The 111,242-nt window shown below is 72.9% G+C and carries 107 protein-coding genes (2 of these 107 running past the window's edge); 31 read left to right on the forward strand and 76 right to left on the reverse strand.

The window, feature by feature from the left end; translation table 11 throughout:
- The 7 genes in view from ACLJPY_RS00225 to ACLJPY_RS00255 are tightly spaced (at most 24 nt apart) and all read right to left on the reverse strand, a layout consistent with a single transcriptional unit that may run on beyond the window.
- On the reverse strand, positions 1 to 358 hold the 5' portion of the coding sequence (locus ACLJPY_RS00225; protein WP_410585894.1) for a nuclear transport factor 2 family protein. The gene continues 92 nt to the left of window position 1, outside the view; only the first 358 of its 450 coding nucleotides appear in the window; it begins with the start codon at positions 356 to 358; its stop codon lies off the left edge, out of view.
- Complete coding sequence (locus ACLJPY_RS00230; protein ID WP_410585895.1) at positions 355 to 801, reverse strand: nuclear transport factor 2 family protein; 447 nt, start codon at positions 799 to 801, stop codon at positions 355 to 357. Before ACLJPY_RS00230 ends, ACLJPY_RS00225 begins: the two co-directional genes overlap by 4 nt.
- Positions 802 to 825: 24 nt before the next feature.
- Complete coding sequence (locus ACLJPY_RS00235; RefSeq protein ID WP_410585896.1) at positions 826 to 1,764, reverse strand: aromatase/cyclase; 939 nt, start codon at positions 1,762 to 1,764, stop codon at positions 826 to 828.
- Positions 1,765 to 1,788: 24 nt separating this feature from the next.
- Entirely contained in the window at positions 1,789 to 2,571 is a 783-nt protein-coding gene (locus ACLJPY_RS00240) for an SDR family NAD(P)-dependent oxidoreductase (RefSeq protein WP_410585897.1), read from the reverse strand.
- A gap of 17 nt (positions 2,572 to 2,588) precedes the next feature.
- The gene (locus ACLJPY_RS00245; protein ID WP_410585898.1) at positions 2,589 to 2,843 is read right to left on the reverse strand and encodes an acyl carrier protein; all 255 of its coding nucleotides are present in this window, start codon (positions 2,841 to 2,843) and stop codon (positions 2,589 to 2,591) included.
- Positions 2,830 to 4,074, reverse strand: a complete 1,245-nt coding sequence (locus ACLJPY_RS00250; protein WP_410585899.1) for a ketosynthase chain-length factor — start codon at positions 4,072 to 4,074, stop codon at positions 2,830 to 2,832. The genes ACLJPY_RS00245 and ACLJPY_RS00250 overlap by 14 nt, the downstream gene beginning before the upstream one ends.
- Positions 4,071 to 5,336, reverse strand: coding sequence for a beta-ketoacyl-[acyl-carrier-protein] synthase family protein (locus tag ACLJPY_RS00255; protein WP_410585900.1), 1,266 nt, complete (start codon positions 5,334 to 5,336; stop codon positions 4,071 to 4,073). Before ACLJPY_RS00255 ends, ACLJPY_RS00250 begins: the two co-directional genes overlap by 4 nt.
- A gap of 187 nt (positions 5,337 to 5,523) precedes the next feature.
- On the opposite strand from ACLJPY_RS00255, the gene ACLJPY_RS00260 reads away from it, so the two are divergent.
- The 3 genes from ACLJPY_RS00260 (at position 5,524) to ACLJPY_RS00270 (ending at position 10,677) form a co-directional block, all read left to right on the forward strand.
- Positions 5,524 to 6,249, forward strand: a complete 726-nt coding sequence (locus ACLJPY_RS00260; RefSeq protein ID WP_410585901.1) for an SDR family NAD(P)-dependent oxidoreductase — start codon at positions 5,524 to 5,526, stop codon at positions 6,247 to 6,249.
- Positions 6,250 to 6,382: 133 nt separating this feature from the next.
- A complete protein-coding gene (locus ACLJPY_RS00265; protein WP_410585902.1) occupies positions 6,383 to 9,571 on the forward strand; it encodes an AfsR/SARP family transcriptional regulator in 3,189 nt (1,062 codons plus the stop codon).
- A gap of 290 nt (positions 9,572 to 9,861) precedes the next feature.
- On the forward strand, positions 9,862 to 10,677 hold the full coding sequence (locus tag ACLJPY_RS00270) for an AfsR/SARP family transcriptional regulator (RefSeq protein WP_410585903.1): 816 nt from the start codon (positions 9,862 to 9,864) through the stop codon (positions 10,675 to 10,677).
- Between the two features lie 41 nt (positions 10,678 to 10,718).
- On the opposite strand, the gene ACLJPY_RS00275 is transcribed toward ACLJPY_RS00270, so the two are convergent.
- From ACLJPY_RS00275 to ACLJPY_RS00300, 6 genes are read right to left on the reverse strand one after another with little or no spacing between them, the layout of a single operon-like run.
- On the reverse strand, positions 10,719 to 12,323 hold the full coding sequence (locus ACLJPY_RS00275; RefSeq protein ID WP_410585904.1) for a dipeptide ABC transporter ATP-binding protein: 1,605 nt from the start codon (positions 12,321 to 12,323) through the stop codon (positions 10,719 to 10,721).
- Complete coding sequence (locus ACLJPY_RS00280) at positions 12,320 to 13,150, reverse strand: ABC transporter permease (RefSeq protein WP_410585905.1); 831 nt, start codon at positions 13,148 to 13,150, stop codon at positions 12,320 to 12,322. The genes ACLJPY_RS00275 and ACLJPY_RS00280 overlap by 4 nt, the downstream gene beginning before the upstream one ends.
- On the reverse strand, positions 13,147 to 14,121 hold the full coding sequence (locus ACLJPY_RS00285) for an ABC transporter permease (protein ID WP_410585906.1): 975 nt from the start codon (positions 14,119 to 14,121) through the stop codon (positions 13,147 to 13,149). Before ACLJPY_RS00285 ends, ACLJPY_RS00280 begins: the two co-directional genes overlap by 4 nt.
- Positions 14,118 to 14,369, reverse strand: coding sequence for a hypothetical protein (locus ACLJPY_RS00290; protein ID WP_410585907.1), 252 nt, complete (start codon positions 14,367 to 14,369; stop codon positions 14,118 to 14,120). The genes ACLJPY_RS00285 and ACLJPY_RS00290 overlap by 4 nt, the downstream gene beginning before the upstream one ends.
- Positions 14,366 to 16,021: an ABC transporter substrate-binding protein gene (locus tag ACLJPY_RS00295; RefSeq protein ID WP_410585908.1), complete on the reverse strand. Its 1,656-nt coding sequence runs from the start codon at positions 16,019 to 16,021 to the stop codon at positions 14,366 to 14,368. The genes ACLJPY_RS00290 and ACLJPY_RS00295 overlap by 4 nt, the downstream gene beginning before the upstream one ends.
- Before the next feature lie 52 nt (positions 16,022 to 16,073).
- A complete protein-coding gene (locus tag ACLJPY_RS00300; protein WP_410585909.1) occupies positions 16,074 to 16,949 on the reverse strand; it encodes an SDR family oxidoreductase in 876 nt (291 codons plus the stop codon).
- Between the two features lie 85 nt (positions 16,950 to 17,034).
- Here ACLJPY_RS00300 and ACLJPY_RS00305 point away from each other — a divergent pair, with 85 nt between their 5' ends.
- Entirely contained in the window at positions 17,035 to 17,880 is an 846-nt protein-coding gene (locus ACLJPY_RS00305) for an alpha/beta fold hydrolase (protein ID WP_410585910.1), read from the forward strand.
- A gap of 55 nt (positions 17,881 to 17,935) precedes the next feature.
- On the opposite strand, the gene ACLJPY_RS00310 is transcribed toward ACLJPY_RS00305, so the two are convergent.
- The 7 genes from ACLJPY_RS00310 to ACLJPY_RS00340 form a co-directional block, all read right to left on the reverse strand.
- Positions 17,936 to 18,232: a muconolactone Delta-isomerase family protein gene (locus ACLJPY_RS00310; RefSeq protein ID WP_410585911.1), complete on the reverse strand. Its 297-nt coding sequence runs from the start codon at positions 18,230 to 18,232 to the stop codon at positions 17,936 to 17,938.
- 29 nt (positions 18,233 to 18,261) lie between these two features.
- Complete coding sequence (locus tag ACLJPY_RS00315; protein ID WP_410585912.1) at positions 18,262 to 19,320, reverse strand: LLM class flavin-dependent oxidoreductase; 1,059 nt, start codon at positions 19,318 to 19,320, stop codon at positions 18,262 to 18,264.
- A gap of 18 nt (positions 19,321 to 19,338) precedes the next feature.
- Positions 19,339 to 19,851, reverse strand: a complete 513-nt coding sequence (locus ACLJPY_RS00320; protein WP_410585913.1) for a flavin reductase family protein — start codon at positions 19,849 to 19,851, stop codon at positions 19,339 to 19,341.
- 126 nt (positions 19,852 to 19,977) lie between these two features.
- Positions 19,978 to 20,991 (reverse strand): LLM class flavin-dependent oxidoreductase, encoded by a 1,014-nt coding sequence (locus ACLJPY_RS00325; protein ID WP_410585914.1) that lies wholly within the window; start codon positions 20,989 to 20,991, stop codon positions 19,978 to 19,980.
- An 11-nt stretch (positions 20,992 to 21,002) separates the two neighbouring features.
- Positions 21,003 to 22,058 carry a phosphotransferase family protein gene (locus tag ACLJPY_RS00330; protein ID WP_410585915.1) on the reverse strand — a complete coding sequence of 352 codons (1,056 nt, stop codon included), beginning with the start codon at positions 22,056 to 22,058 and terminating at the stop codon, positions 21,003 to 21,005.
- Between the two features lie 18 nt (positions 22,059 to 22,076).
- A complete protein-coding gene (locus tag ACLJPY_RS00335; protein ID WP_410585916.1) occupies positions 22,077 to 23,102 on the reverse strand; it encodes a methyltransferase in 1,026 nt (341 codons plus the stop codon).
- Positions 23,103 to 23,224: 122 nt separating this feature from the next.
- The gene (locus ACLJPY_RS00340; RefSeq protein ID WP_410585917.1) at positions 23,225 to 24,658 is read right to left on the reverse strand and encodes an MFS transporter; all 1,434 of its coding nucleotides are present in this window, start codon (positions 24,656 to 24,658) and stop codon (positions 23,225 to 23,227) included.
- Positions 24,659 to 24,816: 158 nt separating this feature from the next.
- Here ACLJPY_RS00340 and ACLJPY_RS00345 point away from each other — a divergent pair, with 158 nt between their 5' ends.
- The 3 genes from ACLJPY_RS00345 to ACLJPY_RS00355 are packed head-to-tail and all read left to right on the forward strand — an operon-like array spanning position 24,817 to position 26,736.
- Positions 24,817 to 25,503 (forward strand): TetR/AcrR family transcriptional regulator, encoded by a 687-nt coding sequence (locus ACLJPY_RS00345; protein WP_410585918.1) that lies wholly within the window; start codon positions 24,817 to 24,819, stop codon positions 25,501 to 25,503.
- A 40-nt stretch (positions 25,504 to 25,543) separates the two neighbouring features.
- Positions 25,544 to 25,834: an antibiotic biosynthesis monooxygenase family protein gene (locus ACLJPY_RS00350; RefSeq protein ID WP_410585919.1), complete on the forward strand. Its 291-nt coding sequence runs from the start codon at positions 25,544 to 25,546 to the stop codon at positions 25,832 to 25,834.
- Entirely contained in the window at positions 25,831 to 26,736 is a 906-nt protein-coding gene (locus ACLJPY_RS00355) for an MBL fold metallo-hydrolase (RefSeq protein WP_410585920.1), read from the forward strand. Before ACLJPY_RS00350 ends, ACLJPY_RS00355 begins: the two co-directional genes overlap by 4 nt.
- 119 nt (positions 26,737 to 26,855) lie before the next feature.
- On the opposite strand, the gene ACLJPY_RS00360 is transcribed toward ACLJPY_RS00355, so the two are convergent.
- The 17 genes from ACLJPY_RS00360 to ACLJPY_RS00440 form a co-directional block, all read right to left on the reverse strand.
- A complete protein-coding gene (locus ACLJPY_RS00360; RefSeq protein WP_410585921.1) occupies positions 26,856 to 28,586 on the reverse strand; it encodes an ABC transporter ATP-binding protein in 1,731 nt (576 codons plus the stop codon).
- Positions 28,583 to 30,262, reverse strand: a complete 1,680-nt coding sequence (locus tag ACLJPY_RS00365) for an ABC transporter substrate-binding protein (RefSeq protein ID WP_410585922.1) — start codon at positions 30,260 to 30,262, stop codon at positions 28,583 to 28,585. The genes ACLJPY_RS00360 and ACLJPY_RS00365 overlap by 4 nt, the downstream gene beginning before the upstream one ends.
- Positions 30,263 to 30,272: 10 nt before the next feature.
- Positions 30,273 to 31,268: an ABC transporter permease gene (locus ACLJPY_RS00370; protein WP_410585923.1), complete on the reverse strand. Its 996-nt coding sequence runs from the start codon at positions 31,266 to 31,268 to the stop codon at positions 30,273 to 30,275.
- The gene (locus tag ACLJPY_RS00375) at positions 31,268 to 32,206 is read right to left on the reverse strand and encodes an ABC transporter permease (protein WP_410585924.1); all 939 of its coding nucleotides are present in this window, start codon (positions 32,204 to 32,206) and stop codon (positions 31,268 to 31,270) included. Before ACLJPY_RS00375 ends, ACLJPY_RS00370 begins: the two co-directional genes overlap by 1 nt.
- Positions 32,207 to 32,609: 403 nt before the next feature.
- A complete protein-coding gene (locus ACLJPY_RS00380; protein WP_410585925.1) occupies positions 32,610 to 33,638 on the reverse strand; it encodes a P1 family peptidase in 1,029 nt (342 codons plus the stop codon).
- Positions 33,638 to 34,864 (reverse strand): LLM class flavin-dependent oxidoreductase, encoded by a 1,227-nt coding sequence (locus tag ACLJPY_RS00385; RefSeq protein ID WP_410585926.1) that lies wholly within the window; start codon positions 34,862 to 34,864, stop codon positions 33,638 to 33,640. The genes ACLJPY_RS00380 and ACLJPY_RS00385 overlap by 1 nt, the downstream gene beginning before the upstream one ends.
- Positions 34,861 to 35,754, reverse strand: a complete 894-nt coding sequence (locus tag ACLJPY_RS00390; protein ID WP_410585927.1) for an LLM class flavin-dependent oxidoreductase — start codon at positions 35,752 to 35,754, stop codon at positions 34,861 to 34,863. The genes ACLJPY_RS00385 and ACLJPY_RS00390 overlap by 4 nt, the downstream gene beginning before the upstream one ends.
- Entirely contained in the window at positions 35,751 to 36,683 is a 933-nt protein-coding gene (locus ACLJPY_RS00395; protein ID WP_410585928.1) for an LLM class flavin-dependent oxidoreductase, read from the reverse strand. Before ACLJPY_RS00395 ends, ACLJPY_RS00390 begins: the two co-directional genes overlap by 4 nt.
- Positions 36,680 to 37,630 carry an LLM class flavin-dependent oxidoreductase gene (locus tag ACLJPY_RS00400; protein WP_410585929.1) on the reverse strand — a complete coding sequence of 317 codons (951 nt, stop codon included), beginning with the start codon at positions 37,628 to 37,630 and terminating at the stop codon, positions 36,680 to 36,682. Before ACLJPY_RS00400 ends, ACLJPY_RS00395 begins: the two co-directional genes overlap by 4 nt.
- On the reverse strand, positions 37,627 to 38,409 hold the full coding sequence (locus ACLJPY_RS00405) for an ATP-binding cassette domain-containing protein (RefSeq protein ID WP_410585930.1): 783 nt from the start codon (positions 38,407 to 38,409) through the stop codon (positions 37,627 to 37,629). The genes ACLJPY_RS00400 and ACLJPY_RS00405 overlap by 4 nt, the downstream gene beginning before the upstream one ends.
- Positions 38,406 to 39,203, reverse strand: coding sequence for an ABC transporter ATP-binding protein (locus ACLJPY_RS00410; protein ID WP_410585931.1), 798 nt, complete (start codon positions 39,201 to 39,203; stop codon positions 38,406 to 38,408). Before ACLJPY_RS00410 ends, ACLJPY_RS00405 begins: the two co-directional genes overlap by 4 nt.
- The gene (locus ACLJPY_RS00415; protein ID WP_410585932.1) at positions 39,200 to 40,042 is read right to left on the reverse strand and encodes an ABC transporter permease; all 843 of its coding nucleotides are present in this window, start codon (positions 40,040 to 40,042) and stop codon (positions 39,200 to 39,202) included. Before ACLJPY_RS00415 ends, ACLJPY_RS00410 begins: the two co-directional genes overlap by 4 nt.
- Positions 40,039 to 40,989, reverse strand: coding sequence for an ABC transporter permease (locus ACLJPY_RS00420; RefSeq protein WP_410585933.1), 951 nt, complete (start codon positions 40,987 to 40,989; stop codon positions 40,039 to 40,041). The genes ACLJPY_RS00415 and ACLJPY_RS00420 overlap by 4 nt, the downstream gene beginning before the upstream one ends.
- Before the next feature lie 92 nt (positions 40,990 to 41,081).
- Complete coding sequence (locus ACLJPY_RS00425; RefSeq protein WP_410585934.1) at positions 41,082 to 42,629, reverse strand: ABC transporter substrate-binding protein; 1,548 nt, start codon at positions 42,627 to 42,629, stop codon at positions 41,082 to 41,084.
- 28 nt (positions 42,630 to 42,657) lie between these two features.
- Positions 42,658 to 43,461 carry an alpha/beta fold hydrolase gene (locus ACLJPY_RS00430; protein ID WP_410585935.1) on the reverse strand — a complete coding sequence of 268 codons (804 nt, stop codon included), beginning with the start codon at positions 43,459 to 43,461 and terminating at the stop codon, positions 42,658 to 42,660.
- Complete coding sequence (locus ACLJPY_RS00435) at positions 43,454 to 44,740, reverse strand: bifunctional o-acetylhomoserine/o-acetylserine sulfhydrylase (RefSeq protein WP_410585936.1); 1,287 nt, start codon at positions 44,738 to 44,740, stop codon at positions 43,454 to 43,456. Before ACLJPY_RS00435 ends, ACLJPY_RS00430 begins: the two co-directional genes overlap by 8 nt.
- Positions 44,737 to 45,768, reverse strand: a complete 1,032-nt coding sequence (locus tag ACLJPY_RS00440) for an isopenicillin N synthase family dioxygenase (protein ID WP_410585937.1) — start codon at positions 45,766 to 45,768, stop codon at positions 44,737 to 44,739. The genes ACLJPY_RS00435 and ACLJPY_RS00440 overlap by 4 nt, the downstream gene beginning before the upstream one ends.
- Positions 45,769 to 45,991: 223 nt before the next feature.
- Between ACLJPY_RS00440 and ACLJPY_RS00445 the strand changes: the two genes are divergently transcribed.
- Complete coding sequence (locus tag ACLJPY_RS00445; RefSeq protein WP_410585938.1) at positions 45,992 to 47,161, forward strand: S8 family peptidase; 1,170 nt, start codon at positions 45,992 to 45,994, stop codon at positions 47,159 to 47,161.
- Positions 47,162 to 47,486: 325 nt separating this feature from the next.
- On the opposite strand, the gene ACLJPY_RS00450 is transcribed toward ACLJPY_RS00445, so the two are convergent.
- Together ACLJPY_RS00450 and ACLJPY_RS00455 are read right to left on the reverse strand one after the other, a co-directional pair.
- A complete protein-coding gene (locus ACLJPY_RS00450; protein WP_410585939.1) occupies positions 47,487 to 48,296 on the reverse strand; it encodes a hypothetical protein in 810 nt (269 codons plus the stop codon).
- A gap of 173 nt (positions 48,297 to 48,469) precedes the next feature.
- Complete coding sequence (locus ACLJPY_RS00455) at positions 48,470 to 48,856, reverse strand: Dabb family protein (RefSeq protein WP_410585940.1); 387 nt, start codon at positions 48,854 to 48,856, stop codon at positions 48,470 to 48,472.
- A gap of 68 nt (positions 48,857 to 48,924) precedes the next feature.
- Between ACLJPY_RS00455 and ACLJPY_RS00460 the strand changes: the two genes are divergently transcribed.
- Entirely contained in the window at positions 48,925 to 49,539 is a 615-nt protein-coding gene (locus ACLJPY_RS00460; protein ID WP_410585941.1) for a TetR/AcrR family transcriptional regulator, read from the forward strand.
- A 38-nt stretch (positions 49,540 to 49,577) separates the two neighbouring features.
- On the opposite strand, the gene ACLJPY_RS00465 is transcribed toward ACLJPY_RS00460, so the two are convergent.
- Positions 49,578 to 50,201 (reverse strand): TetR/AcrR family transcriptional regulator, encoded by a 624-nt coding sequence (locus tag ACLJPY_RS00465; RefSeq protein ID WP_410585942.1) that lies wholly within the window; start codon positions 50,199 to 50,201, stop codon positions 49,578 to 49,580.
- 28 nt (positions 50,202 to 50,229) lie between these two features.
- Between ACLJPY_RS00465 and ACLJPY_RS00470 the strand changes: the two genes are divergently transcribed.
- The 3 genes from ACLJPY_RS00470 (at position 50,230) to ACLJPY_RS00480 (ending at position 52,067) form a co-directional block, all read left to right on the forward strand.
- The gene (locus tag ACLJPY_RS00470; protein WP_410585943.1) at positions 50,230 to 50,853 is read left to right on the forward strand and encodes a nitroreductase family protein; all 624 of its coding nucleotides are present in this window, start codon (positions 50,230 to 50,232) and stop codon (positions 50,851 to 50,853) included.
- A 96-nt stretch (positions 50,854 to 50,949) separates the two neighbouring features.
- Entirely contained in the window at positions 50,950 to 51,423 is a 474-nt protein-coding gene (locus tag ACLJPY_RS00475; protein WP_410585944.1) for a nuclear transport factor 2 family protein, read from the forward strand.
- A 26-nt stretch (positions 51,424 to 51,449) separates the two neighbouring features.
- Positions 51,450 to 52,067 carry a TetR/AcrR family transcriptional regulator gene (locus tag ACLJPY_RS00480; RefSeq protein WP_410585945.1) on the forward strand — a complete coding sequence of 206 codons (618 nt, stop codon included), beginning with the start codon at positions 51,450 to 51,452 and terminating at the stop codon, positions 52,065 to 52,067.
- Positions 52,068 to 52,139: 72 nt separating this feature from the next.
- Here the strand turns inward: ACLJPY_RS00480 and ACLJPY_RS00485 are convergent, their stop codons facing one another.
- Positions 52,140 to 53,012 (reverse strand): alpha/beta hydrolase, encoded by an 873-nt coding sequence (locus tag ACLJPY_RS00485; protein WP_410585946.1) that lies wholly within the window; start codon positions 53,010 to 53,012, stop codon positions 52,140 to 52,142.
- Positions 53,013 to 53,122: 110 nt separating this feature from the next.
- Between ACLJPY_RS00485 and ACLJPY_RS00490 the strand changes: the two genes are divergently transcribed.
- The 4 genes from ACLJPY_RS00490 to ACLJPY_RS00505 all read left to right on the forward strand — a co-directional run bounded on the left by ACLJPY_RS00490 (position 53,123) and on the right by ACLJPY_RS00505 (position 58,890).
- Positions 53,123 to 55,036 (forward strand): BTAD domain-containing putative transcriptional regulator, encoded by a 1,914-nt coding sequence (locus ACLJPY_RS00490; RefSeq protein WP_410585947.1) that lies wholly within the window; start codon positions 53,123 to 53,125, stop codon positions 55,034 to 55,036.
- Between the two features lie 367 nt (positions 55,037 to 55,403).
- Positions 55,404 to 55,913, forward strand: coding sequence for a hypothetical protein (locus ACLJPY_RS00495; protein ID WP_410585948.1), 510 nt, complete (start codon positions 55,404 to 55,406; stop codon positions 55,911 to 55,913).
- A 44-nt stretch (positions 55,914 to 55,957) separates the two neighbouring features.
- Complete coding sequence (locus ACLJPY_RS00500; protein ID WP_410585949.1) at positions 55,958 to 57,088, forward strand: glucose-6-phosphate dehydrogenase; 1,131 nt, start codon at positions 55,958 to 55,960, stop codon at positions 57,086 to 57,088.
- A complete protein-coding gene (locus tag ACLJPY_RS00505; RefSeq protein ID WP_410585950.1) occupies positions 57,085 to 58,890 on the forward strand; it encodes a glycoside hydrolase family 15 protein in 1,806 nt (601 codons plus the stop codon). Before ACLJPY_RS00500 ends, ACLJPY_RS00505 begins: the two co-directional genes overlap by 4 nt.
- 30 nt (positions 58,891 to 58,920) lie before the next feature.
- On the opposite strand, the gene yidD is transcribed toward ACLJPY_RS00505, so the two are convergent.
- Positions 58,921 to 59,205 carry a membrane protein insertion efficiency factor YidD gene (yidD, locus tag ACLJPY_RS00510; protein ID WP_410586432.1) on the reverse strand — a complete coding sequence of 95 codons (285 nt, stop codon included), beginning with the start codon at positions 59,203 to 59,205 and terminating at the stop codon, positions 58,921 to 58,923.
- A gap of 700 nt (positions 59,206 to 59,905) precedes the next feature.
- Here yidD and ACLJPY_RS00515 point away from each other — a divergent pair.
- Positions 59,906 to 60,244 carry a MerR family transcriptional regulator gene (locus tag ACLJPY_RS00515; protein WP_410585951.1) on the forward strand — a complete coding sequence of 113 codons (339 nt, stop codon included), beginning with the start codon at positions 59,906 to 59,908 and terminating at the stop codon, positions 60,242 to 60,244.
- Between the two features lie 132 nt (positions 60,245 to 60,376).
- On the opposite strand, the gene ACLJPY_RS00520 is transcribed toward ACLJPY_RS00515, so the two are convergent.
- Positions 60,377 to 61,342, reverse strand: coding sequence for an Lrp/AsnC family transcriptional regulator (locus ACLJPY_RS00520; RefSeq protein WP_410585952.1), 966 nt, complete (start codon positions 61,340 to 61,342; stop codon positions 60,377 to 60,379).
- Between the two features lie 116 nt (positions 61,343 to 61,458).
- On the opposite strand from ACLJPY_RS00520, the gene ACLJPY_RS00525 reads away from it, so the two are divergent.
- Positions 61,459 to 62,898 (forward strand): FAD-dependent monooxygenase, encoded by a 1,440-nt coding sequence (locus ACLJPY_RS00525; RefSeq protein WP_410585953.1) that lies wholly within the window; start codon positions 61,459 to 61,461, stop codon positions 62,896 to 62,898.
- Positions 62,899 to 63,271: 373 nt separating this feature from the next.
- On the opposite strand, the gene ACLJPY_RS00530 is transcribed toward ACLJPY_RS00525, so the two are convergent.
- From ACLJPY_RS00530 to ACLJPY_RS00575, 10 genes are read right to left on the reverse strand one after another with little or no spacing between them, the layout of a single operon-like run.
- Positions 63,272 to 63,859 (reverse strand): carbonic anhydrase, encoded by a 588-nt coding sequence (locus ACLJPY_RS00530; RefSeq protein WP_410585954.1) that lies wholly within the window; start codon positions 63,857 to 63,859, stop codon positions 63,272 to 63,274.
- A gap of 20 nt (positions 63,860 to 63,879) precedes the next feature.
- A complete protein-coding gene (locus tag ACLJPY_RS00535; RefSeq protein WP_410585955.1) occupies positions 63,880 to 64,845 on the reverse strand; it encodes a GlxA family transcriptional regulator in 966 nt (321 codons plus the stop codon).
- 45 nt (positions 64,846 to 64,890) lie between these two features.
- A complete protein-coding gene (locus tag ACLJPY_RS00540) occupies positions 64,891 to 65,940 on the reverse strand; it encodes an MSMEG_0565 family glycosyltransferase (protein ID WP_410585956.1) in 1,050 nt (349 codons plus the stop codon).
- On the reverse strand, positions 65,940 to 66,770 hold the full coding sequence (locus tag ACLJPY_RS00545) for a carbon-nitrogen hydrolase family protein (RefSeq protein ID WP_410585957.1): 831 nt from the start codon (positions 66,768 to 66,770) through the stop codon (positions 65,940 to 65,942). Before ACLJPY_RS00545 ends, ACLJPY_RS00540 begins: the two co-directional genes overlap by 1 nt.
- Positions 66,771 to 67,601: a carbon-nitrogen hydrolase family protein gene (locus ACLJPY_RS00550; RefSeq protein ID WP_410585958.1), complete on the reverse strand. Its 831-nt coding sequence runs from the start codon at positions 67,599 to 67,601 to the stop codon at positions 66,771 to 66,773.
- Positions 67,598 to 68,968, reverse strand: coding sequence for an MSMEG_0567/sll0787 family protein (locus tag ACLJPY_RS00555; RefSeq protein ID WP_410585959.1), 1,371 nt, complete (start codon positions 68,966 to 68,968; stop codon positions 67,598 to 67,600). Before ACLJPY_RS00555 ends, ACLJPY_RS00550 begins: the two co-directional genes overlap by 4 nt.
- 1 nt (position 68,969) lies before the next feature.
- Positions 68,970 to 70,040, reverse strand: a complete 1,071-nt coding sequence (locus tag ACLJPY_RS00560; RefSeq protein ID WP_410585960.1) for an MSMEG_0568 family radical SAM protein — start codon at positions 70,038 to 70,040, stop codon at positions 68,970 to 68,972.
- A gap of 10 nt (positions 70,041 to 70,050) precedes the next feature.
- The gene (locus tag ACLJPY_RS00565) at positions 70,051 to 70,563 is read right to left on the reverse strand and encodes an MSMEG_0572/Sll0783 family nitrogen starvation response protein (RefSeq protein WP_003073383.1); all 513 of its coding nucleotides are present in this window, start codon (positions 70,561 to 70,563) and stop codon (positions 70,051 to 70,053) included.
- Positions 70,564 to 70,567: 4 nt separating this feature from the next.
- On the reverse strand, positions 70,568 to 71,404 hold the full coding sequence (locus tag ACLJPY_RS00570; RefSeq protein WP_410585961.1) for an amidohydrolase family protein: 837 nt from the start codon (positions 71,402 to 71,404) through the stop codon (positions 70,568 to 70,570).
- Entirely contained in the window at positions 71,404 to 72,723 is a 1,320-nt protein-coding gene (locus tag ACLJPY_RS00575) for an MSMEG_0569 family flavin-dependent oxidoreductase (RefSeq protein WP_410585962.1), read from the reverse strand. Before ACLJPY_RS00575 ends, ACLJPY_RS00570 begins: the two co-directional genes overlap by 1 nt.
- Before the next feature lie 255 nt (positions 72,724 to 72,978).
- Here ACLJPY_RS00575 and ACLJPY_RS00580 point away from each other — a divergent pair, with 255 nt between their 5' ends.
- Together ACLJPY_RS00580 and ACLJPY_RS00585 are read left to right on the forward strand one after the other, a co-directional pair.
- On the forward strand, positions 72,979 to 73,521 hold the full coding sequence (locus ACLJPY_RS00580) for an SRPBCC family protein (RefSeq protein ID WP_410585963.1): 543 nt from the start codon (positions 72,979 to 72,981) through the stop codon (positions 73,519 to 73,521).
- Positions 73,518 to 74,693 (forward strand): zinc-dependent alcohol dehydrogenase, encoded by a 1,176-nt coding sequence (locus tag ACLJPY_RS00585; protein WP_410585964.1) that lies wholly within the window; start codon positions 73,518 to 73,520, stop codon positions 74,691 to 74,693. Before ACLJPY_RS00580 ends, ACLJPY_RS00585 begins: the two co-directional genes overlap by 4 nt.
- 65 nt (positions 74,694 to 74,758) lie before the next feature.
- Here ACLJPY_RS00585 and ACLJPY_RS00590 read toward each other — a convergent pair whose 3' ends face one another.
- The 3 genes from ACLJPY_RS00590 to ACLJPY_RS00600 form a co-directional block, all read right to left on the reverse strand.
- Positions 74,759 to 75,307: a type 1 glutamine amidotransferase domain-containing protein gene (locus tag ACLJPY_RS00590; RefSeq protein WP_410585965.1), complete on the reverse strand. Its 549-nt coding sequence runs from the start codon at positions 75,305 to 75,307 to the stop codon at positions 74,759 to 74,761.
- Between the two features lies 1 nt (position 75,308).
- Complete coding sequence (locus ACLJPY_RS00595) at positions 75,309 to 76,463, reverse strand: glutathione-independent formaldehyde dehydrogenase (protein ID WP_410585966.1); 1,155 nt, start codon at positions 76,461 to 76,463, stop codon at positions 75,309 to 75,311.
- 254 nt (positions 76,464 to 76,717) lie between these two features.
- On the reverse strand, positions 76,718 to 77,143 hold the full coding sequence (locus tag ACLJPY_RS00600; protein WP_410585967.1) for a hypothetical protein: 426 nt from the start codon (positions 77,141 to 77,143) through the stop codon (positions 76,718 to 76,720).
- A 267-nt stretch (positions 77,144 to 77,410) separates the two neighbouring features.
- Between ACLJPY_RS00600 and ACLJPY_RS00605 the strand changes: the two genes are divergently transcribed.
- The 3 genes from ACLJPY_RS00605 to ACLJPY_RS00615 all read left to right on the forward strand — a co-directional run bounded on the left by ACLJPY_RS00605 (position 77,411) and on the right by ACLJPY_RS00615 (position 81,039).
- Positions 77,411 to 77,692 (forward strand): hypothetical protein, encoded by a 282-nt coding sequence (locus tag ACLJPY_RS00605; protein ID WP_410585968.1) that lies wholly within the window; start codon positions 77,411 to 77,413, stop codon positions 77,690 to 77,692.
- Between the two features lie 177 nt (positions 77,693 to 77,869).
- The gene (locus ACLJPY_RS00610; RefSeq protein WP_410585969.1) at positions 77,870 to 79,237 is read left to right on the forward strand and encodes a PP2C family protein-serine/threonine phosphatase; all 1,368 of its coding nucleotides are present in this window, start codon (positions 77,870 to 77,872) and stop codon (positions 79,235 to 79,237) included.
- A gap of 194 nt (positions 79,238 to 79,431) precedes the next feature.
- Entirely contained in the window at positions 79,432 to 81,039 is a 1,608-nt protein-coding gene (locus tag ACLJPY_RS00615; protein WP_410585970.1) for a purple acid phosphatase family protein, read from the forward strand.
- 55 nt (positions 81,040 to 81,094) lie between these two features.
- Here the strand turns inward: ACLJPY_RS00615 and ACLJPY_RS00620 are convergent, their stop codons facing one another.
- A complete protein-coding gene (locus ACLJPY_RS00620) occupies positions 81,095 to 83,371 on the reverse strand; it encodes an ATP-binding protein (RefSeq protein ID WP_410585971.1) in 2,277 nt (758 codons plus the stop codon).
- 185 nt (positions 83,372 to 83,556) lie between these two features.
- Between ACLJPY_RS00620 and ACLJPY_RS00625 the strand changes: the two genes are divergently transcribed.
- Complete coding sequence (locus ACLJPY_RS00625; RefSeq protein WP_410585972.1) at positions 83,557 to 84,633, forward strand: helix-turn-helix domain-containing protein; 1,077 nt, start codon at positions 83,557 to 83,559, stop codon at positions 84,631 to 84,633.
- Between the two features lie 295 nt (positions 84,634 to 84,928).
- Here ACLJPY_RS00625 and ACLJPY_RS00630 read toward each other — a convergent pair whose 3' ends face one another.
- Both ACLJPY_RS00630 and ACLJPY_RS00635 read right to left on the reverse strand, forming a co-directional pair.
- Positions 84,929 to 85,369, reverse strand: a complete 441-nt coding sequence (locus tag ACLJPY_RS00630) for a YybH family protein (protein WP_410585973.1) — start codon at positions 85,367 to 85,369, stop codon at positions 84,929 to 84,931.
- 76 nt (positions 85,370 to 85,445) lie between these two features.
- Complete coding sequence (locus ACLJPY_RS00635; RefSeq protein WP_410585974.1) at positions 85,446 to 86,030, reverse strand: TetR family transcriptional regulator; 585 nt, start codon at positions 86,028 to 86,030, stop codon at positions 85,446 to 85,448.
- A gap of 103 nt (positions 86,031 to 86,133) precedes the next feature.
- Here ACLJPY_RS00635 and ACLJPY_RS00640 point away from each other — a divergent pair, with 103 nt between their 5' ends.
- Entirely contained in the window at positions 86,134 to 87,174 is a 1,041-nt protein-coding gene (locus tag ACLJPY_RS00640) for an NAD(P)-dependent alcohol dehydrogenase (protein WP_410585975.1), read from the forward strand.
- A 12-nt stretch (positions 87,175 to 87,186) separates the two neighbouring features.
- On the opposite strand, the gene ACLJPY_RS00645 is transcribed toward ACLJPY_RS00640, so the two are convergent.
- The 3 genes from ACLJPY_RS00645 to ACLJPY_RS00655 all read right to left on the reverse strand — a co-directional run bounded on the left by ACLJPY_RS00645 (position 87,187) and on the right by ACLJPY_RS00655 (position 94,055).
- Positions 87,187 to 88,155: a hypothetical protein gene (locus ACLJPY_RS00645; protein WP_410585976.1), complete on the reverse strand. Its 969-nt coding sequence runs from the start codon at positions 88,153 to 88,155 to the stop codon at positions 87,187 to 87,189.
- A gap of 20 nt (positions 88,156 to 88,175) precedes the next feature.
- On the reverse strand, positions 88,176 to 89,006 hold the full coding sequence (locus ACLJPY_RS00650) for a helix-turn-helix transcriptional regulator (protein ID WP_410585977.1): 831 nt from the start codon (positions 89,004 to 89,006) through the stop codon (positions 88,176 to 88,178).
- 78 nt (positions 89,007 to 89,084) lie between these two features.
- Entirely contained in the window at positions 89,085 to 94,055 is a 4,971-nt protein-coding gene (locus tag ACLJPY_RS00655; RefSeq protein WP_410585978.1) for an RHS repeat-associated core domain-containing protein, read from the reverse strand.
- A 322-nt stretch (positions 94,056 to 94,377) separates the two neighbouring features.
- On the opposite strand from ACLJPY_RS00655, the gene ACLJPY_RS00660 reads away from it, so the two are divergent.
- Positions 94,378 to 95,283, forward strand: a complete 906-nt coding sequence (locus ACLJPY_RS00660) for a M4 family metallopeptidase (protein WP_410585979.1) — start codon at positions 94,378 to 94,380, stop codon at positions 95,281 to 95,283.
- Here ACLJPY_RS00660 and ACLJPY_RS00665 read toward each other — a convergent pair.
- Positions 95,276 to 95,497 (reverse strand): hypothetical protein, encoded by a 222-nt coding sequence (locus tag ACLJPY_RS00665; protein WP_410585980.1) that lies wholly within the window; start codon positions 95,495 to 95,497, stop codon positions 95,276 to 95,278. The genes ACLJPY_RS00660 and ACLJPY_RS00665 overlap by 8 nt on opposite strands.
- A gap of 77 nt (positions 95,498 to 95,574) precedes the next feature.
- On the opposite strand from ACLJPY_RS00665, the gene ACLJPY_RS00670 reads away from it, so the two are divergent.
- Positions 95,575 to 95,853: a protealysin inhibitor emfourin gene (locus ACLJPY_RS00670; protein ID WP_410585981.1), complete on the forward strand. Its 279-nt coding sequence runs from the start codon at positions 95,575 to 95,577 to the stop codon at positions 95,851 to 95,853.
- 49 nt (positions 95,854 to 95,902) lie between these two features.
- On the opposite strand, the gene ACLJPY_RS00675 is transcribed toward ACLJPY_RS00670, so the two are convergent.
- A complete protein-coding gene (locus ACLJPY_RS00675; RefSeq protein ID WP_410585982.1) occupies positions 95,903 to 97,042 on the reverse strand; it encodes a hypothetical protein in 1,140 nt (379 codons plus the stop codon).
- A gap of 241 nt (positions 97,043 to 97,283) precedes the next feature.
- On the opposite strand from ACLJPY_RS00675, the gene ACLJPY_RS00680 reads away from it, so the two are divergent.
- Both ACLJPY_RS00680 and ACLJPY_RS00685 read left to right on the forward strand, forming a co-directional pair.
- A complete protein-coding gene (locus tag ACLJPY_RS00680; RefSeq protein ID WP_410585983.1) occupies positions 97,284 to 97,529 on the forward strand; it encodes a hypothetical protein in 246 nt (81 codons plus the stop codon).
- A 397-nt stretch (positions 97,530 to 97,926) separates the two neighbouring features.
- Positions 97,927 to 98,739, forward strand: coding sequence for a glycoside hydrolase family protein (locus ACLJPY_RS00685; protein ID WP_410585984.1), 813 nt, complete (start codon positions 97,927 to 97,929; stop codon positions 98,737 to 98,739).
- A 78-nt stretch (positions 98,740 to 98,817) separates the two neighbouring features.
- Here ACLJPY_RS00685 and ACLJPY_RS00690 read toward each other — a convergent pair whose 3' ends face one another.
- The 3 genes from ACLJPY_RS00690 to ACLJPY_RS00700 all read right to left on the reverse strand — a co-directional run bounded on the left by ACLJPY_RS00690 (position 98,818) and on the right by ACLJPY_RS00700 (position 99,685).
- The gene (locus ACLJPY_RS00690; RefSeq protein WP_410585985.1) at positions 98,818 to 99,264 is read right to left on the reverse strand and encodes a hypothetical protein; all 447 of its coding nucleotides are present in this window, start codon (positions 99,262 to 99,264) and stop codon (positions 98,818 to 98,820) included.
- 72 nt (positions 99,265 to 99,336) lie between these two features.
- On the reverse strand, positions 99,337 to 99,558 hold the full coding sequence (locus ACLJPY_RS00695; RefSeq protein WP_410585986.1) for a DUF5988 family protein: 222 nt from the start codon (positions 99,556 to 99,558) through the stop codon (positions 99,337 to 99,339).
- A complete protein-coding gene (locus ACLJPY_RS00700; protein ID WP_410585987.1) occupies positions 99,545 to 99,685 on the reverse strand; it encodes a hypothetical protein in 141 nt (46 codons plus the stop codon). The genes ACLJPY_RS00695 and ACLJPY_RS00700 overlap by 14 nt, the downstream gene beginning before the upstream one ends.
- 102 nt (positions 99,686 to 99,787) lie before the next feature.
- On the opposite strand from ACLJPY_RS00700, the gene ACLJPY_RS00705 reads away from it, so the two are divergent.
- On the forward strand, positions 99,788 to 100,204 hold the full coding sequence (locus tag ACLJPY_RS00705; RefSeq protein WP_410585988.1) for a hypothetical protein: 417 nt from the start codon (positions 99,788 to 99,790) through the stop codon (positions 100,202 to 100,204).
- A gap of 31 nt (positions 100,205 to 100,235) precedes the next feature.
- Here the strand turns inward: ACLJPY_RS00705 and rfbA are convergent, their stop codons facing one another.
- The 5 genes from rfbA to ACLJPY_RS00730 all read right to left on the reverse strand — a co-directional run bounded on the left by rfbA (position 100,236) and on the right by ACLJPY_RS00730 (position 106,644).
- Positions 100,236 to 101,117, reverse strand: a complete 882-nt coding sequence (gene rfbA / locus ACLJPY_RS00710; protein ID WP_410585989.1) for a glucose-1-phosphate thymidylyltransferase RfbA — start codon at positions 101,115 to 101,117, stop codon at positions 100,236 to 100,238.
- 67 nt (positions 101,118 to 101,184) lie between these two features.
- Positions 101,185 to 102,873, reverse strand: a complete 1,689-nt coding sequence (locus ACLJPY_RS00715; protein WP_410585990.1) for a non-ribosomal peptide synthetase — start codon at positions 102,871 to 102,873, stop codon at positions 101,185 to 101,187.
- The gene (locus tag ACLJPY_RS00720; protein ID WP_410585991.1) at positions 102,858 to 103,589 is read right to left on the reverse strand and encodes a thioesterase II family protein; all 732 of its coding nucleotides are present in this window, start codon (positions 103,587 to 103,589) and stop codon (positions 102,858 to 102,860) included. The genes ACLJPY_RS00715 and ACLJPY_RS00720 overlap by 16 nt, the downstream gene beginning before the upstream one ends.
- A 36-nt stretch (positions 103,590 to 103,625) precedes the next feature.
- Entirely contained in the window at positions 103,626 to 105,092 is a 1,467-nt protein-coding gene (locus ACLJPY_RS00725; RefSeq protein ID WP_410585992.1) for a condensation domain-containing protein, read from the reverse strand.
- 391 nt (positions 105,093 to 105,483) lie between these two features.
- Entirely contained in the window at positions 105,484 to 106,644 is a 1,161-nt protein-coding gene (locus tag ACLJPY_RS00730) for a nucleotide disphospho-sugar-binding domain-containing protein (protein ID WP_410585993.1), read from the reverse strand.
- 174 nt (positions 106,645 to 106,818) lie between these two features.
- On the opposite strand from ACLJPY_RS00730, the gene ACLJPY_RS00735 reads away from it, so the two are divergent.
- Complete coding sequence (locus ACLJPY_RS00735; protein ID WP_410567085.1) at positions 106,819 to 107,034, forward strand: hypothetical protein; 216 nt, start codon at positions 106,819 to 106,821, stop codon at positions 107,032 to 107,034.
- 42 nt (positions 107,035 to 107,076) lie between these two features.
- On the opposite strand, the gene ACLJPY_RS00740 is transcribed toward ACLJPY_RS00735, so the two are convergent.
- The 4 genes from ACLJPY_RS00740 to ACLJPY_RS00755 all read right to left on the reverse strand — a co-directional run.
- Positions 107,077 to 108,129: a hypothetical protein gene (locus ACLJPY_RS00740; protein ID WP_410585994.1), complete on the reverse strand. Its 1,053-nt coding sequence runs from the start codon at positions 108,127 to 108,129 to the stop codon at positions 107,077 to 107,079.
- The gene (locus ACLJPY_RS00745; protein WP_410585995.1) at positions 108,126 to 109,109 is read right to left on the reverse strand and encodes a methyltransferase; all 984 of its coding nucleotides are present in this window, start codon (positions 109,107 to 109,109) and stop codon (positions 108,126 to 108,128) included. Before ACLJPY_RS00745 ends, ACLJPY_RS00740 begins: the two co-directional genes overlap by 4 nt.
- An 80-nt stretch (positions 109,110 to 109,189) precedes the next feature.
- Entirely contained in the window at positions 109,190 to 110,611 is a 1,422-nt protein-coding gene (locus tag ACLJPY_RS00750; RefSeq protein WP_410585996.1) for an NDP-hexose 2,3-dehydratase family protein, read from the reverse strand.
- A gap of 98 nt (positions 110,612 to 110,709) precedes the next feature.
- Positions 110,710 to 111,242 carry the 3' portion of a response regulator gene (locus ACLJPY_RS00755; RefSeq protein WP_410567092.1) on the reverse strand. The gene runs 109 nt beyond the window's last position, so the window shows 533 of its 642 coding nt (coding positions 110-642); its start codon lies beyond the right edge, outside the window — the gene reads right to left on this strand; it ends in the stop codon at positions 110,710 to 110,712.

The following is a 111,242-nucleotide window of genomic DNA, read 5'->3' on the forward strand; positions in this document are numbered from 1 at the left end:
CCGTGCTGTTGTGCACCGTGGTCGGGCCGCCCTCCGGCGTCTCCACGTTCAGCGCGTAGAACCTCGTCCGCAGCCCGCCGTCCGCCGGGGTCGCTACGACCACGTCGATCCAGTACCGGCGGGTCACCCTCGTGTCGGCCCGCTTGCGGATCGCGCCGCGCAGCGCGTCCGCGATCGCCGTCCGGCCGGTGCGCTCGGCGGTCGCGTTCTGGGCGAACCGGCGGCCCGGTACCGCCTGCTGGACGAACACCGCGTCCTGGGCGAAGGTCGCGGCCCAGTCGTCGACGCGGCCGTCGTCCAGGGCGTGGATCTGCTCGGCGTAGAACTGCAGGACCTCCGCGTACGACCGCGCCGTCATGCGCGGCCGTCGTGGGTGATCCAGCGGCTGCGCACCAGCCAGCGGTCGCCTTCGCGGACCAGCACGTCGTCGCACGCGGTGCTCAGGTGCACCGCCGCCTGGCCGCCGCGCGGGGTTTCCAGGACCAGGGCGTAGTACCGCGTGTGGACGGTGCCGTCCGGCTGCGGGTGGACGGCGAGCATGCCGATCCAGTGCCGGCGGGTCACGCCCGACTCGCGCTGCCGCTCGACGGCGGCCCGCATCCGGGTGCCGATCAGCACCCGGCCGACCCTGGGCTCCGGCCGGATGTCCTGGCCGAACTCGCCGTCCTCGGTGAAGGTCGCGGCCCACAGCTCGGCTTCGCCGTCGTCGAGCAGCTGCATCTGCCGGGCGTAGAACTGCTGCAGCTCCGAATACAACGCTCCGACGGCGGGACTGTCGGTCAGGATTCCGGTCTGGGTCATGTCTTCTCCTTCGTCGTCGGCCGGTCAGGACGGGCGCCGCTGCTCGGCGTAGTCCTTCGCGAGTTCGAGCGTGGCCAGGCTGTTGCCGCTGAGGGCTCGCTGCACGAACGCCCGCGCGTCCTCGACCGTTGCGTCCGCGCCGAGCACCTCGGGAATCGCCGAGGCCTTGAGCACCACGGTGTGCTGCGAGGAGACGTCCACCCCGTCCGGGGTCGGCTCGATCGTCCACAGTCCGTTGTGGACTTCCAGCAGCGCCGGCAGCTTCAGCTGCTTGTAGACGATCCGCTCGCCGGTGAACCCCACCCGGACCGACTTCGTCGTGTGCAGGGACCCGTCCTTGGTGCGGGTGTCCATCTCCAGCGTCTGCACGCCTTCGGTGTCCTCGGTCAGCGCGACCCGCGCCACGTGCGGCAAGCGTTCCTCCCAGTGCTGCGCCTGGTACAGGAAGTCGTAGACGTCCTTCGGCTCGCCGAGGACCCGGACGATGTCCTCGAACTCCAGGAACAGCTCGCCCTGGCCCTGCTCGGCCGTGCGGCGCAGCGCGTCGAGTTCGGCGTGGCTGTTGCGGTCGATCGCCTGCTCGATCCACGCGACGTTCTCCGCGCTGTCGCCGACGGCGGTGAAGTCGTGGCGCAGCACGACCCGGCTGCGGCCCTCGCCGTCCTCGAGGACTTCCCACTCCCCGCCCATCGACGCGACCGGTGGCTGCGACACCACCTGCCGGAACGCCACCCGGTGCGCCGCGGGGTCGAGCGTCCGCCGCGACGTCCAGCTCTTCACCTCGCCGTTCGCGGTCGCCCAGATGCGGATGAGCTCCTCGGTGTGCCCGCGTTCGACGTGCTCGACGTGCACGGTGGGCGGGAAGACCCGCGGCCAGTTCGTGACGTCGGCGATGAGGCCGTAGACGGCGGCGGGCGGTGCGGCGACGGCGATCTCGTGGCTGGTCTGCCTCGGTCCGGGCATGGCCTGCGCTCCTTCCGTGGTGGGTCAGTAGTTGCCGAGACCGCCGCAGACGTTGATCGCCTGTGCGGTGATGGACGCGGCGGTGTCGGACACCAGGTAGCCCACGAACCCGGCCACCTCCTGCGGCGTCGAGTAGCGGCCGAGCGGGATCTTGGCGTTGAACCGGTCGAGGACGTCGTCCTCCGTGGTCTCCCAGACGGTCGCGTAACCCTGCCGCACCCGCTGGGCCATCGGGGTTTCGACGTAACCGGGGCAGACGGCGTTGACCGTGATGCCGGTCTTGGCCAGCTCGAGCCCGAGCGCCTTGGTGAACCCGACGACCCCGTGCTTGGACGCCGAATAGGGCGCACCCAGCACGACCCCCTGCTTGCCGCCGGTCGAGGCGATGTTGATCACCCGGCCGTGGCCGCGCGCCAGCATGCCGCCCGCGGACAGCACCTGCTTCGTCACGCGGAACACGCTGGTGAGGTTGGTTTCGATGACGTCGGTCCACAGGTCGTCGGCGATCTGCGCGGTCGGCCCGCCGCCGCTGCGGCCGGCGTTGTTGACCAGGATGTCGAGCGGTCCGAAGCGGTCGACCGCGGCCGCGACGAGCGACTCGACGTCCGGCACCGAGGTGACGTCGGCCGCGGTCCCGGCCACGTCGTACCCCTGCGCCCGCAGTTCCTTGACGGTCTGCTCGACGTTGTGGCCGTTGCGGGCGCACAGGAACACCTGCGCACCGAGCTCGGCGAGGGTGCGGGCGATCTCCAGCCCGATTCCGCTGGTCGCCCCGGTGACCAGGGCGGCGCGCCGTTCCTCCGGCATGGTGGTGCTCCTCTCCTTCAGACCAGTTCGGCGAAACGGCTGTTGACCAGGTCGAGGAACGCCCGCGGGTGGTCCGCCTCGGCGACCAGGTCGTCGGGGAGCGCGACACCGTACTCGCGCTGGATCCGGCCGGCCGCTTCCATCAGCGCGAGCGAGTCGTAGCCGAGCTCGTCGAAGGCGGTGTCGAGGAACTCGCCGTCGCCTTCGGCGGCACCGGCGACTTCCTCCAGCAGGGACCGCAGGGCTGCGGCGGTCAGTTCACGGTCGCTCATCGATTTCCTCCTCGGGCAGCGGGACTTCCGGGCCGGTGACGACCATCGCCGAGGCGAAGCCGCCTTCCCCGCGCGCGAGCACGAGAGCGGTCCGGAGGGACAGGGGGCGCGGATCGCCGAGGACCAGGTCGAGCTCGTGGTCCGGGTGCACGGCGGCGACGCCGGTGGTGGGCGGGACGACGCCGTCGCGCAACGCCAGCAGCGCCGTGACGACGTCCAGCGAGCCCGCGCCGGAGTACAGCCGGCCGGTCATCGACTTCGGCGCGGTGACCGGCACGCCGTGCGGCCCGAACAGCTCGCGCAGGACCGCCGCCTCGGCGCGGTCCAGGTCCGGGACGCCGTACGCGTCGGCGAAGACGACGTCGACATCGGCGGGTTCGAGGCCGGCGTCCGCCAGCGCGAGCCGGGCCGCGCGGTGCAGGGCCGCGCCCGTTCCCGGCTCCGGGTCGAACGCCGCGGCGTGGCCCGCGATGGTTCCGTAGCCCGGGCCGAGACCGCGCTCCCGGGCGTGGGCGGCGTCCTCGACGATGAGGATCGCGCCGCCTTCGCCGGGGACGAAGCCGTCGGCGCCGGCCCCGAAGGGCTGGTAGGCGGAGCCGGGGTCGGTGCCGCGGCTGAGCCGTCCGCCGGCGATCTGGGCGACCCAGCCCCAGGGGCACAGCGCGCTGTCCACCCCGCCGGCCACCACCAGCGGGGTGCCGCGGCGGATGTGCCGACGGGCCTGGGCGAGCGCGTCGAGGCCGCCGGCCTGGTCGCTCACCAGCACGCCGCTCGGCCCGCGCATCCCGTTGCGGATCGAGATCTGCCCCGTGTTGACCGCGTAGAACCAGGCGAACGACTGGTAGGCGCTGACGTGCTGCGGTCCCTTGCTCCACAGCTTTTCCAGTTCCCGCTGCCCGAATTCGAAGCCGCCGGACGCGCTCGCGGTGACCACGCCCATCCCGAACTCGGGCAGCGCGGCCGGCTCGACGCCGGCGTCGGCCAAGGCCCAGTCGGAGGCGGTCAGCGCGAGCCGGGTCATGTGGTCGGTCTGCGGCAGCAGCTTGCCGGGCAGGTGCTCCTCGGGCGCGTAGCCCGAGATCTCCCCGGCCAGCCGGGCGGGGTACTGCGCCGGGTCGAAGCGGGTGATCCGGCCGATGCCGCTTTCCCCGCGCAGGGTCGCGGCCCAGTAGTCCTCGACGCCCAGGCCGTTCGGGGCGAGCACCCCGGCCCCGGTCACGACGGCGGTCACGACGCCCGTCCCGGCGCGACGAGCACGACGGCGGTCTGGAAGCCGCCGAACCCGCTGCCCACGGTCAGCACGGTGTCGAGCCGCCGTTCGCGGGCTTCGAGCGGGACGTAGTCGAGGTCGCATTCCGGATCGGGCTCGTGGAGGTTGGCCGTCGGGGGCACGACGCCGTGCTCGATCGCCAGCGCGCAGGCGGCGATCTCGATGGAGCCGATCGCGCCGAGCGAGTGCCCGATCATCGACTTGATCGAGCTCACCGGCGTCCGGTAGGCGTGCTCGCCGAGGCTGCGTTTGAACGCCGCCGTCTCGTGCCGGTCGTTCTGCTTGGTGCCCGAGCCGTGCGCGTTGACGTAGTCGACGTCGGACGGCGCGACGCGCGCCTCGTCGAGGGCCACCCGGATGGCCTCGGCCATCTCCCGGCCGTCGGGCCGGAGCCCGGTCATGTGGAAGGCGTTGCACCGCGAAGCGTGCGCGGCGATCTCGGCGTAGATGTGCGCGCCACGGCGCCGGGCGCGGCCGAGCTCTTCGAGGACGAACACCGCGGCGCCTTCACCGAGCACGAAACCGTTGCGGCTGCGGTCGAACGGCCGCGAAGCGTGCTCCGGGTCGTCGTTGCGCGGGGTCGTCGCCTTGATGGCGTCGAAGCAGCCGAGGGTGATCGGCGAGATCGGGGCGTCGGTGGCCCCGGTGACCATCACGTCGGCCGAGCCTTCCCGGATCAGCTCGGCGGCGTAGCCGACCGAGTCCAGCCCCGACGTGCAGCCGGCGGACACGACGCCGGCCGGGCCGCGCGCGCCGGAGGCCACCGCGACCTCCGCGGCGATCGAGCTGGGCACCAGGTACCCGTAGAGGTGCGGGACGCCGTAGGTGTGGTCGACCAGCCACGCGCGGCCGGCGTCGCTCACCACCGCGTACTCCTCCTCCAGGCCCATCGTGCAGCCGACCGCGCTGCCGATGGCCACGCCGGTCCGCTCGGGCACGTCCGTTCCCGTGCCGAGCCCGCTGTCCTCGAGCGCCTCCCGGGTGGCCGCGACGGCCAGCTGGGCCGCGCGGTCCATCCGGCGGACCTCGCGCGGCCCGAGGCCGTGCGCGGCCGGGTCGAAGTCGCACTCCCCGGCGACCTGCGAGCGGAACGGCGCCGGGTCGAAGAAGCTGATGGTCCTGGTCGCCGTCCGTCCGGTCGTCAGCAGGTCCCAGAACTGCTTCACCCCGTTTCCCCCCGGTGCCAGCACACCGATTCCCGTGATCACCACGCGCCTGCTCATCGCGTTCCTCCCGGCTTGCGAACTCCTCAGCGAGCCTGGCAAAGGGGAACGGAGATCCGGCCCGCCGCACGCTAAAGCCGCGGTGAACCGCCGCCGGGCGGCCCTTCGCCCGCGCTTTAGCCGTGGCCGACCGGTGTCGGCGACGATCACCGGGTGAGGCAACCGACGAGTCCACAGTGGAGGGACGATGACCGGGTCGGGACGGGTGGCCGTGATCACGGGCGGGGCGCGCGGGCTCGGCCGCGAGCTGAGCGAAGCCTTCGCCGCGGCCGGTTACCGGGTGGCCGCGGCCGGCCGTGACGAGAGCGCGGCCGAGGGGCTCGACCGGAGCCGGATCGGCTTCCACAAGGCGGACGTCACGGACGCCGGCTCGGTGCGCGCGCTGTTCGACGAGGTGGCCGAGCTGCACGGGCGGGTGGACGTGCTGGTGGCCAACGCGGGGATCAGCGTACCGGGCCCGGTGGCCACCGCCCCGGCCGGAGACTGGGCCGCCGTCGTGCACACCAACGTGGTGGGCACCTTCCACAGCGTCCAAGCCGCGGTACCGCACCTCGAGCGGACCGGCGGGCGGATCCTCACCCTGTCCTCCGCGCTGGCCACCCGCGTCACGCCGTTCGCTTCGGCGTACTCGGCGTCCAAGGCCGCGATCGAGACGCTGACCCGCACGGCCGCCGTCGAACTCGCTCCGCGCGGGATCACCGTGAACTGCCTCGCGCCGGGGATCATCGACGCCGGCATGGGCCGGTCGCTCGCCGCGAACGAAGCGGTGTGGCCGCGGTACGCGAAACGCCTGGCCATGGGGCGGCCCGGCCGCGGAGCCGAGGTCGCCGCCGCGGCGCTGTTCCTCGCCGGCCCCGACGCCGGGTACGTCAACGGCCACGTGCTGGAGGTCAACGGCGGCCTCGACTGGTGAGGTTCCACGATGTGAATTCCCGGAAACGCCGTTGACGGCCACGTCGCAGCATCCTTAGCTTGGTCGGGTCGGCCGGGGCCCGGCGGCGGTTTCCGCGGAGATCGGTGCGCCGCGCGGGGGAGGTGATGACGCGATGGCTGTCGTGGAATTCCGGCTGCTCGGCCCGTTCGAGGTCGTCGTCGACGGCGTTGCGGTCCCGGTCCGGTCCGGGAAGCTGCGGGTCCTGCTGGCGTCCCTGCTGCTGCGCGCCGACGACGTCGTTCCCACCGGCACCCTGATCGAGCGGATGTGGGACGGCGCCCCGGTTTCCGACAGCCGGGCGACCCTGCACGTCCACATGACGCGGTTGCGGCAGTTCCTCGCCCGCACCGGTTCCGGCGCCACCGTGCGCACGGTTCCCGGTGGGTACGTCCTCGACGTCCCGCCCGGGAGCGTCGACCTGGCCAGGTTCGCCGAGGCCGCGAAGGCCGCGGCCGCCGCGCACGACGAAGGCGACGTCGGCACCGAAGCGGCATTGCTCGCCGGCGCGCTCGCCCTCTGGCGCGGACCGGCGCTGGCCGACGTACCCAGCGACGCGCTGCACCGCGACGAGGTCCCGCCGCTGGACGAGCAGCACCTGCGGCTCGCCGAACGCTGGTTCGACATCGAACTGCAGCGCGGCCGGCACGCGGAGGTCGTGACGGACCTGCAGGCCTTCACCGCCCGCTACCCACTCCGGGAGCGGCTGTGGGGCCAGCTGATGCTGGCGCTGCACCGCGGCCGACGGCACGCGGAAGCGCTCGCGGTGTACCGGTCGCTGCGGCAGGTGCTGGCGGAGCAGCTCGGGATCAGCCCCGGCCCGCAGGTCTCGCGGCTCTACCAGGAGATCCTCGAAGGCTCACCCGGTGCCGGCGGCGAAGGTGCGCGGGACGCGAACGCCGGCTGGCGCTTCCTGTGCCAGCTGCCCGCCGACTCCGCCACGTTCGTCGGCCGGGCGGACGTGATCGACGAGGTCAGCGAGCTGCTGGCGCCCGAAGGACCGGTCTCCGGCGTGCCGGTGGTCCGGCTGTCGGGCTCTCCGGGCGTCGGCAAGACCGCGCTGGCGGTGCGCATCGCCCACCGGCTGCGGTCGGCGTTCCCGGACGGCCAGTGGTACGTGCGCCTCAACGGGGCGCAGAAGAACCGCCGCCGGCCCGGTGACGTGCTTTCGGAGCTGTTGCGGGCCTCGGGCCTGGACGCCTCCGCGATCCCCGACGACGTCGACGACCGGTCGGCGGTGTACCGCGCCCGGCTGGCCGACCGGCGCGTCCTGATCGTGCTGGACGACGCCGGTGACTTCGAACAGGTCGCCGCGCTGCTGCCGGGCACGCCGGGGTGCGCGGTCCTGGTGACCGCGCGGACCCAGCTGTCGGACCTGGTCGCGCTGTCCGGCGCGCGCCCGGTGACGCTCGGCGTGCTGTCGGAAAGCGAAGCGGTGACCGTCATCGGCCGGCTGGTCGGCCCGGACCGGGTCGCCGTCGACCCGGGCGCGGTCGCCGAGCTGGCCAAGCTCTGCGCCTACCTGCCCCTCGCCCTGCGCATCGCCGCCGCGAACCTGGCCGGCCGGCCGCACACCACCGTCGCGGCGTACGTGGCCGAACTCCGCCACGGTGACCTCCTCGCGGAGCTGGCCGCGGGCGGCGGGTCCCGCACGGCCGTCCGGGCGGCCTTCGAGCTGTCCTACCGGGCCCTCAGCCCGGCGGCCCGCCGGCTGTTCCGCCTGCTGGGCCTGGCACCGGGGCCGGACCTGACCGCCCCGGTGGCCGCCCGGCTGGCGGGGATCCCGGTGGAACAGGCCTACCCCATGCTGCACCAGCTGGCCGAGGCCCAGCTGGTCGAACCCTCGACGGCGGGGCGGTTCCGCTTCCACGACCTCCTCCGGCTCTACGCCGCCGAGCGCGCCCACGACGAGGACACCGGCGAAGCCCGTGCCGAAGCGCTGGACCGGCTCTACAACTGGTACCTGCACAGCGCCGACGCCGCCATCGGCCGCTGCTACGAGAACCTGGTCCACATCGGACTGCCGACCGTCCGGCCCGACACCTGCGTACCGAGTTTCGCCGACAGCGGGGAAGCGCTTGCCTGGCTGGACGAGGAACGGGCGAACCTGCTTGCGATCGCCGGGCAGGCCGCGACCAACGGGCTCGCGCCGTACAGCTGGGCACTGGCCGACACGCTGCGCGGGTACCTCTGGCTCGAGCGGCACCACGAAGAGTGGCTGACCGCGGTCCTGGCCGGGCTCGGCGCCGCGCGGAAGGAGGGCGACGCCGACGCCGCGAACGTCATGCGCTTCGGGCTGGGGCTGGTGCAGCGCTGCCTCGGTGACCCCGTCGAATCGAACGCCCAGCTGTCGCTGGCCCTGGCCCACTTCCGCCGGCAGGGCATGGAGGCGTTCGAGGCGGCGACCCTGAACGCCATCGGCATCCTGCACCTGCACAAGGACCTCGGCAGCCTCGACGACGCGATCACCGTCCTCGACCGGGCATTGGAGATCTCCCGGCGGCTGCGGATCCCCCACGTCGAAGCGAGGACGTTGCGCAACCTCGGCGCGGTCCGCCACGCGCGCGGCGACCTGGTGCCCGCCGCCGAGCACTTCGCGGAGTCGCTGGAGGTCTACCGGCGGGTCGGCGCCGGGCATTCCGAGCCGGACATCCTGTCCCGGCTGGGCCTGGTGTTCGCCGACCGCGGCCGGTTCCCCGAGGCGGCGGGCTACCTGGAACGCGCTCTGGAACTCGGGATCCGCGTCCGCGCGGTCAACCACCAGGCGATCGCGCACTACGGCCTGGCCGTGGTGCTGGCCCACACCTGCCGGGTGCAGGAGGCGGCCGAGCACGCCCGCCAAGGGCTGCGGCTGGCCGGTGAAGCGAGCTACCGGGCCGTGGAGGCCAACTGCCTCAACGCGATGGCCTCGACCGCCCGGTGCGAGGACCGGCCCGAACGGGCCCGCGCCTACCACCTCCGGGCCTTGGCGCTGGCCCGGGAGATCGGGCAGGAGCAGGCGGAGATCGAGGCGCTCGTCGGCCTCGCGGCGGACGCGGGGTACGAGTTCGACACCGCGGCCGGTTTCGGCCGCCAAGCCTGGGAAATCGCCCGCCGTGGCGGCTTCCTCCTGCACGAAGGGCGCGCGCTGACCACCCTCGCCGCGACGCACCTCGCCGTCGGCCGGATCGACGAGGCGGCGGAGTTCGCCGCCCGCGCCCGCCAGCGGTACGAACGAACCGGGTACGGGCTCGGCAAGGCGACGCTCGACGAGCTCGTCACCCGGATCGGCGCGGCCCGGCTGGGTGCCACGAGGCCGCGCTGAACCGCTGTGCACCGCCCGTCGCGCGCCGTACCAGCCAGTGAGACGGCGCGTCCTTGCCCTTTCGAGCACGCTGCGTCAACCTTCAGCAACGGCCCGCCGCGACATTCGGCGGTTTCGTCCCTTTCATCCCCCGGTTCTTCACCGAGGGTGCCCGTCCGGCCGCCGCTCGAAGTTCGCTCGAAGTTCGCTTTAAGGGGCCTGAAAGCGGCGGCTGGAACCGTCAGGGGCAAGGAAGGCCGCGCCGCCGAGGACGCCGGACGGCCGTGGGGAACCTTGAATCGGAGGCTTCGATGCAACTCGGCGTACTCGGCTCGCTCCTCGTCTCGGCCGACGGGCGATCCTGCGTCCCACGCCCGCCCAAGCAACAGCAGCTGCTGGCCCTGCTGATCACCCACGCGAACACCGTGGTCTCCGTCGACCAGTGCATCGAAGAGCTGTGGGAGTTCGAAGCACCCAACACCGCCGTGCAGACCGTGCAGACCTACATCATGCAGCTGCGCAAGATCCTGCCGGCCCACGAACGGCGACGCCGGCTGGTCACCAAGGACCGCGGGTACGTCTTCCTCGTCGAGCCGGGCGAGCTCGACGCCGACGTGTTCGCCGGGCTGACGTCGGAAGCGCACCGCGCGGCCGCGGAGGGCCACGACGAACTCGCCGCACAGCGGCTGACCGCCGCGCTCGACCTCTGGCGCGGTCCCGCGCTGGCGGGCGTCCAGGCCGGCCCGCTGCTGCGTGCCCACCTGGTGGGGCTGGCCGAAAGCCGGCTCTCGGCGTGGGAACAGCGCATCGAGGCGGACCTGCGCCTGGGCCGCCACCACGAGCTGCTCAGCGAACTGGCGGTGCTGATCGAGCGGTACCCGATGCACGAGAACCTCTACGCGCAGTTCATCCTCGCGCTGTACCGGTCGGGCCGGCAGGCGCGGGCGCTGGAGGTCTACCACCGGCTGCGGAAGGTGCTGGCCGACGAGCTGGGCCTGTCGCCGTCGCCGCGGATGCGGCACCTGCACGAGGCGGTGCTGGCCGCGGACCCGCTGCTGGACCCGCCGGTGCGGGCGCACGGCGGCCTGTCGCTCGACCTGGCGTTCTCCCGCCGGACCGCGAGCTGAGCGGGGGTGGGTGCCCGGGCCGGGCCCGGGCACCCACCGCCCTACCCGATCCGCGGCATCGCCGCGAGCAGCTGCCGGGTGTAGGCGTGCGCCGGGCGCTCGAACACGGTGTCCACCGGCCCCTCTTCGACGACCCGGCCACCGGAGAGCACCACCACGCGGTCGGACACCTGCCGGATCACGCCGAGGTCGTGCGAGATGAACAGCATCGCCAGCCCGAGTTCGCGCCGCAGCCGGGCCAGCAGGCCGAGCACCTGGGCCTGCACCGAGACGTCCAGTGCCGACACGGGTTCGTCGCACACCAGCAGGTCCGGCCCGGTCGACAGGGCCCGCGCGATCGCGACGCGCTGGCGCTGGCCGCCGGACAGTTCCCGGGGCCGTCTGTCCAAAACGGACTCGTCCAGGCCGACCTGCGCGAGGAGCTCCGCCGCCCGCGCCCGCCGCACCGCGCGGCCGCGGCCGCCGATCGCCTCGCCCAGCACCGCCGCGACGGTGTGGCGGGGGTCGAACGAACTGAGCGGGTCCTGCGGCACCAGCTGCACGGTCCGGCGCAGCGCGCGCCGGTCGCGTTCCCGGCGGCCGCTCCACCGGCGGCCGGCCAGCCGGACCTCCCCGGAATCGGGTTCTTCGAGACCGAGCGCGATCCGCGCGGTCGTCGTCTTCCCGGAGCCCGATTCGCCGACCAGCCCGACGACCTCGCCGCGGCGCACGATGAGGCTGACGTCGTCGACCACCGTCCTGGCCGCGCCGCCCGGGTCGCGGAACCGCTTGCCGACCCCGGCCACCTCGAGCAGGGGCTCGCCGGTCACGGGCGCGCGCGCGGCCGGCCGTCCGGTGGGCACGGCGGCCAGCAGCTCGCGGGTCACCGCGTGCGCCGGCTCGGTCAGCACCCGGTGCGCCGGACCCTGCTCGACGATCTCGCCGTCGCTCAGCACCGCGATGCGGTCGGCGATCCGGGCGACCACCGCGAGGTCGTGGCTCACCAGCAGCAGCGCCGTGCCGCGCGACTTCAGCTCGGCCAGCAGGTCGAGCACCCGCGCCTGCACCGTGACGTCGAGCGCGGTGGTCGGCTCGTCGGCGACCAGCAGCTCGGGACCGGCCGCGATCGCCGACGCGGTGAGCGCGCGCTGGCGCTGCCCGCCGGACAGCCGGAACGGCCGCTGCCGCGCCACCCGGTCGGGATCGGCGATGCCGACGTCGGTGAGCAGCGTCCGGACCCGCTCGGCGACCCCACTGCGGCTGACGAGCCGATGCGTGCGCAGCGGCTCGGCGATCTCGGCACCCGCGGTGCGGAGCGGGTCCAGCGAGACCAGCGCGTCCTGGTGCACCAGCCCGATGCGCCGGCCGCGGATCCGCCGCCACTGCCGTTCGCCCAGCCCGCGCAGGTCGGTCCCGGCGAACGCCAGCCGCTCCGCGCTCACCCGCGCACCCCGCCCGGCGAGGCCGACGAGGGAACGCGCGGTGACGCTCTTCCCGCTGCCCGACTCCCCCACCAGCGCCAGGCATTCCCCGGCCGCCAGGGCGAAGGACAGCCCGCGGACCGCCGCGACCTCGCCGAAGGCGACCCGGAGCCCGGTCACTTCGACCAGCGGGCCGTCGGGCCGCACCGACGGCGGGGCATCGTGCAGCTGGGGCTCGGTGGTCACGCGGGCGCTCCTGCGGATCGGTCCCGGGCGCGCCGGCCCAGGACGGTGATGGTGACGACGGTGGCCGCGATCGCCGCGCCGGGGAACACCGCGGGCCACCAGGCCAGCGCGGCGAAGTCGCGGCCGTCGGCGAGCATGGCTCCCCACTCCGGCGCCGGCGGCTGGGCGCCGAGCCCGAGGAAGCTGAGCGACGAGCCGATCATGATCGCGGTGCCCGTGCCCAGCGTGGCCAGGACGAGCACCGGCCCGGCGATGTTGGGCAGCACGTGGCGCAGCAGGACGGCCAGGCGCGGCCGGCCCAGCGCCACCGCGGCCTCGACGTACCCGGCGTGCGCCGCGACCAGCGCCTGCCCGCGGACCAGCCGGGTGTAGTGCGGGATCGAAGCCAGGCCGATCGCCGGGACGGCGGTGACCGGCCCCGGCCCCAGCACGGCGATGACGAGCAGCGCCAGCAACAGGCCGGGGAACGCGAGCAGGACGTCGACGACCCGGGAGACGACCTGGTCCGCGGCCCGGCCGCCGAACGCGGCCAGCAGCCCGAAGACGCAGCCACCGGTCACCGCGAGCAGCGTCGCGGAAAGGCCCGTGCCCAGCGAGTACCCGGCGCCGTGCACCACCCGGGCGAGGACGTCCCGGCCGAGCTGGTCGGTGCCGAACGGGTGCGCGGCGCTCGGGGCCCGGAGGATCGCCTGCGGGTCGACGTCGGCCGGCCCGGCACCGGTGAGCCAGGACGGCCGGAGGGCGGCGACGGCGAGGAGGACCGCGAGCGCTGCGGCCAGGAGGGTGCCCGGGCGCGGCAGCGCCGTGGGACGCGACAAGGTCGTCACCGGGCCTCCAGCCGCGGGTCGATCACCCGGTACAGCAGGTCGACGGCGGTGTTGAGCACGACGAACACGACCGCGGACAGCAGCACGACCGCGGTCACGACCGGGAAGTCGCGGCCGGTGACGGCGGCCAGCGTGACACGGCCGAGCCCCGGGCGGGCGAACACCGTCTCCACGACCACCGCTCCGCCCAGCAGGCTGCCCAGCGTCCAGCCGGTCATGGTGACCAGCGGCACGAGCGCGTGGCGCAGCACGTGCCGCAGCCGCACGACTCCTTCGCGCACCCCGCGGGCCCGTGCGGTGAGCACGAACGGCTGGGTCAGCGCCTCCTCGGTGGACCGGCGCAGGACCTGCGTCAGTTCGCCGGCGATGGGCAGCGCCAGGGTGACCGCGGGCAGCACGAGCCCCGCCGTCCCGGTCCCGCCGGCCACCGGGAACCAGTGCAGCCCGAAGGAGAACACCGTCAGCAGCACCAGCCCCAGCCAGAACGTCGGGGTCGAGACGGCCACCAGTTCCAGGCCCTGCGAGAGGATCCGCAGGACGGGCCACCGGCCCGCGGTCGCGGTGGCGACGAGCACCGCGGCCGCGACGGCGAGCACGCCGGCGGCCAGCGCCAGCTGCGCGGTCGGGGCGAGCTGCTCGCCGATGATGCGGCCCACCGGCTGCTGGAGCTGGTAGGACTGCCCGAGGTCGCCGTGCAGCAACCGGCCGAGGTAGGCGAAGTAGCGCTCCGGCAGCGACCGGTCCAGGCCGAGATCGGCGCGGATGGCGGCGAGCACCTCCGGGGTGGCGGGCGCGCTGCCGACGACGGCCCGCGCCGGGTCGCCGGGGATCAGCTCCAGCGAGGCGAACGCGAGCGTCGCGGCGCCGAAGAGGACCAGCAGCGCACCCGCCAGGCGCCGCACGAGCCAGCGCGGCAGCCCGCCCGCCGGGCGAGCCAGGCGTCCCGCGGACCACCGCGGCAGCCCGCTCACCGGACACCCCACGAGTACGGCGGCAGGCTGCTCACCGGCACGGTCACCCGCGCACGCACCGCCGCGAACCGTTCACCGGGCGAGCCACCCGCGTGCACCAGCCGCTCACCGGAACCGGCCGCCCGCACAAACCATCGCGAGAGCCCACCCACCGGCAGAACCACCTGCGCGCCGTCCGCCGCGGACCGCTCACCGGACGAACCACCGGGGCCGGGCACCGCCGCCGACCACCGCCGCGGGCCGGTCACCGGGCGAGCCAGGCGTCGCGGAACTGCGGGAAACCGGCCGGGTCGGCGGTCAGGCCCTGCACCTTCTTCTTCGCGCCCACCAGTGACGACGGGACGAACAGCGGCACCACCACCGCCTGCTTCAGCGCCCACTGCTGGGCCTGGGCGTAGGCGGTCCGGCGGGTTCCGTCGTCCAGGGTGGCGGCGGCGCCGTTGAGCCAGGAGTCCACCTGCTGGTCGGTGACGCGGGAGTAGTTCTCGCCGTGGATCGGGAAGTTGTCGGAGGTGAGGAACCCGCGCAGGATGTCCGGGTCGGCCCGGGTCCAGCTCGTGTCGGCCAGCTCGTAGTCGCCCTTCTCGACGAGGGCGAACAGCTGCCCGGTCTGCACGCTCGGGCGCTGGATCTCCAGCCCGACCTTCCGGGCGTCGGCCTGGATCGCCTGCGCGAGCGTGCCGCGCTGCTGGGCCAGCGCCTGCGCCTGGGTGTAGGGCCAGCGCACGGAGAGCCGCTGCCCGTTCTTCGTGCGGTAGCCCTCGGCGTCGCGGGCGGTCCAGCCCGCCTCGTCCAGCAGGCGGTTCGCCGCGGCCGGGTCGTGGCCCCAGCTGTGCTCGGTGGCCGGGTCGTAGCCCGGCGTGGACGGCGAAAGGATGCTCCACGACCGTTCGTACTGTCCGAAGTAGACACCGCGGACGGCGGCGTCGACGTCGATCGCCTGCTGCAGCGCGGTGCGCACCTTCACGTCGTCGAACGGCGCCCGCGCGGTGTTGAGGTAGAGGCTTTCGGTGGCGCCCTGGGAGGGGTTGCGCACCAGCTGCAGCGCCGGATCGGCTTCGACCGTCTTGACGTTCGCCGGCGGCACCGCGGTCACGGCGTCGATCTGGCCGCTGGTGAGCAGCCCGATCCGGGTCGCGCTCTCCGGCACGATCCGGAAGACGACCTGGTCGAGCCGCGCCGGGCCGGGGTGCGTGGCGGTTTCCGGCGCCCAGGCGTAGGCGGGGTTCCTGGCGATCGTGACGGTCTGCTGGTGCACGTGCCCGGCGAAGGTGAACGGCCCGGACCCCACGAGGTGATCGCACAGCGAGGTCGCGAACTGCCTGAGCGCCTGCGGCGACTCGATGCCGAGGTAGGTCGTGCTCGCCGCCTGCAGGAACGGCGAGAACGGCCGCTTGAAGTCGACGCGCACGGTGTCGGGCGCGAGCACCGTGCTCCCGGCGTACGGCCCGAGCAGGGTGACCGCGTAGAGCGACTTCGTCGCCGGGGCCGCGATGTGGTCGAAGTTCGCCTTGACCGCGTTCGCGTCGAACGGCGTGCCGTCGTGGAACTTGACGCCGGTGCGCAGGGTGAAGGTGTAGCTCTTGAAGTCCGGCGACGCCGTCCAAGACTTCGCCAGCCACGGGTGCAGCCCGCCCTTGCCGTCCTGCGCGATCAGCGAGTCGAAGACGCCGCGGCCGATCAGCGCGGTCAGGTCGGCCGGGCTGACGTGCGGGTCGAGGCAGCTCGGCTCGCTGTCGACGGCGTAGGTGAGGGTCCCGCCGTCGACGGGGGCGCCGGCGGCGGCCGTGTCCTCGCCGGCGCCGCAGCCGGCCAGCGCGGCGGCCAGGGCCGTCGCGGCGAGCGCGGCCGCTCCTCGGACCAGTGGCCGGCGGCCGGATCTCCACGCGGACAGCAACATCGGTTCTCCAGGGGTGGTTCGGTCGGACGGGGTTGCAGTTTGGGCAGCGCGCCTATCGGGGCGGCAAAGCGGCGGTAGAGGCGTCCACGGGCCGGAACGCCTCGACGTGGTCGGCCGCCCACTGCCGGAAGGTCCGCGGACGGCGGCCGGTGACCCGGGCGACGGTGGGCCGGGGTACCGCGCGGACCGCGGTCGCCTGCTGCCGGGCCGCCAGCACCGCGTCCACCACGACCGCCGGGGTCCGCCGCAGCATCTGCTCGCGGGCGACGGCGACCGGGATCTCCTCGAACCGCAGCGGACGGCCGAGCACTTCGCCGAGCAGCCGCGTCTGGTCGCGGGCGGTCAGCGCCTCCGGCCCGGTCACCGCGTACACCCGTCCTTCGTGCCCGGTGCCCAGCAGGGCGGTGGCCACGACGGCGGCGATGTCGCGCGGGTCCACCGGCGCGGAGACGACCTCGCCGAGCGGAGCGCGGACGACGTCCTCGTCCTGGATCGAGCGGGCCCACGACAGGGCGTTCGTCATGAACCCGCCGGGCCGGACGACGGTGACCGGGATGCCGGCGGCCGCGGCGGCCCGTTCGCCGTCGAGGTGCCAGCGGCCGAGGAGGTTACCGGGGTTCTCCTCGGCCGCCAGCGAGGAGAGCTGCACCAGGTGCGCCGCCCCGGCCCGGGCCGCCGCGACGGCGAGGTTGCGGTCGTGCACGGACTTGTGCTCGGCCGCGGACAACGCGAAGACTTTGTCCACTCCGGACAGAGCGGCCGGCAGCGAGTCCGGTTCGCCGAGGTCGGCGGCGACGACTTCGACGGCTTCCGGCAGTCCGGCGGCGGCGGGGTTGCGCGACACGGCGCGGACGGGCACACCCGCGGCGAGCAGTTCGCCCACCACGGCCCGGCCCACGACGCCGGTCGCTCCGGTGACTAGGATCATGCCGCCGAAGCTAGGCTCTCCCACCGGGGCGCGCGGTATAGCCGCACTAGGGCGAAACCTCACCCGGCGCGCCTAGTTTCCCGGCATGGCCACCTTTTCTTCCTACGACGGAACTGAAATCAGCTACCGCACCCTCGGGTCCGGCCCGCCGCTGCTGGTCGTGCCCGGCGGTCCTCGCGCGTCGGCGTACCTCGAAGACCTCGGCGGGCTCGACCGCCACCGCACGCTCGTGCTGTTCGACGCCCGCGGCACGGGTGCGTCGCCGGCACCGGCCGAACCCGCGACCTACGCCTACCCCCGGCTGGCCGAAGACGTCGAGGCCCTGCGCGCGCACCTCGGGCACGAGCAGCTCGACGTCCTGGGCCACTCGGCGGGCGCGGTCGTCGCACAGGCGTACGCCGCCGCCCACGCCGGCCGGATCCGCCGGCTGGTGCTGGTGGCCCCCGGTTACCAGCTGTACGGGCTGGAATCGCCCGACACGGCGCAGATCCTGGCGGGCCGCACGGACCAGCCGTGGTACCCGCAGGCGACCGCCGCCCTGCGCAAGCTGTCCGGCCTGTCCCCCGACGCGTCGCCCTCGGAGGTCATCGCGATCCTGGAGGAGTACGCGCCGGCCGCCTACGGGCACTGGGGCGAGCGGCAGCAAGCGCACCTGGCCCAGCAGCCCGCCCAGTTCTCGGTGACCGCGTGGGCGGGGTTCTGGCGGTCCGATGTGGACGTTTCCGCGCTGGTGGACCGGCTGGCGAAGGTCACCGCGCCGGTGGCGGTCCTGACCGGCAGCCGGGACGCGCTCACCGGCGTCGCGGTGGGTGACTTCGTCGCCAACCTCTTCCCCGCCGGACGGCACGTGACGATCGACGGCGCCGGGCACTACCCCTGGGTCGACGAACCCGCGGCGTTCGCCACCGCGGTCGAAGAGTTCCTGTCCTGACGCACGGGAAAGGCGGGCACCGGAACCGGTGCCCGCCTTTTTCGTGCCGGGAGGACTACTCGCCCGGCACCGCGTCCGGGTCGAACCCGGACACCTCGGCCAGCGGCCAGACTTCGAACTTCAGGTGCGGGCTGAGCGGGTTGTCGTAAAGCGCCGACATCAGCTCGTCGTGCGACGAGACGTCGTAGATGTTCAGCCCGCCGGACTCGCCGACCCGGATCCAGCTGTGCGTGACGATGCCCTTCTCGACCAGTGCCTGCATGTAGCCGAAGCCTTCGCCGAGGCGGCGCCGGAATTCGTCGGCGCTGATGCCCGTCGGGGCCTGCGTGGTGGTGACGGCGAACAGCGCCATCGGTTCCTCCTCTTCGGTCGGGTGGAAACTCAGGGGGTGAACACCGGCAGGACGTGCTCGGCGAACAGGCGCAGCGTGCGGGCGGACTCCTCGTAGGGCATGTTCCCGGAGATCACCTGCAGGCTGATGGTGATGTCGCCGAACCACGACCGGATCAGCCGGAGCCGGTCGGCGACCTCCTGCGGCGCGCCGACGAGCACCTTGTTGTCGCGCAGCTGCTTGCCGAAGTCGCTCGACCGCACGCGCTCGACGATCCGGCCGTAGCCCTCGTAGTCGCTGCTCTTCGTCCGGGTCCACGGCTCCACGGCGGCGGCCAGCGCCCGGTTCGTGTGTTCCGAATAGGTCCGGCCCCGCTCGTGCGCGCGCCCGGCTTCCTCGGCGAGGTAGCAGTTGTAGCTCATGTGGACGTCCTGGGCCGCCGGGTCGTGCCCGGCGGCCACCCAGGCTTCCCGGTACAGCGCCAGCATCTCCTGCACCTTCTCGACCTTGTTGATCGAGGGCACCATCATCAGGCCGTACCCGGCCCGCCCGGCGGCGACGCACGACTCCGGCGTGATCGCCGTGGCCACCAGGATCGGCGGGTGCGGCCGCTGGTACGGCCGCGGGAGCAGCGTGACCGGGCCGAAGCGGTGGAAGGCCCCCTTCCACTCGACGTCCTCTTCGGACCACAGCAGCCGGCAGGCCTCGACGCCGTCGGTGAACCGCTGGCGGCTTTCGTCCATGGGGATCTCGAAGGCCTCGAACTCGTCGGGCAGGAACGCCCGGCCGAAGCCGACCGACAGCCGCCCGTGCGAGATGTTGTCCAGCATCGCCAGCTTGCCCGCCAGCTGTGCGGGGTGCGTGAACGCCGGGATGACCGCGCCGGTGACCAGCCGGATCCGGGACGTCCTCGCCGCGGCCGCGGCGAGGAACGTGACCGGGTCCGGGCTGTAGCCGCCGTAGGGGGTGAAGTAGTGCTCGACCGTCTTGACGTGGTCGAACCCGAGCTCCTCGGCCAGTTCGGCCAGCCGCAGGGCCTCGTCGAAGTGCTGCACCGCGGACTTCTCGTCCGGGCTCACCGTCGGGAACAGGTTGATGCCGAATTTCATCGAGCGCTCCTCGTGTGGCTAGCCGACCGGGGCCGGTGTGGCGGCCCAGGCGGAGTACGTCCGGCGGAAGTACATGAGCGTGTCCCTTTCGTGCACGGACCCGGCTTCGACGCGGCCGAGCACGATCCAGTGGTCGCCGGCCGGCACGACGTCCGTCGTGACGCACTCGGCGACCGCGACGGCGTCGCCGGTCAGCACGGGTGCGCCGCCCGCGGCCCGCGACGGCGTGGTGGCGACGCCGTCGAACTTGTCCTCGCCCTTGCCGGCGAACCGCCGGGAGGTGCCCGCGGCGTCCGCGGCGAGGAAGTTGACGACGAAGGCGCCCGCGGTGCGCAGCGCGGCCGACGTCACCGACGTCCGGTCGACGCAGACGAGCAGCAGGGGCGGGTCCGCGGAGACGGCGGTCACCGCGTTGCAGGTGAACCCGCGCGGGGTGCCGTCGCGGTCCAGGGCCGTCACGACGGCCACCGCGGTGGGCAACGTCGCGAAGATGGCGCGGAACAAGGTGTTGTCGGCTGCCACAGCGGTCACTCCTCGCCTCGTCTGCCTCCACTCTGGCAACGGCCCCTATAGGCCGGGCAAGGAACCGCTGCACCGCCGGGCCCACACGCGAAAGGACGCCGGACGAAAGCCGTCCGGCGTCCTTTGTGGACTTCGTCAGCGCGGGGTCAGCTCGAAGGCTTCCGCCAGCAGTTCGTAGGACCGCACACGGGCCTTGTGGTCGTAGATCGTCGCCAGCACGACGATCTCGTCCACGCCGAGCGCCGAAGTGATCTCGGTGATCCGCTCCCGGACCTGCTCCGGCGTGCCGACGACGTACCGCGGCCACTCGAACCGCTCTTCGGCCAGCGGGTCGCCGCCGGTCTTCAGTTCCTCCAGTGCCTGCTCGGGGCTCGGGACCGGGCCGATGATGTTGCGGGTCAGCCGGCGCCGGAACAGCCGTTGGCTGGCGTAGACGTACTGGGCCTCTTCCTCGGTGTCACCGCAGTAGACGCCGATGCCGAGGATGACCCGCGGCTCCGGCGTGTGGCGGCTCGGCTCGAAGTGCTCGAGGTAGGCGCGCACGGCGTCGCGCGTGCCCGCCGGGTTGATGAAGTGCGCGTACGAGTACGGAAGGCCGTTGGCCGCGGTGAAGGCGGCGCTCGACGGGCTGGACCCCAGCAGCCACACCGGCGGGGCTTCGGGCACGCGCGGGGTGAGGTCGATCGTCGCGAACGGGTGCCCGGGCGGGAAGTCCCCGTGCAGGAAGGCGAGCAGCTCGGCGAGCTTCTCCGGGAAGTCCTCGACCGTCGGCGAGCCCGAGCGCTGCGAAGACAGCGCGATCGCTTCGAGGCTGCCGGCCCCGAACGACCGGCCGATGCCCAGGTCGATGCGGCCGGGGTAGAGCCCTTCGAGGATGCTGAAGGTTTCGGCGACCTTGAACGCGCTGTGGTTCGACAGCAGGACCCCGCCCGACCCGACCCGGATCCCGGTCGTCTCGGCCGCGACGCGCGCGACCAGGATCTCCGGCGCCGAGCTCGCGTGCGAGGCCATCGAATGGTGCTCGGCGATCCAGTACCGGTGGTAGCCGAGGCGGTCGGCGTGCCGGGCCAGGTCGACGGTGTTGTGCAGCGCGTCGGCGGGCGCCATGTCGACGGTGATCGGCGACTGGTCCAGGATCGAGATTCTCACGAGGCTCCTCCTCAGGGAACGGCGGGCTGTGCGGCCGTCTCGGCCAGGACGCGGTCGAGCAGGGCGACCGCGTTGCGGTGCAACGGGAAGTCCGCGGGCACGACCTGCTGCCGGCGCAGCAGGGCCGTGACCCGCGCGGTGATCAGGGCGAACCGGAACGCCGCGAGCACGGCGTGGTACCCGAGGTCGCGCAGTGCGGGACCGCCGGCCGCCGCGTAGCGCGCGAGCGTCTCCTCGCGGCCCGGCAGCCCCGCCAGCCTCGGTGCGCCGACGCCTTCGCTGAGGTGGCGGTCGAGGTGCAGGAACCAGGCCACGTCGGCCTCCGGCGGGCCGAGCTCGGCCATCTCCCAGTCCAGGACACCGGCGACTTCGGTGCCGTCGAAGACGAGGTTGCCGAGCCGGGCGTCGCCCCACAGCAGCACCGGCCGCGCCGGGGGCGCGGGCCGGTAGACGCGCAACCAGGCCAGCGCGCGCTCGACGACCGCACCGCCGGCTCCGAAGAACGCGAGGTTGGCCGCGTAGTGCTCGAGGAGCGGGTCGCGGCCGGGCCGCGCCAGGAACCGCAGGCCGAGGCGCTGCGGGTCGAGGCGGTGGACAGCGGCCAGGACGTCCACCGCCCGCTCCCAGACCTCCCGGCGGCCGGCGGGGTCGAGGTCGGCGACCCAGCCGGCCCGGTGGTAGGACGGCAGGTCCGCCGGGACCCGGCCGTCGACGTGCGCCATCACGAAGAACGGCGCCCCGAGGACGCCGGGGTCCGGCTCGAACCCGAGCACCGGCGGCACCGGCACGTCCGGGTGCCCGGCCAGCACCGCCAGCAGCCGGTACTGCTCGGCGAACCGGACGTCCGGGTAGACCTGGTAGCCGGCGCCGGCGATCCGCGCCACGAGCCGCTGCCCGCCGCCGGGCCAGGCGGCGTCGAACAGCACGGTTTCGTTGCCGAAGCCGGCGCCGGCCGGCACGGTCAGGTCGCCGACCTCGACGAGGCCGCCACCGGCGACGCGGGCCGAGAGCCACCCGGCCAGCGCCGCCCGCGTCCGCTCCGGGTCACGCTGCACGGGTACCGGCACGACGTCCCCCCTTCCCGGTCACGGCTTGCGGGCGAGGACGAGGCTGCTGGCCGCACCCAGCGGGCGGACCTCGGTTTCACCGAAGCCGGCTTCGCCGAGCCAGGACCGCAGGTCGGCGACGCTGTACTCGGCGCCACCGGCCGACCAGACGAGCATGTTGAGGCTGGCCAGGACGTTGCCCAGCTGCGGCGCGTCGTCGTCGATCATCGGGTCGTAGACGAGCACCGCCCCACCCGGCCGGACGGCCCGGAAAGCTTTCTGCAGCAACAGGATCCGGCTCTCGACCGGCCAGTTGTGCAGGACGTGCCCGAAGACGAGCACGTCGGCCTCGGGCAGCTCGTCGGCGAAGAAGTCACCGGCGCGGAAGCGGAGCCGGCCGTCCAGACCGAGCGACCGGATGTGGGTGTCGAAGGCGGGAGCGACCCCGGGCAGGTCGAACACGGTCCCGCTCAGGTGCGGGTGCGCCCGGGCGATCGCGGCCGAGAGGTTGCCGCGAGCGCCGCCGATGTCGGCGAACGTCCGGAAGCCGGCCCAGTCGAGTGCGGCGACCTCTTCGCCGATCGGCGCGTTGAGCGTGTCCATCGCCGCGAGGAACCCGTCACGGTCACCGCTGGCCTGGTACATCGGGCCGTAGGGATCGCCGTCGGCACCGGCGCCGTTGCGGGCTTCGCCGGTGCGGAGGCTGGTGACCAGCCCGTCCCAGGCCGGGTGCAGCACCCCGTCGAGGAACCCGAGGAATCCGCCGAGGAAGTCGGGCCGGCCGCGCACCAGGTACTGCCGCGCGGCGGCGGCGTTGCGGTACCGGCCGTCTTCGCGCTCGACGAGCCCGAGACCGAGCAGGGCGTACAGGAAGTCGCGGGCCCCGTTCGGGTGCAGCCCCGCGCGCGTGGTGAATTCCGCCTCGGTCAGCGGGCCGCTCTCGTCGAGGATCGTGAAGACGTCGAGTTCGTAGGCGGCGAAGAGGACCTTGGCCTGCCGGTAACCCGAAGCGATCTGCAGGATGGGTCCCGGGGCGACGGAACGTTCTGCTGCGGTGACGGTCATGTGCGGGATTTCCCTTCGCGCGGGCCGGTTTTCGTTCCGAAGCTAGATCCGGCCGCTATAGGTGCCGTAAAGGCCGGGCGAGCCGGTGGCCGCGGGGAGCCTTCGCCGCGGCCACCGGCGTCTCAGGCGGGCTGCTTCGGCTTCGGCAGGGCGAGCGAAGTCAGCGCCGCAGCGAGGGCGAACACCGCGCCCACGAGGAAAGCGGCCCGGTACCCCGACACCACGGCCGCGTCCGCGCCGGTCCCGGCGAGCGCCTGCGCCCGGTCGGCGGCGACGGTCGCCAGCACCGCCAGGCCGATCGAGCCGCCGACCTGCCGCGTGGTGTTGATCAGGCCGGACGCGAGCCCGGCCTCTTCGCGGGCGACCCCGGACGTCGCGGCCATGCCCAGCGGCATCATCGCGACCCCCGCGCCCAGCGTCACGAGCGCCATCGGCACGAGCAGGTGCGCGGGGTACGAACCGTGCACCGGGATGAACGACAGCCACACCAGGCCGACGGTGGTGATCAGCGGCCCGGCGACCAGCAGCGGCCGTGGCCCGAACCGCTTGAGCAGCACCGGTCCGCTGTAGGCGCCGATGGTCATCGTCGCCGCGCCGGGCAGGAACGCCAGCCCGGCCGCGAGCGGACCGAAGCCCAGCACGTTCTGCATGTACAGCGACAGGAAGAAGAAGTGCGCGATCACGGCGACGCCGACGCAGAACATCACCAGGTTGGCGACGGTGATCGAGCGGACCTTGAACAGCCGCAGCGGGACCACCGGTGCCTGGGCGATCTTCGCCTCGTGCAGCACGAACCACGCCAGCAGGACGAGCCCGGCGAGGAAGGGCACCAGCGTCTGGGGGGCGCCCCAGCCGTACGGGGCGCTGTTGATCGTGCCGTAGACGAGCGCGACCAGGCCGGCGGTGACCAGGACCGAGCCGGTGACGTCGAGCTTGCGGGTCTTCAGGTTGCCGTGGCTCTCCTGCAGCAGCAGGTACGCCGCGATCAGGCCGATGACCCCGAGCGGGATGTTGACCAGCAGGATCCAGCGCCAGTTGATCAGGTCGGTGAGCACGCCGCCGAGCACCGAGCCGATCGCGGCGCCGCCGCCCGCGACGGCGCTCCACGCCCCCATCGCCTTGGCCCGCTGCGGTCCTTCGGGGAACGTGGTGGTCAGGATGGTCAACGTCGCCGGCGACAGGATCGCGCCGCCGATGCCCTGCACGATCCGGGCCACGACCAGCGTCGTCTGGTCCTGGGCCAGTGCGCCGACCAGGCTGGCCGCGGTGAAGACGACGAGCCCGATCACGAACAGCCGCCGCCTGCCGAACAGGTCGGCCGCGCGGCCGCCGAAGAGCAGGAAGCCGGAATAGGCGAGCGTGTAGCCGTTCACCACCCAGGCCAGCCCGGCTTCGCTGAAGCCCAGGTCCTGCCGGATCGCGGGCAACGCGACGTTCACGATCGACACGTCCAGCACGACCATCAACTGGCCGAGGCACAACAGGGTCAGCACGGCCCAGTACGGCGCGTGCCGGACCCGTCCTTCCGCCGGTGCCGGCACTTCGACAGCTGACATCCCAGATTCTCCCCGCTAGTAGTTGGACTCACGCGTCCACATGGACTGACAAGTCCAAGAGGTTAGGATGATGCGTCTAAGCTGTCAAACAGGTGGTTCCAGACTGAGACGGGAAGGAGTCCAGAGTGGGGCACGGAGCCTGCGGTAGCCTGGGATCGATGGCATCTCCCACGATCCGAGACCGCACCCCGGTGGCCCCGCCCGAGGAGTGCCGTGGCCTGCTGGCCAAGCGGCGGGCGATCCTCGACGCGGCCATCGTCGTGTTCGTCCGCGAGGGCTACACGCGCGCGGGCGTCGACGTCATCGCCTCCGAAGCGGGCCTGTCGAAGCAGACGATCTACAACCACTTCGGCGACAAGGAACGCCTGTTCCTGGCGACCGTCGAGGAGACGCTCAAGCCGCTGTCGGCCGAGGTCGACGCGATCGTCAACGCCACGCTCCGGCAGAACGCCGACATCGAGACCGACCTGCTGGCCTTCGGCAGGCAGTGGCTGCCGACCATCACCCGCCCGGACGTGTCCGCGCTCTACCGGCTGATCATCGCCGAGAGCCCGCACTTCCCCGCGCTGCGCAGCTCCTGGCGCGAGGCGGCCGCCGACCCGGCCGCCCACCACCTCGGCTACTACCTCGCCTGCCACTCCAACAACGGCAAGCTGGCCATCCCCGACCCGGCCCGGGCGGGGCGGCAGCTGCTGGCTCTGATGAGCAGCGAGGCCCACGAGCACTCGGTGTTCGGCACGGTCGAGCTCGACGCCGGGCAACTCGAGGAGATCGTGGTCGCCGCGGTGGACATGTTCCTGCGCGCCTACTCCCCCAGTCACGCTTCAGCGGCGCCTCAGCGCTAGCCCGAACCGCCCTTCAGCGGCCGGGGCGACGATCGGCCGCATGGTCGTCTTCGTCAACAAGCTCACCCTCACCGGCGCTCCCGACGAGCTCGAACGGATCTACCGCGGCGTCGCGGACTTCTTCCGCACGCAACCGGGCCTGGTCCGGTTCCAGCTGGTCCGCTCGACCAGCGACCCCGGCGTCTACATCAACATCGCCGAGTGGGAGGACGAGGCCGCGTTCCGGCGCGCCGTGAGCCGGGACGAGTTCCGGAAGGCCGTGCGCGTCGGGCGGGTCTCCGACGGCGATCCGCACCTGTGCGAGGTCGTCTTCACCGGATCGCCGGCGTGACCGGCGCGCGGGTCGAGGAACTGGCCAAGGGTGTCCACGCCTACGTCCAGCCGGACGGCGGCTGGTGCGTGAGCAACTCGGGCATCATCACCGGCCGCGACTCGGTCACCGTGATCGACACCGCGGCCACCGAAGCCAGGGCCCGGTCGCTCGCCGCGGCCGCCGCGGAGGTCGGCGGCCGGGCGCCGCGCACGCTCGTCAACACCCACCACCACGGCGACCACACGTTCGGCAATTTCGTCTTCGCGCCCGCGGCCACCGTCGTCGCCCACGAGCGCGCCCGCGCGGAGATGGCCGAGAAGGGCCTGGGCCTGAAACACGTCTGGCCGGACACCGACTGGGGCGCGATCGAGGTCGTGCTGCCTTCGGTGACCTTCAGCGAAGAACTCACCCTGCACGTCGACGACCTGGTGGTCGAACTGGTCCACGTGGGGCCGGCCCACACCACCAACGACGTCGTCGCCTGGCTGCCCGCCGAGCGCATCCTGTTCGCCGGTGACGTCGTGCTGTCGGGGTGCACGCCGTTCGCGCTGATGGGCTCCGTCCGCGGGTCCCTGCGCGCGCTCGACACGCTGGAAGCCTGGGAACCGGAGACGGTCGTGTGCGGGCACGGCCCGGTGTGCGGACCCGAGGTCTTCGCCGCGACCCGGGCCTACTTCCACTGGCTGGGGGACGTGGCCGCCGAGGGGTTCGCGGCCGGCACCCCACCGCTCGAACAGGCCCGCCGCACCGACCTCGGCGGGTTCGCCGGCCTCCTCGACCGCGAGCGGCTGGTGGCGAACCTGCACCGCGCCTACGCCGAACTGGCCGGCGCCGCGGACGGCGACCACATCCCGAGCGGCCCGGTGTTCGCCGAGATGGTCGCCTACAACGGCGGCCGGCCGCTGTCCTGTTCGGCCTGACGCACCACGGACCGGATTCGGCCAAGCCGGTGAGCAGCGGCCTCGGACATCCGGTCCCCCATCCGGGGCGGCGACCGCCACCCCGGCGTCGCACTCCCCCGCGGCCGCGGGGAGGTGCGTCAACCCGGGTCGGTGACGCTTTCCCGCAGCAGCCGCCAGGCTTCGCGGCGCAAGCGCTGGGCCTCCGGGTCGGCTACCGGTGCCGCCGACAGCAGGCGCTGGGTGTACGGGTGCGCGGGGGCGGTCAGGACCTCCTTGGCCGGGCCCTGCTCGACGACGTGGCCGCGGTGCATCACCGCCACCCGGTCGGCCAGCTGCTCGATCACCGCGAGGTCGTGGCTGATGAACAGGCACGCGAACCCGAACTCGTGCCGCAGCTCGCGCAGCAGGTCGAGGATCCGGGCCTGGATCGTGACGTCGAGCGCGCTCGTCGGCTCGTCGGCCACCAGCAGGTCCGGGCGCAGCGCCAGGGCCCGCGCGATGCAGGCGCGCTGCCGCTGACCGCCCGACAGCTCGTGCGGGTAGCGGGCGGCCAGCGCCGGCGACAGCTGCACCGCGTCGAGCAGTTCCGCGACCCGCCTGTCCACTTCGGACGAACGAGCCGCGCGGTGCAGCCGCAGCGGCGTGGCCACGCTTTCCCCGATCGTCGTGCGCGGGTTCAGCGAGGACAGCGGGTCCTGGAACACCATGCCGATCCGGCGCCGCAGCGCCTTCGCCGCCCGGCCGCGCACCCGGGTGAGGTCCGCGTCCCCGACGCGCACCGACCCCGCCGTGGGCGCGAGCAGCCCGGTGACCGCCCGGGCCACCGTGCTCTTCCCCGAGCCGGACTCCCCCACCAGGCCGAGGACCTCGCCCGGCTCGACGTGCAGGCTCACCCCCGAGGCGGCGTGCACGGCCACCGCGCGGAACCGGCCGCGGTAGGTGACCGACAGGTTTTCCACACGCAGCAGGGGTGCCTCGGCGGGAACGTCGGGGACCGACGCCGTCGCCGGGTGGTCCGCCGCGGCCACGTGGCCCGGCCCCGCCGAAATGCCGGTGATGACCGCACGTTCGAGCCCGGCCGTGGCCGCGGTGCTGAGCGAGACGACCGAGCCGAGGAGCTGCCGCGTGTAGTCCTCGGCCGGCGCGGCGAAGATCGCGCCCACCTCGCCCTCCTCGACCACGCGGCCGTCGCGCAGCACGACGACCCGGTCGGCGAGGTCGGCGACCACGCCCATGTCGTGCGTGATCAGCAGGATCGCCGTGCCGAGGCGTTCCCGGAGATCCCGCAGCAGCTCGAGGATCTCCGCCTGCACGGTGACGTCCAGTGCGGTGGTCGGCTCGTCGGCGATCAGCAGCTTCGGCTCGTTCGCCACGGCCATCGCGATCACGACGCGCTGCAGCTGGCCGCCGGACAGCTCGTGCGGGTAGGACCGGAGCCGCTCGCGCGGCGCGGGCAGCCCGACCAGGCCGAGCAGCTCGGCCGCGCGTTCCCGGGCCGCCGCGGCGGTGCCGTCCCGGTGCGCCCGGATGGCCTCGGCGAGCTGGTCGCCGACCGTGAACACCGGGTTCAACGCGCTCATCGGCTCCTGGAACACCATGCCGACATCGCCGCCGCGCACCGCCCGCAGTTCCCCCGGGGTCATCGCGTAGAGGTCCCGCCCGGCCAGCTCCGCGCGGCCGGTTACGCGAGCCGTGGGCGGGAGCAGGCCGAGCAGGGACATCGCGGTGACCGTCTTGCCGGAGCCGGACTCCCCGACCACCGCGACGACTTCGCCCGCGCGGACCTCGTAGCCGACCCCGCGGACGGCTTCGACGTCCCCGAACGAGACCGCGACGTCGCGCAGCCGCAGGAGCCCGGCTCCGCTCACTGGACGATCCCGAACTTGCGGTAGTCGACGTAGGCCGGGAAGCGCCCGATCTCGACGCCACCCACCTGCGAACCGTGCAGGAACGAGTTGCGGGTGTAGATCAGCGGCACCACCGGCGAGTCGGCGAGGATCTTCTTGTCCAGCGCCGCCCACTTCTTGCCCGCCTCCGCCGGGTCGACGGTGGCCTGCGCCTCGCCGATCAGCTTGTCGACCTCGGGGTTGCTGTAGCGGGACTCGTTGTACCCGCCGTTGCCGATCTCGGTGGACTGGAACAGCGGCTGGATGTTCGCGTTGGCCGACGGGATGTCCGGCTGCCACGAGGTCAGCGTCAGGTCGTAGTCCGACAGGCCCTTGGTGTCCACTTCGGACGTGTAGGTGTCCTCGTCGAGCGGCTTGATGGTGACCTTGATGTTCGCCCGCGCCAGCGATGCTTGAATCGCCGCGGCCTTCTCCGGGAAGCCCCGTTCGTTGTGGGTGGCCAGGACCAGGCCGTCGAGGCCGTTCGGGAAGCCCGCCTCGGCGAGCAGCTGCTTGGCCTTCGCGACGTCGCCGGACGGCGGCGCCGGGTACAGGTCGTACTGCTCGCGGCCCTGCAGGCCCGGCGTGATCAGCGTGGTGGCCACGTCGCCGGCCAGCTGGGCGCTGCCCGCGCTCGCGACCTGGTAGGCGGCCTTGTCGACGGCGTACTGGAACGCCTGGCGCACCTTGGGGTTCTTCAGGTTGCCGCGCTGGGTGTTCAGCGAAAGGTAGGCCAGCGCCCCCGATTCCGACGTCACCAGCCGCGCCTTCGCCGAGGCGTTGCCCTGGATCTGGGCCAGCTGGGCGGGTGAAGCGAACGACATGCCGAAGGCGGCGCGGTCCTTGCCGGTGTCGTCGACCAGCCGCTTGGAGATGACCCCGGTGTCCTGGCCGAGTTCGAACTCGATGGTGTCCGGGTTGGCCAGGCGCGTCTTGTCCTCGTCGCGGTTCCAGTTCGGGTTGCGCGTCAGCTTCGCCGACTTGCCGCGCTCGTAGCTCGCCAGCTGGTACGGACCCGACGCGACCGGGTGGTCACCGTAGTTCGCCTCGGCCCCCTTGCCCTTGGGCACCGGCGAGAACGCGGGCGTGCTGGCGACCCAGTTGAAGTCGCCGTACGGGCGGGCGAGGTGGAAGACGATCGTCTTCGCGTCCGGCGTCTGGATCGTGTCGAGGTCCTTGCCTTCGAACGGTCCCTTGTACGCCAGGCCCGGGGACAGCAGGTCCTTGTGGTAGGCCAGGCCGCCGGAGAAGGCGGGCGCGAACGAGCGCTCGAGGCCCCACTTGACGTCCTCGGCCTTGATCGGCGTGCCGTCGGCGTACTTGAGCCCGTCCTTGAGGGTGAACGTCCACGTCTTGCCGCCGTCACTGGGCCGTCCGGTGTCGGTGGCGAGGTCCGGCACGATCGCGGTGTCCTTGCCCGGCGCGACGTCCCACGACGTCAGCCGCCGGTGGATCAGCCCGAGCGTGGTGACCACCAGGTTCGAGCTCTTCGCCGGGTCCCACGTGATGGAGGGTGCGTCGTTGAGCAGGACGAGGTTCCCGCCCGGTTTGACGGTGCCACCTTGTCCCGACGGCGTGTCATTGGCCCCGCACGCCGTCAGCAGCGTGACGGCGGCCGTCACCCCCGCAGCGAGCGAAAGCCGGAATCCCCGTTTCATCGTGTCCCTTTCAGACGAGACGTGCTCGCGGATCGAGCGCGCCGTAGCAGAGGTCGACCAGGAAGTTCAGGACCGTGACGAGCAGGGCCGAGAACAGCGTCACCCCGAGCAGCACGGGCAGGTTGAGCGACGCGATCGCGTCGACCAGCAGCCGCCCGACCCCGGCCATGCCGAAGATCCGTTCGGTGATCACCGTCCCGGCCAGCAGGGCGCCGAGGTCGACGCCGAACACGGTGATCACCGGCAGCAGGACGTTGCGCAGCGCGTGCCGGCCGATGACCTTGCGTTCGGTCAGGCCCTTGGCGCGCGCGGTGCGGATGTAGTCCTCGCCGAGGGTTTCCAGCATCTGGCCGCGGGTCAGCCGGGCGTAGATGGCGGCGTGCAGGAACGCGAGCACGAACCACGGCAGCACGAGGTGCCACGCCCACTGCGCGGGGTTCTCGGCCAGCGGCACGTACCCGGACTTCGGCACGACGTCGAGGGCGAAGGCGAAGATCGTGATACCGATCATCCCGGCCAGGTAGGCGGGCATGGAGACCCCGGCCATGGCCGCGGCCATGGTGATCCGGTCGACGGCCGTGCCGCGCCGCAACGCCGACAGCAGGCCGAGGCCGACACCGGCGACGATCCAGATCGCGGCCGCGCCGAGCGCGACGGAGAAGCTGACCTCGATCCGGCCGCCGATTTCGCTGAGCACGTCGACGTTGTTCTGGAAGTCCCAGCCGAAACACGGTGCCGTGCAGTGGATCGCCGCGGCGCCGGTGCCGAACGTGCGGCCGCCGACGATCCCGCCGAGGAACTCGAAGAACTGCCCATACCACGGGACGTCGTAGCCCATGAACTCCCGCGCGAGCTGCAGGCCTTCCGGTGAGCACGGGCGGCCGCAGGCCATCCGGGCCGGGTCGGCGGGCAGGACGTAGAACACCACGAACGTCACGAAGGCGACGATGAGCAGGACCAGCAGCATCCCGGCGAACCGGGTCGCGGCGAAGCGCGCGGTACGCATCAGGCCGCACCCCCGGAGCGCGGGTCGAGGGCGTCGCGGATCGCGTCGCCGACGACGTTGAACGCCAGGGTGATCAGGAACAGCAGCAGCCCGGGGAAGACCAGGTACATCGGGTCGGTCTCGAAGAAGTCGATGGCGGTGCTGATGGTGTGGCCCCAGCTCGGCGTCGGCGGCAGCACGCCGACGCCGAGGAAGGACAGCGCGGCCTCGCTGCCGATCATCGACGGGATGGCCAGGCTGGCGACGACGATGACCGGCGCCCAGAGGTTGGGCAGCAGTTCCTTGGTGAACACGTGCCACGGCCCGCCGCCGACGACCCGGGCCGCGGCGACGAAGTCGCGCTTGGCGAGCGTCAGCGCCTGGGCCCGGACGATCCGGGCCACGCGCGGCCACCCGAACAGCCCGAGCACGACGATCAGCGTGACCTGGCGCGGGAAGTCGACCGGCAGGACCGCGCCCAGCGCGATCATGAAGATCAGGTACGGGAAGCCGAGGATGACGTCGGCGGTCCAGGTCACCAGCCGGTCCCACCAGCCGCCGAGGTAACCGGCGCTCACCCCGAGCAGGACGCCGAGCGCGGTGCCCAGCACCGTCGCACCGAGGCCGACGAGCAACGAGGTGCGCGCGCCGTGGGCGACGAGCGCGAAGAGGTCGACGCCGGTCAGCGGCTCGACGCCGAACCAGTGCTTCCCCCTCACCCCGCCCAGCGCCCCGGCGGGCAGCCCGGTCGGGCCGAGCGTGGTGATGTCCGGGTTCAGGCTCTGCCCTTCGAGGAGGACGAACAGGTCGGCCCCGGCGGCGAGCAAGCCGATGACGACGATCAGCAGCGCGCAGACGGACGTCCACCGCCCGGAGCGGACGGCACGCCACACCGCGGCCGGCAAGGAACGTGCCGCGAGGGCCGGGACACCGGTGGGTGTCGGCGGAGGGTTGACCACAGCACCTTCAAGGTTCAGCCGATCGAGTGATGTTCAGGACCTTAAGGAAGTTCCCCTCGCGAACCCAGTGATCGATCCACCGTCCCACAGTATGGACGGCAAGTCGCCGACCGCGGCGGACATTCGTGCCCGTATGCCCGGTTTCCGCCCACTGGGCGGACATCGGAGGCGCAACGCTGCCCCGCCACCGCGGCCTGGATCGCCACTCCGGCACGACCAGGCGACCGCGGTCCCCCGCTAGACCGCGTTCCGCCACGTCGGCCATTCCGGGATGCCGCCCTTCCGCGCGGGCGCGGTGCCTGCTCGAATTCCGCGCGGCCGATCCGCAATCAGGCCGCGCCCGACGCCCGAGCCCGGCGGGCCGTCGTGGACTCGCCCGGGACCGGCACGAGGCGGCCGGGCGTCACCCGGCCTCGGGGTACAGCTCGCGGTAGGCCGCGATGTGACCCCAGTCCGTCGTCACCGACTCCGCCGCCAGCACGGCGTGGACGATCGCGCGGGCGAAGGCGTTCGACGCGGCCGCGAACAGCTCCGGGGTCGCGCCGGTGGCGCTCGTGCCGGTGGCGACCCCGAACACCGTGTCGCCGTCGGCGATGCCGTGGGCCGGGCGGACCGCCACCGCGAGCCCGTCCTGGCCCGCGCCCGCCAGGCGGTACGCCGCGCCCGCGTCGAGGGACGCGCTGGTCGCGACCACGCCGATCACCGTGTTCAGCGGGGTCCGGGCGTGCCGGTCGCGCGTGGACGCCGCCAGCCGCTCCCGCACCGCCGCGCGGGCGGCTTCGTCCGGCGCGTTCAGCGGGAACTCCCGCCAGGCCGTGCCCCGGCGGGAAGTCGCGCCCAGCGCGTACCCGTAGGGCAGCCCGGACGCCGGGTCCACCGCGGGGTGGTGGGAGTTCAGGACGGCCAGTGCGGCGACGACCGTGCCGTCCGGCAGGACCGCGCTCGCGGTCCCCACGCCGCCTTTCATCTCCGCGCTGACCGCGCCGGTCCCGGCGCCGACGTTGCCCTGGGCCACCGGACCGCCGTCGGCCGCGCGGACGGCTTCGGCGCCGAGCTCGCCGTGCGGGCGGGCGTGGAAGTCCCCGCCGCGGCCGAGGTCGAACAGCGCCGCGGCGGGGACGACGGACGTCGTCTCGGGCCGGTGCTCGGCCAGCCAGTCGAGGACGCCGCCGGCCGCCGCGAGACCGAACGCGCTGCCGCCGGTGAGCGTGATCGCGCCGACGGCCGGGGCCGGGTGGCGGGGGTCGAGGGCGGCGGTGTCGCGGGTGGCCGGTCCGCCGCCGCGCACGTCGACGGAGACCACCGCGGCCGGCGGCAGCACCACCACGGTGGTGCCGGTCAGCGCGCCGCCGCCGATGCGGGTGGCGTGGCCGACGCGCAGGCCCGGGACGTCGGTCAGGGCGTTGTGCTCGCCCGCGGTGTCAGGTGCCATCAGGAAGGTCCGTACCTCGAGGTCGGTCGGCGCAGGCCGAGGTGATCACGCAGCGTCGTCCCGTCGTACCCCGCCCGGAACAGGCCACGACGGCGCAGGATGGGCAGCACCAGCTGGACGAAGTCGTCGAGCGTACCGGGCAGGTACGGGAAGACGAGGGTGAACCCGTCGGCGGCGGGGGCGCCGAACCAGCGTTCGATGTGGTCGGCGATCTCCTCCGGCGGACCGACGACCGTGCCCGAGTCGTCGCTGATCTCGGCGGCGAGCTGCCGGATCGTGCGTCCCCGCTGCCGGGCCCGGAGGTAGACGTCGAGCTGCGTGCTCTTCGACTGGTTGGACTCGGGCAGCTCCGGCAGCGGCCCGTCGAGCGGGTGGCCGGTGAGGTCGAAGCCGCCGAGCAGGTAGGCCAGGTGCGCCAGCGCCACCTGCGGTGGCATCAGCGCGCGCAGGGTGTCGCGCTTGGCTTCGGCGGCGGCGCGGGTTTCCGCGGTGATGACCGAAAGCGCCGGGAACACCTTGAGCTCGTCCGGGCTCCGGCCGAAGGACGCGGCGCGGTCCTTGATCTCGGCGTAGAACTCCGTGGCGCGCGCCAGGTCCCGCTGTCCGGAGAACACGACTTCGGCCACGCGGGCGGCGAACTGCTTGCCCGCTTCCGAAGCACCGGCCTGCACGATCACCGGCCGCCCCTGCGGGGGCCGGGCGATGCTCCGCGGGCCCGCGGTGTCCCAGAGGCCGGTGACGACGTCGAAGAACTCCTCCGCCCGTGCGTACCGGTCGGCGTGGCCGACGTGGGCGTCCCGGCCGAAGTTGAGCGCCTCGCCGTCGTTGAGCGACGTGACGACGTTCCAGCCCGCGCGGCCGCCGGAGATGTGGTCGATCGAGGCGAACGTCCGCACCAGGTGGTACGGCTCGTTGTAGGTGGTGGAGGCGGTCGCGATCAGGCCGATGCGGCTGGTCACCGCGGCGAGCGCGGCCAGCAGCGTGGTCGGCTCGAACGAATCGTTCACCACCGACACGCGCGACAGCACGTCCTGGCTCTCCAGCGGGACACCCACGAGGTCGGCGAAGAAGACCGCGTCGAACTTCGCTGCTTCCGCCGTACGGGCGAAGGACAGCACGGTGTCGAAGTCGACGCCGGCGTCGGCCCGGGTGTCCGGGTGCCGCCAGGCCGCGAGGTACTCCCCCGGCGGCTTGAGGAACGCCGTCAAGTGCAGCCGCCGGGTCATCGCGACACCTCCGGGCGGGCGAGGCCGAGGTTCTCCCGCAGCGTCTTCCCGTGGTAGCCGTCGGGGACCAGGCCGCGACGGCGCAGGATCGGCACCACCTGCTGGACGAAGTCGATGGCCGGGCCGGGGAGGTGGGGGAACGACACGGTGAACCCGTCGGCGGCGCCCTCGGTGAACCACTGCTGCATCCGGTCGGCGAGCTGCTCCGGTGGGCCCGCTTCGAGCGGGGACAGCGGTGCCCACACGCGGATCTGCGCGGGGTTGCGGCCTGCCGCCTCGACCGCGGCCCGGATGGCAGTGGCGGTGGCGGCGTCCGGCCGGGCAACGAGGAACACGTCGCCGTGCCGGGCGGCGAACCCCGGGTCGGTCCCGGTCACGAACACGACCGGATGTCCCTGCGGTGGCCGGGAGATGGTGAGCGGGCCCCGGACGCGGAAGTGCTCCCCGTGGTGCTCGGGGGTTCGCAACTGGTCCGGGTCGTAGTAGCGGGCGCCGGCGACGTCGCGGATCATGGCCTGGTCCGAGAAGCTGTCCCACAGCTGCCGGACGACGTCGACGAACTCGTCCGCACGGCGGTGGTCCTCCCCGGGGCCGGGGTTCCACCCGGCCCGGCCGTGGGACAGGTGGTCGAGCGACGCGAACTTCCGGGCGATGTGGAACGGCTCGTGATCGGTCGTCGCCGCGGTGCCGACCAGTCCGATGTGGCTGGTCACCGTGGACAGTGCGGACAGCAGGGACAACGGCTCGAACTGCTCGGCTCGGTCGTCGGCGGCGAAGAACGCGTCGAACCGGCCGCGTTCGAGCAGCCGGGCCAGCTCGGCGTGGAAGGCGAAGTCGAGCCGGCCGCCGGAGCCGTCCACGAGCGCGCCCAGCGCGAGGAACCGGGTCACGGCCGCCACCCCAGCTCCGGGGCGATCTTCGTGGCGATGGTCTCCAGCCGGTCCAGTGCCTGGCCGAGCGTGGAGCTTTCGGCCTGGACGGCCACGATCAGGTGGGTACCGGGCCCGGCGAAGACGGGGTCGGCGCGCAGCGATTCGACGATGTCCTCGTGCGTGCCGTGCTGGACGTTCATCAGACGCAGCAGCTCGGTCAGGCCGATGTCCTCGTGCGGCGCCCAGCCCGCGCGGACGTGCAAGGACCGGTACCGGGCCACGTCGGCTTCCAGCTGCGCGGCGGCGGCCGCCCGGCTGGGGCCGGGGAAGACCCCGCGGACCGCGGCGATGCGCGGGGTGTCGGGCCCGGCGGCGAGGTAGGCCGCCGCCAGTCCGGCCTGGACCCGGTCGGCCGGTCCGACGCCGAGCAGCAGACCGCGGCCCGAGACGGCGGCGTCGGTGAGCACCTGCGGCCGCAGGCCGGACTCCCACAGCCGTTCGCTGAGCTGGTAGCCGGTGAGCGCCTCGGCGAGGGTGCGGAGGTTGCGGTCGTAGTCGCCGTGGCGGTTTCCGGCGTCACGGCCGAAGACGGCGAAGTCGTCGGGAGCCGGTGTCCCGCTGCCGAGCCCGAGTTCCAGGCGGCCGCCGGAGAGGGCGTCCAGGACGACCGCGTCCTCGGCCAGCCGCACCGGGTCCTCCAGCGGGAGCACGGTCACGGCGGTGCCGAGGTGGATCCGCCGGGTCCGCTCGGCCGCCGCCGCGAGCAGCACCAGCGGCGACGGCAGCCGGCCGTGCTCGGCCTGGAAGTGGTGCTGGGCCACCCAGCCGGACTGGTAGCCGAGTTCTTCGGCGGCGACGAACAGCTCGACCAGGTCGCGGTAGAGCTGCCCGGCGGGCACCCCGCCTTCGCCGTGGACGTGGGTCAGGAAGCCCAGGTGGAAGGTCATCGCCGCCACCCGAGAGCCGGGGCGATCTCGGTGGCGATCACCCGCAGGCGTTCGACGTCGGCGTCCACATCGGACAACTCGTGCTGCACCACGGGCAGGAACCAGCTGTCCGGGTTCAGGAACTCGAGCAGCGCCGGATCCGCGTGCAGGCTCTCGACGACCTCTTCCGGGCGGCCGTGGTGGACGTTGGTCCGGGCCAGGTGCTCCTCGGTGCTCAGCCCGGTCAGCTCGGCGAAGTTCCGGCGGTGGACGTCCAGCGCCGGGGCGAGGTCGTCCTGGGCGGCTCGGCGGTCCTTCGCCGGGAACACCGCGCGCACGATGCCGAAGCGGGGCCGGACCGACGCCGCCGCGTACGCCTCGGCGAGCGGACGCTGCACCTTGCGGGGGTCGTGGACGGCGGTGCCGAGCAGCAGGCCGTCGCCGTGGCGGCCGATCGCCGCCGCCCGGGTGACGTCCGAGGTGGCCTGCCAGAGCCGGTCGCCCAGCGTCGGCGCGGGCGGCTGGAGGACCGAACCGCCGAGGGCCAGCCGGAGTGTGCCGAGGTTGTCGTCGTGGAGCCGGTGGCGGTGGGCGGGGTCGTGGCCGAACCGGGCGAACGCCTCGGTGTTGGCCCCGCCGGTGCCGAGGCCGAGTTCGAGCCCGCCGCCGGTCAGCGCGTCGAGGACGGCCGCGTCCTCGGCGAGCCGGATCGGGTCTTCCAGTGGCAGCACGGTCACCGCGGTGCCCAGCCGCAGCCTCGGCGCCCGGGCCGCCACCGCGCCGAAGAACACCAGCGGCGAGGGCAGCCGGCCGTAGTCGGTGCGGAAGTGGTGCTGGGCGACCCAGCCGCCGTCGAACCCGAGTTCCTCGGCCGCGGCGAACACGGTGAGCAGGTCGCGCAGGACCGTGCGCAGGTCCTGACCGGGCCCGTGGACGTGGGTGAGGAACCCGAGCTTGAACGCGCTCATCCGACCTCCTCCGGAAGCTGGGGCACGGCGTCGAGCAGGGCCCGGGTGTAGGGGTGCTCCGGCGCGGCGAGGACGTCGGCGGTAGGGCCCTGCTCGACGGCGACGCCGTCCTTGAGCACCAGCAGCCGGTCGCAGAGCTGCTGGACCACGCCGATGTCGTGGGACACCAGGACCAGCGACAGGCCCATCGTGTCCGCCAGCCCGGCGACGAGGTCGATGACCTGCGCGCGGACGGCGGCGTCGAGGGCCGAGAACGGCTCGTCGCCGACCAGGACCTTCGGCCGCGGCGCGAGCGCGCGGGCGAGCGCGATCCGCTGCCGCTGGCCGCCGGAGAACTCGTGGGGGTAGCGCCACGCGGCGTCCGGCTCCAGGCCGACCGCGGTGAGGATCCCTGCGACGCGTTCGTCGTGGTTTTCCTTGATCCGCAAGCATTCCAGGGGCTCGGCGACGATGTCCCGCACGAGCGTGCGGGGGTTCAGCGAGCTGTACGGGTCCTGCAGCACCACCTGCACCTCGCGGCGGAACCACGTCAGGTCGCGCCCGGCGACCGCCCGCCCGCGGTAGCGCACCGACCCGGCGTCGGCCCGCTCGAGGGCGAGCAGCAGCCGCAGCAGCGTCGACTTGCCGGAGCCGGACTCGCCGACGATCCCGAGCCGGCCGCCGTCTTCGAGCGTCAGGCCGACGTCCCGGACGGCGTGCCGGTGCCGGGCCGGTTCGAACAGCCGGCCGCGGGGCAGGCGGTAGGACCGGTGCAGGCCGGTGGCCTCGAGCAACGTCACGGGGTCACCTCCCGGGAACGGCGGAACGCGCCCGCCCGGGCGACGTCGAGCAGCGCGCGGGTGCCGGGGTGCCGGGGTGCCCGCAGGACGTCGGCGAGCGTGCCGTCCTCGAGCAGCCGGCCGCCGCCGAGCACCAGCACGCGCCGGGCGACCTGGGCGAGCACCGCGAGGTCGTGCGTGATGAACACCAAGGCCGTGCCTTCCTCGGCGACCAGAGCGTCCAGCAGCCGGAGGATCTCCGCCTGGACGGTCACGTCGAGCGCGGTCGTCGGCTCGTCCGCGAGCAGCACCGACGGGCGGCAGGCGAGCGCGATCGCGATGCCGACGCGCTGCCGCTGTCCGCCGGAGAGCTGGTGCGGGAACGCCCGGACGGCGTGCCCGGGATCGGGCAGTCCGACCTTCCCGGCGAGGGCGACGGCTTCGGCCGCGGCCGCTTTGCGGGTCAGGCCGCGGTGCGCGCGCAGGGGTTCGGCGATCTGCCTCCCGACGCGCATCAGCGGGTTCAGCGCGGTGCGCGGGTCCTGGAACACCATGGCGATCCGCTCGCCGCGCACGGCCGACAACGCCCGGTCCGGGCGGCCGAGCAGTTCCGTGCCGTCGAGCCGGACGCTGCCGCGGACGGTCATCCCGTCGGGCAGCAGGCCGAGCACGGCCAGCGCGGTGAGCGACTTGCCGGAGCCGGACGCGCCGATCAGGCCGACCCGCTCCCCCGCGTCCACGGTGAACGAAATGTCTTCGAGAAGCGTCCGCGTTCCGATGTGGACGGTCAGGTCCTCGACCTCCAGCAGGCTCATCGCGTCGTCACCAGCCTCGGGTCGGTCGCGTCGCGCAGGGCGTCGCCGAGGAGGTTGAAGCCGAGCACGGTCAGCGCGACGGCGAGGCCGGGCCAGATCACCAGCAGCGGCCGGGCGGCGAGGTAGGCCTGTTGTTCGTGGAGCATGCCGCCCCAGGACGGCGACGACGGCGAGCTGCCGTAGCCGAGGTACGTCAACGCCGCCTCGGCCAGCACCGCCAGGGCCATGACCAGGGACAGCTGGACGATCAGGGTGGGCGCCAGCGTCGGCAGGAGGTGCCGCCGGACGATCCGGCCGGTCCGCGCGCCACCGGCCCGGGCGGCGAGGACGTAGTCGCTGCCGAGTGCGGCGGTCAGCTCGGCGCGGGCGACCCGGGCCACCGCGACGCCGAACCCGATGCCGATCGCGGCGACGACCGTGGTCAGCGAACTGCCGTAGACGGCCGCCAGCACCATCGCGAGCAGCAGCACCGGGAACGCCACGAGCAGGTCGATCAGCTGGACCACCCCGGCGCCGACCCAGCGCGGGGTGAGCACGGCCAGCAGGGCCAGCACCAGCCCGACCACGGTCGCGACGGCCGCCGACGCCACCGCGGCGACCAGCGTCTCGCGGGCACCGGCCAGCAGCTGGCTGAACTGGTCGTGGCCGATCCGGTCGGTGCCGAGCAGGTGCCCGCCCCGCAACGGCAGCAGCCACGCCTGGCCCGGGTCGGTGGCCTGCGGGTCGAACGGCGTCCACCACAGCGAAACGACCCCGGCCAGCACGAGCGCGGCCACCACGACCAGGCCGAAGACGCCGCCCGGCCGCCGCAGCAGCGGCCGCCACGCGCGGCGGATCACCGCGGCTCCCGCAGGCGCGGGTCGATCAGGCGGTGGACGACGTCGACCGCGAAGCCGATCACCAGCACCGCGGCGACGACGAGGAACACTTCGCCCTGCACCTTCACCAGGTCGCGGTTGCCGACGTCCCCGACCAGCATGCTGCCCACCCCGGGCAGGGTGAACACGCGCTCGACGACGACCGCGCCGACGATCAGCGTCGCCAGCTGCAGGCCGAGGATCGACACCACCGGCAGGGCGGCGTTGCGGAAGCCGTGCCGCCGCAGCGCCTGCCCCTTCGTGAGCCCCTTCGCGCGGGCCGCCCGCACGTAATCCGCGTCGAGGACGCCGAGCACGGCCGAGCGGACGAACCGCAGCAGCACCGCGCCTTCGGACAGGCCGAGCGCGACCCACGGCAGCACCAGGCTGCGCAGGGCGAGCCCGGGTGAACGCCAGCCGTCGACCGGGAAGCCCTGGGCGGGCAGCCAGCCGAGTTCGACCGAGAACACCAGTACGAGCACCAAGCCGAGCCACAGCGTCGGCACCGCGATCCCGGCCTGCGACAGCGCGCTGATGCCGGTCCCGATCGGGCCGCGCCGCCGGACCGCGGCCCAGGTGCCGAACGGCACCGCGACCGCGAGGGCCACGACGACCGCCCCGGCTACCAGCGGCGCCGTCACCTGCAGCTTCCGGCCCAGCTCGCCGGTGACCGACGTGCCGTTGAGCTGGGAGCGGCCGAAGTCGCCGTGCAGGACGCCGGTCACCCAGGAGCCGAACTGGGCCGGCAGCGGCCGGTCGAGCCCGAGCTCCGCGCGGATCGACGCCAGCTGCTCCGGGGTGGCCCGGAAGCCGCCGATGGTGGCGGCGACGTCGCCCGGCAGCAGCCGGAGCAGGACGAACACGAGCACGCTCGCGATCGCCAGCGCGACCACCAGCAGCCCGGCCCGGCGGAGCAGGAACAACGTCATCTCAAAGCCTCATTCTGGTTAGGCCGGCGCCACGGTCCACAGCTCGCCCGCCTGCGGCGAGCCTCGCGCCGGCCGACGGCTGAATGAGGCTTTCACTTGCCGACCGCGAGGTTCGCCAGTGGGAAGCGGTTGCTGGTCTCGGCCTTCGGCACGCCGAAGACGCCCTTGCGGACCACCGTGTGGGCCTCGCTGAGGAACAGCCAGTCGCTCGCCGCGTCGGTGGAAATCTGCTTCGCGACCTGCTTGAGCAGCGTGTCACGCTCGGCGTCGGTCGCGGCGGTGCGCGCCTGGCCGTACCACTGCTGGACCTGCTTGTCGTCGTAGCCGAAGTAGTACGCGGGCTTGGTGTAGTTGGCGATGTCGCGCGCTTCGGCGTGGTCGACGAGGCTGAGCTGGAAGTCGTGGTTCTTGAACACCTGCGACAGCCACGCCGGGAACTCGACCTGCTTCACCGCGAGCGTGACGCCGACCTGCTTGAGGTCGGACACCAGCACGTCGGTGATCGACGTCGGGTAGATCGACGGCACGTCGAGGGTCAGCTGCAGGCCGTTCGCGAAGCCCGCCTTGGCGAGCAGCTGCTTCGCGCTGCCGGGGTTGTAGGCGTCGATCGAGGTCAGGTCCTCGTACCACGGGTCCTGCGGCGGGACCGAGCTGCCGATGACCGTGCCGGCACCGACCGCCTTGACGATGTCCTGCTTGTTGATCGCCTGCCGCAGCGCGTGCCGGACGTCCGGGTTGGTGAACGGCGCCTTCGTGCCGTTGAAGGTGAGGGTGTACTTGTCGGTGGTCGTGCCCTTCAGCACCGAGAAGGCGTCACCCGAGGTGAACGGCTGCAGCAGCGTCGGATCCGCCGCGGTCTCGACGTCGGTCTGCCCGGTCTGCTCGGCGTTGTTGGCCGCGTTGGTCTCGGTGATGTAGTGGAAGACGACCTTGGCGACCTTGGGCTTGGCGCCCCAGTAGGCGTCGTCGCGCTGGAAGGTGATGGACGAGCCGCGGTTCCACTGGGCGAGCTTGAACGGGCCGGACCCGTTCTCGGCGCCGTCCAAGGTGGCGAAGTCGGTGCCCTTCTTGAACACGATCCCGCCGCGCTGGGTCAGGTTCCACAGCAGGAAGGTGTCGCGGGTCTTCAGTCCGATGCGGACGGTCGCGGGGTCGGGTGCGGTGACGTCGGCGATCGACGCGAACTCCGCGCCGTAGACGGCCTTCGAGCCGGGCGCGGTCTGCTGCTGCAGCGACCAGACGACGTCGGCGCTGGTCAGCGGCGAGCCGTCGTGGAACTTCGCGCCGGAGGCGAGGTGGAAGGTGTAGCTCAGGCCGTCGGGTGCCTGCTCCCACGACGTCGCCAGCTGCGGGACGATCTTGTCCTTCTCCTCGGGGTTCACCGAGACCAGGTTCTGGTAGACGTTGTCGAGCAGGACCTGGTCGAGCGCCGCGCCGGACGTCGAGAAGATGTTGAGGCTGGACGGTTCCAGCACCAGCCGGACGTTCACGGTCGCGGCGGTGTTCAGCTGGTCCTCCGGCGGCGTGGCCGCCTGCGCGGAGGTGCCGGCGGCGGGATCGGCGGCGCCGCCCGTGCCGCACGCGGTCGCGGCCAGTACCACCGCGACCAGCGCAGCAGGGATCGAAACAAGGCGTCGCATCGTTCTCCTCGGGGACGGGGTCTGCGGTTCAGCCGCGGACGTGCTCGGCGGCGAACTCGGCGAAGACGCGGTACACGTCTTCGCGGTCGAGCTCGTTCAGGATGTTGTGGCGGTCTTCGGGGAAGACGACGGCTTTCGCGTCGGGCAGCAGCGCGGCCGCCCGCAGGGCCCCGGCGGCCGGCGCGAGGTCGTCGTCCGCGCCGTGCAGCAGGAGCACCGGCAGGTCGAGTTCCGGCAGGACAGCAGCCACCCGGGGCGCTGCTTCGCCGAGGGCACGCAGCGTCTCCAGGCGCAGGCCGCCCTGCCAGGTGAGCGGGTCGTCGCGGATCTGCTGGGCGTAGCCGGGGTGGCGGGTCAGCTCGCCGGGGTCCTTGCGCAGGTCCCACGGGTCGATTCCGCTCGCCAGCAGCGCGACCAGGCCGCTCGACAGGTCGGGCACCAGCGACGAACCGGCGAGCACCAGCGCGGCCGGACGCTCCGGCAGGCGGCCTTCGCCGACGAGCAGGGTCGCCACGGTCGCGCCCAGCGAGTGTCCCGCGACCACCAGCGGCAGTCCCGGGTGCGCGTCCCGGGCGAGGCCGATGAGGGTGGCGGCGTCGGCGACGAGGTCGTCGACCGACTCGATCAGGACGCGCTCGCCGTCGCTGCGGCCGTGTCCGGCGTGGTCGAGCGCCCACAGCGCGAACCCGGCGCCGGTAAGCGCTTCCGCGAGCGGTTCGTAACTGCCGATGTGCTCGCCGAGGCCGTGGAAGAACACGACCAGCGCCTGCGGTTCCGCACGTGTCCAGTGTCCATAGTGGATCTTCCCGCGGCTTCCGGCGAACTCAGCCATCGCTGCCCTCCAGTCCGTGCGCCAGGTCGGCCAGGAGGTCGTCGACGCCTTCCAGGCCGACCGACAACCGGACCAGGCCCGGCGTGACCCCGCTGGCCCGCTGCTGCTCGTCGTCCAGCTGGGCGTGCGTCGTGGACGCCGGGTGGATCACCAGGCTGCGCACGTCGCCGATGTTGGCGAGGTGGCTGAACAGCCGCAGCCGGTCGACGAACCGCCGTCCGGCGGCGAGACCGCCGGTCAGCTCGAAGGCGACGACCGCTCCGACGCCGAGCGAGAGGTACCGCTTGGCCGCGTCGTGCCACGGGCTGCCCGGCAGCCCGGCGTAGTGCACCGCCTCGACCTCCGGGCGTTCGGCGAGCCACGCGGCGATCGTCCTGGCGTTCTCGACGTGCCGTTCCATCCGCAGCGACAGCGTCTCGATGCCCTGCAGGAGCAGAAAACTGTTGAACGGCGAGACCGCCGGGCCGAGGTCGCGGACGAGCTTGGTGCGCAGCCGCAGTGCGTAGCCCAGCTCGCCGAACTCCTCGGCGAACACGAGGCCGTGGTAGCTGGGATCCGGCTTCGTCAGCTGCGGCCAGCGCCCGGGATCGGCGGTGTAGTCGAACTTCCCGCCGTCGACGACGATGCCGCCGATGCCGGTGCCGTGGCCGGAAAGGAACTTCGTCGTCGAGTGCACGACGACGTCCGCGCCGTGTTCGAGGGGCCGGGCGAGGTAGGGCGTCGGGACGGTGTTGTCGACGACCAGCGGCACCCCGGCGGCGTGCGCGACCTCGGCGACCGCGCTGATGTCGAGCACGTTGCCGCGCGGGTTGCCGACGGTCTCGGCGTAGAGCGCTTTGGTCTCGGGCCGGATCGCGGCGCGCCACTCGGCCAGGTCGTCGGGATCGCGCACGAAGCCGACCGCGATGCCGAGGTCGGCGAAGGTGTAGGCGAGCAGGTTGTAGGTGCCGCCGTAGAGACTGGCCGCCGCGACGACGTGGTCGCCGGCGCGGGCGATGTTCAGCAGCGCCAGCGTCGACGCGGCCTGGCCGCTGGCCACCGCGACCGCGGCGACCCCGCCTTCGAGGTCGGCGAGCCGTTCCTCGACGACCGCGGTCGTCGGGTTGGACAGCCGCGTGTAGGCGTGGGTTTCCAGGTCACGCAACGCGAACGCTTCGGCGGCGTGGTGGGCGTCGGTGAAGGTGAACGACGTGCTCTGGTAGATCGGCGTCGCGCGGGCCCCGGTCGCCGGGTCCGGGCGGGCGCCGGCGTGGATCTGCCGGGTCTCGAACGCGGTCATCCGCGCTCCGCCAGGACGTCGCTCCACCAGCGCTCGGCCACCTTCGGGTGCGACCGCAGCCAGCCGACCAGCGCGTTCTCCCCGAAGGCCGCGTGCAGCGGGTTGTCGGCGTCCTGACTGACGCCCTTGGCTTCGGCCGCCAGCTCCGCGGGGAGTTCGAGGGGCTCGACGACGGCGTCGAGCCGCGGCCCGAGGAAGAACGGCACCGAAAACCGCTCCACCCCGGCCGGCGGGCTGACCACCCGGTGGTGCGTCGCCTTCAGGTACCCCTGGGTGGCGATCTCCAGCATCTCGCCGATGTTGAACACGAAGCTGCCCGGGATCGGCGTGGCGTCGATCCAGCTGCCGTCGGCCGCCCGCACCTGCAGGCCACCCACCTCGTCCTGCTGCAGCAACGCGAGGTAGCCGTAGTCCTTGTGCGCCCCGACGCCCTGGTCCTGCTCCGCCGACGGCCGTCCCGGGTAGCGGACGATCTTGACGTGCGTGGACGCCTCTTCGTCGAACCACGCGTCGAAGTAGCCTTCGTCCTGCCCCAGCGCGGCCGCGAGCGCACGCAGCACCTCACGGCTGACGCGCAGGGCTTCGGCCTGCCAGGCCAGGGTCGTTTCCCGCAGTCCGGGAAGCGCTTCCGGCCACTGGTTGGGGCCGATCAGGCGTTGCCACGCGGGACCGCCGGGCGCGACGGGCTCCCGTTCGGGACCGATGTCGATCTGCTCCCGCCAGTCGGGGGTGCCGCCGGTGTACTCGTACCCGGTCCGGGTGTAGCCGCGGAACTGCGGCGAGTGGATGTTCTCGATCGCGAGCCGCTCCTCGACCGGCAGCGCGAAGAAGTCCTTGGCCACGGCGAAGATACCGCTGGTCAGCTCGTCCGGCACGCCGTGCCCGACGACGTAGAAGAAGCCGACCTCGTGCGCCGCCCGCCGCAGGCCGGCGAGGAACGCGGGCCGGTCGGCGGCGGGGTCGCGGAAGCGCGAGATGTCGATCAGCGGCAGAGCGGTGGCCGCGCCGGGTTCGTCGAGCGTCGTCACGTCGGGCAGCCTAAGCCGCCCCGGCAGGCGGGACGGGTGTTCCCACATCGCGGACAACGCCGGGCCGTGGCCCACCTCGCGGGAACCTCCCTTCGTAGGTAGGAACCGCGCACCGCGGAATCGCAAATCCCGGCGCAAAAACGCAAAAAGCCGCCGCTGCCGAGAAAACACGCGCGACCTTAGTTTCGGTGTGGCGAACGTCCCCTTCCCCGAGGAGCACGAAATGCGAGCAGCGAGATTCACCGGAGCCGTGGTCGGCGTGGCGGCGGCCGTCGTCCTCACCGCCGTCACCCCGGCCCAGGCGGCGGAGGGCGTGGTGCTCGGCACCGCCGACGCCGGCGCCGTCCCCGGCAGCTACATCGTCGTCCTGAAGGACAACGCGAAGAACGCGGACAGCGGCGACCTGGCGCGGCGCTACAGCGGCACCGTGAGCCGGGTCTACGCGCGGAGCCTCGCCGGGTTCTCCGTGCAGCTGGACGAAAAGCACGCCAAGCGCCTCGCGGCCGACCGCGCGGTCGCCTTCGTCGAGCAGGACAAGACGGTGCACGCCGAAGCCGTGCAGCAGAACCCGCCGTCGTGGGGCCTGGACCGGGTCGACCAGCGCACCCTGCCGCTGAACAACCAGTACAGCTACTCGACCACGGCGTCGAACGTGAACGTCTACGTGCTCGACACCGGGATCCGCGCAACCCACCAGACCTTCGGCGGCCGGGTGCACCAAGGCTACGACTTCGTCGACAACGACACGAACGCCGACGACGGCTACGGGCACGGCACCCACGTGGCCGCGACGATCGCCGGCGCGCAGTACGGGGTCGCGAAGGGCGCCCAGCTGTACCCGGTGCGCGTGCTCGGCTCCGACGGCAGCGGCACTATTTCGGGCGTGATCGCCGGTGTCAACTGGATCACGTCCAACGCCAGGAAGCCGGCGGTCGCGAACGCGAGCCTGGGTGGCGGGGTCTCGACCGCGCTCGACACCGCGGTCCGCAACTCGATCGGCTCCGGGGTCACCTGGACGGTCGCCGCGGGCAATTCCAATGCCAACGCCTCGACCTCCTCGCCCGCCCGGGTCGCCGAAGCGATCACGGTCGCCGCGGCGGACAAGACGGACACCCGCGCATCGTTCTCCAACTACGGCGCCGGCGTCGACCTGTTCGCACCGGGCGTGGGCATCACCTCGGCGTGGAACACGAACGACACCGCCACGTACACGGGCAACGGCACTTCGTTCGCGGCCCCGCACGCCGCCGGCGCGGCGGCGGTCTACCTCGCCACGCACCCCGCTGCGACCGCTGCGCAGGTGAGCCAGGCGCTGGTCGACGCGGCCACGCCCAACCTGGTGAAGAACCCGGGCAGCGGGACGCCGAACCGGACCCTGTACATCGCCCCCTGACGCCGCAACCGGAAAGGAGGGCGGGGCCCCGGCGAGCGCGCCGGGGCCTCGCCCGTGTCCGCGGGTTGCAGCGGATCTCGTTCCCGACCGGCCGCGTCGGCCTCCGCGACTCGCGCCGGAGCCCGGCGGTGTCAGCGGTTCTTCGCAGCCCCCCGACCCGGCCCAGCTAGCACGCCGGGCGCCCCGCCCGAAATCACGACTCGCAGCCGATTCCACCCGGCCGCGCCAGCCCCGGCGAGCGCGCCGAAGCCCACCCGCACCCGCAGCTCGCAGCCCACCCCGACCCGACCGGCCCCGGCGAGCACGCCCGGCGCCCCGCCCGCATTCAGGGCTCCCAGCGGATCCCCACCCGGCCCGCCGCGTCGGCCTCGGCCACGTGCACGGTCCCGCCGGAGTCCGGCAGCAGCTCCCGGGCCGGATCGCCGTCGTGGAGCCGCACACAGCGCGCCGGGAGTTCCGCGAAACGGGCTTCCAAGAGGTAATCCCGCACCGGGTGGTCGAAGACGCGCACGAACTCGCGAGCGACCGGCCGGTCCGGGAACGTCGCCCCGTACTCGACGATGACCGACTCGCCCACCGCCGGCGCGGCGTCCAAGACCAGTTCCGCGGTCAGCCGGCTCCGGTCGAGGTCGTGCTCGACGCTGCCGACCCGGCAGTTTCGGTCCGCGACGATCTTCGGCGTCACGCCCGGTGAAACGTCCCATCGCACCGGCCAGCGTTCCGCTCCGGCCTCACCGGCCCGCAGGACCACCCGGGCCCGCACGGCCGCGAGGTTGCCGCGCTCGTCGATGTCCGCCTGGTCGTGCTGGCTCAGCGCGACGAGCCCGGCCGGCCGGCCGTGACCCCGCGGCCGCGGCGGCCCGAGGAGCGCGCCGAGCGAGCCGGACGGCAGCTCGAGGAGCTGCTCGAGTCCCGCGAGGACGCGCAGTGACTCGGCGCGTTCCGGGCGCCGTCGGCCCGACTGCCACAGGCTCAGCGTCGGCACGCTGACCGTCAGGCCCCGGCGGGCCAGGCGGTGGCGGATCCGGTCCAGCGACAGCCCGCTCTGCCCGATCGCGGCGCGCAACGCGGCCGGGAACGGGCCCTGGGTGAGCAGGCGGTCGAAGTCGGCCGGGCGGGCGGCGACGGGACGCATGGGGACTCCTGGAGGACGGATCGGTCGCGGAGACACGCTCAGCGACAACAGACCCGGCTCACCGGCGCCGTCGACCACGGTCGTGTGAGTCTCCGTCCCGTTGCCATGCACCGAAAGTAAGAAGGCGTGCGTGCACTGTCAACGATGTCCGGAATCTGAACTCCGTCCGGAAGTCAGCCCGGGATCGCGTTCAGCTGCCTGTCCCAGTCCGGGTACTTCGCGAGCTTCGCGCGGTGCAGGGCGGCGATCTTCGCGCCGGTGTCCGGGTCGGCGTCGTCGGTGAACCGCACCGCCGACAGCCGCGCCAGCCGCGGCAGGATGACGTCGTCCCCCGCCAGGTGCACCGGGTCGTGCAAGTACCGCTCCAGCGCGTCGACGTCTGCGACGCCGACGCAGTAGGCGTGCGTGAAGCCCTCGGCCGGATCGCCGAGGTCCCGCCCGACGGTGCCGAACGCGGCGGCCTCGACACCCGCCGTCCGCCGCATGGCTTGGAGGACGGCTTCGCGCTCGCTGCCGGTGACGTCGTCACGGAAGCGGAACCGCAGCAGGTTGACGATCATGAGAGCCTCCCAGAGTGAACCAGTGAGTTCAAATTAGCGAACCCATCGGTCCGTTGTAAACTACGCCTATGACCAGAGTGCGCGGCCGGATCGACAAGCGGGAGGCGATCCTCGAGGCCGCGTTCGCCGTCTTCGCGCGGGTCGGCTACGAGGCGGCGAACGTCCAGGAGATCGCCGCCGAAGCCGGCGTCGCGAAACCCACGGTCTACAACCACTTCCAGGACAAGGAAGCCCTGTTCCGCGCGGCGCTCGCCGCTGCGGCGGAGCAGGTCGCGGCAGCCAACCTCGTGGCGGTCGGGCGCATCACCCCGGGTGACGACCCGCGGCGGACCCTCACGCGCGCGGCCCGTGCCCTGGCCCGCCGTTGCTGCGACGAGCAGTCCCGCGCCTTGCGGACGCTCACCCTTGCGCAGCTGGGCCGCTTCCCCGAGCTGCTGACGGACGTCCACGCGGTCACCGCCGGACGGCTGGGCGACGCACTGGCGGACCGCCTCGCCCGGCTGGTGGTCGGCGGCCGGCTGCGCCAGTGCGACCCCGCGCTCGTCGCGGAGCAGTTCCTCGCCTTGCTCACCGGGCCGCTCGAGGGCCGCTCCCGGCTCGGCACCCGCCGTCTTCCGGCGGCCGAGATCGACGCGGTCGCCGACCAAGCCGCCGAGACGATCCTGCGGACCTTCGGCGCCTGAGCCCCGTCAGGTCGGCGCCACCACCCGAGTCTCCGGCGTCACGCCTGGCGCAGCCCGCCGATCAGCAGGTCCAGCTGGTACTCGAAGTCCTGCACGCAGTCGCCCGCCACCAACGCGGGCAGCACGCGGTGCAGGCTCGGCAGTTCCTCCGCCGTCACCATCCGGCGGAAGTACGCCACGACCGGCTCGTCCCGTACCGCCGGCGCGCCGGTCCCGGCGGTGCCCGTGAGCACCGAGCCGAACAGCATCCCCAGCAACGACCGGTAAGCCCGCGCGGCGGCCCGCTCGTCCAACCCCGCGTCGAGCAGTGCCGCCAGGAGTGCGTCGATCACCCGCAACGCCCCCGCCGAACGCGGGTTCGCGTCCTGCGCCGCCAGCGCCCGCACGACGACCGGATGCCGCGTGAAGCTCGCGTGCAGCCCTTCGGCCAGCGCCTGGAGCCGCGCGTCCCACGGCAACGCGGGATCCGGCAGCGACACCTCTTCGAAGACCCGGGCGGTGAGCCCGTCCAGCAGGTCACCCTTGTTCTCGACGTGGTTGTAGAGCGACATCGCCTCGACGCCGGCCGCCGCGGCGACCTTGCGCATCGACAACGCGGCCATGCCCTGCTCGTCGGCCAGCCGCAATGCCGTGTCGAGAACTTTCTCGCGAGTCAGCGCCATACTTACAGTGTACGCATACACTGTAAGTATGGACGCCGAAACCGTGCTCACCACCACCCGATCCGTGCGCCGCAAGCTCGACCTCGACCGCGAAGTGCCCCAGCACGTGCTCGACGACTGCCTGCGCATCGCCCAGCAGGCACCCGCGGCGGGCAGCATGGCCGCGCAGTTCCGCTGGCTGCTCGTCCGCGACGCGGACACCAAAGCCGAGATCGCCGCCCACAACCGCGAAACCGCCGAAGCCGCCTGGGAAAAATACGGCCACCTCGTCGAAGAACGCGCGCTCGCCTCCGCCCGGCACCTCGTCCGCAACCTCGAACGGGTGCCGGTCCTGGCCATCCCGTGCATGCTCGGCCGCCCGCCGGCCGACGCCTTCACGCAATCCGCGTACTTCGGCTCCGCCTACCCGGCGATCTGGAGCTTCCAGCTCGCCCTGCGCGCCCGCGGCCTCGGCAGCTCCATCTGCGGCTACCACCTCCAAGACCACGAAGCCGACGTGGCCGAGCTGCTCGGCATCCCGGACGACGTGACGCAGATCAGCCTGCTCGCCGTCGCCTACACGACCCAGCGCGACTTCCGGCCCGCCGCGCGCCCGGACCTCGAAGACATCACCTACCTCGACACCTGGGGTGCGCCTGTCCTCCGCCGTTAAGCGCCGAACCGGATCCGCGTTTGATTTTAGCGACAGTCCGTCGTAATCTTCACGACAGACTGTCGCATCCAAGCGACGGCTGACGAGGGGAACCCCATGACCGCGCTCAGCGATCGCGCCGAACTCATCGAGCTGCTCGGCCGGTACGCCGACATCGCGGACCTCAAGGAGTTCACCGAGCTGCCCGGCCGCGTCTTCACCGACCCGCTGACGCTCGACTTCGGGTCCGTCGCCGACGTCCCGCCGATGACCGTGCCGCTCGCCGGCTACGTCGAAAACCTCCGCGGCGCCTTCGCCTTCTACACGGCCACGCACCACGCGATCACCGGCCACGTCATCGACGTCGACGGTGACCGGGCGACGGTCCACGCGCACGTCCGCGCCGACCACTGGGTCTCCGGCGAATTCGCCGCCGGTGGACCGAACCACTGGCTGGTGGTCGGTTTCTACGACAACGAGGCGGTCCGGACGGCGGACGGCTGGCGCCTCGACCGCGTCAAGCTGACCTCGACGCACCAGGAGAACCCCCACCTGTCGAGCGTCGCACTGGCCACGGCGCACGCCCGCTGACGCGCGGGCGATGGGAAGCTGAGCCGGTGCCACGGATCCGGGGAGCCAGCATCGAGGCGCACCACGAGGCCGTGTGGGCGGACCTCGTCGCGGCGACGAGGCAGGTGCTGCGCGAACGCGACTACGACTCGATCACCATGGGCCACATCGCGGAGCGGGCGGGACTCGCGCGCAACACGCTGTACAACTACGCCACCGACAAGAGTGCGCTGGTCCTCGCGCTGACGCAGCGCCTGGCCCGGCCCGCCGTCGAGCGGGTGGCCGCGATCGCGGCGCGGTCGGCGGACCCGGCCGCGCAGCGGCTGCGCGAGATCATCGTGGCCGTCCTGGAGGCGTTCAACGACCCGGTCCTGCAGCTGGTGTTCCGCCCGGCCGCCGGCCTGCCGTTCGCCGAACCGCCGAAGGGCCCGGACAGCCCGTTCCACGCGATCGTCGTCGAGGTCGAGAACGTCGTCCGGGCCGGCATCGAGCGGGGCGAGTTCCGCGACGTCGGCGATGTGCAGCTGACGGTGGAGCTGCTGTCCGGGGTGATGCGGTCGGGCGCCGAGCGCATCGGCCGCGATCCGGCCGCCTTCGCGGCCACCGACCGCGCGGCGCAGGAGCTCATCCTTTCGGCCCTGACCCACCGCCCGGCCACCGGCTGACGGTCCCGCGATCAACGGCGGCCGGTACCGGAACCACCGGCGAACCGCGGGCGGATCAGCGCGGCGCCCGGTTCAGCGGGTCAGCAGGTCCTGGATCGCCGCCGCGATCTCGGCGGGGGCTTCCTCGGCCATGAAGTGCCCGGCCCGGGTCAGCCGGTGGTCGAGGTCCGGCGCCCACGCGCGCCACACCGCGGCGGCGTCGTAGCCCAGCTGCGCGCCCCAGTCCTGCTGGACGACCGTCACCGGCATGGCCAGCTGCGAGCCGGCGTCGAGGTCGGCTTGGTCGTGCTCGACGTCGATGCCCGCCGAGGCGCGGTAGTCCGCGACGATCGAGGGCACCGCGGCGGCGCTCGCGCGCAGGTACTCGGCCCGCACCTCGGGCGGGATCGCGGCCGGGTCGTTGGCCCAGGCCTCGAGGAACGAGCCGAAGAACGCGTCCGCACTGGCCGCGATCATCGTCTCCGGCAGGCCGGGCGGCTGGGCCATCAGGTACAGGTGGTAGCCGACCGCCGCCGAGACGCCGTGCAGGACGTTCCACATGTCCAGGGTCGGCACCACGTCGAGGATGCCCAGGTGCGTGACGGTCTCGGGGTGGTCGAGGGCCGCCCGGAAGGCGACCAGGGCGCCCCGGTCGTGCCCGACGAGGGCGAAGCGCTCGTGGCCGAGCGCCGCGGCTAGCGCCACGACGTCACCGGCCATCGTGCGCTTCGCGTACACGCTCGGGTCGGTGGCCGCCGGCTTGGCGCTGGCGCCGTAACCCCGCAGGTCGGGGCAGATCACCGTGTGCTCGCCGGCCAGCCGCCCGGCGACGTGCCGCCACATCAGGTGCGTCTGCGGGAAGCCGTGCAGCAGCACGACCGGGCTGCCGCTGCCGCCGACGGCGGCCGCCAGCTCCACGCCGTCCGCCACGGGCACGCGGAGGTGGTCGAACCCGGGAAAAGTCATCGAAGGCCGTCTTTCTGGTCGGGAAGGGAACGAACCCAGCCTGGGTGACGCCGATCAGCAACGGATCAGTGCGAGGAGCGCGGCCGGGGACCGGCGCCGATGATGGGGGCATGCGAATCGACGTGCTGGGTGCCGTGCGGGCGCGGCACGACGACGGGAGCCCGGTGGACCTGGGCGGCCCCCGTCACCGCGAAGTGCTCGCCCGGCTCGTCGCGGCCGAGGGGCGGCTGGTCACCACCGACACGCTCGTCGACGACCTCTGGACCGATCCCCCGGTCCGGGCCGTGGGCGCGCTGCGGACGTTCGTCGCTGCCCTGCGCCGCGCCGTCGAGCCCGGCCGGCCGCCCCGCACCCCGCCACGGGTGATCATCACCGAAGGCCCCGGTTACGCGCTGCGCCTGCCGCGCGAAGACGTCGACGTCCACCGGTTCGAGGACGTCCTGGCCCGGACCCGGCGCGCTCCCGGCGCCGTGACCGAGCTCAGCGCGGCACTGGCGGCGTGGCGAGGACCCGCCTACGCCGATGTGCCGGATTCCGCGTGGGCTCGGCGCGAGCGGACGCGGCTGGAGGAGCTGAGGCTGACCGCGGTGGAGCTGCGCGCCCGCGTCCTCCTCGACGCGGGCGGCGGCGGCGACCTGGTCGCCGAACTCGGCGCCCACGTCGCGGAACACCCGTGGCGCGAGCCGGCCTGGGCGCTGCTGGCCCGCGCCTTGCACCGCGCCGGACGTCAGGCGGACGCGCTGGCGACCCTCCGTCGCGCGCGGGCGATGCTCGTCGACCAGCTCGGGCTCGACCCCGGCGCCGAACTCCAGCGGTGGGAAACCGAAATCCTGAACGGGACCCCGGCGCCGTGGACCGGGGCCCGGTTCGGCCCCCGCACCACCGTGGACCTCGCGCGCACCCTCGCGTTCGCGGGCGGCGACGCGCTCGTCCGTTCGCGACGCGACCGCCTCACCGCGATCCAGGCGGCCGAACGCACCGGAGACCTCGCCCTGACGGCCCGGATCATCGGCGCCTACGACGTGCCCGCGATCTGGAGCCGGGCCGACGACCTCGAGCAGTCCCGCGCCGTCGTCGCGGCCGCCGAGCGCACGCTCACCGCGCTCGGCTCCGACGCCCCGGCCGACCTGCGGACCCGTCTCCTGGCCACGGTCGCCGTCGAGAGCCGCACCGCCGAGCTCACCGCCGCCGAGCGGAACCGCGCCCAGCAGGCGGCGGCCGAAGCCGCGGCACTGGCCCGCCGCCTCGGCGATCCCCCGCTGCTCGCGTTCGCGCTCAACGGGGTGTTCCTGCAGTCCTTCACCCGCCCCGGCCTGGCGGCCGTCCGCGACCGGATCGGCGTCGAGCTCCTCGACCTCACGACCCGGCACGACCTGCCGGCCTTCGCCGTGCTGGGCCGCCTCGTGCGCCTGCAGTCCGCGTCGGCCGCCGGCGACCTCGAGACCGCGGCCGCGCACGCCACGGCGGCCGAACGGCTCGCCGCCACCGCCGAGTCACCGCTGGTCGCCGTCCTCACCGCGTGGTTCCGCGCCCGGGCGAGCGCCACCCGCAGCACCGAACCGGGCGGGCCGTCCCCCGCGACGGCCGCCGCGCAGTACCGCGCCGCCGAGGACGCCCTCCGGACGGCGGGCATGCCCGGGCTGCACCGCGGCCTGTTCCCGCTGGCGCTGCTCGGGTTGCGCCTGATGCACGGCCGAGCCGCGCCCGGCGATCCGCACCTCGACTGGGGCCCGTACCGCCCGTGGACCGAGCCCCACGTGCTGCTCGCCCAAGGCCGGCGGCAGGAGGCCCGCGACGCTCTCGCGGCCGCCCCCGAACCACCGCGCGACCACCTGCAGGAGGCGATGTGGTGCCTGACCGCCCACGCTGCCGCGCGCCTCGGCGAGCGCGGGATCGCGGCGGCCGCCGGGGAAGCCTTGCGCGACGCGACCGCCGAACACGCCGGCGCGGCAAGCGGAATGCTGACGCTGGGCCCGGTGGCGCGGTACCTGACCGAAACCGAGTCCCGCGCCCGCGCGCGCTGAGCGAACCCGAGGTAGCGGTCGCCATGCCTCACCGCATCGGGCCGTGCCCCGTCGCTCACCCGGGTGGTCGTCCGACCGCAGCAGCCGACGCCGGTGCGCACACCCGCGTCCCCACGGTTTGGAGCACCCGGTGTGGCGCGGTACCTGACCGAAGCCGAGTCCTGCGCCCGCGCGGGGTGAGCGAACCCGAGGCGGCGGACGCCATGCCTCACCGCATCGGGCCGCGCACCGTCGCTCACCCGGGTGGTCGTCCGACCGCAGCGGCCGGCGCCGGTGCGCACACCCGCGTCCCACGGTTTGGAGCACCCGGTTCGGGGTACTTGCGCAGTCCGCGACCATTGCGCACCCCGGACCATCGAGGACGAGCATGCCTGAGCCGACCACGCCCGAGCCACTGCCGGCCGAGCTGCGGGCGCTGGCCGCCGACGCCGAAGCGCTCGCGGCGCGGACCGCGGAGGTGGCCGCCCGCCTGCAGACCGCGCCCGACAGTCACCTGCAGCGCCTCGCCCGGCCCATCGCGAAGGCGACCCACGACCTGAGCGACTACACCGACGAGGTCGTCCGGACGGCCGAAGACCTGGCCCGGGTCCGGGTGGCCCGCGACCCCGGCCTGTGCGACGTCCCGTGGGGCGTCTGCCCGGCCCACGGCGTCACGCTGCACTCGAACGCAGGACGCGCCTGGTGCACCGATCCCGGCTGCGCCGGCGCGTGGGACTACGACCGGCTGCACACCCCGTGCGCGGAGCCGGTCACCGCGGTGGTGACCGACCAGGACGGCGTGACCGCGAGGCTGTGCGCGGCCCACGCGCGGGACGCGAGCGACCGGCTGGCCGGCTGCACCTTCTCCCGCCTGGACCACCCCGGCTCCGACGACTGACCAGCCGGCCGACCGGCCGACCGCTACCGCGAAGGAAGTGCGCCATGTCCGTCGTCCTGGTGATCTTCGGTGCGACCGGTGACCTGGCCCGGCGCATGCTGTTCCCCGGCATCGGCCGCCTGCACCGGGACGGCCTCCTCTCCGACGGCTTCCGCGTGATCGGCACCGGGCGGCACTCCCCCGGCAGCGACGACGAGTTCCGCGACACGCTCGGCGACGCGATCCGCGGGTTCGAAGACCGGGTCTCGTTCGTCGTCTCCGACAGCGACGACGGCGCCGCCCTCGCGGCCGCCGTCCGGGAAGCGCGCGGCGAACTCGGTGACGGCAGCCGGACCCTCCTCTACCTTTCGGTGCCGCCCGCCGCGATGGGCCCGATGGTGCGGATGCTCGGCGACTCCGGCCTCGCCGAGGACGCCCGGCTGATCCTGGAGAAGCCGTTCGGGCACGACCTCGCGTCGGCGAAGGAGCTGAACGCGACCGTGCGCGGGGTCTTCCCCGAAGACCGCGTCTTCCGGATCGACCACTTCCTGGGCAAGACCGCGGTCCGGGAGCTGGCCGGCGTCGTCCCGGACGACGCCGCCGAGGTGCGCATCGACGTGCCCGAGGAGATCGGCATCGAGGGCCGCGGGTCGTTCATGGAGTCGACGGGGACCTTCCGGGACATGGTGCCGACGCACCTGTGCCAGGTGCTGGGCGTGCTCGCGGCGGGTCCCGGCGAGAAGAAGCTGGACGTCTTCCGCGCCCTGCGGCCGTTCGACCCCGAGCGGGCGGTGTTCGGCCAGTACGAGGGCTACCGCGAAGAAGACGACGTCGACCCTTACTCCGACAGCGAGACGTTCGTCGCGCTGGAGGCCTTCGTGGACGACGACCGCTGGCGCGGCGTGCCGTTCCTGCTGCGCACCGGCAAGGCCATGGCGGAGACGCGCATGAAAGTCTCCGCGGGCTCGCTGCGCGTCGACCTCACCGACGAGGACGAAGGCGAGCCGTACGCGCGCCTGCTGCTGGAGGCCATGCGCGGGGACCGGACGTGGTTCACCGGCGCCGACGAGGTGGAACGGCTGTGGGAGGTGTCCGCTCCGCTGCTCGAAACGCCGCCGGAAACCCAGCGCTACCCGCGGGGCTCGTGGGGCCCGCCGGCCGCGGACCGGCTGCTCGGCCGGGAGCAGGCCGGATGAGCGAGCGGTACCCGCCGATCGCCGAGCACGGGCTGATCGGCGACCTGCGCACGGCCGCCGTCGTCGGCACCGACGGCCGGATCGGCTGGTTCTGCGCGCCGCGGTTCGACTCCCCCAGCGTGTTCGGCGCCCTGCTCGACGCCGGCGACGGCGGTCATTGGGCGCTGCACCCGGTGTGCGAGGTGATCAACCGGCACCAGTTCTACATCCCCGACTCCAACATCCTCGTCACCCGGTTCCTGACCGAGGACGGCATCGTCGAGGTCCAGGACTTCATGCCGGTCCTGCGCCCGCGCGACACCGGGCACCGGCAGCGGCTGGTGCGCCGGGTCTTCAACGTCCGCGGCCGCATCCGGCTCACCACCGACGTCCGGCCGCGGTTCGACTACGCACGCGCGAACCACCGGCTCGAAACCACCGAGGACGGCGCCCGTTTCGACGGCGCCGGTCTGCGGCTCGGGTTGCGCACCTCGGTGCCGGTGAAGGAACACGACGGCGGCGTCACCGGCGAGTTCGAGCTGGGCCCCGGCGAAACCGCGCTGTTCGTGCTCGAGGTCCTGGACGGCGAAGCGCCGGCCGGCCCGCTCGAGGCCGAGCTCGAGGACCTGTTCCGCGCGACCGTGGCGTTCTGGCGGTCCTGGCTCGGCCAATCCACCTACACCGGCCGCTGGCGGGAGATGGTGCACCGGTCGGCGCTGCTGCTGAAGCTGCTGACGCACGAGCCGTCCGGCGCGATCATCGCCGCGCCGACGTGCGGGCTGCCCGAGCAGGTCGGCGGCGAACGCAACTGGGACTACCGGCACGTCTGGATCCGTGACGCGGCGTTCTCGCTGTATGCGTTGCTGCGCCTGGGTTTCACCACCGAAGCCGAGGACTTCTTCGGCTGGCTCACCCGCCGCTTCGACGGCCCGGGCGACGACGACCTCGGCCCGCTGCGGGTGATGTACACGATCGACGGCGAGCCGGCACGCGAAGAGGAAGTGCTCGACCACTGGGAAGGCTACCGCGGCTCGGCGCCGGTCCGGATCGGCAACGCGGCGGGCACGCAGCTCCAGCTGGACATCTACGGCGAGCTGATCGACTCGATCTACCTGTTCGACAAGTACGGCTCGGGGATCTCGTACGAGGCCTGGCACGCGCTGACCCGGGTGCTGGACTGGCTGCTCGACCACTGGGACCAGCCGGACCAGGGCATCTGGGAGACGCGGGCGGGCCGCCAGGACCACACGTTCTCCCGGCTGATGTGCTGGGTGGCGATCGAGCGCATGGTGCGGGTGGCCCGCCGCCGCGGCCTGCCGGCCGACCTCACGCGCTGGACGAGCGTCCGCGACGAGATCCACGAACAGATCCAGACGCGCGGCTGGAGCGAGGCCGACGAGAGCTTTTCGCGTCAGTACGGCGAATTCGTCCCGGACGCGTCACTGCTGCTGATGCCGCTGGTGAAGTTCTGCGTCCCGACCGACCCGCGGTTCACCTCGACGCTGCGGGCGATCGAGCGGACGCTGGTGGTGGACAGCTTGGTGTTCCGCTACGACGCCGCCCAGGCCCCGGACGGCGTGGACGGCGACGAAGGGACGTTCTCGATCTGCTCGTTCTGGTACGTGGAGGCGCTGGCCCGCACCGGCCGCGTCGAGGAGGCGCGGCTGGCGCTGGAGAAGGTGTTCACCTACGCCAACCACGTCGGCCTCTACGCCGAGCAGATCGGCCTGACCGGCGACCAGCTGGGCAACTTCCCGCAGGCCTTCACCCACCTGTCGCTGATCAGCTCGGCGATCAACCTGGACCGCGCGCTCGGCGGCTGAGACCGCGGGTCGGTGCCTGTGGCAGGCCGGTCACCGGGGCACCGGGTCGTGGCCGCGGGGGCCGCCGGGACGGCAGCGGATCAGCCGGCGGACGGTGAGCCCGCCGCCGCGGACGGCGCCGTGGCGGGTCAGCGCCTCGACGGCGTACGCCGAGCAGCTGGGCGAGAAGCGGCAGCACGGCGGGCGGCGGGCGCTCACCTCGCGCTGGTACACCCGGACCGCCGCGACCAGCACGTCGGCCACGCTCCGGCGCCCGGTGCCGCGACGCAGGATCGGCCCCGACGCCACGAGCAGGTGCGGCAGCGACAGGACCATGACCCACAGACAGTTGTCGTCACAGGTCTCGCCGATGCAGCAGCCCGCATCGAGCAGGCAGGCGTCGCGCACGCAGGAGCTCCCCGCCGGCCGGCGGCGGTAGGGCGGCGGGCCCCAGTCCCGCCGGTCGTCGTACCAGCGGCCGGACCGGTCGTAGGGTCTGCGGCGTCTGAAGAATCCCATGGCTGGGGATATCCGCTTTCACCCGATCGAACCTCGGCTTCGGCACCTGCCGGTACTGCCTCATCGGACGCGCCCGACACGCCGGAGAAAATCTGTGCTACCGGAAGTAGACATGCGGGGGCGGCTGTGGGTAGTCTTCTGGTCGTAGCGAGAGAGACAAGGTCAAGCAGGCGCGGGAGAGGACGTAACTACCCGCGAGGTGAGACAAGCAAGTGCAGTACGTGTAGTCGAAGTAGCAGTTGCAGTACCCGGTAAGTGGAAACACAGGAAAGAAGGGAAGGGAACCATCATTGGATCGCCCGCAGCGGCTCGGTAGCGCCGCGCGGGTGCCGCAGTCCCATCGAGTTCGGAGGTGGTGCTCGGTCACGAATGAGCGATCCCCGCGAAACCCGGCTTCGAGCCGGACGCGGGTGCAGGACGCCGGCGGTCGCGCCGGTCGACGATGATGCCAACCCAACCCTTGCGGACCCCGGGTGCCTTGCACGGCACCCGGGGTCCTTTGTGACCCGGAGGTGGAATGATTCCTGACCAACAAGGACCGGCCACGCCCAGCGCGGCCGGCAAGTTCGACGACGAGCACTACCCCGGCTACACCATGGGCCGCGCCGCGGACATGCTCGGCACCACCCAGGGGTTCCTGCGCAGCCTCGACGAGGCCGGCCTGATCACCCCGCAACGCTCCGCCGGCGGACACCGCCGCTACTCCCGGCACCAGCTGCGCCTGGCCGCCCGCGTGCGGGAACTGGTCGACCAGGGCACCGCCATCGACGCCGCCTGCCGCATCGTCACCCTCGAAGACCAGCTCCACGAAGCCCAGCGCCGCAACCGGTCCCAGGACCTCAACACCGTCGACTGACCCGGCACGCGGCCGCCGCGCCGCGTGCCCGGACCTCCCCGGCCAATCGGTCAGGACGGACGACCGACCTTCGCCGTGGCGCCGTCGATGCTCTGCTGCCGTAACCGCGGGTCCCCGCACGTCCGGCGCGCGCTACACCCGGTTCGCCGCCTGCTTGACGGTTTTGATCACCGGCGCGGTCTCGATGTGGGCGATCGCCGGCAGCGCGGCGACCCGGGTGGTCAGGTACCGGTACAACGCCCGCTGGTTCGCGCACACCACGCTGGCGTACAGGTTCGTCGGCCCGGTCGTGGCGGCGGCGAACGCGATCTCCTGGTGGCCGGCCAGTGCCGCTCCGGCCTCTTCCAGGTGCGCGGGGGCGACCGACAGCCAGAGCAGGGTTCGCGAGCCGACACCGAACATGCTGCCGTCGACGTCGATGTCCAGGTACAGCACCCCGTGTTCGCGCAGCTCGGTCATCCGGCGCCGGACCGTCGTCGGGGACCAGCCGGTCACCGCGGCCAGCCGCTCGAGCTCGGCTCGGCCGTCGGTGGCCAGCGCGGCGAGGAGCCTGCGATCGCCGTCGTCGAGCCGCACCGGCCCCGGTCGATGGGACACCGGCGGCGGACGCAGCCGTTCGATCGCCTCCTCGTCCAACGACCCGAGCTTGGCGACCAGGCTGTCCGGGCCGCCGTAGAACGCGTGCAGCACGGAGTGCGCGGTCACGCCCTCCACGCGGGGAGTGCGCGGCAGCTTCGCCAGCAGCAGCGCCTCGCTGTCGGCTTCGCTTTCGGTGCGGACCGTGCAGGTGATCTCCGTGCCTCCGGAGGAAATGCTCACCCACGACGTGTCGGGACGCCGGGCGAGTGCTTCGGCGACCGGGATCGACGCCGCGGGCGCGCAGCGCACCCGCAGGAACCACAGGACCGCGCCCAGTGCGGTGGGGTCGACCCCACCGAGCACCCGTACCACCCCGGCCGACCGCAACCGGGCGTACCGGCGGGCGACGGTGCGGTCCGCAACGCCGAGGACCTCGGCGATCGTGCTGAAGGGGGCCCGGCCGTTGACCTGCAGGGCGTGCACGAGCCGGCGGTCCAGCTCGTCGTAGTCGGATTCCACCGCCCCAAGGCTAATCCGCGTCGGATAGCGGCTCGATCCGGGCCGGTTCTGGCGGAACTGCGCCGAAGGGCGGAGCGTTGCCCTCGTTCAGATCGACACAACCAGGGGGAGAACCCATGGACACCGAGGTGCTCGTCGTCGGCGCGGGCCCGACCGGCATGGTGCTGGCCAACGAACTGCGGGTGGCGGGCGTGCCGTCCGTGCTGGTCGACAAGCTGCCGCAGCGCAGCACGTTGTCGAAGGCGGGCGGCGTGCAGTCCCGCACGCAGGAAGCGTTCGACCAGCGCGGCCTGCTGGAACCGTTGCTGGCCACCGGGGACTTCCCGGCCGGCACCGCACACTTCGCCGGGATCACGCTTCCGCTCACCCGGAGCCGGCACCGCCACCCGTGGCGGTCGGTTCCGCAGGTGGTGATCGAAGGCTTCCTCGAGCGGCATCTCGCCGGCCACGGGATCCCCGTGCGGCGCGGCCACGAGCTGACCGGCCTGGCCCAGGACGAGAACGGGGTCACCGCGACCTTCGCCGGCGGCGGAGTCATCCGCTCCCGTTACCTCGTCGCGGCCGACGGCGGCCACAGCACGGTGCGGTCGCTGCTGGGGGCCGCGTTCCCCGGCAGGCCCGGCACGATGACCACGGTCGCCGCCGACGTGCGGCTGAGCGGCCACGACCGGACGGTGACGCACGACCGGAGCGAAGACGGGCACTGGGCGTCGGTGTTCCCGCTCGGCACCGACTCCGGGGGCAGGCCGCTGTGGCGGCTCGCACTGGGCGGGCCGGGCCGGTCACTGTCCCGGGAGGTCCCGGTCACCGAGGACGAGATCCGCGCCGGGCTGCGGGCCGTCTTCGGCGCCCGGGTGCAGCTGCTCGAACTGTGTTACGCCCGCCGCATCACCAACGCGGCCCGGCAAGCCGCGCAGTACCGGCACGGACGGGTGTTCCTGGCCGGCGACGCCGCCCACGTCCACCTGCCGATCGGCGCGCAGGGCATGAACACCGGGATCCAGGACGCGTTGAACCTCGGGTGGAAGCTCGGCGCCGCGGTGCGGGGCTGGGCGCCGGAGCACCTGCTCGACACCTACCACACCGAACGCCACCCGGTGGCGGCCACCGTGCTGCGCAACGTCCAGGCGCAGAGCCTGCTGATGGACCAGCAGGGCACCGGCGACCCGGACCTGACGGCCACCAAGGACCTGTTCGCCGCGCTCACGCAACTGCGGGACGTGCAGTACCACCTCGACGACGTGCTGTCCGGGATGGGCATCCGCTACGCGATGCCGGGCACCGAGGACCAGCCGCTCGCCGGCCTGCCCGCGCCGGACGTGGACCTCGGCCCGGTCCGGTCGCACGAGCTGCTGCGGCACGGCCGTGGCGTGCTGATCGACCCGCTCGACCGGTTCGCCAAGGTCGCCGCGCTCTGGCCGGACCGGGTCGACCGCGCGGGTCAGGGCGCCGACACCGAGCCGATGCTCGTCCGCCCGGACGGGTACGTGTGCTGGGCGGGCAACGCGGACGACCTCGAGCCGGCACTCGGCCACTGGTTCGGCGAGCCGCACTGATCACCGGCGGCCGGTGCTGCCGAACGGCCGCACCGGCCGCCGAACGCGTCGACCTCGATTCACGCCGTTGCCTTCCGAGCCTCGGCTGTTGTCGACATGGTGACACCGTGGTCCAGGGCCGCTGCTCGAAGGTGGCGCGGTACGGCTTCGGCGCGATGATCGGGCACCCGCGGCTTCGACCTCACGCCGAGCCGGTACCGGTCCGCCTGCTTCCGGCCGCCCGGTCCCGATCGGCGAACCACCGTCTGCGCCGAAGTACGGCAGCAGGTGGCAACCTGGCAGGACCTCGTACGGCCCGGTGAAGTCGATCTGGTCCAGTCCGTCGAAGAGGAGCGCGCCGATCCTCAGTGGACGGTGGCCGGTCGTCCCCGGCCTACCGGGACCGCGGTGCGACGAGCTGCTCGATGCGGCCGGTCTTCACGTCGTAGCGGTAGCCGGAGACCTTGATCCGTCCCGACACGGCCGGCGCGTCGAGGATCGCCTGCACGTCGGCCGGGACGGTGTCCGCCGGCTCGACGACGGCGGTCTCGCGGAGCACCTCGTCGTCGAAGCCACGGGCGGTGAAACCCTTGCGCAGCTCCGGATCGGCCATCAACGCCGAACCGCAGTCCGTGTGGTGGACGACCGCGATCTCGAACCACTCCGCGTCCGGGGTCTTGGTCTCGTGCAGGTAGCTGATCCACGCCAGGTCGTCGAGGAAGGACCGGTTCGCCCGGCCGCCGACCGTGCGGGCGACGATGGCGTCCCCGAGCGCGAGCCCCATGGTGGCCGCCGGGTCCACCCGGGGGTCGATGCAGGTGAGGATGTAGACCTGCTTGTTCGGCAGGAACGGGATGGCCGGCACCTTGTCCTTGGCGTCGGTCCCGGCGAAGCGCGCGTTGTTGTCCAGCAGTTGCGTGAAGTTGCCCATGCCTCCAGCCTGCTGGCCCGGCGGGGCTCCGGCCAGGGGCAGGACTGCCACTTGGCGAAAGGCTTCGGCCACTACGACGCGCCGAGCGGCTCCCCCGCCGCGCGCGACTTCCGGTAGGCGGTCGGCGTCGTCCCGAGCTGCCGCGCCATGTGCAGGCGCAGGTTCGCCGCGGTGCCCAGCCCGGTGCGCTCCGCGATGTCCTCGACCGGCAGCGGGGTCGACTCGAGCAGCCGCTGCGCTTCCAGCAGCCGCTGGGTGGCCAGCCAGCGCATCGGGGTCATGTCCGTCCGGGCGCGGAACTTGCGCGCGAAGCTGCGTTCCGGCATCCCCGCGTGCCGGGCCAGCTGGGCGACGGTCAGCGGCCGGTGCATCTCGCCGACCATCCACCCGAACGTCGCGGACAGGCCGTCGTCTTCGCTGACCTGGCTCGCGAACTGCGCCTGCCCGCCGGGCCGGTGCGCCGCGACCACCATGTAGCGGGCGACCCGGGAGGCCGCCGCCGCGCCGTGGTCCTGCCGGATCATGTGCAGGCACAGGTCGATCCCGGCGGAGAGGCCGGCGCTGGTCAGCAACCGTCCGTTGTCGACGTAGAGGACGCCCGGGTTGAGGCGAACCGCGGGGAACCGGCGCCGGAACTCGGCGGCCTCCCGCCAGTGCGTCGTCGCGACGTGGCCGTCGAGCAGACCCGTGGCGGCCAAGGCGAACGCCCCGATGCACACCGAGGCGATCCGCGCGCCGCGGTCGTACGCCGCCCGCAGGGCGGCCAGCACGTGCTCCGGCGGGTCCGCGAGCGGCCGGAACCCCGGCACGACGATCGTGTCGGCCCGCTCCAGCGCCTCCAGTCCACTTTCGACATCGATCGCGAACGGCGACTGGGTCGCCACGCGCCCCGGGCGCGGTGTGCAGACGTCGAACCGGTAGAGGTCCGACTGCTCCTGGTGCCCGAAGGCCTGGGCGGCGATGGCGAGGTCGAAGGTGATCACCCCGGGCAGCACCAGCGCGACCACGCGGTGCGGATCGGGTCGGGTCGAGCGCATGGGTCCGAGTATCCCACTCCGGCCACCCGCCGGACTGACCCGCGATCAGCCCGCCGCCGCGAGCCCTCGGTAGAACGTGCGGTGCGCTTCGGCGGCCGCCGCCCACGTGTACCGCCGCGCCAATGCCTGGCCGGGTGCCGGGTCGACGCCCTGGAGGGCCGCCCGCAGCTCGCGGGCGAAGCCGGGTGGGTCGGCGGCGAACCGCACCGCTCCGCCGAAGACCTCGCGCAGCACCGGCAGGTCGCGCGTGACCACCGGCACGCCGGCGGCGAGGGCCTCCATCGCGGCCAGCCCGAAGCCTTCCTTGGTGGACGGGAACGCGAACACGGTCGCCGACGCCACGAGCGACGGCAGTTCGCCGTGCGCGACCGGGCCGAGCACGACCGGCGAGACGCCCAGCTCCGCCGCGCGTTTCTCCCAGCGGGTGCGGTAGTCGCGGTAGTCGAAGAGCGTTTCGCCGCCGGCGATGAGCAGGCGCAGGTCCGGCTCGGCCAGCAGTGCGTACGCCTCCAGCAGGTCGAGCGAGCCCTTGCGCGGCTCGATCCCGCCCACCGCGAGCACGTACCGGCCGCGGTCCGAGGTGCGTGGCGCGGTCGCGAAGCGGTCGTAGTCCACTCCGTTCGGGATCACCGTCGCCTCGATGCCCCAGCCGGCGCGGACCTCCGCCGCCACCGCGGCCGACACGCAGACGTGCGCGGACGGCCGGACGATCGCCCGCTCGTGGCAGGCCGCCAGCTCCGGCGTCGAGAAGGTGTCGAGGTGGTGGACCGTGCGGACGCAGCGGTCGACGGCGTTCGCGCTGATGCAGTCCTGCGCGTGCACGACGTCGTAGGCGTCCGGCGTGAACGCCTCGCGCAGCACGGCGATCGAGCGCAGGATGCGCTCCCCCACCGATTCGCCCGGCTCGTCCGGGAACGGCACGATCGCCTGGCGCACCCGCGGATCCACCGGCCGGAAGAACCCCGCGTCCCCGCCGCGGCCGAGCGTCCACACGGTGACGTCTTCGCCGAGTTCCGCCAGCGCCTCGGCCAGCGCGAGCGTGTGCACGACCCCGCCGCGGGGCTTGGTGGAGTAGCTCAGCAGGGCGATGCGCATCAGGCCTCCCGGTACACCGACGGTTTCCGCTCCCCCAGGTGGTGCAGCACGCGCCGGGCGTTGGCGATCTCCTGCGCGATGTCCAGCTCGGCCACCGCGATGCCGGCCTTGGACCAGGTCCGCGCCAGGATCTCCCCGCCGGGCCCGACGACCTTGGCCTGGCCGAGGAACCGCATCCCGCCCATCGCGCCGGTCTGGTTGGACGAGACGAGCACGACCTGGTTCTCCGCCGCCCGCGCCTGGTCGTAGAGGTCGAACAGCCGGGATTGGCGGTCCTGGGCCATCCGCGGCGCGCGGTTGGTGATGCTGGTCGGCCACGCGCTGAGGCAGGCGAGCACTTCGGCGCCGCCGACCGCCAGCGTGCGGGCCGCCTCGGGGAACGTCTTGTCGTAGTCGATCAGCATCCCCAGCCGCCCGACCGGCGTGTCGAACGCGGTGAACTCGTCACCCGGTGCGTAGGCGACGCTCTCCCCCGGCGGCTGGTGGACCTTGCGGTGCCGGCCGAGCACGCCGTCGCCGGTGACGCAGACCGCCGAGTTGTAGCGCCGCGGCCCGTCCGCCTCGCAGTAGCCGACGCAGACGACCATCTCCCCGGCCAGCGAGCGGATCGTCTTCAGCTCCGCGCAGTCGGGGTCGAGCGCCGGGGGCAGGGCGTCCGGGTCGGGGTGGCGCAGGTCGGCGAGGTACCCGCCGAGCGCCGCGTCCGGCAGCACCAGCAGCGCCGCGCCGGACGAGCGCGCGTGGTCGATCAGCGTCGCGATGCGCTGCAGGTCGAAGCCGAGGTCGCGGCCGAAGTGCGCGGCCACGGCGGCGATGCGGATCTGCCCCATTCACGGGACACTAACCGGGTAGGCGTCGGGCCGTCTGTCCGCCAGGTGTCCCATCGAGCGCCGGGCGGTGGCCAGCGCCGCCGGCACGTCGAGTTCGGCGATCGCCATGCCCTCGGCGACGCCGGTGTCGGCGAGGACCTCCCCGCCGGGGTCGACGACCTTCGCGCTCGCGACGAACCGCAGGTCGCCGAAGGTGCCGGACTGGTTGGCCGAGAGCCAGACGATCTGGTTCTCCAACGCGCGGGCCCGGTCGAACAGGTCGAACCGGCGTTTCCAGCGGTCCTGCGCGAGGTCGGCGGCCGGGCTGGTCCGGCTGCCGGGCCAGGCGGACACGCAGACGACGATCTCGGCGCCGTCGAGGGCCAGCGCCCGCGCGGATTCGGGGAACGCCTTGTCGTAGCAGATCAGCATGCCCAGCCGCCCGACCGGGGTGTCGAACGCGGCGAACCCGCGGCCGGCGCCGTAGCTGGCGTTTTCGGCCAGGGGCTGGTGGACCTTGCGGTGGTGCCCGAGGACGCCGTCGCCGCTGACGCACACGACGGAGTTGTACCGGCGGCCGCCGTCGAGCTCGCAGTAGCCCGCCGTGACGACGAGGTCGCCGGCCAGCGCGGCCAGCCGCGCGATCTCGGGGCCGTCCGCGGCCAGCGCGGGCGGTCCTTCGGCGCCACCGTCGAGGTTGGCGAGGTAGCCGCCCAGCGCGGCCTCCGGCAGCGCCAGCAGCCGGACGCCCTCGGCCTTCGCCTCGCCGATCAGCTTTTCGATGCGGGCGAAGTCGCCTTCGAGGTCGCGGTCGAACGGAGCGGCGACCGCGGCCATCCTGAGTGTCGTCATGAGGTACCCAATCCGGTGACGCCACCCTCGATGGCGGTCGTCACCTCGCCGTCGGGCCAGCGCAGCGCGACACCGGCGCCGGTGGTCAGTTCGCCGCACGCGGCGGTGACCGCGGGCCCGGCCGGTGCCGGGGCGCCGGCGGTGAGCATCGCGAAACCCGGGAAACAGGTCAGCCAGTCCCCTGTGGACGCTCCGGGCGGCCGGGGCACCCGCTCGACGTCCAGCACCGCGCCGCAGCCCGACGCCTCGGCGAGCATGCCGAGGGTCCCGGCGACGCCGGCCATCGAGACGTCCTTGGCCGCGGCCGGTCGCGCCTCGGCCACCGAGCCGAGCAGGGCGCGCAGTTCGGACGTGCGGCGGAAGCTCGTCGAATCCCATTGCCGCCCGGTGTGGCCGGGCCGCCAGCCACCGCCGAGGTCGGCGGTCAGCCAGACGCGCTGCCCCGGCTTCCCGCCACCGCCGGGCACCGGGTCGCTCGTGCGGCCCAGCGCCGTGACCGACAGCGAAGCCGGGACGCCGAACTGCGTGTGCCCGCCGAGCACCGGCACGCCGTAGGCCTCGCTCGCCTTCCGCAGTCCGCTGAGGACACGGGCGGCGAAGGACGCGTCACGGGCGCCGAGCGCGTCGAGCAGCCCGGTGGGGGTGGCGCCCATCGCGGCCAGGTCGTTGAGGTTGACCAGCACCGAGCACCAGCCCGCCCACTCCGGGTCGCGTTCGACCATGGCCGGGATGATCGCGTCGCAGGCGGCGACGACGTCGGTGCCGGGCAGCGGGACGCCGTCGTCACCGACGAAGCCGGGGACGCCGGTCAGCCCGGGCAGCAGTGGCCCGAGGGCGGCCTTCGTCGCGCGGGCCAGCGCGGCGATCCGGCCGATCGGCCACCGCATCAGCACGTGGTCGTGGCCGGCGACGGTCACCGGCCGCACCCGCTGCCAGCCGAGCCGGGTGAACAGCCTTTCGGTGCGGGTCTGCACGGTCGCTTCGAACCGCAGCGCGCCTTCGGCCTCGGCCCGCGCACAGGCCGCGCGGATCAGCGCGGAGCCGATCCCGGGCGGTGACCCGGGTGCGACGACGAGGCGGCCGCCCCGCCACCAGCCGAGGTCGGGTCCGTCGGTGGCCGGGCCGAGCCGGACGCCGCCGAGCACCGCTCCCCCGGTGTCCCGCGCGACCAGCACGACCGTGCGGGGGTCGACGTCGTGCTCGTCGAGGTCGTGCCCCTCGAACAACCCCTGGCGGGCCACGAAAGCTTCGTGGCGCAGCACGCGGTACGCCGTCCGTCCACTGTGGTCGGCCTCGTCGAGGCGGAACGCCGGGCGGGCGGCGACGCTGCGGACGTCACCCAGCAGGGCGAGGATGTCGTGGTCCACGTCAGCCTCCCGCCGCGCTGAGCAGGCCGCAGGCGCCGCACGCGGCACAGCCGGCGCCCTGGTCGGCGCCCGTCATCCGGGCCGCGCGCAGCAGCGCCGCGACCCGGCCGGTGACGTCGGCGACCAGCCTCGGCGACGGTGCCGTGGCGCCGTCGCGGCGGGCGAGGGTGCCGAGCATCGGCCGCATCGGGACGACGAACGGGTAGACCCCGGCGTCGATGAGCCGTCCGGCGCCCGCGACCAGGTCGTCCGGGTCCTCGCCGAGCCCGATCAGCAGGTACGTCGAGACGCGGTTGCGGCCGAACACCCGGACCGCCTCCGCCCACGCGGCCTCGTACTCGGCCAGCGGCACGGTGGACTTGCCCGGCATCCAGCGCCGCCGGACGTCGTCGTCGAGGGACTCGACGTGGATGCCGATCGACGTGGCTCCGGCGTCGCGCAGCTCTTGGAGAATCCCGAGGTCGCCCGGTGGCTCGATCTGCACCTGGATGGGCAGGCCCGGCACCGCGTCGAGCACCGCACGGACGCACCGGACGAGGTGCCGGGCCCCGCGGTCCGGCCCGGCCGTGGTGCCGGTCGTCAGCACCATCTGCCGGACGCCGTCGAGCCGCACGGCCGCCTCGGCGACCTCCGCGAGCTGCTGCGGCGTCTTCGCGGCCACCGTCGATCCGGACCGCAGCGACTCTTCGATGGTGCAGAACCGGCAGCGCTGGTCCTCGACGTACCGGATGCACGTCTGCACGACGGTGGTCGCGAGGACGTCCTTCCCGTGCAGCAGCGCGATCTTGCGGTACGGGATCCCGTCCGAAGTGGACAGGTCGTAGAACCGGGGCCGGGCCACCGGCGTCACGCTGAGGCCGAGGTCGGCCGTCCCGCGGTGGATCCGGCCGTCGCGGACCTCGTACGGGCTGTCGTCGTTCAGCGGCAGGGTGGCGTTGGCACCGTCGACGACCAGGTGGCCGTCGTCGCTCGGCCCGGCGCCTTTGCTGCGCTGCACAGGTGCGTCCACGCGCACCCCGCGGACGGCGATGTCGGCGCGGGTGTCCAAGTCCTCTTCGATGCCAACGCGCACGAGCCGCTCCCTAGAACATGTAGGTGGAGTTGATGATGGCGCCCTTGCGCGCGTAGTGGATCAAGGCGTCCTGGACGTCCAGCGGGTGCGTCGGGATGACACCCTCGATGAGGTCCTCTTCGCGCGCGCCGTGCAGCGACAGCCCGAACCGGCAGCAATAGGCTTTACCGCCTTCGGAGATGAACGTCTTGAGCTGGTCGTTGATGTTCAGCTCACCCGGGAACGCCGCGTTGCCGGTCGTCGGGAAGCCGCGGGTGGCCAGGCAGTTCAGCGAACCCGGGCCGTAGAAGTAGATCGCCGCCTCGAAGCCCTTCCGCAGCGCGCGGGTCGCCTGCAGGATCGCCACGAAGCTCACCGACGACTCGTGCGCGATGCCGTGCACGAGCGTGAAGTAGCTCTGGCCGGGTTCGGCCTGGTAGTCCGGGAAGACCTTGGTCCCGCCGTACAGGTTGGAGCCCTGCGGCAGCGACGGGTGCGGGATCTCGTCGAGGCTGGTCTTCTCGGTCTCGGTCAGCTCTGCCATCGGTCTATTTCCCTTTCTTCGGTCCGTACAGCACGTCGAACGTGCCGCGGAAAACCAGGTCGGCGAGCTCGCCGTCGCCGGCCGCGGCGGCCAGCTTCGCGAGTTCGCCCTCGTGATCGCCCCACGGCTCGTCGGAGGCGAACAGCACGCGGTCGTGGCCGAGGCCGCGGCGCGAGATCTCCTCGACGAGCCAGCGCGGGGTGAAGCCGATCGCCCACGACAGGTCGGTGTAGACCTGCTTGCCGGCGGCGATCCAGTCGAAGAAGCGGCCGCCGACGAGCTTGATGTGCCCGCTCATCCCGCCGCCGAAGTGGACGAGGTGCAGCCTGACGTCGTCGGCGTAGACATCGACGAGCTTGCCGACCTCGTCGATGTCCGACGCCGTGCCCGGCGAGGTGTGGACGTGCACGACGAGGTCGTGCTCCCGCGCGGCGGCGAAGATCCGATCCAGCTGCGGCTTGCACGCCGGGTCGGAAGCCTTGCCGCCCAGCAGGAAGCTGAGCTTCAGCGCCCGCACGCCGTCTTCGCCCGCCAGTTTCAGCGCTTCCTCGGTCCGGTCGGCGTCTTCGGGGCGCGGGGACACCCAGAGCGCGGCGCTGATCCGGTCGTCCTTGCTCGCCGCTTCGACGCAGAGTTCGTTGAACGAGAAGGCGATCGCCGGGTCCGGTACGCCGTAGTTCGGGATGACCAGCGCGCGTTCGGTGCCTTCGCGGTCCAGATCGGACAGCAGTTCGCCGATCGTGGCCCGGCTGCCGATCGCCGGGGCGACCGGCGGGCCGCCGTAGAACGGGTACGCGGGCAGCACGCCCAGGTGCCGGTGGGCGTCGTTCGTCCAGCGCATCACGCGACCGTCCGCGGCGCGACCCAGTCGTCGTCGGCCGGGTAGGTGCTCACCGGCGTGCCGGAGAGCCACCGGACGTCCCCGCGGCCGCCGCCGGTGATCCGCCGGGCCAGGTACTCCGCGTCCGCGGCGACGCCGCAGAACCGGCCGGAGCCCCAGGTGTGCTGCCACGGCAAGCCGAGGAAATACAGGCCGGGGCAGCTGGTGACGCCGCGGTGGTGCGTGGGGTAGCCCCTGCCGTCGAACACCGGGACGTCGATCCAGCGGTGGTCGCGGCCGAAGCCGGTGCTCCAGACGACCGCGGAAAGCGCTTCCGCGGCGAGCGTCCGGGGCCCGTCTCCGGGCTCCCAGACCGGCTTGTACCGGTCCTCGTGCGGAGCGGCGATCCCGCGTTTCGCGATGTGGCCGTCGATGGAGTCTTTGATGCTCTCGGAGACGGCGTCGGCCGCGTCGAGGTTGCGGCGCAGGTCGCCGGCGAACTCCAGCCGCCCGTTGCGGACCCGTTCGAGGCGGCCGTAGAGCTGCATGCCCTGGACGGCGAACGCGCGCAGGTCGATGTCGTGCCCGCCGTCGCGGCCGGTGACGTAGTGGTTGGCGCGGAACCGCACCGCGTCGGCGTCGGCGAACTCCTCGATGCCCCGGGCGTAGTAGCCCATGTCGTCGAGCCAGGCGACGACGTCCCGGCCGCGGTAGCGCCGGGCCACCCGCGGCGCCGAGCCGACGGCCAGGTGCACCCGGCGGCCGGCCAGGTGCAGGTCCTCGGCGATCTGGCAGCCCGACTGCCCGGTGCCGACGACCAGCACCTCGCCGTCCGGCAGCTGCGCCGGGTTGCGGTACTCGGCCGAGTGCAGCTGGACGACGTGGTCCGGCAGCCGCTCGGCCAGCCGCGGTGTCAACGGCACCTGGTACGGGCCGGTGGCCACCACGACGTGGTCGGCGGTCAGCTCGCCGGCCGAGGTGGTGAGCCGGAAGCCGCCGCCGGGCAGCTGCCGCAGCCGCGTCGCGCCGACGCCCTCGTGCAGCGGGACGTCGAACGCTTTCACGTAGTTTTCGAGGTAGGCGACGATCTCGTCCCGGACCATGAACCCGTCCGGATCATCACCCGAGTAGGGGAACCCGGGCAGCCGGCACTGCCAATTCGGGGTCACCAGGCAGAAACTGTCCCAGCGGCGGGTCCGCCATTCGTGCCCCGCGCGCTCGCGTTCGAGCACCACGTGCTCGACCCCGGCGTCGGTCAGGCAGTGGGACATCGACAGTCCCGCCTGGCCGCCGCCGACCACGATCACCGGCCGGTGCAGGCCGTCGAGCTGGAAGGTCATGCCGATCAGTGCACCGGCCGCCGATTTCCGGACGGTTTCCCCCGGAACACCCGCGTGTTACCAGGCGGCCCCGGCGTGACAACTTTCCGCGCCGCCGCTTAACATCGCCGGCCGCCCGGGCCGCGACCGGCCGCGATCGTCCGGAGGGCCGGTGGGTTAGCCGGACCGCCGAGGGGTAGCCGCCCCCCGATCGGACCCGCCGCGCGCAACGACCCGAGCTCCGCGCGGACGGCCGGCACACGCAAAGGAGATCCCGTGGATCTGACCGCAGCGACCACCATCCGCAAACCACCGCCGGAGGTCTTCGCGTTCTGGCGCGACCTGGAGAACCTGCCCTCGTTCATGGCGCACCTCGAACAGGTCCGCACCACCGGTGACCGGACCAGCCACTGGACCGCCAGTGCCCCGTTCGGCCAGGACGTCGAGTGGGACGCGGAAATCACCGAAGAGACCCCCGGCGAGCGGATCGCGTGGCGTTCCACCGGGGAAGCCGCGGTACCCAACGCCGGCACCGTCTGGTTCACCCCCGCCCCCGACGGCGAGAGCACCGAAGTGAACGTCGTCCTGGCGTACGAAATCCCGGGCGGCGCGATCGGCAAGGCGGTCGCCAAGTACTACGGCGAGGAACCGCACCAGCAGCTCGACGACGACCTGCGCCGGCTCAAGCAGGTCCTGGAGACCGGCGAGGTCGTCCGGTCCGACGGCGCCCCGTGGGGCAAACGGGCCCGCAAGGAGTTCCCGCAGCGTCCGGCGCAGCCGCTGTCGGACGTCGAACTGGAGAAGGGAGCGGACGCATGAGGGCCACCACCTGGGCGGGCCGCAACAAGGTCGAGGTCCGCGACGTCCCGGACCCCAAGATCCTCAACCACCGCGACGCGATCGTCCGGATCACCTCCACCGCGATCTGCGGCTCGGACCTGCACCTGGTCGACGGGTACATCCCCACCATGCAGGACGGCGACGTCATGGGCCACGAGTTCATGGGCGAGGTCGTCGAGGTCGGCCCGGGCGTCGACCCGGGACGGCTGCGTGCCGGCGACCGGGTCGTCGTGCCGTTCCCGATCTCCTGCGGCGCGTGCGCCGCCTGCGCCGCCGGGTTGTACTCGTGCTGCGAGAACTCCAACCCCAACGCCGGGATCGCGGAGAAGATGTTCGGGCACCCGGTCGCCGGGATGTTCGGCTACTCGCACCTCACCGGCGGCTTCGCGGGTGGGCAGGCCCAGTACGCGCGGGTGCCGTTCGCCGACGTCGGTCCGATCAAGATCGAGGCGGACCTGACCGACGAACAGGTGCTGTTCCTCTCCGACATCCTGCCCACCGGCTACATGGGCGCCGAGATGTGCGACATCCGCTCCAGCGACGTCGTCGCGGTCTGGGGCGCCGGGCCGGTCGGCCAGTTCGCCATGGACAGCGCCCGGCTCCTGGGCGCGGCCAAGGTGATCGCCATCGACAAGGAGCCCTACCGGCTCCAGCTGGCCGAACAAGCGGGCCACATCCCGGTCAACTTCGACGAGGTCGACGTCCGGTCCACGCTGCTGGAGCTGACCGGTGGTCGCGGACCCGACAAGTGCATCGACGCGGTCGGGCTGGAAGCCACCCACGGCAGCGCGCACATCGCCGCCTACGACCGGATCAAGCAGGCCGTGCGCTCGGAGACCGAACGCCCGCACGCGCTGCGCCAGGCGATCCTCTCCTGCCGCAGCGGCGGCGTGGTCTCGGTGATCGGCGTGTACGGCGGCCTGCTGGACAAATTCCCCGCCGGTGCGTGGATGAACCGGTCACTGACCCTGCGGACCGGGCAGTGCCACGTGCAGCGCTACATGAAGCCGCTGCTGCAGCGCATCGAACGCGGCGAGCTCGACCCGACCCGCATCATCACCCACACCCTGCCGCTGGACGAGGCCGAACGCGGTTTCGAGCTCTTCAAGAACAAGCAGGACAACTGCGAAAAGGTCGTCCTCAAGCCCTGAGGCGGCACCTCGGCCGGTCACCGTGCTCGACGGTGGCCGGCCGCGGCGGCTGTTGCGGCCTAGGCCTACGAGGCGTTGCCGAACTCCTGCACGATGCGCTCGCAGAAGGCCGGCAGGTCGTCGGGCGACCGGCTCGTGGTGATGTTGCCGTCGGTGACGACCGGTTCGTCCACCACCTCGGCCCCGGCGTTGCGCAGGTCCGTGCGCACGCTCGGCCACGACGTCAGCCGGCGGCCCCGCGCGACGTCGGCCTCGACGAAGTTCCACGGGCCGTGGCAGATCGAGGCGACCGGCTTGCCCGACCGGACGAAGTCCCGGACGAACCGCACCGCGGCCGGTTCCATGCGCAGCTTGTCCGGGTTCACCGTCCCGCCCGGCAGGAGCAGCGCGTCGAAGTCGTCGAGCGACACGTCGCCGACCAGCTGGTCGACTGGGAACGTGCCGGCGTCTTCGAGGTCGTGGTCGCGTGCCTGGATCTCGCCGCTCGCGATGGAGACGACGACGGTACGGGCGCCCGCGTCGTCCAGCGCCTGCCGCGGCTGCGCCAGCTCGACCCGCTCCACCCCGTCGGCCGCGAGGATGGCGACCCGGCGTCCGGCCAGCTCTCCGGCCACGTCAGGCTCCCGTCCCGGCCGGGTGCAGGACGACCTTCGTCCAGCCCTCTTCCCGCTTGTCGAAGTGCTCGTAGGCCTCCGGCGCACGGTCGAGGGGCAGCTCGTGGCTGACGATGAACGACGGTTCGGCCTTGCCCGCGGCGATCAGGTCGCGCAGCTGCCGGTTGTACTTCTTGACCGGCGCCTGGCCGCTGCCGATGTGCTGGCCCTTGAACCAGAACATGCCGTAGTCGAAGGCGAGTTTGCCCTGCTTGGCCAGCTCGTCCGAGCCCCCGGGGTCCTGGGGCACGAAGACGCCGACGTTGCCGATCTTGCCGGTGAAGCGGACCGAGGCGACCAGCCGGTTCATCGTCAGGTTGGCCTGCTCCTGGCCGTCGGGCTCGTGCGCCTGGTAGCCGACGCACTCGCAGCCGTTGTCCGCGCCCAGCCCCATCGTCTCGTCCAGCACGGCCTGCACCGGGTCGACCTTCGAGTCGTCGATGGCGATCGCGCCGATCGATTCGGCCAGCCGCAGCCGGTCGGCGTGCCGGTCGACGACCATGACCTTGCTCGCGCCCCGGATGGTCGCCGACAGGGCGGCCATCAGCCCGACCGGGCCGGCGCCGTAGATGACCGTCTGGTCGCCGGGCCGCACACCGGCCATCTCGGTGGCGTGGTAGCCGGTGGGGAAGATGTCGGCGAGCATCACGTAGTCGGTCTGGCGCTGCTCGGCGTCTTCGCCCAGCCGCAGGCAGTTGAAGTCGCCCCAGGGCACGCGCAGGAGCTCGGCCTGTCCGCCGGCGTACGGGCCCATGTCGGCGAAGCCGTACGCGGCACCGGCCAGCTTCGGCTCGGGCTGGGCGGTCAGGCAGTAGTTCGTCAGCTGCTGCTCGCAGTTCTTGCAATGCCCGCACGCGATGTTGAACGGCAGGACGACCCAGTCGCCCACCTGGACCTTGTCGATCCCGGCGCCGACCTCGACCACCTGGCCCAGGTTCTCGTGCCCGAACGAGCGGCCGGTCTCGAAGTCGGTCCGGCCCTCGTACATGTGCAGGTCCGACCCGCAGATGTTCGCCGAGGTGACCTGCACCAGGACGTCGGTCGGCCGCTCGATCTTCGCGTCCGGCACGTCCTTGACACTGACCTGCCGCGGCCCGTCGTACACCACTGCTTTCACCACTGCCTCCTGGTTGTGGACGTCCCCTCGGGGGGCCGAATGTCCCTCGACGACCCCGATAAACGACCGCCGCTCGGAAGTGGTCCGGGAACCGACGCCCGTGAGCGGGTCATCCGGTCGGGGCCGGTGCGGTGGCGACCGCGCGCCGAGCAGGAGCTGGCCCTCCCCGGCCGACCGTCCTTTTCGAGTGACGGTTCCCAGGACAGGACGCCGGAGCCGATCACCGCGAGCTCGCCGTGCGCCCGGCGACGGGGTCACCGGGGGCCCCAGCCCTCCTCGTCGTGGAGCCGCCGTTCGAACCACCACGGCGACGTGCCGAACGGGTCGGGCAGCGTCTGCGCCAGGTACCGGCGGTCGACCCGGGCCAGTTCGGCGCCGATCAGCGCCCGCTCCCGGCGCGGCAGCTCACCCAGCTTCCGGGCGAGCTCGGCCCGCGTGGTGACCGGATCGCAGCCGGGACAGGTGCAGATCGGCTTCGCGAGCCGGAAGGGCGGCCGCGTACCGAACCTCCAGTAGTCGAGCAGCTCGAGGATGGAGCCGGGCCGCAGCCCGGCGTCCGCTTCGGCGAAGGCGAGCTGCCGCTGCGCGCGCCGGGACAGCCGGGGGATCTTCGCCGGCGGCGGCCCGGCGACGACGAGCCGCCGGGTGCGGCGCAGGCTTCCGGGGCGTCTACGCGGCATGGCCCTTTCGGTGCGCAGTCATGCGGCCATGATCCCGGAACGGGACGTGGGTCACCAGGCGGGACCGCCCAGTCGTCCTCGTCTTCGAGGTTCGAGCCCATCGCCCCGGTGGTCGAGCCGGGGACCGCTCGCCGGGAGAAGCGCGGACGCACTGCCCGGCCGCCTGGCCCGTGACCTCGGCGAGGAGACGTCCTGGCGCGTCGAGCACAAGACTGGACAGCGCCGGGCCGCGCGTTTGCCGTCCGGGTTCGCGGGTACCGCCGTGCCATGACCGAGAAGGACGATACGACGACCGACCTGCGTGCCGAAGAGTTCGATCGCGCCGCGGTGGAGACGGTGCTGGCGGCCGGTGACTGGGCCGGCTGGGACGACCTGCTCGAGTGGCTGCGCACCGACGGCCCCGGCGTCCCGGAGCTGGCCCCCGGTGCGCTGCGCGGCATCCGCCAGGACGCCGAACGGGCCTGCGCCAAGGGATTCCCCCTCCCCCGCGACCCGGACCACCTCTACGCCGTCCTTCGCGGCCAGCACCGCGCGCGGGCACAGGACTGAAGTCCGAGCCGTGGTGACCACACCACGGCGAGCTCACCATCACCGCCCGCCCGGAAGGCGGCCTGGACGTCGTCGTCCGCATCCCGGCCGCGCTGTAGCGGCTCTGCGGCGATCCGGCCGGTGACCACCACCGCGGCGGCGCCGAGACGGGTCCAGCAGCCAACACCACCAACCCGGGTGAGCGAACTCGACCGGCTGACCGGCGGCAACGGCCGGTCCGGCTCCGTGCGTCCGGCGCGCCTCGGCGGACGGCGCGCACGCCGTCCGGCGTCTTGTGTCGTGGCGGGGTCGGTGGTGTGGTTGGGTGGACTCCGAGTATCGGGGGTGACCGTGGACGGCAGCGTGCTGGGACCGGGCGATGTGCTGGCGGCGGCCGAGACCGCCCCGCCCGTGGAATCCGTCGAGGTCGTCGCGCGCGACCTGGCGAAACGGCTGGGCGCCTTCGACGTGTCCTTCCTGCTGGTCGACCTCGTCGAGGCACACCTGGTGCGGCTGACCTCGACCGCGGTGGACCCGGACGGGCGCGCCCCCGAGCCGGTCGACCTGCCCGACAGCGTCTACGAGCGGGTGCTGCGCACCCAGCAGCCGGCGCGGGAGCAGATCGATAGCGGGGTTCGGGCGGTGCTGCCGGTCACCAACCGCGGCGACTGCGTCGGCGTCCTCGAGGTCACCGTGCCCCTCTACGACGAGGACGTGCTGGCCCAGCTGGCGCAGGCCGCCCACGCGCTGGCCTACGTCATCGTCACCGACCGCCGCTTCACCGACCGCTACCACATCGGCCGGCGCACCACCCCGATGAGCCTGGCCGCGGAGATCCAGCACCAGCTGCTGCCCTCGGCGTCCTGCTGCGAGGCCGCCCAGTTCACCGTCGCCGGCGCCCTGGTGCCCGCCGACGACATCGGTGGCGACACCTACGACTACGCCCTCGACCGCGAGACCCTGCACCTGTCGATCACCGACGCCGCCGGCCACGACGTGGCCTCGGCACTGACCGCGACCCTGCTGGTCGGCGCGCTGCGCGGGGCCCGCCGAGCCGGCCGCGACCTGGCCGGCCAGGCGGCACACGCCAACCAGGCACTGCTCGACCACGGCGGCGAGGTAGCGCTGGCCACCGGCCTGCTGCTGCGGGCCGACCTGCAGACGGGGCGGGTCGAACTGGTCAACGCCGGACATCCCCCACCCCTGCTGCTGCGCGACGGCGAGGTGAAGCCGATCGAGCTGGACTCCGACCTGCTCTTCGGCGTCCGGCCGTACCGGTACCGGGTGCACCGGCTGGACCTGCGCCCCGGCGACCGGCTGGTGCTGCTCACCGACGGCATGTTCGAACGCGACGCCGCCGGCGCCGACCTGCCCGCCCTGATCCGCCGGACCGCGGGGTTGCACACCCGAGAGCTGGTCCGGGCCGCCACCACGGCGGTGACGCGCGCGACCCGCGGCCACCCGCAGGACGACGCCACCGTGCTGTGCCTGGACTGGCACGGGATCGACCGCACCGAACGCCAAGCCGACAACGGCGCCGACACCGACACCGCCTCGCCCGCCTAGCTCCGTGGACGACTGAACGCGCCGCTGAGATCTTCCTCGGCACCGCTGATCCCGGCCGGATCCGCGAGCCGGGCCGGGCGGCGCACCTCGGTAAAACCGCCTTGACCAGCTCTTGGGGAATTCCGGCGGAGCTCGACGGCTGCTGTTCGTCTCGGTGTCGCGAACCGGGCACGTGCGTCGGCGAGCATCCGCACATGGAAATCCCCAGAGTCGGCGTCCCCGACGCGCTGGCTGCCCGCCTCAGCATGGCCGAGCAGCACGAGTTCCTGTCCCGTCGATCGCTGCTCAAGGGGGCGGCGGCGACCGGCGCGCTGCTCGCCGCCGGTCCGCTGCTGCTGCCCGGAGCCGCCTACGCCGACGGCGCGAAGGTCGTCCCCGCCGGCCGGCACCTCGCGTTCGGGCGCAACCCGCGCACCGACGTCCGGGTCGCCTGGCAGGTGCCCACGCGGGTGAAGAACCCGTTCCTGCGCGTCGCCGAGCACCGGGACCGGCGCGGGATCCAGTGGGGCCACCGGATCCCCGCCGAGACCCGGGCCCTGCACTCCGAAGTCGCCGGCGTGATCGCGCCGTACGACCAGTACTACCTGCACGCCGAGGCGTGCGGCCTCGCGCCGGGCCGCACCTACACCTACGCCGTCGGCCACGACGGGTTCGACCCGGCCAAGGGCGATGGCGGCGCCGCCGCGATCTCGACGTTCACCACCGCGCCCGCACGCGGCTTCCCGGCCGGCAAGTTCACCTTCACCGCGTTCGGCGACCAGGGCGTCTCCACCACGGCACTGGCCCAGGACGGCGCCGTGGCCAAGCAGAACCCGCGGTTCCACCTGCTGGCCGGCGACATCGCCTACGCCGACCCGAGCGGCGCCGGCCTCCCGCCGGGCGCGGTCTCCGACAGCGGCCACGACCTGTTCGACCCGAAGGTCTGGGACGCCTACTACAACCAGATCGAGGGCGTCGCGGCGTCGGTGCCGTGGATGGTCACCACCGGCAACCACGACATGGAGGCGCTGTACTCGCCCGACGGCTACGGCGGCCAGACCGCGCGCTGGGACTTCCCCGGCAGCGGGCCCGCCGAGTGCCCGAGCGTGTACTCGTTCATCTACGGGAACGTCGGCGTGATCTCCCTCGACGCCAACGACGTCTCCTACGAGATCCCCGCGAACCTCGGCTACTCCCGTGGCTCGCAGACGGCGTGGCTCAAACGACGCCTGCGCTACCTGCGGCTGCAGCCGGACGTCGACTTCATCGTCGTGTTCTTCCACCACTGCGCCTACTCGACGACCAACCAGCACGCGTCCGAGGGCGGCGTGCGCGAAGAGTGGGTGCCGCTGTTCGACCAGTTCCACGTCGACCTGGTGGTCAACGGCCACAACCACATCTACGAGCGCACCGACGCCCTGCGCGGCGGCCGCGTCACGCGCAAGGTCGCGATCGGCGACACCGTCGACCCGGACCGCGACGGCACGGTCTACGCGACCTGCGGAGGCGGCGGCCGGAGCGTCTACAGCTTCCCGGTCCCCGACACCTTCGACGGCGAGTTCACCTCCTACCACTGGGTGCGGGGCGGCGGGAAGGAGACGGAGACCGTCGGCTGGTCACGCGTGCGCTACACCGGCTACTCGTTCCTGGCGATCGACGCCGAGCCGGCCTGGTTCGGACGGAAGACCACGCTGACCGTGCGCACGCTGCGCAACGACGGCGCGGAGATCGACCGGTTCACGCTGCGCCGCACCGCGGGGCTCCACACGGCGGCAGCGCACTTCGCCACCTCCGGCGTCGGCGCCGATCCCGGCGACGCCTGAGCCTGACGTCGTGGCCGGGCGGACACGCCTGCCCGGCCACGGCGGGCCGAGCCGATCACCTCGGCCCGCTCCGAGCGCCGAGCCGCTCATTGACCCAAACCGCCACCTGGGTCCGGTTCGCGAGGTCCAGCTTGTTCAAGATGTGCTGCAGGTGGGTTTCCGCGGTCCGCTGGGCGATGACCAAGCGGACCGCGATCTCGCGGTTGCTCAGCCCGGTCGCGACCAGCCGGGCGATCTCCGTCTCGCGGCGGGTCAGCGGCGGCAGCACCGCGTGATCTGCGGGCGCCTGATCCGCCGGGGGCGCGACCGCCAGGATGTCGTGCGGGTTCAGCGCGCGCCCCTCGGCGAACGCCGCCTCGAACCGCGCGTCGCCGAGTGCGTCCCGGGTGGCCGCCAGCAGCTCGCGGTGGGCCAGTGACACGGCGATGTCCGGCTCGGCGCCGCAGCGGTCCCACAGCGTCGCCGCCGTGCCGAACAACCTCGCCGCGGCCGGCCAGTCTTCGCGCTTCGCCGATGCCCAGGCCAGCCCGTCCACGCGGTACGCCGCCGACAGCACGTCCGGCCCGCGCAGGTCGATCTCCAGCGCGTGGCGCATCGCGCGTTCCCCGACGCCGAGGTCACCGCCGAAGAAGATCTCGACCGTGCCCAGCCCGAACAGGGCCATGGACCGGTAGGCCTGGTCCGTCGCCGATGCGCACACCTGCAGCATCTGCTCCAGCAGCCGCCGGGCGCCGGCCAGGTCGCCGCGGTACGCCGTGGCCACCGCCTGGATGAACATCGGGTGCAGCTGCTCGCGGGTGGCGCCCCGCGCGCGGAAGAGCCGCACGGCCTCGGCCGCGTTCTCCAGCGCGTGCGGCTCGACCGCGATCAGCGCCACGAAGGCCCGGACGTGGTGGACGTAAGGCAACGCGGCCGCGTCGCCGTCGGCTTCGGCGAGCTTCAGCCGGTGCCGGGCGGCGTCCAGATCCGCGTGCAGCGCGGCGCACAGGGCCGCCCGGGCCTGAGCCGTCGCGCGGCCCGGAGCGTCGTCGGCGACGACGGCGAGCGCGCGGTCCAGCCACTCCCGGATCTCCGACGCCGCGCCCCGGGCCATCCAGTACTCGATCACGCCGCTCGCCATCCGGAGCGCGACCGCGGCCTCTTCCGGGTCGCGCAGCGACCAGGAAAGCGCCGCCCGGACGTCCGCGTGCCGTTCGGAAAGGCAAGTGAACCAGTCTTCGCGCCGGGGGCCGAACCACTCGGCGTCGGCCCGCTCGAGCAGCCGCGCGTGGTGGTCGCGGTGCCGGCGGGCCACCGCCTCGGCGCTGCCGGTGGCGGCCAGCCGTTCGTGGCCGAACTCGCGCAGGGCCTCCAGCATCCGGTAGCGGGCGCCGGCCGCACCCGCGACGCGCAGCAGCACCGACTTGTCGACCAGGCCGTCCACCGCGTCCAGCACCGCGAAGCCGTCGAGTCCCGCGACCGCGCAGACGTCCTCGGCGGCGGACAGGTCGAACGCGCCCGCGAACACCGAGCAGCACTCCCAGGCCACGCGCTCGTCGCCGGTGCACAGGGAATGGCTCCACTCGATCGTGGCCCGCAGGCTGCGGTGCCGCTCGGGCCGCGACCTCGCCCCGGTGGTCAGCAGCGCGAGGCTGTCCCCCATCCGCTCGGCGATCTGGCCGGGCGAGAGCACGCGGATCCGCGCGGCGGCCAGCTCGACGGCCAGCGGCAGGCCGTCCAGCTGGCGGCACAGATTCACCACTGGCGCCACGTCGGCCTCGGAAAGCCGGAACGACGGCAGCACCTCGGCCGCCCGATCGGCGAACAGCCGCACGGCGGCGTAGCCGATCGCCTCCTCGACGGTCCGGACGTCCTCCGGCGGCACGGCCAGTGGCGCGACCGGCACGATCCGCTCGCCCGCCACCCCGAGTGAACACCGGCTGGTCGCGAGGACCACCAGGTCCGGGCAGTGGCGCAGCAGCACGCCGGCCAGCTCGGCGCAGACGTCGGCGAGGTGCTCGCAGTTGTCCAGCACCAGCAGCGTCCGCCGGTCGCGCAGGTGGGCGAGCAGGGTGGCGCGGGTGGTCCGGGCGGCCGTGTCGTGCAGGCCGAGGCAGTCGGCGAGCGTGCGGGTGACCATGCTGCCGTCCCGCAGCTCGGCGAGGCCGGCCACGACCACGCCGTCGGGGAACGCCCGGGTCACCGAGCCGGCGACCCGGTACGCGAGCCGGGTCTTGCCGACGCCACCGGGGCCGGTCAGCGTGACCAGGCGCGCTTCGCCCAGCAGGCGCCGCACCTGGGCCTGCTCCTCGGCACGGCCCACATAGCTCGTCAGCTCCCGTTGCGCGACCACGCCACCACCCGCCGTCCTCCGGCCCCATCTTGATCGGTCGCGGCGCCGGTGTCCATGTGGCCGAAGGCCCGCTGGGCCGATCGGCCGACACCCGTACGTAGCCGCGATATACGTCTTTTCCTCGACGCGGCCCGCGGGTCCCGCGCACCAGACTCGGGCGCTCCCAGCGACTCCGGAGGTCGACGATGACCATCCCCCAGCCCCTGCCCCGCGGCGCCGAGGCGGTCGTGGCCCGCGCGGTCGTCGCGGGCATCCGGCACGCCGTCCCCGAGCACGCCGCGCTGTTCGACGCGAGCGCCACGGAGTTCGTGGCCGCGTTGCTCGGCGGCGCCCGGACCGGGATCGCCGCCGGCGCGGGCGCTTTCCGCCGTGCCGGCGCCGAGGCGGGCGGCGAGCTCGACCGGCTCTCCCGCGCGTACCAGGCGGCCGGCCGGGGCGCCCTCCCGCTCCTGGCCGAACTCGGCCGCCGGGCGCACCCGGGCGTCCTCGCCGGCGGCGTGGACGCGCTGCTGCGGTGCGTGGACGTCCTGATCCGGCTGTCCACCGAGGGGTTCCGGGCCGCGCAACCGCGGTCCGCCGCGGACCTGCGCCGGGACCTGCTGCGCGAACTGCTGGCCGGCCGGCCGTGGACCGAGCTGGCCGTTCGGGCGAAGTGGACCCCGCCCGAGCGGGTGGTGGCCGTGGTGGTGGCGGCCGGCCTGCGCGTCGCACAACCGGCCTCCGGAATGCTGGCCGACCCGGCCGCCGAGCCGCCGTACGTACTGCTCCCGGCGGACGCCGACCCGGCGCGGTACCTGGGCCACGGCCCGGCGGCGACGGGCCCGGCGGTCCCGCCGGCCGAAGCGGCCACCTCGTTGCACTGGGCCCGCCGGGCGTGGGAGCTGCAGAGCCGCGGCATCCTCCCGGGCGACCGCCTCGTCCGCTGGCCCGAGCACCTGACCACGCACTGGCTGGCCGCGGACGAGCTGCTGACCGGCGCGCTCGCCGCCCGCAGCCTCGAGCCGCTGTCGGACGTATCGGGCACGGCGCGCAGCAGGCTCGCCGAGACCCTCGCGGCGGCCCTCGACGCGCGTGGCGGCGCGCCTGAGGTTGCGGCCCGGCTCGGCATTCACCCGCAGACCGCGCGCAATCGGCTGCGTCGGTTGCGCGCCCTGTTCGGGCCGCGCCTCGACGACCCCGGCGAGCGGCTCAACCTGCGCATCGCATTGCGCGCCGAACGCGTCCTGGCGGCGTCGCCCGAATCAGCGCGGCGAACCGCCTGACCAGCAGGAGCCGAATGGCTTCGCCACAAGCCCACCGATCACCCGCAGACCACGCCTGGCCGGACCCCGCCGAGCGACTCAACCTCCGCATCGCATTGCGCGCCGAGCGCATCCTCACCGCACCAGCCGAACCAGCGCGGCGAACCGCCTGACCAGCCGGAGCCGAATGGCTTCGCCACAAGCCCGCCGGTCACCCGCAGACCACACCTCGACGACCCCGGCGAGCGGCTCAACCTCCGCATCGCGTTGCGCGCCGAGCGCCGCACCACCCGATCCAGCACGGCAAGCCGATCGGTCACTCGCTGCCGGCGGCGGTCAGGACCCGGCTCGAGTTGTGTTCCCGGATGATTCGCCAGCCGGCCGGTGTCCGGCGCCAGACCAGCGAGGTCGTGGTCCGGATGTCCGTGACGGCGTCGGGGGTGGTGATCCGCGCGACGAACCGCAGCGTGGACGCGGCCAGCTCGCCGCCGGTGACCACGTGCGGGCCGTCGTCGACGACGTGCTGGACCGACACCAGCTTCCGGAACGCCGGTTCCCAGATCTCCCCGTACCCGGCGGCGCTCGACGCCACCCGCTGCTGCGGGTCGAAGTCGTCGTAGAGGCGCACGTCCGCGGAGCCGAAGTCGTAGAACTCGCCGAAGGTGCGCCGGAAGTCGAACGGCGGATCTCCTTCGGTGCGCTCCCAGCCGAACACCCACCGCCGGTGCAGGTCCGCGATCTCACGGTTCTCGTCCATGCCACGACGGTAGGCACGCGCCCGGCGGTCGAGAAGGGTGCGTCGCACCCACCCACCGGTTCCTCGGGACGGGGTCTCAGCCCGTCATCACCGCTCGTCGGACAGTCTCCCGCAGCAGGGCGCGGCGTTCGTCGTGCCTCTCCCGGGGTTCGTCCGCCGTCGCCGCGTACACGTTGCTGACCGGTGACCACGCCATCGACATCGCGATCACCACCGCCATCACGTCGAACGGATCACCCGGCCGCACCAGCCCGTCCGCCTGCGCCGCCGCGATCGCGCGCAGCTTTTCGTCGTCGAGCCGGTCGGCCTCCGCGACCAGGTAACCGGCCGGGCGCCGCTCCAGGCGCGCCCACGTGGCCAAGCGGATCAAATCCGGGCGGCGCAGGTACTCGTCGTAGAGGCGCACGGCCCAGTCCGCCAGGTCGGTGGCGTCGATCGGGACGACGTTCACGATCCGTTCCAGCGAAGCGAAGAAGATCGCGTCGAACAGCGCGTCCTTGTTGCCGAAGTAGGCGTAGAGCTGGGCCTTGTTGGTCCGTGCCGCGCTCACGATGCGGTCGATGCGGGCGCCCGCGATGCCGTACTCGGCGAACTCCCGGGTCGCCGCCTCGAGGATGCGGTCGCGAGTGGCGGTGCCGCGGGCAGTCGTCGGGTCGGCCATCGGGTGAGCTTATCAAACAGAACAGTTGGTTTGCTCCTCCGCGGCACCTCGGCTACGGTCAAATAGACCGAACAGTCTGTTTGCCAAAGGAGAAGACATGCGGATGACCACGGGATGGGGCGCGGACGGCGACACCACCGTGCTCCGGCAGGTGCGGGTTCCCCGGCGGAACCTGCGCCCGGACGACATCGCGGTCCGGGTCGGCTACTGCGGGGTCTGCCACACCGACCTCCATTCCCTCGACGCTCACACCGAGGGCCTGCTCGTGCCGGGCCACGAGTTCACCGGGGTCGTGACCGAGGTGGGCTCCGCGGTCACGGCGTTCGCCGCCGGTGACCCGGTCGCCGTCGGCAACATCGTCGACTCGTGTGGTGCCTGCGTCATGTGCGCCGCCGGCCAGGAGAACTTCTGCCGCGAGTTCCCCACCTTGACCTACGGCGGCACCGACCGCCGTGACGGCTCGACGACCTCGGGCGGGTACGCCCGCGAGTACGTCGTCCGCGACCGGTTCGCCTACCCCCTGCCCGCCGGGCTGGATCCGGCGGCCGCGGCGCCGCTGCTCTGCGCCGGGATCACCGTGTGGGAGCCGTTGCGCAGCCTCGACGTCGGGAAGGGCACGCGGGTCGCGGTCGCCGGTCTCGGCGGCCTCGGGCACCTCGCCGTCAAGTTCGCCGTCGCGCTCGGTGCGGAGACGACCGTCATCAGCCGGACCGCGGGCAAAGCCGCCGACGCCCGCCGGCTGGGCGCCGAGGACGTGGTCGTCTCCACGGACGCGGAGCAGCTGGCCGCCGCCCGTGACCGGTTCGACGTCGTGATCGACACCATCTCCGCACCGCACGACCTCGGTCCCTACCTCGGGCTCGTCGCCGTGGACGGGACCCTCAGCCAGCTGGGCCACCTCGGACTCGTCACCGTCCGCACGATGGATCTGCTCGTGGGCCGCAAGAAGCTGACCTCGGCCGGCAGCGGCGGCCGTCCGGCGACCGCCGCCATGCTGGCCTTCTGCGCCGAGCACGGCGTCACCGCCGACGTCGAAGTGCTCCCTTCGGCGCGGGTGAACGAAGCCCTCGACCGGTTGCGGCGCAACGACGTCCGCTACCGCTTCGTGCTCGACCTGGCCGATCTGCCGGAGGCCGCGGCCTGACCAGCGCGGCGGTCACGGCCACAGTCGCGCGAGCAGGAGGTGCGGGTGGTTCGCGGCCAGGTTGGCGCCGTTGGTGACGTAGACCCGGTTCCCGCGAACGGCGACGGCGGTGGTCCCTTCCATGCCGTCCTCCGCGTCGAGCAACGTCTGCCGGGAGCCGTCCGGGCCGACTCGCACCAGCTCGCTCGACTGGTTGATCGCGGCGAGGATCTCGGTGCCCCGGCCGGTGAAGTCGAAGTCGTCGATGCCGGGCAGTCCCGCGGCCCGGACCCGGGCGCGGCCGGCGCCGCCGTTCGCCGCCACCGGGATGCGGACGATGGTGCCGCGGTCGGAGTTGCTCGCCCACACGGCGCCGTCGTGGACCTTCAGGCCGTTGGCGCCGAAGAAGCCGCCGGGCGCCAGTGCCGGGTCCGCCGACCACACGGCGGCCGCGCCACCACCCAGCGGGGCCTGCCAGATGCGCCCGCCGGTGGAGTCCGTGACCAGGAAGCGGTTCCGCTCGCCGTCGATGACCAACGCGTTCGGCATCGTGTCGGCGGGCAACGGCACGACGAGCCGGGGCACCCCGGCGGGACGGAGCTGCCAGATCCCGGTCAGCCCGCCCCGGCCCGAGGTATAGAGGAAGTACACGTCGCCGCGGTCCGACCGGGCGACCCCGGTGACCACGGGTGTCCCGATGACCGGAGTCGTTCCGCCGCCGCCGGGCGGCAGCGGCATGGTGACCAGCACCCGGACCGCCCCGTCCGGCGCGACGCGCACCACCTGGCGGGCGGGGATCATGCCGATGACCGCACCCCCGCCCGGCTCCGGCGCGATGCTCTCGGCGACCTGGCCCGCGGACCGGTCGAAGCGGGCGGCAACACGCACGTCATCCAGGCGGGCGGGGTGCGCGAGCGCGTCCGGCGCGGTGATGGTGGCAGCGAGCAGGGCGGCAACGCCGAGCGTGGCGGTCCGCCGCAATTCGATGGGCCGAAGGGACACCATGGCTTCCTCTCGTCCGGTCAAGGGGTGAGCTGTTCCTGGCCGAGCAGCTCCAGCTGGGCGACCGCGGCGCTGCCCGGCGCCGGTGAGTAGACGATCAGCCTCTGGTCCTGCCGGGCGGTGGCCAGGACGTCGAAGTCGAGCTCGATCAGGCCGGCCGCGGGGTGCAGGATGCGCTTGCGGTCGCTGCGCCGGACCGCGACGTCGTGCCGGGCCCAGAGCCCGGCGAACTCCTCGCTCTCCCCGCGCAACGCCTCGACCAGCGTCACCGCCGCGGGATCGGCGGGACGGGCCGCGAGGGTCGCCCGCAGGTCCGCCACCTGCGCGCGGCTTTCGTGCTCGTGGTCCTCGGCGGGGTAACGCGCGCGCAGGTCCGGGCCGGTGAACCAGCGGTAGGTGCAGCTGCGGGCGAGACCGCGGAACGTCGTCTGCGCACCCAGCAGCGCGTCCGCCATCGGGTTCTGCGCGAGCACGACGTTGAGATCGGAGGCGACCAGCGCGGGCAGGCCCGCCAGCCCGGCCAGCAGCCGCCGGAGGCCGCGGCCGACGTGCTCGTCTCCATCCGGTCGAGGCGGCGCGTGGTGACCGGCGAGGCGGAGGAGGTGGTCGCGTTCGTCGGTCGTCAGCCGCAGCGCGCGCACCAGCGCGGTGAGCAGCGCGACCGACGGCTGCGGACCGCGTCCCTGCTCCAGCCGGGCGTAGTAGTCCGGTGACATGCCGGCGAGCTGGGCGACCTCGCACCGCCGCAACCCCGGCGTCCGGCGCCGGCCGCCGGCCGCGATCCCGGCGTCCGCCGGTCGGAGCGACGCACGCCGGCGCCGGAGGAAGTCCGCGAGTTCGTCCCGTTCCACGGCTTCAGCATGATCTTCGGGCCACGGACCTACCAGGACTCGCCGATACCACCCTGCCCGGTGCCGGTTCGGCGGCCGTTATTCGCCGAGGTTGGGCATCGGCCGGTTCGATCCCCAGTTGATCGGCGGGTCGAACGCGCCGCTGACCGTGTCCAGCTTCGTTCCCTTCGGCGGGAACTCCGGCAGGAAGTTGTCCTCCTTGTTGTGCTGGATGAACTTCTGCACGTCGGGGGTCAGGCCCTTGTACTCGGCGTCGAGCTTGACGTGGTCCCGGATGCCGCGTTCGGCGGGGTTGACGGCGTCCTTCCACTTGACGTTGTCGCTGGCCGTGACCGAGTAGTCCACCTTGAGGTCGTTGGCCTGCTTGCGGAACTCCGCCGGGGTCGAGTTCATCCCCCACTGGTTGATCTTCCGCTGCAGCTCCGCGTCGCTCATGCGGTTGACGGTGTCCTTGAACTGGCCGACCCGGATGTCGGCCTGCTTGAGCTTGTTTTCGAAGTTGCCCGACATCTGGGAGTTCGCCTTGCGGGACAGCGTGGTCATGTTGTCCGCGGTGCCGGAGCCGCCGAGCTCGTTGTTCTTCAGGTGTCCCTTGATGAAGTAGCCCTCGTCGGTGTCGGGCTTGTACCCGGCCTTGTCGTCGTTGCGGAGCTTGTCGAGCTCGGCCCGCAGGCGCGGGTCGAAGTTCGCGTGCTTGGTCGCGTTGAGGTCGTTGACGTCGGTGAGGTGGTTGCCCGCCGGCGTGGTGCCGCCGGGGTACTTCCCCTTGCCGGAGCCGTCGATCGAGCCGCCACCCGACTTCCCGCCGCCTTCCATCACCGTGCGGCCGGAATCGCCGTGCGACTTGTTGGCGTCCCCGGTCAGCGGCGGGTCGTACCGGCCGGTCCGGGGCTTCTTGGTGGCGGAGCCGGATCCGGCCGCGCCGTTGCCGACGCCACCATTGGGGTTCGGGCGCTTCTTCGCGGCCTTCTTGCACGGGGCTGCCGCCTCGAACGTCTCGTCGTCGTCGAGGTACGCGGTCGCGTCGTCGGCGTAGTTGACGACCCTGCCGCTGTTGCGCGTCAGGCCGAGCGGGTCGGCGGCGAGGAACGGGTCCTCGACGTAGGTCTCGGGGTTCAACGCCGGGGTCAGGCCGAGCGGGTCCGGCGAGATGTAGCGGGCGTTGGCCGGGTCGTAGTAGCGGAAGACGTTGTAGTGCAGGCCGGTCTCCGCGTCGAGGTACTGCCCGGGGAACCGCAGCGGGGTCGGCGGGCGGACGCCGGCCGCGGTCAGGCCCCACAGGCTCGTCCGCACCGGGCTGACCGTGCCGTGGTCCGGGCTGACCAGCTCGGTCGGGGTGCCGACCTCGTCGGTGACCACGGCGGAAACCTCGACCCGCCCGTCGGGCAGGGTGCGCGCCTGCGCCACCACCCGGTCTTCGTCGGGGTGGTGGATCCAGGTCAGGGTCTCCACCGGCGCGCCGCCCGCGGTGTGCCGGGCTTCGACCAGGTTCGTGCCGTCCCAGGCGAAATCGACGCGCTCGGCGACCGCGCCCGCGGTGGTCAGGCGTTCCTTGGCGGTACGCCGGTCCAGCGCGTCGTAGCGGTAGCGCCACCGGGTGCCGTCCGGCGTGCGCACCGAGACCAGGTGGTCGTGGGCGTCCCAGCCGAACGTCCAGATCAGGGCCGTGCCGTCCGGCGCGGGCAGGGTCCGCTGGACCAGCCGGCCCTGCGCGTCGTGGACGTAGCGCACCGCACCCGCCGCGGCGAGCACGCCACCGGCGTACTGGCGCGGGCCCGCCTCCGGACCGGTGCCCGGCGAGGAGGAGACCAGGTTGCCGAGCACGTCGTAGGCGTAGCGCTCGGCTCCGCCGTGGTGCAGGACGGCGGTGACGCGGCCGGCGGCGTCGAACTCGTACCGCGCTCCCCCGGCCGGGTCCTCCCGGAAGGCGACGCTGCCGTCCGGGCGCCGGTGGTACCGCGTCGCACCGGCCGACGTGTGCTGCGCGGCGAGCCGGCCCGCCACGTCGAACTCCTGCCGGAGCAGCGGGTTCGCCCCGGCGGACAGGCCGAGCGTGCGACCGGCGGCGTCGAGGTGCAGGGTCAGCTCGGTTTCGGCGATCCGCAGCACCTCGGCGCCGTCCGGGGTCTGTCCCCAGTGGACGTCCACTCCGGACGGGGTGCGCCGGGTCTTTTCCCCGTGGGCGTAGCTGAACGTCGTGGTCCCGGCCGGGGTGGTCTGCCGGGTGACGCGGCCCTCGGCGTCGTGCGTCAGCTCGAGCACGCCGTCCGGACCGGTGGCGTGCACGAGCCGCCCGACCGGGTCGTAGCGGTAGGTCTCGGTGCCCGCCGGGGTGATCCGCTCGGTCAGGTTGCCCAGCGGGTCGTACCGCGATTCCACGGTCTGCCCGGCGGGGCCGGTGAGCCGCACCCGCTGCCCGGCGGCGTCGTACTCGCACCGGGTGACCCGGCCGGCGAAGTCCGTCTGGGAAAGCAGCCGGTCTTCGGCGTCGTAGGTGTACTGCCAGATCTGGCCGGCGGGGTTGGTCACGCCGACCAGCCGCAGCTCGGTGTCGTAGCGGTGGGTGGTGCGCGCACCGGTGGCGTCGATCGTGGCGGTGATCGTGCCCATCGGGCCGTTTTCGGTGCGCACGACCCGGCCCAGCTCGTCGGTGCGGGACGTCTCCGCGTTCTGGCCGTCGAACGTCCACTGCCGCCGGGTCCCGTCCGGGGCGCGGACTTCCCGCAGGGACCCCTCGACCGTCCACGCGTACGCGGTCCGGCCGCCGGCGTGCTCGATCGCCCGCGGCCGCCCGAACAGGTCGGCCTCGACGCGCGGAACGGCGAAGTCCGGCTCGGGTCCGGCGGCGCCGGCCTGCTCGAGGTGCTGGTCGGCGTGGACGCCGAGCGGGTCGGTGTAGGGATCCGGCAGGTTCGGCGCGGTGTAGCGGCGCTGGAAGACGCGCTCGCCGTCGGTCACCTCGATCACCAGCTCGGTGTGGCTGCGCTCGGCGATCACCACCCGGGACCCGTCGGCCCGCAGCACGGCGACGAGCCGTCCCTGGGCGTCGTGCTCGAACTCGGTGCGCCGGCCGAGCGGGTCGGTGCGGGACAGCAGCACGTCGCGCGGCCCCCACTCGCTGCGGGTCACGCCGCCGAGCCGGTCGGTCCGCGCGATCGTGTTGCCGTCCTCGTCGAACTCGTACACCGTCTGCTTGCCGAACGAGTCGGTCACGGTGGTGCGCCGGTCGGCGTAGGCGAGCGCGGCGTCGAGGTAGCCCTGGTCGCCGACGCCCCGCACGCAGCGGCCGTGCTGGTCGTAGACGTAGCGGTACCAGGCGCCGACGTGGTCGGTCCAGCCGGTGATCCGGCCTTCCGCGTCGTGGGTGTAGCGGGCGGGCCGCGGCGAGGAGTTGGCGCGCAGGCTGAGGTGCCCGTGCTCGTCGTAGTCGTAGCGGGCGACGAGGACGTCCCCCGTTTCCGACAGCGCCCGGGCCGCGCGGATCCGGCCGCCGTCGACGTCGAAGGCGATCCGCGCGCCACCGGAGTGGGTGAGCAGCGCGGGCGCGCCGTCGGCGTCGTGCTCCAGCTCGGTGTAGCCCCCGCTCTCGGAGCGGACCTCCTTGAGCAGGAGGAGGCCCGCGTTCCCCTCGGCCGGGACGAACCGGCGCAGGGTGCCGCGGGTGGGGTCTTCCAGGACGTATTCGGTGCCCTGCGCGTACAGCCGGCGCAGCGGGCCCTGCGGGTTGGTGACCGTCCGGCCCGGCGCGGGCACCGGGAACCGCAGGATCATCGCGTCGGCGCTGTAGTAGGTGACGGTCCCCTGGTCGACGGTCAGCCGCTCGTCGACCAGCGACGCCCAGGAGGTCCCGAACCAGCGCCCGGCGCGGTAGGACGAGACGTGGTTGCGGACGATGAGCTGCCCGAGCGGTCCCGGCACGACGAGGTCGCTCTCGGTGACCAGGACGTCACCGGTCTGGACGTCGATCGGGTCGCCGCTGCCCTCCTTGCAGCCCGGCTCCTTGGTCTCGGACGTGTTCCGGTCCGGTCCCTTCGACCCCTCGGAGCCCTTCGCCCCGGCGGACTTGGTCGAGCCGCCGCCCGGCGGGTCGTCGAGGCCGCGCGAGACCGGCGGCGGGTCGTTCTTGGGCGGGTCGTTCTTCGCGGGCGGCGGGTCGTTCTTCGGCGGGTCGTGCTTGGGTGGCGAGTGGTCGCCGGCCGCCGTGGTGGAGTCGTCCCCGCCCTTGCCCTTCGGGCCGCCGATGTCCTTCGGGCCGCTCTTGATGTCGGCGTGCTTCGGCGGCGGCGCGGTCTTGCCCGGCTTGATCTTCCGCAACGCCTTCGCCGCGTCCCCGAACAGGTCCCCGGCCCGCTTCAACAGCGGGATCAGTGCCTTCAACGCGGTGACCAGCCGCTTGACCAGGTCGGCGATCTTCGACGCCGTCTTCGCGACCGCGCCGATCACCTGCGGTACCACCCACGTGAGCCCGATGCCCAGGGTGAACACGACCTGCAGGGCCCAGCTGATCAGGTGGCCGATGAGCTCCGCGATGATGTCCCGGACGAGGGCGCGCACGGCGGCCACGACCTCACCGGCGGTCTTCACCCCGCTGGAGGCGCCTTCACAGCCCTTCTGGGCGGTCTCGAGCAGCGTGACGGTGTCCTGCGCCCGCTGCCGGTAGGTGTCCGCGGCGGCGCCGGTCCAGGAGACCGTGTCGGCCTTGACCATCGCGGTCAGGTCTTCGCCGACGCTGCCCAGCTCGGTGGCGATGTTCTTCCAGGTCTCGGACTGCGCGGCGATCTCGTCGGCGTTGCCGGTCAGCCCGTTGAGCGCCTCCTTGAGCGGCCCGACGTGCTCCATCAGCCAGCCCACCCCGGCGGCGAGGATCGCCCCGAACGGGTCCATCGCCATCGACAGCGCGTCCAGGGCCGTGCCGACGGCACCCATCGCCACGGACGCCCAGTCGCCGCTCTCGATGGCCGACTTCAGGTCGTTCGCCGACTCCAGCAGCGAGATGCCCGAGTACGCCGTCGTCGAGTCCTTGGTCTGCGCGACCAGTGGGTTGCTCATCCGTCCCCCGCCTCAGTCACCTGACTGACCCCGAAGCTGCCATGTAAACACACTCCGCCAGGCGTGATCACGCATGGTCCGCGTTCGCGGCCCGTGCGGGTGCGGCGGGGCCACGGTGCGGGGCCGGCGCAAGCCGGGCACCGCGGGCCGAGATCGACCATCCACACAGGACACAGTTGCCCGGTGGCCCAATCCGCTGCGGTCCGGTCGGAAATCGCCGGAACGCGGCGATGAATCATCACGGCTTTTCGGCGGTATCGACCCGGTTTCCGGCGGTACACCTGAGCTGTGAACAGTCGGCTGAATTGCCACGGCCGAGCGTGTGATTCATTCGCACGAGGAGCAGCTGTCATGCAGAAAGATACTTGTTCGTTCGGAAGCAGGCAAGGGCGACCGCCTGATCTTCGACGACGGCAACCAGTGGCAGCTCAGCACGACCCCGATCCGGGGCGAAGACGACCCACCGACGAGCCTGAAGAACGCCAACCTCGCCTACGACGGCCTCGGCGCCACCCGCGATTTCTACCGCGACGTGCTCGGGCGCGATTCGCTGGACAACGCCGGCCTGACGCTGCAGGCGCAGGTCAATTTCGGAACCCAGTTCGACAATGCGTTCTGGGACGGCACCGAAATGGTCTTCGGCAACGGCGACGACACGATCTTCAAGGATTTCACCGGTGACGTCGACGTGATCGGCCACGAACTGAGCCACGGCGTCACGCAGTTCACCGCCGGATTGCTCTACACCGACCAGCCCGGCGCACTGAACGAAGCGACGTCCGACATCTTCGGCGCCTGCGTCGAGCAGTTCAAGGACAACCTCAACGCCGGCACCTTCAACTGGCTGATCGGCGAGGACGTGATGGCCGACGGCCTCTACGGCGAAGCCATCCGGTCGATGAAGAACCCCGGCACCGCCTACGACGACCCGGTGCTGGGCAAGGACCCGCAGGCGGCGAACATGGCGCAGTACGTCCCGGGCGGGGACCCGCACATCAACAGCGGCATCATCAACCGCGTCTTCTACCTGATCGCCACCGACCTCGGCACGTTCCCGGCGGCCAAGCTGTGGTACGCCACGCTGCAGAAGCTGTGGCCGACCGCCGACTTCGCGGCCGCGGCCGACGTGTGCGCCCAGATGGCCCGCATCCTGGCCAGGGACGACGTCATCGAACGGCAGGGCGCCCAGACCGTACGGGCGGCGTTCCACGACGTCGGCATCATCTGACGCGCGCTGCGGGCCGGTCGGCGTCGACGGAGGCACCGGGGCCCGCCCAGCCGACCCCGCAGTCGGGGCACGACCAGGCGAAGTGCCGGTGGTGGCGGCTGCGCCGCGGCACCCGTTTGTACCGGGGCCGGTCGCACGCCCAGCACAGGGCCACCACCAGGCACTCGTCCGCCGGCCGTCCCGCGGGACGGCCGGCCTCGGCGGGTCCGGCCATGGGGTGTCCTCTCGCCGGCTGCGCGGTCGAGGAGGAGAATTCCCCCGCTTCACCCGGCCAAACGAACAGGAGCGGCGATGAAGGTGCGGGTCACGCGCAGCGGCGGCTTCACCGGGGTGCCGAGGACGACTGAGGTGGACGTGGCGGACCTGCCGGCCGCACGAGCGGCCGAGGTGCGGGAGGCGCTCGCCGCGATCGACTTCACGGCCCAGGCCGCCCCCTCGCCGGTCCCGGACGGCTTCCGCTACCGGATCGAAGTCTGGCGCGACGGCGGCCACGAGGAGCTGGCGGCCGCCGACCCCTCCGTCCCGGCTCCGGTGCGCCGCCTGTTGTCGCTGCTCAAGCGGGATGACTAGGGCCCGCCTGCCCGCTCGGCGTCCGGCTCGATACCGCCCCGACGTGCGGTCAGCGGCACTGCGCTTCCAGCGTTCCCGGGTACATCTCCCTGCGCCACTGGTCCGCGATGGCCTCGAAGGGGGCGAAGTCGTTGTGCGTGATCTGTCCCTTGGGGTTGCTCTGCACCATGATCTTGTTGCCGAGGCCCATGATGTCGGGCGCCTGTTCCGGCCGGTCGGCGTAGTCCTTCGCGTCGTTGCCCGTGCCGTTCGCGTGGTCCAGCCCGAAGGCGTGCCCGGCCTCGTGCGCGGAGGTGATCTGCTCGGTTTCGGTGTGCACGGTCCGGCCGCCCGGGGCCGGGAAGTCCTGGGCTCGGGACCTCGGGTCGTTGTCGTGGTAGTCCAGGCCGCCGCTGCGGGTGGCCCGGTCGGTCACCGAGACCCGGCCTTTCGGGATGACGCTGACCCGGAACGTGTAGTGCGGGTCCTGGGTGACCACCGCCACCGCGACCTTCGTGGTGAACGGCCGCTGGACACCGTCGGGACCGGGTAGCCGGCAGGTCCCCTTGCCCGACCAGGTGTCTTCGACGGCCCGTTCGAACCCGGCCGGGAATCCGGCCCGCACGGCGGCGACGTCGACGCGCGGAGATTCTTCGAAGAAGAACTGCACCTTGAACACCAGCAGCACTTCGCCCTTGACCGGATCGACCACCCCGTCGTAATTCTGGTTGAAGAACTGCCGGGTGTAGTACCGGGCGCCGTCGGGGGCCCCCAGGTAATGGACGATGTCGGCGACCTGGTCGGCCGGCAGTTTGTCCAGCCGCCCGCTGCGCGCGCGAGCGAAGTCGATCCAGTTCTGCTTGCCTTTGGCGCGCACCGCCTCGATGGCCAGGACCAGCCGGTCGCCGCCCACCCGGCGGGCGGACACCTCGTCGCCGAGAACGCTGGGCGCCAGCAGCGCCAGCTCCGGCAGCAGCCCGAACATGGCCTGGCCCTGCACGGCGGCCAGCTGCGTCTCCGCGCTGGTGACCGAACCCATCCGCTGCACGGCCAGGAAGGCGGCCACCGCCGCGTTCCCGGCCCGGGCGGCCAGCGACTCGACAGCCCGCACGCCCCCGGCCACAGCCGCGGCCGGCGCCATCGCCGGGGCGGCGACCACCGCCGGCCTCTTGGCCGGCTCCTCGGACGGCCGGCGCACCCGTGCCCGCATGGCCCCATCCTCGGCGGCCGGGTCCCGTGGCGGAACGTCCGAACGGGCGGCTCCGCGGGCAGGCGGCCGGCCTGGGCATTCGCGCCTGGGCGTCGGTCCCCGGCCACGCCTGACGAAGCCCTTGTCCCCCAGCTCGGGCGCAGCGGCGAAAATCACCCGAGCGGGGTGTTCTGAGCCGCATGATGTGACACGACAGGAGCGGGCCGCGATATCCACGTCGAAGCTGAAGGGAGCGTGGTCGATGCCGGACAGGCAGGTGCGGCTGCTGAACGACGTCCGGTTCGTCTCGATCGCCACCGGCCACGGCCGTGCGGAACTCCGGTACGCGGGAATCACCGTCCACCGCATCGACGGGGGCACCGTGGTCGGGGAGACCTGGGTCCCGTTCGGGTCCGCACCGACGTACGCCGACGACGAGGCGCTGCTCACGGCCTGGCACGCCGCCCTCGACTGGAGCCGCTCGCCGACCGACAGCCCGTCGGTGTGAGCCGGAGGTCGACGGCCACACCCAGTCCGCCGATGTTTTCCGGAATGACGGAAGCGCTGTTCAGCAGATTCCGAAATGGACATCAGCGCGACCGTTGTCAACGTTGACAACAAATGTCGTCCGGACAATTTTCTGTCATAGCGCGGTATTGCGCGGCGCAGTACCATCTGGCGCGGCACGGAGCGTGGCCGAAGGGAATGTCGGCCCACGCCGTACCGCTCATCGTCAGTGCCAGCGCGGCGGCAGTGGCCAGCGTGGCGAGCGACTTGGTGGTCCCGCGCATTTTCCGTCCTTTCCCCTGTGGTGCGGACGGATTCGGTTCCCCCCGGCCTGGGCAACATCCCGGTGACCTGGACGTTCGTCCGCTCGTGACCCGGCGCAACACCGGAGGTAGAGCATGAACCAGCTCAGGAAACTCCTGCTCGTCGTGACCGTCGCCGCCGCCGTCGTCGCCGGCGGGCCGGCCGCCCCGGCGACCGCGGCCGGCACCAAGAAGGGTGTCAGCGCGGCCGCCTTTTCCGGCGTCACCACCGCACTCGCCGACGTCGGCGCCCGGTGGTTCTACACCTGGGCCGCGGACCCCCAGGGCATCACCGCACCGGCCGGGACGGAGTTCGTGCCGATGATCTGGGGGCGCGACTCCGTCACCCCGGACCGGTTGCAGCAGGCGAAGGCGTCCGGGAACACCCTGCTCGCGTTCAACGAACCCGACCTGGCCGGTCAAGCCGAGATGTCCGTCGAGACCGCGCTCGACCTCTGGCCGCAGCTGCAGGCGACGGGCCTGCGGCTGGGCGCGCCGGCCGTGGCCTACGGCGGGGACACCCCCGGTGGCTGGCTCGACCGGTTCATGAGCGGCGCGGCGGCGCGCGGCTACCGCGTCGACTTCATCCCGCTGCACTGGTACGGCGGCGACTTTTCGACCGCCGCCACCGGGCAGCTGCAGTCGTACCTGCAAGCGGTGTACAACCGCTACCACCGGCCGATCTGGGTCACCGAATACGCGCTGACCGACTTCTCCGGCCCGACCCCGCGCTACCCGTCCGCGGCGGAGCAGGCCGACTTCGTCAGCCGGTCCACGGCGATGCTGAACGGGTTGTCGTTCGTCGAGCGCTACGCCTGGTTCTCGCTATCGACGTCGACCACCCCGACCGGCCTCTACACCGGAACCACCCCGAACGCGAGCGGCGCCGCCTACCGGGTCGCCGGCTGAGCCCGCACCGGAACCCGACCACCAAGTCGCACTGCCCCAAGGCGTACGCGTGGTCCGAACAGGACACCGAGCGGCTGGTCAGGCGGGCCAGAGCTGGATGAGCCACCCCTCGACGCCCTCGGCGAAGGAGCCTTCGCCGAGTTCCGCCGTCTCGGCGCGGCGGCCGGCGTGGACGCGGGCGTGGTGCGGGCCCGGCTTCGCGATCGCCAGCACCCGGGGCGACTGGATCGCCGTGACGGACTGCAGCCGCACCAGGTCGCTCAGGTCGCACTCCAGCTCGGAGGTCCGGTCCCAGCCACCGGACGCGGCGGGCGGCTCGGCGTCCCACAGCTCGAGCCGGACCGAGGGGTGGTGATCGGTCCCGGCGCTGTGCAGCAGCAGCCCGCCGGGCCCGCCGGCCGCGAGCCAGTCGCCACCGGGGACGGGCAGGGCGAGTGCGCTGCGGGTCATCGGGATCTCCTGCAGCACGAACTGCCCGTACTCGACGTCGACGGTGTCTTCGACCGCGGTCAGCAGGTTCGCCATTCCGGCGATCGTAGCGTCGCTGCCCGGAGCGGTGGCTCCGGTGCTGCGTGGCTACGGCACCCCGCAACTCGGTCAGTCACCGGCGATGGGGGTCCGCATCGTCCAGCGGAACACGGTCGGCCGCGCCACCTCGGCCGCGACCAGCTCGAAGTGCTCGTACCAGTCGCCCCGCACCAGCTTGAACCGGCCGTCCACGATCCGTGACCGACGCACCTGCAACCGGCGCGGTATCCCGGCGGGGGCCGCCTGGACGACCAGGTCGACGAGGTCCTCCCGGCCGTCAGCCCGCTTCATCGCTCCCCCGCCGTCCCGCCTCGCCGGGACCGTCGACGCGATCCGCGGTCACCGACCACGCGGGCAGCCGGTGCCGGCCTTCCTCGTCGACCGGGGGCCTCCCGGTCGCGCCGAACACTTCGAACATGCGATCAGGCCACCGCCGCGGGCCGGCTCACCGAACTGCGCCGCGAGATCTACGTGCGGGCCGCCTCGTCGAGGCGCCGTTCGGACACCCACGCCCACAGCGTTGCGCCGTCACCAACACGAGCTGCTGGCGGCACGCCACCTCCTGTCGGCCACCACCGACGCGGTGCCCGGCTTCTGGAAGGTCCTGCGAACCACCCCGGCACTGAGAGAATGCCTCCACTCCCAAGAACGCGAGATAGCTGACGCGCTGACCGCGCTGTTGACCGGGGAGACCGCCGATCCCCTCCGGTCCCGGACAGTGGCGGGCCTGCTGGTCACGACGATCAGCACGATCTTCACCACGGCCGCGGACCGCCTGGCGTCCGGCGACCGGGCCGAGGACGTCCGGCGGGATCAGGCCTCGGTCATCGACCGGGCGTTCGACCTGTGCCGGCACGGCGTCCGCACATTCCCGCTCACCGGCAAACCGCGGTCCGGACGAGCTCCGGATGGCCGGGACACGGCGAGGAATCACTGATTATGACCTGAATCACGTCTTTCCGCTGCGTTCAGGAGGACGCGGACATCGATTCGGCCACGCTCATCACGTATTCGCCGTAGCTCGACTTCGCGAGCTTCTCGCCCAGCGCGTGGCAGTGGGCGGCGTCGATGTAGCCCATGCGCAGGGCGATCTCCTCGACGCACGCGATGCGGACACCCGTGCGGTTTTCGATCACGCGCACGAACTGACCGGCCTCGAGCAGCGAGTCGTGGGTGCCGGTGTCCAGCCAGGCGAAACCCCGGCCGAGGTCGACCATCCGGGCGCGGTGCTGCTGCAGGTAGCGGCGGTTGACGTCGGTGATCTCCAGTTCGCCGCGCGCGGACGGCTTCAGGGAGGCGGCGATGTCGAGCACGTCGTTGTCGTAGAAGTACAAGCCGGTGACCGCCCGGTCCGACCGGGGGCGGGCCGGCTTTTCCTCCAGGGACAGCAGGTTTCCCGCCGCGTCGACCTCGGCCACGCCGTAGCGGTGTGCGTCCTTCACCCGGTAGCCGAAGAGGACACAGCCGTCCAAATCGGACTTCGCCTGCTCCAGCACACCGGAGAACCCCGGGCCGTGGAACAGGTTGTCGCCCAGGATCAGGGCGACCTGGGCGTCGCCGACAAACCGGCGGCCGATGACGAACGCCTCGGCGAGGCCGTTCGGCTGGTACTGGAGCGCGTACTCGATGTTCAGCCCGAACTGCTCGCCGGCGCCGAGCAGCCGGCGGTAGCTGGGAAGGTCTTCGGGCGTCGAGATCAGCAGGATTTCGGTGATGCCCGCGAGCATCAGCACCGAGAGCGGGTAGTAGATCATCGGCTTGTCGTACACGGGGAGCAGCTGTTTCGACGTCGCCTGGGTGATCGGGTGCAGTCTCGAGCCGGTCCCGCCGGCGAGGATGATGCCTTTCACGGTCTCTCCAAACCTTTTCCACGGATCCACGGCGGCCACACTGTGCCAGCGGCTCGTGGAAGATGGCTCAAACCCCGTCCGAGCCGCCGGCCCGCAGCGGCACGGGGCCGGCCAGGGCCGTCAGCGCGGCGAGGGTCTGGTGCCGCAGCACGGCCGTGGGGGTGAGCGGGATCCCCGCACCGGCGGCCAGCTCCGCGACCCGGACCGCCAGCAACGACGTGCCGCCGAGGTCGAAGAAGTTGTCCTCCTCGGCGACTTCGTCCAGCTCCAGCAGGAACCGCCAGATCCCCGCCAGCCGTTCACCCCGCGTCCCCTCGAACACCGGCGCGGCGAGGGCCCGGCGGTCGAGCTTGCCGCGGCGGTTGACGGGCAGCGCGGTGGCGGTGCGGATCACGGCGGGCACGCAGTACGGGGGCAACGTGCCGGCGAGGTACCCGCGGAGCTCGGCCACCGGCGGTGGTGGGCCGTCCGGGACCACGGTTGCGACCAGCCGGACGTCGCCGGCCGGGTCGGTCTCGGCCGTGACGACGGCCTGGGCCACGGCCGGGTGCCCGGCCAGCGCGATCTCGACCTCCGCGGGCTCGACCCGGTACCCGCGGATCTTGACCTGGTCGTCGAGCCGGCCGGCGAACACGAGATCACCCGAGGGCAGCCGCCGTCCGGCGTCGCCGGTGCGGTAACCGCCGTCGGTGAAGCGCTCGTCGGTCAGGCCGGGACGGCCGAGGTAACCGCGGGCGATCCCGGTGCCGCCCAGCCAGATCTCGCCGGTGGCGCCGTCCGGGACCGGGGCGCCGGCGGGGTCGAGCAGCCGGATCTCGGTGCCGTCGATCGGTTTGCCGATCGGCACCGGCGTGTCCGGCCAGCACCGCGCCCGGGCCGCGTCGATCGCGAACACGCAGCGGCCGACCACGCCCTCGGTCGGGCCGTAGTGGTTGTACAGCACGGCATCCGGCGCGACCCCGGCCCAGGACCGCAGCAGGTCCGGCGGAAGGGCTTCCCCGCCGATGACGTAGGCGGCGCTGCGCAACCGCCGTCCGCGCGCCTCGGGCAGCAGGAGGCGCAGGTGCGTCGGCGTGAGCCGGACGAAGCCGTGCGGACGCTCCATCGCGGACAGCAGCTCGTCGAACCCGGCGTCCTCCGGCAGGAGCGTGATCGACTCACCGCGGACGAGCGGGACGAACAGGCTGGTGAAGGAGAAGTCGAACGACAGCGGCGAGTGCAGGACGCTCCCGGCCGCCGCGCGGGGAAGCGTGCGCGCGGCCCAGCCGACGTAGTTGCTGAGCCCGGTGTGCTCGACCTCGACGCCCTTGGGTTTCCCGGTCGAGCCCGAGGTGTACAGGACGTACGCCAAGTCGCGCGGTTCGGGAAACGGAGGCAGCGGCCCGGTGGGGGTCGCGGGCGCGAGCGGCACCACCGGCACCCCGGCCACCGGTGGCCGGTCGGCGCTCGCCAGCACGGCGACGGCGCCGGAGTCTTCGACCTGGTGGGCGATCCGGGCCTCGGGCAGGGTGACGTCGATCGGGACGAAGGCGCCGCGGGCCCGCAGCACGGCCAGTATCCCGATCAGCGCTTCGATGCCGCGGGGTGCGCAGACCGCGACGCGCCGGCCCGGGGTCACGTCGAGCGTCGCGGCGAGCGCATCGACGCGGGCCACGAGTTCGCCGTAGCTCACCCGGGTGCCCCGGCAGTCCAGCGCGAGCGCGCCGGGCGCCTCCTTCGCGCGGTCCGCGATCTGCTCGATCACCGACGCGGGCACGGCAGCTCCTCGGAGACCAGGCCGGCCAGCTCGGACCAGGCCCCGTTCGGGAAGAGCTGCCGCGCGCGGACGCCGGCCAGCCGCAGCGGCGAGGTCGTCTCGCGCTGCCAGTCCGTCCACCGCGCGGGCGTGGCCGCCAGGTCCTCCTCGGTGGCCACGACGGTGACCGGCACCGGCAGCGGCGGCTCGCCGGAGTACACGTAGGACCGGCTGAGCGCGAGGTCCGCGAGCACCGGCGGCGCGAGCACGGCGAGCAGGTCCGGATCGTCCAGGATCCGCGGGTCGGTGACGCCGTTGCCGGCGAGCTCGGTGCGGAGGTCGCCGATCGGGCGGGGTTCGGTCAGCCGCCCGGGCGCTTCGCAGGAGGCGACCACGAGCCGTCCGGGCAGTTCCCCGCCGCGCCGCCGCAGCTCGCGGACCAGCTCGAAGGCCAGCAGCCCGCCCGAGCAGTGTCCGAACAGGACCGTCGGCAGCCCTGGCCGGGCGGGCAGGTCGTCCGCGAGGCTGGAAACCGCCGCGGCCAGATCGGCGTGCGGCGGTTCGTCGAGCCGGCTTTCGCGACCGGGCCAGCGCACGGCCAGCAGTTCGGTGTCCGGCGGCACCAGGTGCCGCCACTCGCGGAATGGCCCGGCCCCGCCGCCCGCCCACGGCAGGCAGACCAGCCGGGCCCGCGGCTGCGCCGGCCGTGTCCAGTGCGCGATGCTCGTACCGGGCATGGGAATCCTCTCCTGTCGGGTTCCGGAGCGGACGGCTCAGCGCGCGGCCGCGCCGACACCGAGGTCGCGCAGCTGCAGCCGGCTCGTCCACGCCGTGGCGAGCCGCCGGGCCTCGCCGGCGCTCAGCACGTCCGTGCGGTACCGCAGCCGGGCGTGGGCTTCGGGCTCCGGCCAGACCTCCAGCGCCACGTCGTGCCACGTTTTCGCCGCGCTCAGCCGTTCACGGCTCGTGCACCGCACGCCGGGGAGGTCGAGCGTCGCCACCGCGTAAACGTGGAACTCGAACGTGGCCTGCAGCAACGGAGAACGCGTCTCCCCCGTCGGCGGCTGGTAGAAGGCGCCGATCGGCATCGGCGGGGACGCGAGGGCGGCCCGCAGCCGCTCCGCCGCGGTCTCGGCCAGTTCGCCGGCCGGCGCGGCGGCGTCCGGGAACCGCACGGCCGCCGCCCACGGGAAGCAGCCGATGACGTTCTCGACCTCGGGCACCGAGCGCCCGGCCACCGGCACGTTGACCAGTACGTCACGAGCGCCGGTGACGTCGTGCAGCGCGCCGGCGTACGCGGCCAGCAGTTCCGCGGCGGTGGCGCTCCGCCCGGCGGGAAGGGGCACCGGGACCGTGACCCCCGGACCCACGTCGTCCCGGGCGTCGCCGAACGGCAACGCCGTGGCGCCGGCCAGCTGCTCCCGCCAATAACGCCGGGCCCCGCGCTGCTCGGCGGCCTGCCGGCTTTCCTGGACGGCGATGGCGCGGTAGTACGACGTCGGCGGTCGCTCGGCGGGTCGCTCCCCGGCGGCCAGCGCGGTGTAGGCGGTGGCGAGGTCCCGCAGCAGGATCTGCTCCGACCAGCCGTCGTAGGCGGTGTGGTGCACCGAGATCGCGAGCAGGAAGCGGCGGTCGCCGAGCGCGCCGAGCCGGGCCCGGATCGGGATCTCGTTCGCCAGGTCGAAGTCGCGGAGCAGGAACCGGCGGGCGTCCGCGGCCGTGCCCGTCCCGACGGTGCACACCGGACCCACCGAGCCGGGCGGGTCCACCACCGGCCGCGGGCCGTCGAGGATGCGCGTGCGCAACGCGTCGTGCCAGGACGTGACGACGTCGAGGGCGGCGGCCAGCGCACCGGTGTCGAGCTCGCCCTCCAGCCAGTAGAGCCGGCGCAGCAGGTGGGCGTCGTCGCGCGGGTCGTCCAGCGCGACCCGGTAGGCCATGAACTGGCTCAGTGGCAGCCCGTTTTCCCACCGGCCTTCGGCGGTCCCGGCCGATTCCCGGACGGGCAGGGCGTCGACGACCGCCGCAATCGCCGCCGGCGTCTGCGCACGCAGCACCCGCGCCGGCGTCAGATCGACGTCGTGGCGCACCGAAAGCCGGTTGGCCAGCTTGATCGCGATGAGCGAGGTCGCGCCGAGGTCGAACAGGTTGTCGCCGGGTGCGACCGGCTCGTCGAGCAACGACGACGCCACCTCGAGCACGGACGCGAGTGCCGATCGCTCCGCGTTGTCCTTCCCCACGGATCTCCCCCCGTCAACCAGCGCGGTGTAGGTCGTGAGCAAGGTAGGCGGGTTCGTTGGAGTCCTGGTCGACCGGGGGTGGGCCGGCCGGGCGGGTGGGTCGACCGTGCGACCGCGGGTGTCGTCCGGTCGAAGGACCCGGGAAGTCGATCGTTAGCACCTCGCAAGATCCACGCGCACCCGGCCAGAATGGAGATCGTCCGCCTCGCCGGACCAGCCGGAGGGAACCGCGTCATGTCCGCTCGCAGCTCGATCGGCACGAAAGCGGTCGTGGCCGGGTCCGGAACCGCCGGCGGCGGTTCGATGACGTTCGGCTGACCCGTGAGCCCGGTGCCGGTCACGCGCTTCCCTCCCCCAGCGGGCCGTGACCGGCACCTTCCCGGGAAGTGGTTCAGACCATAACGGAGGTCAGGTGAGCAGCCATCTCGTTGGGCGTCGGCAGCTGCCGCATCGCGCCGCGCACGCTCTCGGTCGCCGCCGCGAAGGCCGGGTCGCCGAGCATCCGGCCGGCCTTCTCGCGCAGGACGTCGTCGGTCGCGTCCGAGGGCAGCACGAACTCGCCGCAGCCGTTCTCCGCCAGGAGTTCGGCGTTGAGCGTGGTGTCGGTCATCTGGGGCACCAGCAGCTGCGGGGTGCCGGACGCCAGCGCGGTCATCACCGTGCCGAGCCCGGCGTGCGAGATCACCAGGTCGCACCGCGGCAGCAGGGCGTTGAACGGGATCCCGGACACCACCCGGACGTTCGCGGGCAGCTCGCCGATCAGGTCGGCGTCCGCGGCGGTCACCGCGGCGACGACCTCGACGTCGAGCCCGGCGACCGCGCGGACCACCTGGCCGGTCACCACCATCTTGCGGTCGAACCGGCCCGACGACGTTCCCCAGGAGACGCAGACGCGCTTGCGCCGGCTCGGCCGGTGGAGCCAGTCCGGCAGCACGCCGGGGCCGTTGTACGGCACGTACTGCATCGGGAGCCGGGAGCCCGGGGACGCGATCTGCAGCTGCGGCGGACAGGGGTCGACGCTGACGGCCGTGAGCGACGGGACCTCGTCGAGCCCCCAGTGCGCCCGCACCTCCGCGAGCGCCTCGGCTTCGAACTCGCGGAACAGCCCGGCGTAGTCGATGCCCCAGGTGTGCCGGATCGCCGGCACGCCCAGCAGGTCGGCCACCATCGGGCCCGCGTAGGTCCAGGCCTCGTACAGCACGACGTCCGGGCGCCAGCGCCGGGCGAAGTCCAGCAGGCCGTCCATCATCGTCCAGCAGGCGGCCACGCCGAGCCGGCAGTTCAGGGTGCCGTGGCGGTGCATGTCCCGCCAGTGCGGCGGGTTCACGCCTTCGGCGTCGGTGAGCCGGCGCAGGAAGCCCCCCATCATCGCGCCGGCGTCCACGCTCTCGCCCACCGCGGCGGCGGGCAGGCCCGAGCGCCGCACGGTACCGACGAGTCCCGGCTGGGTGGCGACGACGACCTCGTGGCCCTGCGCCCGCAGGGACCAGGCCAGCGGCACCAGCGGGAAGTAGAGGGTGTTCCAGTTCCACGTCGTGATCAGCACGCGCACAGACGTTCATCTCCGATCCCGGCGGCCGACAGTGCCCCGAGCGTCGGGGTGGCGGCTCGAACCGGCGTCCAGAACGGTTGGCGCGCGGTTGCCGTCCCGTTCGGACCCGGGGCAGGATGATCCCCACCCGGACGTCCGGCAGATCCAGTGAATTCCACGAAGAAGGAGTGCACCATGAGCAATCCCCGGCGCGAGGGCACCACACCCGCCAAGCGCTTCCCCGCGGCCGCCGTCCTCGGCTCCGCGATGCCGCTGGCGCTGGTCTGGGTGGTCCTCTACCTGACCGGCGCGGTCGACTCGGGCGCGCTGATCGGCATCGCGATCGCGATCGTCGTGCTGGTGCTGTTCATCTGGGTGACCGCGAGCATCCGGCTGCGGCGCGGTCGCTGACTCCGGCCGCCGGCCGGTGGCGCCGCCACCGGCCGGAAACGGTCACAGGCAAGCAAACGCGACAAGGTCGACTTCCGGTGGCGGCGGAGCGTTCTTGGTGACGAACCGTTTCAGGTAGGCCCAGCCGTCCGTGCCGCCCGACCCTTTGCTGTCGGGCAGGTACTTGCGGGCGAAGCCGTAGTGCCGGCCGCGCCAGACGAGCAGGGCACGCTCGGCGACCGCGCACAGCTCGTCCAGCTCGGGACGACCCAGTCCGGCCACCACCCGGCGCAGCGGCTGCACCTCCACGTGCGGTTCGCCGCGCAGGCACGACAAGTGCGGGAACCGCGCGAAGATCTCCTCGCGGCGCGGATCGTGGCCGTGCACCACCAGTTCCATCAGGTGGTAGTTCATCGACTGCACGGCGCTGGCGTCGCCCGTCTCGGCGCGGAACGACATGAACCGCTCCGGCGTGAGCGTCGTCAGCACCTCGAAGATGCCGTTGAGCAGGTCGGCGAACAGGCCGAGCTGACGCAGCCGGAACGCCGACCCGGCCGGCAGGGCAAGCCGCCGGACCAGGAAGAATACCAGCTCGCACGCCTGCACCGACCGCAGGAACACGTGCTCCTCGTGCTTGTCGGACTGCGGGAAGCCCGAACACCCCAGCAGCAGGAACGCCCGCGGCTCGTCCACCGGCAGCTCCCCCACCCGGCTGCGCGGGGTCGCGGGCAGGTCGGCGACGCGCGCGGTCAGCCCGGTCAGCAGCTCGACGCGCTCGGCGAGGTACGGCAGCTGCGGCAGCGCCCGGCGCTCGAGGTCGAGCAGGTCGTTCAGGGTGAGCCACAGTGCCAGGCCAGCGGCCGCCACCGGGTCGGGTGCGTCCGCCAGGAACCACTCGTGGACGTGCAGGCTGGTGTAGCGGTAGTACTCCGGGATCGGCCGCGGGCTGAACGGGCGGGTCAGCAGCCGCAGCGGCAGGTTCGCTTCGGTGGGCTCGGCGGCGGCTTCCTCGTACCACCGCCCGAAAAGCTCCCGCTCGGCGGGCGAGAGCGCGAACCGGCCGGCTCTTCGCTGGGCCGCGACGACGTCCGCGCAGACCCCGGTGAAGGCGGTCATCGCGCGCGGCCCAGCACGAGGTGCTTGTCGCGGGTGCCGCGCCGGACCTCGCAGCCGTGGAACCCGGCCGCGGTCAGCAGCTCGACGTATTCCGCGGCGCTGCGGTGCCGGCCTTCGGTTTCGACGTGCATGGAGAGGTTCATCGCCGCGGTGGCGAGCGGGCCGACGCCGTCGTCGTCGAACAGCCGCTCCATGATCAGCACCAGCCCGCCGGGCCGGCACGCGCGGCGCGCGGCGGCCAGCAGCCCGGCGCACGTTTCGTCGGTCCAGTCGGACAGGATGTAGCCGAACGCGATCCGGTCACCCTCGGGCAGCGGGTCGCGGAAGAAGTCACCGGGGGTGAACCCGAGCCGTCCTTCGAGGCCGAAGCGCTCGCGCGTGCGGGCGACGGCGGGGCCGACCGCGGGCAGGTCGAACACCGTGGCCGTCAGCGACGGCGCGGCCCGCAGCGCGGCCACCGCGAACGGGCCGCTCGCGCCGCCGACGTCGACCAGGTGCGTCGCGGTGTCCAGTTCGGACAGTGCGGCCAGCTCCGCCGAGACGCCGTGGCTGAGGTCCCACATGGCCTGCAGGAAGCGCTCGGTGGCGGCCTCGTCGTGGTAGAGCGCGTCGAACGGCCGGGTGCCGGCCGGCTTGCCCCGTTCGAGGAAGCCCGCCACCTCGCCCATCCGCCCGGCCGTGCTCTCGACCAGGTGGGTGACGAACCCGCCCAGGTAGTCCTCGGCGCCGGAGTCGAGGAACGGCCGGAGGTCGGCGGGCACCGCCCAGCCGTCCACTCCGGACTCGAGCAGGCCCGCGCCGCCGAGCACGACGAGGATCCGGTGGAGGGTCTCCCGGTCGAGCCCCAGTTTTTCGGCCACCACGGTGGCCGGTGCGGGCGCGGGCAGCAGGGCGTCGAACACACCGTGGGCGCAGGCCAGCTGCACCGCGTGCGTGACGTACAGCCCGTAGACAGCTCGTTCGAGCCGTTCGGGGAACACGGGTTCGACCTCCTGGTCGGCAGGGTCGGCAGGGTCGGCGGGTGGGCACTTTCACGTGAAAGTGCCCGGCCGGGGCGGGGTCAGCAGAGGGCGCGCATGCAGGCCAGCAGGCTGCGTGCTTCGACGTTCAGGTAGCCGCTGTGCGGGATGAGCGCCGACAGCTGGGCGAGGCTGGCCCAGCGGAAGCCCGGCGGGGTCGCGGCGAACCGGACGTCGTCGGCGACCTCCACGATCCGGTACCGGTTTTCGGCCCGGTAGAACCGGCCGCCTTCCTCCGAGAGGACGACGTCGTACTTGACGTCCTTCCCCTGCGCCGTGCGCACGTGGTCCAGGAACGCCGGACGCCGTTCCGGCGCCAGGTGCAGGTAGTTGTCCGGCATGCACTGCACGGTCGGGCCCAGCTCGACGATGTCGGGGGTGCCCGCCTCGACCCTGGCCTGCAGCAGCACTTCGAGGTACCCGCGGGCGCGGCTGGCCAGGAAGCCGACCAGGCCCGTGCCGCACGGCGCGATGAGCGGCTGGGTCCAGCTGCGGACCTCGCGGCCGGTGGCCGTGACCGACATCGCGACGACCTCGAAGTAGCGGCCCTCCTCGTGGGCGATCACCCGCTCGTCCCGGTGCCAGCGGCCGATCGACCGCAGGGGCGTGAGTTTCGCGGTGAGCTCGCAGTCGCCTTTGACGTGGTTGAGCCAGTTCTGGATCCCGGCGGGTTCGGGGTCCTGCCGGAAGGAGGCGACGATCGCCGGGCCCAGCTCGCCCGCGCGCCGCTCGGGCGGCCGGGCGGTGGAGTTCATCGGGAGGCAGGCCAGCACGGTGCGGCTGTCCATGTTGACCATGTTGTCCTGCCGCAGCAGCTCGTGGACCTGGCCGAGGGTGAACCACCGGAAGCCTTCGTGCAGCGGCACGTCCTCGGTGGTCTCGACGATGATGTTGCGGTTGCGCTTGCGGAAGAACCGGCCACCCTGCTCCGAGTGCAGCACGTCGACGAGCACGGTGCCGCGGCCGGGCTCGGTGAAGTGCTCGAGGTACTTCGTCGCCGCGCCGCCGTGCAGGCGCAGGAAGTTGCTGCGGGTGGCCTGGACGGTCGGGGAAAGCTGGATCACGTTGACGTTGCCCGGTTCCATCTTCGCCTGCATCAGCAGGCAGAGCACCCCGTCGATCTCCTTGACCAGGATGCCGAGCACGCCGACCTCGGGCTGGTGGATGATCGGCTGCGTCCACGACGGCACGACGCCGGCGGGATCGTGCACGTCGAGACCGCGGATCGTGAAGAACCCGCCGGACCGGTGGCCGAGGTCGCCGGTGTCCGGGTCGAACGCCCAGCCGTCCAGCTCGGCGAACGGGATCGCCTCGGTCGTGTAGCTGCCGCGCGCACTCCGTTCGGCCAGCCAGGCGGTGACTTCACCGTGCCCGCCGAGCGTCGGCGTGCTCAGCGTGGCCGCCGATTCCAGGAACCGGTCCAGCATGTCCCGCTGAACGAGAGTGGAGGGAGAAGTCACCACCGGTGCACCTTCCTTCGGAAGAAGTTCAGGTGCCCACCCTCGCCGGGGGAACTCGAATCACCCTCGAAGACAGCCCGTGGCGACAGTCCTCAGTGTACTCAACCCGGAAAAATGCCCCGTTCCATCGCGACCGTGACCGCCGCCGTGCGGTCGCCGACTTCGAGCTTGGCGAACATCCGCACCAGGTGCGTCTTCACGGTCGTCTCGCTGATGTGCAGCTCCCGGCCGATGTCCGCGTTCGTCAGCCCCCGGGCCACCAGCCGCAGCACCTGGGTTTCGCGCGGGGTCAGCAGTTCCGGCTCGGCCGGCGCCGGGGCGGGACTGCGCAGGTGGTTCACCAGTTTCGCGACGATCGCCGGCGACAGCACGGTTTCCCCGCCCGCCGCGGCGCGGACCGCCGCCGCCAGCTCCTCGGGGGTCGCGTCCTTGAGGAGGTACCCCGAAGCGCCCGCTTCGACGGCGTGCACGATGTTCTGGTCGGTGTCGTAGGTGGTCAGGATCAGCACGCGGCAGCCCGGCACCTCGGCCACGATCCGCGCGGTCGCCGCGACCCCGTCGAGTTCCGGCATCCGCAGGTCCATCAGCACGACGTCCGGCCGGAGCCCGGCGGCCACGGCGACGGCCTCGGCCC

The sequence above is a fragment of the Amycolatopsis sp. lyj-23 genome, from assembly GCF_046549135.1.
GTDB lineage: Bacteria > Actinomycetota > Actinomycetes > Mycobacteriales > Pseudonocardiaceae > Amycolatopsis.

Excerpts from the sequence above, each read along its gene's own strand:
- ACLJPY_RS00230 (WP_410585895.1), bottom strand. The coding sequence starts at position 801 with ATGACCCAGACCGGAATCCTGACCGACAGTCCCGCCGTCGGAGCGTTG.
- ACLJPY_RS00235 (WP_410585896.1), bottom strand. The coding sequence starts at position 1,764 with ATGCCCGGACCGAGGCAGACCAGCCACGAGATCGCCGTCGCCGCACCG.
- ACLJPY_RS00240 (WP_410585897.1), bottom strand. The coding sequence starts at position 2,571 with ATGCCGGAGGAACGGCGCGCCGCCCTGGTCACCGGGGCGACCAGCGGA.
- ACLJPY_RS00245 (WP_410585898.1), bottom strand. The coding sequence starts at position 2,843 with ATGAGCGACCGTGAACTGACCGCCGCAGCCCTGCGGTCCCTGCTGGAG.
- ACLJPY_RS00255 (WP_410585900.1), bottom strand. The coding sequence starts at position 5,336 with ATGAGCAGGCGCGTGGTGATCACGGGAATCGGTGTGCTGGCACCGGGG.
- ACLJPY_RS00260 (WP_410585901.1), top strand. The coding sequence starts at position 5,524 with ATGACCGGGTCGGGACGGGTGGCCGTGATCACGGGCGGGGCGCGCGGG.
- ACLJPY_RS00265 (WP_410585902.1), top strand. The coding sequence starts at position 6,383 with ATGGCTGTCGTGGAATTCCGGCTGCTCGGCCCGTTCGAGGTCGTCGTC.
- ACLJPY_RS00270 (WP_410585903.1), top strand. The coding sequence starts at position 9,862 with ATGCAACTCGGCGTACTCGGCTCGCTCCTCGTCTCGGCCGACGGGCGA.
- ACLJPY_RS00295 (WP_410585908.1), bottom strand. The coding sequence starts at position 16,021 with ATGTTGCTGTCCGCGTGGAGATCCGGCCGCCGGCCACTGGTCCGAGGA.
- ACLJPY_RS00300 (WP_410585909.1), bottom strand. The coding sequence starts at position 16,949 with ATGATCCTAGTCACCGGAGCGACCGGCGTCGTGGGCCGGGCCGTGGTG.
- ACLJPY_RS00305 (WP_410585910.1), top strand. The coding sequence starts at position 17,035 with ATGGCCACCTTTTCTTCCTACGACGGAACTGAAATCAGCTACCGCACC.
- ACLJPY_RS00310 (WP_410585911.1), bottom strand. The coding sequence starts at position 18,232 with ATGGCGCTGTTCGCCGTCACCACCACGCAGGCCCCGACGGGCATCAGC.
- ACLJPY_RS00315 (WP_410585912.1), bottom strand. The coding sequence starts at position 19,320 with ATGAAATTCGGCATCAACCTGTTCCCGACGGTGAGCCCGGACGAGAAG.
- ACLJPY_RS00335 (WP_410585916.1), bottom strand. The coding sequence starts at position 23,102 with ATGACCGTCACCGCAGCAGAACGTTCCGTCGCCCCGGGACCCATCCTG.
- ACLJPY_RS00340 (WP_410585917.1), bottom strand. The coding sequence starts at position 24,658 with ATGTCAGCTGTCGAAGTGCCGGCACCGGCGGAAGGACGGGTCCGGCAC.
- ACLJPY_RS00345 (WP_410585918.1), top strand. The coding sequence starts at position 24,817 with ATGGCATCTCCCACGATCCGAGACCGCACCCCGGTGGCCCCGCCCGAG.
- ACLJPY_RS00350 (WP_410585919.1), top strand. The coding sequence starts at position 25,544 with ATGGTCGTCTTCGTCAACAAGCTCACCCTCACCGGCGCTCCCGACGAG.
- ACLJPY_RS00365 (WP_410585922.1), bottom strand. The coding sequence starts at position 30,262 with ATGAAACGGGGATTCCGGCTTTCGCTCGCTGCGGGGGTGACGGCCGCC.
- ACLJPY_RS00370 (WP_410585923.1), bottom strand. The coding sequence starts at position 31,268 with ATGCGTACCGCGCGCTTCGCCGCGACCCGGTTCGCCGGGATGCTGCTG.
- ACLJPY_RS00380 (WP_410585925.1), bottom strand. The coding sequence starts at position 33,638 with ATGGCACCTGACACCGCGGGCGAGCACAACGCCCTGACCGACGTCCCG.
- ACLJPY_RS00385 (WP_410585926.1), bottom strand. The coding sequence starts at position 34,864 with ATGACCCGGCGGCTGCACTTGACGGCGTTCCTCAAGCCGCCGGGGGAG.
- ACLJPY_RS00395 (WP_410585928.1), bottom strand. The coding sequence starts at position 36,683 with ATGACCTTCCACCTGGGCTTCCTGACCCACGTCCACGGCGAAGGCGGG.
- ACLJPY_RS00400 (WP_410585929.1), bottom strand. The coding sequence starts at position 37,630 with ATGAGCGCGTTCAAGCTCGGGTTCCTCACCCACGTCCACGGGCCCGGT.
- ACLJPY_RS00410 (WP_410585931.1), bottom strand. The coding sequence starts at position 39,203 with ATGAGCCTGCTGGAGGTCGAGGACCTGACCGTCCACATCGGAACGCGG.
- ACLJPY_RS00420 (WP_410585933.1), bottom strand. The coding sequence starts at position 40,989 with ATGACGTTGTTCCTGCTCCGCCGGGCCGGGCTGCTGGTGGTCGCGCTG.
- ACLJPY_RS00425 (WP_410585934.1), bottom strand. The coding sequence starts at position 42,629 with ATGCGACGCCTTGTTTCGATCCCTGCTGCGCTGGTCGCGGTGGTACTG.
- ACLJPY_RS00430 (WP_410585935.1), bottom strand. The coding sequence starts at position 43,461 with ATGGCTGAGTTCGCCGGAAGCCGCGGGAAGATCCACTATGGACACTGG.
- ACLJPY_RS00435 (WP_410585936.1), bottom strand. The coding sequence starts at position 44,740 with ATGACCGCGTTCGAGACCCGGCAGATCCACGCCGGCGCCCGCCCGGAC.
- ACLJPY_RS00445 (WP_410585938.1), top strand. The coding sequence starts at position 45,992 with ATGCGAGCAGCGAGATTCACCGGAGCCGTGGTCGGCGTGGCGGCGGCC.
- ACLJPY_RS00450 (WP_410585939.1), bottom strand. The coding sequence starts at position 48,296 with ATGCGTCCCGTCGCCGCCCGCCCGGCCGACTTCGACCGCCTGCTCACC.
- ACLJPY_RS00455 (WP_410585940.1), bottom strand. The coding sequence starts at position 48,856 with ATGATCGTCAACCTGCTGCGGTTCCGCTTCCGTGACGACGTCACCGGC.
- ACLJPY_RS00460 (WP_410585941.1), top strand. The coding sequence starts at position 48,925 with ATGACCAGAGTGCGCGGCCGGATCGACAAGCGGGAGGCGATCCTCGAG.
- ACLJPY_RS00465 (WP_410585942.1), bottom strand. The coding sequence starts at position 50,201 with ATGGCGCTGACTCGCGAGAAAGTTCTCGACACGGCATTGCGGCTGGCC.
- ACLJPY_RS00470 (WP_410585943.1), top strand. The coding sequence starts at position 50,230 with ATGGACGCCGAAACCGTGCTCACCACCACCCGATCCGTGCGCCGCAAG.
- ACLJPY_RS00475 (WP_410585944.1), top strand. The coding sequence starts at position 50,950 with ATGACCGCGCTCAGCGATCGCGCCGAACTCATCGAGCTGCTCGGCCGG.
- ACLJPY_RS00485 (WP_410585946.1), bottom strand. The coding sequence starts at position 53,012 with ATGACTTTTCCCGGGTTCGACCACCTCCGCGTGCCCGTGGCGGACGGC.
- ACLJPY_RS00490 (WP_410585947.1), top strand. The coding sequence starts at position 53,123 with ATGCGAATCGACGTGCTGGGTGCCGTGCGGGCGCGGCACGACGACGGG.
- ACLJPY_RS00495 (WP_410585948.1), top strand. The coding sequence starts at position 55,404 with ATGCCTGAGCCGACCACGCCCGAGCCACTGCCGGCCGAGCTGCGGGCG.
- ACLJPY_RS00500 (WP_410585949.1), top strand. The coding sequence starts at position 55,958 with ATGTCCGTCGTCCTGGTGATCTTCGGTGCGACCGGTGACCTGGCCCGG.
- ACLJPY_RS00505 (WP_410585950.1), top strand. The coding sequence starts at position 57,085 with ATGAGCGAGCGGTACCCGCCGATCGCCGAGCACGGGCTGATCGGCGAC.
- yidD (WP_410586432.1), bottom strand. The coding sequence starts at position 59,205 with ATGGTCCTGTCGCTGCCGCACCTGCTCGTGGCGTCGGGGCCGATCCTG.
- ACLJPY_RS00515 (WP_410585951.1), top strand. The coding sequence starts at position 59,906 with ATGATTCCTGACCAACAAGGACCGGCCACGCCCAGCGCGGCCGGCAAG.
- ACLJPY_RS00525 (WP_410585953.1), top strand. The coding sequence starts at position 61,459 with ATGGACACCGAGGTGCTCGTCGTCGGCGCGGGCCCGACCGGCATGGTG.
- ACLJPY_RS00535 (WP_410585955.1), bottom strand. The coding sequence starts at position 64,845 with ATGCGCTCGACCCGACCCGATCCGCACCGCGTGGTCGCGCTGGTGCTG.
- ACLJPY_RS00540 (WP_410585956.1), bottom strand. The coding sequence starts at position 65,940 with ATGCGCATCGCCCTGCTGAGCTACTCCACCAAGCCCCGCGGCGGGGTC.
- ACLJPY_RS00545 (WP_410585957.1), bottom strand. The coding sequence starts at position 66,770 with ATGGGGCAGATCCGCATCGCCGCCGTGGCCGCGCACTTCGGCCGCGAC.
- ACLJPY_RS00550 (WP_410585958.1), bottom strand. The coding sequence starts at position 67,601 with ATGACGACACTCAGGATGGCCGCGGTCGCCGCTCCGTTCGACCGCGAC.
- ACLJPY_RS00565 (WP_003073383.1), bottom strand. The coding sequence starts at position 70,563 with ATGGCAGAGCTGACCGAGACCGAGAAGACCAGCCTCGACGAGATCCCG.
- ACLJPY_RS00570 (WP_410585961.1), bottom strand. The coding sequence starts at position 71,404 with ATGCGCTGGACGAACGACGCCCACCGGCACCTGGGCGTGCTGCCCGCG.
- ACLJPY_RS00575 (WP_410585962.1), bottom strand. The coding sequence starts at position 72,723 with ATGACCTTCCAGCTCGACGGCCTGCACCGGCCGGTGATCGTGGTCGGC.
- ACLJPY_RS00585 (WP_410585964.1), top strand. The coding sequence starts at position 73,518 with ATGAGGGCCACCACCTGGGCGGGCCGCAACAAGGTCGAGGTCCGCGAC.
- ACLJPY_RS00600 (WP_410585967.1), bottom strand. The coding sequence starts at position 77,143 with ATGCCGCGTAGACGCCCCGGAAGCCTGCGCCGCACCCGGCGGCTCGTC.
- ACLJPY_RS00605 (WP_410585968.1), top strand. The coding sequence starts at position 77,411 with ATGACCGAGAAGGACGATACGACGACCGACCTGCGTGCCGAAGAGTTC.
- ACLJPY_RS00615 (WP_410585970.1), top strand. The coding sequence starts at position 79,432 with ATGGAAATCCCCAGAGTCGGCGTCCCCGACGCGCTGGCTGCCCGCCTC.
- ACLJPY_RS00625 (WP_410585972.1), top strand. The coding sequence starts at position 83,557 with ATGACCATCCCCCAGCCCCTGCCCCGCGGCGCCGAGGCGGTCGTGGCC.
- ACLJPY_RS00630 (WP_410585973.1), bottom strand. The coding sequence starts at position 85,369 with ATGGACGAGAACCGTGAGATCGCGGACCTGCACCGGCGGTGGGTGTTC.
- ACLJPY_RS00635 (WP_410585974.1), bottom strand. The coding sequence starts at position 86,030 with ATGGCCGACCCGACGACTGCCCGCGGCACCGCCACTCGCGACCGCATC.
- ACLJPY_RS00640 (WP_410585975.1), top strand. The coding sequence starts at position 86,134 with ATGACCACGGGATGGGGCGCGGACGGCGACACCACCGTGCTCCGGCAG.
- ACLJPY_RS00655 (WP_410585978.1), bottom strand. The coding sequence starts at position 94,055 with ATGAGCAACCCACTGGTCGCGCAGACCAAGGACTCGACGACGGCGTAC.
- ACLJPY_RS00665 (WP_410585980.1), bottom strand. The coding sequence starts at position 95,497 with ATGGCCGGACCCGCCGAGGCCGGCCGTCCCGCGGGACGGCCGGCGGAC.
- ACLJPY_RS00670 (WP_410585981.1), top strand. The coding sequence starts at position 95,575 with ATGAAGGTGCGGGTCACGCGCAGCGGCGGCTTCACCGGGGTGCCGAGG.
- ACLJPY_RS00675 (WP_410585982.1), bottom strand. The coding sequence starts at position 97,042 with ATGCGGGCACGGGTGCGCCGGCCGTCCGAGGAGCCGGCCAAGAGGCCG.
- ACLJPY_RS00680 (WP_410585983.1), top strand. The coding sequence starts at position 97,284 with ATGCCGGACAGGCAGGTGCGGCTGCTGAACGACGTCCGGTTCGTCTCG.
- ACLJPY_RS00685 (WP_410585984.1), top strand. The coding sequence starts at position 97,927 with ATGAACCAGCTCAGGAAACTCCTGCTCGTCGTGACCGTCGCCGCCGCC.
- ACLJPY_RS00690 (WP_410585985.1), bottom strand. The coding sequence starts at position 99,264 with ATGGCGAACCTGCTGACCGCGGTCGAAGACACCGTCGACGTCGAGTAC.
- ACLJPY_RS00695 (WP_410585986.1), bottom strand. The coding sequence starts at position 99,558 with ATGAAGCGGGCTGACGGCCGGGAGGACCTCGTCGACCTGGTCGTCCAG.
- ACLJPY_RS00700 (WP_410585987.1), bottom strand. The coding sequence starts at position 99,685 with ATGTTCGAAGTGTTCGGCGCGACCGGGAGGCCCCCGGTCGACGAGGAA.
- ACLJPY_RS00720 (WP_410585991.1), bottom strand. The coding sequence starts at position 103,589 with ATGCCCGGTACGAGCATCGCGCACTGGACACGGCCGGCGCAGCCGCGG.
- ACLJPY_RS00735 (WP_410567085.1), top strand. The coding sequence starts at position 106,819 with ATGAGCAATCCCCGGCGCGAGGGCACCACACCCGCCAAGCGCTTCCCC.
- ACLJPY_RS00740 (WP_410585994.1), bottom strand. The coding sequence starts at position 108,129 with ATGACCGCCTTCACCGGGGTCTGCGCGGACGTCGTCGCGGCCCAGCGA.